Consider the following 115,343-nt stretch of genomic DNA (forward strand, 5'->3'; position numbering starts at 1 on the left):
ATTATGAACCGGCCTTTCTGAAAGGCATTGAGCAGCAGAATCAGGAAATCAAGGCCATTGTGGAGAATCCGGAAGAACCGACTTTCGAGAATACCATCGTGGCATTGGATAACAGTGGGGAAATCCTGGCTCGGGTGAGTGGGGTGTTCTTTGCTTTGACTGAAGCCGATACGAACGATGAACTGATGGCATTGGAGGGCAAAATCGCTCCGATGTTGTCTGAACACAGTGACAATATTTTCCTGAACCAGGATTTGTATAAGCGGGTAGCTGCCGTGCATGCACAGGAGGAGGCCGGAAAAATCACGCTGACCACTGAGCAGCATTATCTGCTGGATAAATATTACAAGGAGTTTATCCGTTCGGGTGCGGGGCTGGATGCACAGAAACAGGAGCGTCTGCGCGAAATCAACAAGCAGCTTTCTACACTGACCATCGAGTTTGGCAATCATGTGCTGGCCGATAACAACGATTATCTGCTGGTGGTAGACAAGAAAGAAGATTTGGCCGGTCTGCCGGAAGCGGTGATTGAAGGAGCGGCTCATGAAGCAAAAGCGCACGGGAAGGACGGAAAATGGGTATTCACTTTGCAGGAATCCAGCCGTACGCCGTTGCTGCAGTATGCACAGAACCGTGAGTTGAGAAAGAATATTTATCAGGCTTATACCAGTTTGGGCAACCGGGGCAATGCCAACGACAACAAGGACGTGTTGAAGCAGGTGTTGGCACTCCGTCTGGAAAAGGCACAGCTGATGGGATTCAGTAACTATGCGGAATACCAGTTGTCCGACAACATGGCCAAGACACCTCAGAATGCGTTGGATTTACTGTATGGATTGTGGAAATATTCCATCAAGAATGCCGAGGCTGAGGCTGCAGAACTCCAGAAAATCATGGACCGTGAAGGTAAAGGCGAGAAATTGGAAGCATGGGACTGGTGGTATTATGCCGAGAAACTCCGTCAGGAAAAATATAGTCTGAACGAAGATGAAATTAAGCCTTATTTCAGTCAGGAAGACGTGTTCAACGGTTTGTGCATGGTAGTGAACAAGCTGTATGGCATTACCCTTACTCCGTGTGACTCCATCTCGGTGTACAACAAAGATGTGAAAACTTACATTGTGAAGGATGCAGACGGCTCGCTCTTGGGTGTGTTCTACAGTGACTATATGCCGCGTGCCAGCAAGCGGAGCGGTGCCTGGATGAGCAACTTCCGTGAAGAACAGGAAGGTGTCCGCCCGTTGATTTACAATGTGGCCAGCTTTACCAAACCGGCCGGTGACATCCCGTCATTGCTGACTATTGATGAGGCTCGTACGATGTTCCATGAATTCGGACATGCCCTGCACGGTTTGCTGACACAGTGTAAGTATAAAGGTGTATCCGGAACCTCGGTGGCACGTGACTTTGTGGAACTTCCTTCGCAGATTATGGAACACTGGGCTGTGGCTCCGGAGGTGCTGAAGATGTATGCCAAGCATTATAAGACCCGTGAGGCCATTCCGGATTCTTTGATTGCCAAGATTGAAAACCAAGCCTTGTTCAACCAGGGATTCATGACGACCGAGTTGCTGGCTGCTGCTATCCTGGATATGGAAATGCACTGCCTGACCACCATGGAAGGCTTTGACGTACTGCAGTTTGAAAAGCAGCTGATGGATAAAATCGGTCTGATTCCGCAAATTGCACCTCGTTACCGTTCTACCTATTTCAATCACATCATGGGTGGCTATGCAGCCGGATACTACTGCTATCTGTGGGCAGAACGTCTGGATACGGATGCGTTTGAAGCGTTCAAGGAACACGGACTGTTTGACCAGGCTACAGCTACTTCTTTCCGCAAGAACATCTTGGAGAAAGGTGGTTCCGATGATCCGATGAAGCTGTATGTCACTTTCCGTGGGGCGGAACCTAGTATCGAACCGCTGTTGCAGGCACGTGGATTGAAATAAATTGCCTGAATGATAGGGGTTACCCTATACTTTATAAATAAAAGAAGGAGCTATTGCTTAATTTTTGCAAGCGATAGCTCCTTTTTTAGGCTCTATGGCTTAAATATTTACAATCGTTTCCGCATATCTAATGAAAAAAAACTATATTTGCAACCTTGAATAAACGTATCAAATTTTAAAAGTAAATATAATAAATTAAAGTAACATGCAAAACAAAGGATTTGTAAAGGTTTTTGCGGTATTACTGACCCTTGCGTGTGCTTTTTACCTTTCATTCTCATTCGTTACCCGTTATCAGATGAACAAGGCGGCTGAGGACCCGAAGGGTTCGGCACATTACCTGGATTCCATGCAGAATCAGAAGGTGTGGTTGGGGATTTACACGCTGAAACAATGTCGTGAGATGGAAATCGGGTTGGGTTTGGACCTGAAAGGTGGTATGAACGTCATTCTGGAAGTTTCCGTACCGGACGTAGTGAAGGCGTTGGCCGACAACAAACCGGATGAAGCCTTTAACAAGGCTGTGGCTGAAGCTGCCAAATTGCAGATTAACAGTCAGGAAGATTTCGTGACCCTGTTTATCAGAGAATACAAGAAACTGGCTCCGGAAGGCAAACTTGCTGAACTTTTTGCCACCCAGCAGTTGAAAGACAAAGTGAATACCCGTAGTACAGACGCAGAAGTAGAGAAAGTATTGCGCGAGGAAGTAAAAGCTGCCGTAGACAACTCTTACAATGTTTTGCGTACACGTATCGACCGTTTTGGTGTGGCTCAGCCGAACATCCAGACACTGGAAGGAAAGATGGGCCGTATCATGGTGGAACTGCCGGGTATCAAGGAACCGGAACGTGTGAGAAAACTCTTGCAGGGTTCTGCCAACTTGGAATTCTGGGAAACTTTCGAAGCAAAAGATATCGTGCCGGTATTGGCTTCTGCCGACAACCGTGCCCGTGGCTTGCTGAACAACGAGGCTCCTGCTGATTCTGTACAGGCTGAAGCCGATACGACTGCAGTGGCTCAGGCTTCTGCCGTTTCTGCCAAAGACAGCCTGACGGCTGCCCTGAAGGGAGAAACATCGGCTGCTTCCAGTGCTGATATGGAACAGATGAAAAAAGAACATCCGTTGTTGTCTGTACTGCAGCTGAACCAGAGCGGAGTAGGTTGTATCGTAGGTTATGCCGATTATAAAGATACAGCGGATGTAAACCGCATCCTGAACATGAAGGCCGTGAAGGAAGTGATGCCGCGCGACCTGAAACTGATGTGGGGTGTAAGAGCTTCTGATTTGGATAAGAGCGGACGTATTTTTGAGTTATATGCTATTAAATCTACCCAACGTAATGGTCGTGCGCCGTTGGAGGGGGATGTTGTTACAGATGCTCGTGATTCCTATGATCAGTATAACAAACCTTGTGTAACGATGGCTATGAATACGGAAGGTGCTCGTCGTTGGGCGCAATTGACTAAAAAGAATGAGGGCCGTGAAATTGCTATCGTATTGGATGGATATGTATACAGTGCCCCACGTTCTAACGGTGAAATTGCTGGAGGTCATTCTGAGATTACAGGTAATTTTACTCCAGAGCAGACAAAAGACTTGGCCAACGTGTTGAAATCTGGTAAGATGCCGGCTCCGGCACATATCGTACAGGAAGACATCGTAGGTCCGTCTCTGGGACAGGAATCTATCAACCAAGGTATTGTATCCTTCATCGTGGCTTTGATTGTCCTGATGGCTTACATGTGTGTGATGTACGGATTCATTCCGGGTATGGTGGCTAACGGTGCGTTGTTCATCAACTTCTTCTTCACACTGGGTATTCTTTCCTCTTTCCAGGCTGCCTTGACGATGTCCGGTATCGCCGGTATGGTGTTGTCACTGGGTATGGCCGTGGATGCGAACGTATTGATTTATGAACGTACAAAAGAAGAGCTTCGTGCAGGCAAGGGAACCAAGCAGGCTTTGGCCGAAGGTTACAAGAATGCGTTCTCTGCTATCTTCGACTCTAACTTGACTTCTATCATCACAGGTATCATCCTGTTCAACTTCGGTACCGGTCCGATTCGTGGTTTCGCCACTACCCTGATTATCGGTATCCTCTGTTCGTTCTTCTCAGCTGTGTTCTTGACTCGTCTGGTTTACGAACACTTCATGAACAAAGACAAATGGTTGAACCTGACATTCACTACAAGCGTTTCAAAGAACCTGATGCAGAATGTACACTATAACTTCATGGGTATCACCAAACGTTCGTTCACGGTTTGGGGAATCATCATCGTAGTATGCATCGTTTCTTTCTTTGTACGCGGACTGGCACAGAGTATCGACTTCACTGGTGGACGTAACTTCGTGGTTCAGTTTGAACAAGTGGTACAGCCGGAAACCGTACGCGACTTGCTGCAGCCGAAAGTGGGAGATGCCAACGTACAGGCCATTGCCTTGGGTACAGATGGAAAGACTATCCGTGTGACTACCAACTACCGCATCAATGAAGATTCTCCGACAATCGATGCCGAAATCGAGGAGTTCCTTTACAATGCGTTGAAAGAAGGTAACTTGCTGGGTAAGGGTACTACGCTCGAAATCTTCATCGACCGTGATAACCGTGCCGGAGGTTCTATCATCAGTTCTCAGAAGGTAGGTCCTAGTATCGCCGATGACATCAAGACATCCGCTATCTGGTCGGTTGTACTGGCTTTGATTGCCATCGGTGTGTATATCCTGATTCGTTTCAGCAACATCGCCTTCAGTATCGGTGCTACGGTGGCATTGATGGTGGATACCGTATTGATTATCGGTGCCTACTCTTTGTGCTACGGATGGATGCCGTTCTCTCTGGAAATTGACCAGACGTTCATTGGTGCCATCCTGACGGCCATCGGTTACTCTATCAACGATAAGGTGGTCATCTTCGACCGTGTGCGTGAGTTTATTGGTCTATATCCAAAACGCGAACGTGCCCAGCTGTTCAATGACTCATTGAATACGACCTTGGCCCGTACCATCAACACTTCTTTGAGTACGTTGATTGTATTGCTGAGTATTTTCATCCTGGGTGGTGACAGTATCCGCAGCTTTGCATTCGCCATGATTTTGGGTGTGGTAATCGGTACATTGTCTTCTTTGTTCGTGGCTGCTCCGGTAGCTTACCTGACTATGGGACACAAGATGCCGAAGCAAGTAGGTGAAGCAGAAGAAGCATAATAATAAGCATTTTGATATAATTTTGAAGAACGGCTGTTTTCCTCGTGAAGACAGCCGTTCTTTTATGCGTTCTTTCGTGCTGGGAAAACGCCTTTACGTTTCAAATCAAACGTAAAGACGTTTTTTATCGGATGTGAGAAATGGATTTCAACCTTCTTTTTCTTCGGTCGTATCTTCGATAGAAGCTCCTGTCAGCTGCTTCAGATAGTCGGAGGCCGACATGCCGAATTCTTCTTTAAAACACTGGCGGAAATACACGTTGCTGTTGATGCCCACTTTGAAGGCGATTTCGGAGATGGTATATTTGCCTTCCAGCAGGTATTTCTCAGCTAGTTGCATTTTGATTTTCCGGATATATTCATTGGTAGACATCCCTGTAAGCGCTTTGACTTTCCGGTAAAGCGTGGAACTGCTCATGCATAATGCGTTGGACAAAACCGTGATATCCACATTTTCCGCTGCAGAGAGGCTTTCCGTTATGATATGGGTAATCTTGTCCAGAAATTCCTTGTCCAGTTTGTTCATTGATTCCGTGATGATGGCCCTCTTTTCCTCCATGCTTTGTCTTTGTGGCTTCTCCGGCCGGATAGCGAAACGTTCGGACAGCAATCGCCGTTGTGCCAGCAGGTTGCTGATTCGGCTCTGCAACAGGCTGGCACTGAAAGGTTTGGTGAGGTAGGAGTCGGCTCCGGCCTGATACCCTTCTTCCTTGTCGGTGATGCTGTCTTTTGCCGTGAGGAGGATGACCGGGATGTGACTGGTACGGATATCCGTTTTCAGCTTCTGGCACATCACGATACCGTTCATTACAGGCATCATGATGTCACTGACGACGATGTCGGGGGCACAGTCGGTGGCTATTTTCAATCCTTCCTTTCCATTAGAGGCCGTTTTCACTTCATATAAATCCGTGAAAGCATCGACAATATAGTCGCGGATGTCGGCATTGTCTTCCACCACCAGTACGATGGGACGTGAATTTTTCGCATTGTCTGCCATTTCCAGTTTCTCGATGTTTTCTTCTTTCGCTTCCTGTATGTCCGTATGTACATCCTCTCCATGTAAGGCGTTGGGATAAGTGTTGTTGGCCTGTAAGCGCAGATAGAAAGTCGTGCCGATGTCAGGGAGGCTTTTCACTTGGATATCTCCCTCATGCAGGGTAACCAAGTTCTTTACCAGAGCCAGTCCGATGCCTGTTCCCGAAGCCTGATGTTCTCCGCTTTCCTGATAATAGCGTTCAAAGATATGGTCGAGTGCTTCCTTCCCGATACCATAGCCAGTGTCTTCCACGGAAAGTTGTGCATATCGTATGTCGTTTTCCGTGACCCATTCAGCCCGTACACGTACATATCCTTTGTCAGTATATTTCAGGGCATTGGAAATCAGGTTGTCCAGAATCATCATGATGACCTCCTTGTCGAAAAACAGAATCATGTTCTCTTCTTCCACCTCTATTAATATCTGTATGTTGGGATTGTTGTTCAACTCCTTGTATTTCAGTCCGGTTTCATAGACCGCGCTGGTCAGATTCCCTTTTGTGACACACAGTTTCTTGTTCTGAGTCTCCGTTTTCCGGAAATCCAGTATCTGGTTAATCAGATTCAGCAGGCGGACAGCACTTTGGTGGATAACCGAAATCCGGTGATGGTCTTTGGGAGAAAGGCTGCTGTTTTTCACCATGTCTTCCAGTGGTCCTAGAATCAAGGTAAGCGGCGTACGTAATTCGTGTGTAATGTTGGTGAAGAACCTCAACCGTTCGTCATTCAATCTCTGTTCCTGTTCGTGACTCATCTTTTCAGACTCATACAGATACTCCAGGTTCAGTTTGCGTTTATAAGCCCACAGTCCGCCGATGAGGATTCCGATACCTCCAAGTACGTAAAGAATTTTTGCCCACCAGGAGAGCCAGAGGGGAGGAGCGATGACGATTTCCACTTTTGAGATATCGTTGGACCATTCTTGGTTCCGGATGCGGGTTTTTACCTGGAACTCATATTTCCCCGGCGGCAGATTGCGGAAAGTCACGTTGTGCGGGTCTTTCACTGTGTACCACGCGTTTTCAAGCCCCTTCAGCATATAGGCATATTCCACTCTTTCGTTCAAGGAATAATCCTGTATGTGGAAGGAAATATTGAAATTGTTCTGCAAAAATTTCAGCTGTATACTCTCTTGGTTAATCAGGGGGATTTCCGTTTCATTGCTGTTTTCCGAGGTCAGCGGTTCATATATCGTTATTTTTCCGATAACGGCTTTGGGAGATTGTTTTTTATCCAGAATCTGGCTGGGGGTAAAATAGCACAATCCGTTGGTCGAACCGAAGTAGAGAGTATGGTTTTTATCTTTGCAAACACTTCTACCCATAAAACTGGCCATGGGGATATTGTCCCTGTAATCGTAATTGTAGATGTTCTGTCTGTCTTTTGATAAACAGCTGATTCCTTGGTTGGTACTGAACCAGATATTTTTGTCGTCATCCTCTGTGATGGCCCAGATAAAGGTGTTGGTCAGTCCTTCATTGCGTTGGAAAATTTTATATTTCCAGGGGGACTGGTTGGATATTTGTACCAGACCTTCTCCTGTGGCTGCCCATATCGTTCCCTGAGAATCTTCAAAAAGCTGGTTGATGGTATTGGATGGGAATCCTCTGAAAGTGTTGAACTCCTTTAATTGTTTCCAATTGGGAGAATAAAGAAAAATTCCACTTCCAAAACTTCCTACCCATATTTGCCCTTTGGAGTCTTTGATGACTGAGCGTACCAGATTGTCGGGCATATTGATGTGATGGAGAATCTTTTGGGAGTTTCTGTCTATCTGAAAAACCCCTTCGCTCGTACCTACCCAGATGATGCCTTCCTTATCCTCAAAGAGTGACCGCACGTCATAGGTAGCCTGTTCCTTGGGAAAGATTTGCCGGAAGTTTTTAGTATGCTTATCATAGAACATGATACCTCCATAAAAGATGCCGAACCAAAGGTTGCCTTTCTGGTCACACAATGCGGCCTGTATGGAGTTTCCACTAAGGTTTCCACTGTTTTCGGTATAAGTCGCTATTCTTTGTCCGTTTTCCAGTACGTTGATGCCTCCTCCGTCTGTGCCCACCCATAAAATGCCTTGTTTGTCAATGCAGACAGCACTGGCGATATGGGCATTTAAATTGCTTCCCGGAGAGTTGGGGGAATAGCTGAACGATTTGAACAAGGCTGCATTGGGACTGAGAAAGTTCACTCCTCCTCCCCATGTGCCGGCCCAGATGTTCTGGTGGGAATCTTGAAACAGGCAACGTACGGTCGAATTATTAAGGTTGTATTCATTGTCTCCTGCCTGAATGAAGTGGACCTCTTCGGCTGTGTTGAACATGCTTTTGGACAGGTCAATAATGGCGATGCCGCCAAATTCCGTAGCCACCCACAGCTCGTGTTCATTGAATTGCTGGATGTCGTAAATGCGGTGGGAAAGAGGTGAGCCTTTTTCTCCAATCCGGATGAAGTCTTCCGTTTCAGGTTTATAAAGTGCCAGTCCCTTTTCTGTGCCAATCCAGATGTTGCCTGTATTGTCTTTGAAAATGCATTGTACGTTGTTGCTTGGGAGGGTGTGGATGTCTTGTTTGTCGTACGTAAAGTTCCTGATTCTTTTGTCCTTGATGGAAAGGATACTCATTCCATGCTGTGCGTGTCCGATATATAAGTTTCCTTTGTGGTCGTCTGCTACTGCCCAGACCGTATTACTTGGGAGTCCGGGGACAGTACCCTGATTATAATGTGTGAATTTTCCGGTAGCTTTATCCAGATAGTCGATACCTCTCCAGTACGTGGTTATCCATAAATTTCCATCGGCTGCTACCGACAGGCTGGTGACATCGTTGGTAGCGATGCTGTTTGGGTCTTTGGGGTTGTGTTGGAAGACAATCTGCTGGCATGTCTTATAGTTGAATGCATTTAACCCTGCCCGTTGGGTGGCAATCCATAGAATGGGTTCTTTGGGGTCGTCCAACAGACAATTTAGTTCATTGCCCGTCAAGTTGAGTGAACTCCTTTCTTCTTTTTTGTAGAATGAGGTGAAGGAATTTCCCTCCAATTTGTTCAGTCCTTCTTCGGTGGCAAACCAGAGATAACCGTTTTTGTCTTCCGCGATGTCGATGACATAGCTGTTGGAGAGCTTTTTCTCCAGTCCTAACTTTTTTATGGTGTAGGGTTGTGCTTGGATAACAAGGAATTGCAGGAGTAAAAGTAAGGTAAAACAAGTTCTCATATCATAGATTTTTTATCGTTTCAAAAATACGAATATTTGTGGAATTAACAGTATGTAAATCGTGCAATGAGCGATTTGTGGTCGCTCATTGCACGATAGGTTTTATATTAAATTTAAGGTAATAAGTATTTTCGCACTCGAAAAAATAATGTTTAATCATAAATGCTAATAATTATGAGGACAAGATTCTTGAAAGTTTCTTTGCTCTGTGTGCTTTTTGCCACAGGGGTCTTTGTAACAGGTTGTAGTGATGATAATAAGTATGCGGATGTGGATGGGGAAGCACCTGTTGCAGTATTAAAAGCTGACCATATTCAGAGTGGTGCCGGACATGACTTCACGATTGAAGGAACGCTTACGGATGCAGACGGTATTTCTGCAATTAAATTGGAATGTGCAGATTTGTATCTGAACAAGACCATTGATTTGATTGATATTTATGGGGCTCCTCAAACCTCTTACGATTTGAGCTATAAATTCAGTCTGGCAAAAGATGAAGTCGGTGAACAGTTTACGGTAAAGGTAACCGTTATAGATGTCGGTGGACGTGAGACTTCACAAGATGTGTTGATTACAATGGACGGAGATTTTGAGAATCCCGTATTTGCAGTGGCTCCAGACAAGACTATCACCGTTTTGATGAAGGCTGACCGGAATCCTCAGTATACTTTGAACTTCACTGCTACTGATGATAGAAAGTTGGATTATGTAACCATTGAGATTCCTGAACTGAGTGGTTTTGAAACTCGTACGGTGAGCGCGGAAGGAAAAGCTTCTTTGACTTTTAAAGAGGCTATAGTCTTTCCTAATGAAAGTCAAACTTATACGATTAATCTGACAGCTTATGATGCGGTAGGAAACAGCGTGACTTCTACTTGCAATGTGACGGTTTCAGAAATGCCTGACTTTGAAAAAATGTATTTGGCAGACGTAAAAACGGATGAAGAGCTGAACAGTGATGTATTTGGTGTGCCTATGGTTATCAATCATACTGGGGAATATCAATATAAAGCTCGTTATTACAACAAAGCTGCAGGTACAGAGATTTTCTTCCTTCCACAAAAGACCAGCTTTACTCCGATTTGTTTCGGATTGGATCCTGAAGATTCCAATAAACTGACTGATGATCCGGAAACAGCAAAGCCGATTGTACTGGATACTCCTAATTATATTATGAGATTGATATAAATGTAAAACAGTCTACGTATACTATAAAGACTTATTCTGTCAATGAGGCTACCGACCCTATCAACTATGAATATGGACAGCCTTGTTTCGATGTATGGGAGAATGGTACTGAGTTCATCAACTTCTATATAGGATGGGGTGGTTCTCCTCAGGACGCAGGCGAACATCTGTTTGTCCAAGATGCCAATAATCCTCATTTGTTCTATTATCCGGCTGCAGGTGCTACTTGGTCTTTGGAATCAGGTGAAGAACTGAACTTCATTATTTCCAATTATCACCCAAGTGGTTGGTGGGACCATGTAGAATGGCGTTGTGATAATTCTACGGACATTGAGAAGTTTGGATATTTTAGCAAGAAAAATGATGTGAATCCGAACTGGGAAGGTACCAACCAAAAATGGTCGGATGGTTCTTCCGTACAGGACAACTGGATGAAGCCGGTTATCACCAAAGGAGGAAATTATCGCTTTGAGTTTGATGCCCATCTGGGTAGAGGTAAAATTGTCCCTGCTAATTAATTAACCAATAATCATAAAACATGAAGAAACAATTTTTAATTGTATGTCTGATGCTGCTCTCGTTGTGTGGCTATGCACAGACACTTACTGTGAAAGGAACGGTAACTTCAGCTTCCGACAAGGAACCTATGATTGGTGCCACCGTGCAGATCAAAGGTACAGGAAATGGAACGATTACCGGATTGGATGGTGACTATACGTTGACGAACGTCTCTTCAAATGCCGTACTGGTCTTTTCTTCTATTGGATATGACACACAGGAAATCCCTGTAAATGGAAAGACAGTCATTAATGTCGTATTGAAAGAAGCTACCGAGTTGTTGGATGAAGTAGTCGTAATCGGTTACGGTACTGTAAAGAAAAGTGACTTGACCAGCTCCATTTCTACTGTAAAAGGAGAAGAAATCACGCAGTCTGTAACGGGTAATGCCATGGATGCCTTGCAAGGAAAAATCAATGGTGTGCAAGTAGCCAGCGGTGGTGGACCGGGTACTACTCCGAAGGTCTTGATTCGTGGTGTCACTACTGTCAACGGTAGTAATCCGCTTTATGTAGTGGACGGTATGCCGGTTGGTGATAACATCAATTTCTTGAACAGCAATGATATTGAATCAATGGAAGTATTGAAGGATGCTTCTGCAGCTGCTATTTATGGTACTCGTGCCTCTAACGGTGTTATCTTGATTACTACGAAAAAAGGTAAATCTGGTAAGGCAAATGTGAACTTTAGTGCTTCTGTAGGTTTCCAGACCATTGCGAAACCGGATATGGCAGATGCCGCTGAATATAAAGAAGTATATAACAAACGTTATACGAACGATGGCTCTACTTCCAACTGGAACGATACGGGAGCTACTACCAATCCGGGCGGAACAGACTGGTGGGATACAGTGGTCAACAAGACTGCCTTGGTTCAGAACTATGCTTTGAGTGTGGCTGGAGGTACAGACAAGCTGGTATATAACTTCAGCTTGGGTTATTACCGTAACAACTCTCAGTTTGATGTAGGTTATTGGGATAAGATTAACGTACGTTTGAACACCGAATATACCTTTAATAAGTATGTAAAGATGGGTGTGGACATTGCGCCTCGTATGGAATCATGGGACGATACACCGAATCAGTTCTCATCTGCCATGTCAATGGACCCTACTACTCCTGTATTCAAACCGGAATCAGAATGGGTAGATAATGAATACAACAATTACCAGCGTTCTTATAACAACCAGACTTGGAACCCGGCAGGTTCTATTGCCCGTTCCAACAGTCATTCACGTGAGATGGGTGCACTCTTGAATGCTTATTTGCAGATTAACCCTATCCAGAAACTGACTTTGCGTACACAGTTTGGTACCAATGCACATTTCCGTCGTTCAGACAGCTTTACACCGGAATTTAGCTTGGACCCACTGGAAAAGACCGATTTGAATGAAATTTCTCGTCAGTCACAGGAATGGTTAGACTGGAACTGGACAAACACCATTACTTATGCCGACACTTTTGCTGAAAAGCATAACTTGAATGTCATGGGAGGTTTCACTGCAGAACGTTATGCATGGTATAACACGAAAGCTTTACGTCGTGATTTGCCGAGCAACATCGATCAGATGCAGGAAGTAAATGCCGGTAATGCAGACAATGCAGAGGCTTATGGTGAAACTACTTTCAACTCCATGGTTTCTTTCCTGGGACGTGTGATGTATAACTACGCTAACCGTTATTATATTTCTGCTTCGTTACGTGCGGATGGTTCATCTCGTTTCCCTGCAGGAAATAAATATGCGTTGTTCCCATCTGTTTCTGCTTCTTGGCGTGTAATCAGTGAGGAATTTATGCAAAACCAGTCAATCTTCAGTGACTTGAAAGTCCGTGGAGGTTGGGGTCGTGTAGGTAACCAGAACATTGACAACAATGCCACTCTGACTTTGTTGGACCAGACACAGTATTATTTTGGTAAGACAAGTACATTGGCAAACGGTTACTTTATTTCTACCGTAGGTAATAATCAGCTGAAATGGGAAACCGTGGAAGACTGGAACGTGGGATTGGATATGTCATTCCTTGAATCTCGTTTGGGCGTGACTTTTGAATATTTCCAGAAGAAGTCAAAGGACATGCTGTATGAAAAACAGAATATCTTCGCAATCGGTTATCCGAACTGGAACAGTACAGTATGGATGAACGTAGGTAGCATGAAGGCATACGGATGGGAATTAGGTTTGGACTGGCGTGATCAGAAGGGTGATTTCTCTTATAACATCGGTTTGAACTTGTCTTCTGTACGTAATAAAGCCATCAAGTTCTCTGGTGATGGACCGATTTATACCGGTGGATTCAACAGTGACCAGATTATCAGCAACGAGGATGGAGGTCTGATTTCTCGTTTCTATGGTTATGTGGCAGACGGACTGTTCCAGAACTGGGAAGAAGTTTATGCGCATACCGACGAACACGGAAATCTGATTCAGCCTAATGCTCAGCCTGGAGATATCCGTTTCAAGGACTTGAATCACGATGGTACTTTGGATGCCAGCGACAAGACTTTCATCGGTAACCCTTATCCGGACCTGATGATTGGTTTGAACCTGGGATTTACGTATAAGAACATTGATTTTGCCGCCAACTTCTATGGTACTGTGGGAAATGATATCTTTAATACGACAAAAGGATATTATTCTGGTGCCAACGGTCAGAATGTATGGGCCGGCACACTGAATAAGGCATGGGATGGTGAAGGAACAAGCAACGACATTCCTCGCTTGTCTTATAACGACCTGAACCTGAACTATCAGCGTGTGTCTAGCTTCTATGTGGAAGATGGCTCTTATTTGCGTTGTAAATTGTTGCAGATTGGATATACCTTGCCTAAACAATGGGTAGGAGGTGCAAACTTGCGTATTTCATTCTCTGCACAGAATCCGTTTACGATTACCGGTTATTCAGGTATGGACCCGGAACGTCCGATGCTGGATGGTAGTGTAATTGAAACAGGTATCGATAACATTGCTTATCCGAACCCGCGTACATTCTTGTTTGGTATAGACTTTAAATTTTAATTCTTGAATAACTATGAAACAGCTATTAGCAATATTAACATTGTTTTCCTCGCTGGCCTTTACTTCTTGCGAAGACTTCCTGACGGAAGAGGTGCGTGGACAGCAGAACCTCGACACTTATTTCACTACAGCCGATGAGTGCGAGTCCTATATTACCGGCTGCTACCAGGATATTACCTGTGGCGGATGGTGGAACATCAATACGGTATGGCTTTTGTCTGAGATGTGTAGTGATGATGCGTGGATGGGAAATACCACACAGAGTCAGAGTGACTATATCTCATTGGCTCATTACCAAGGTAATGGAGCAAGCAATGGTCCGATTTCTAACTTCTGGCAGTATCGTTATAAAGGTATCCTGCGTTGCAATGTGGCTATCGACCGCATCGGAAATGCAGGTCTGGAAGATAAAGAACTTCAGAACCGTTTAGTGGCAGAGGCTCGTTTCCTGCGTGGATATTTCTATTTTGAACTGGCTAGAAACTTCGGAGGAGTTCCTCTGATTACAGAGTTCAAGATGCCGGAAGAAATTCAGGGCATTACTCGTGCTTCGTTGGAAGATACTTATAAGTTTATTGAAGAAGATTTGAAGGCTGCTGCCGAAGTATTGCCTAAACGTAGTGAATATGCCGATGCGGACATGGGACGTGCTACCAGTGGAGCTGCATTGGGTTTGCTGGGTAAGGTTTATCTGTATCAGGAAAAGTGGACAGAAGCTCGTGATGTGTTGCAGAAACTGATTCCGGAATCTGGTTATACAGGAGAAGATGCACAGACTACCGAATATGATTTGCTTCCTGACTTTGGAAATGTATGGAACAAGAACTATGACAACAGTGTGGAAAGCCTTTTCGAAGTGCAATATGAATATCATCCTACATTGGCATTAGGAGGTTCTCTTTCAACGGTGACAGGTGCCCGTAGCTGTGGTGCCGCATTGGGAGACGGATGGGCATGGTGCCAGCCTTCTGCCAACTTGGAAGCTGCTTATAGTGAAGATGATGTACGTCGTGAATGGACAATTATCAAAACTGGATGTACGGAAATCAAAGGAGAAACAGCCGAGAACTTTGAGAAAATCTTGAAGGATAATCAGGACATTGCCAATTATAAGGATTATGTGGAAAGATATAATCTGCCGGAAAATTGCTTGGTAATTGATCCTTCGGGTCATAAATCAGCTCGTATCATCCGTAAATATTATCTTCCATTGGATGACCGTCCAGAAGTGTATAATACTGATAAGAGCCCGCTGAATCATCGTATCTTGCGTTATGCGGATGTATTGCTGATGTATGCGGAAGCTTGCAACGAATTGGGAGATGATACACATGCACAGGTTGCGCTGAACCGTGTACGTAATCGTGCAGGTCTGGCTTCTGTGACTGTGACTGGTAATGACCTTCGTCATGCCATCCGTAATGAACGTCGTCTGGAACTGGCTTTTGAACAGAACCGTTTGTATGATATCCGCCGCTGGAAAGACGACAATGGCAAACCGGTAATCGCCAACTTGATGGGTGAAAATGGTTCATTTGTAAAATGGAACACAGACCCTGCTACCCGTGATGCAATGGAATGGGATAATCAGGGTGAAGCAAGCGACAAAGGAAAATCATTCCGCGAAGACCGTGACCTTCTTTTCCCGATACCTTTGTATGAGGTAACGATGTCTAATGGTTCTATTGAACAGAACCCGAATTGGAACTAATAGGGTAAAAAGATGAATTGATTATGCCATTCAGAGGAATGTCTTAAGTTCTTCTGGATGGCATTTTTATTTAAAATTTTGTAGTGATGAAAAAATATGCAATCATATTGGGCGTTTTGAGTTTGGCCGCATGCAGCGATAACACTCCCGAAAATCCTGGAGAAAATCAGGAAGAAATAGTCAGTGTGGAAAAAAATGTAACGATTGATGCGGGACAGGCTTTTCAGACAATGGTCGGTTTTGGTGCATCCGACTGTTGGACACCTGCGTATATTGGTAAATATTGGACAAGTAGCCGTGACCGTATTTCTGAACTTTTGTTCTCCTCGGAAATTGTGGATGGACAGCCAAAAGGAATCGGACTCTCCATGTGGCGGGTGAATTTAGGCGGTGGAAGCGCAGAACAAGGCGATGGAAGTGGTATTGTAGACAAGTCGCGACGTGCGGAGTCTTATCTGACGGATAACTTGTCGTTAGATTGGACGCGTTGTGAGGGGCAGCGATATTTCATGAGCCGGGCCAAAGAATTTGGAGTGAATGATTTTGTGCTGTTCAGTAATACTCCTCCGGTAAAGTACACCTTGAACGGAAAGGGATTTTCCCAAAATGGAGGCAGTGCGAACCTGAAATCAGAGTGCTATGATGATTTTGCTTCTTATATGGCGGAGGTCGCTAAACATTATGTGGATGAAGGATATCCGGTCAGCCATATCTCTCCGGTGAATGAACCGCAGTATAATTGGGATGGAAATGGTCAGGAAGGTAGTGGCTGGAAAAATGAGGAAGTGGCTAAACTGGCTCGGGAACTTGATGCACAGCTGACTCAAAAGGGGCTTTCTACCAATATTTTATTAGGAGAGTCCGGAGATTGGGAGTATCTTTACAAGGTGAAGGATGATGCGAACCGCAGTAATGTACTTTCGGCCTTTTTTTCTTCTTCATCTCCTGCCTATGTGGGCGATTTGTCGCATGTGGAGAAGTTGATTTGTGGACATAGTTATTGGACAGATGGCACGTGGGATGGAATGCGTGACGTTCGTAAAAAATTGGCACAGGCTGCCGAACAGTATGGGGTAGATGTGTGGCAAAGCGAATGGAGTATGCTGGGCGATAATTATAGCTCGTCGGAATTTGTCGGATATGATGCCGCTTCAGAAATGGATATCGCTTTGTATATGTCGAAAGTCATTCATAACGACCTGACGGTGGCTAACGTTACTTCCTGGAATTATTGGGTAGCGATGGATGTGTCCAGATGGGGACAGAAGAACCGTTTCTTGTTGGTGGCATTGACCCCTAAAGGTTGGGCCGGAGACAAGGAAAGCATAGATAACCTGGAAGAGGAAGGAAGCTTCAATGCGACTTCAACTTTATGGGTATTGGGTAATTACAGTCGTTTTATCCGTCCTGGATACCATCGGATTTCTATGACATTAAATGAGTCGATGAGTTTCTTCGGCTCTGCCTGGATGTCACCGCAGCAGGATTGCATTGTAGCGGTGTACACGAATCTGTCGAGCAAGGGCATTCGTTTGAACGAAACACGTCAGAATTGGGGCGGAGAACCGAAAACCATCAAGACGTATACCACTTCGGGCACCAAGCAACTGGTTGAGAAAGTTGTACAGCAGGGAGACCCCGTGGTGTTGGATGCGGAAAGCGTGACTACTGTAGTGTATGAATTCAAATAGGAACCAATAAATTGAAGATGAAGAATAAGGCGTTTTGGATAGTGTTATTAGGGCTGTTTTCTTGTATGTCGATGCATGCCCAAGTCTCTTTCGGAGAGGCAAAAAAATTTAACGATGGCTGGTTGTTCAGTCTCTCGGATGATAGCCTGAGTGCATCTGTTTCGTATGATGACAGCAAATGGCGGCAGCTGGACTTGCCACACGACTGGTCTATCGAGGGACAGCTTTCACCTTCGCTGGCAAGTTGTACGGGTTATCTGCCGGGAGGAATAGGCTGGTACCGGAAACATTTTCAGCTGACTGATGAGGCCGCACGTCATTATATCTATTTTGAAGGTGTGTATAACCGGAGTGAGGTGTATTTGAACGGACATCTCCTGGGTAAGCGTCCCAACGGTTACATTTCTTTTATGTACGACATGACTCCGTATTTGAAAGAAGGCGACAATGTGCTGGCCGTGCGTGTAGACCATAGCCGGTATGCAGATTCCCGCTGGTATACGGGTTCGGGTATTTACCGGGATGTATGGATGGTAGCGGCACCGGAGATTCATTTGGCACAATGGGGATTAGGCTGGCATGCAACTTCGATTACCGACAAGCAGGCTGTCGTTTCAGTAGAACTGGAAGTCGAAAAGCACGTAAAGGCTGAGGGAAAACTCGAGGTTAAAGCTGCCTTGTATGATGCGGATGGAAAGCTCGTAGCAGAGAGCCAGAAAAGTGTGGCTGGTCATGAAGCGGGACTTTCCAAGCAAACCCTTTCGTTGAAGGTGAAGAAGCCGCACCGTTGGAACCTGAATGATCCTTATCTTTATACATTGAAGGCTGAGCTGTATTGCGATGGAAAGCGGATGGATGGTGCTGTTAGTTCTGTAGGTCTGCGTACACTTCAGTTTGATGCCAACAAGGGATTCGCATTGAACGGACAGTGGATGAAGGTGAAAGGGGTGTGTCTGCATCATGATGCCGGAGTGCTGGGTGCAGTCGTACCGCCGGAGGTTTGGGAAAGACGTTTGAAGAACTTGAAAGCAATCGGAGCGAATGCCATCCGTATGAGCCACAATCCGCAGGCTCCGGTGCTGTATGATTTATGTGACCGCATGGGATTTCTGGTCATGGATGAGGCTTCCGATGAATGGGAATTTCCGAAACGTAAATGGATTCAAGGATGGAATGTGGGAGAACCCAGTTATGACGGTTCTTTCGACTTCTTTGAAGAATGGATTGAACAGGATGTGACGGATATGGTACGTCGCGACCGGAATCATCCGTCTGTCTTTTTGTGGAGTATCGGAAACGAGGTGGATTATCCCAATGACCCTTATTCTCATCCGATATTGGATGGAGCAAAGATTAACCAGCCGATGTTCGGAGGTTACAAGCCCGATGCCCCTGATGCCATGCGGATTGGGGTGATTGCCCAGAAACTGGCGGCTTGTGTGCGAGCCGTAGATACTTCACGCCCGGTTACGGGAGCATTGGCCGGTGTGATCATGTCCAACCAGACGGCTTATCCGGAAGCGGTAGACGTGGTAGGATATAATTATACGGAAGACCGTTATGCAGAAGACCACAAAACTTACCCGAAGCGTATCATTTACGGAAGTGAAACAGGAGTAGGCATTGAGGCTTGGCATGCCGTTCGTGACAATGATTTCATTTTCGGACAGTTCCTTTGGACGGGTACTGATTATCTGGGTGAAGCCGGAAGATGGCCGTCCCGTGGATTGTATACAGGTTTGCTGGACTTCGGCAGTTTTGCGAAGCCGCGTGGTTATTTCCGGGCTTCGTTGTGGAGCGATAAACCGATGACATACATCGGTACTTATCCGGTGAAACCGGGACACAGTTGGCTTTCCATGGATGCTTGGGACAGCTGGAACTATGCTTCGGGCCAGCTGATTCGGGTGGTATGTTATACCAACGCACCACAGGCACGCCTGTTGCTCGACGGAAAGGAAGTCGGACCGATGAAGCCTTACGATGACAAGAGCGGAATCATCTACTGGGACATTCCTTATCAGGATGGAGAACTTCGTGCCGAAGGTTGTGATGAAAGCGGAAAAGTGCTTTCTACCTATACAATAAAGACTTCGGGACGTCCATACGCGCTGCGGGCTACGGTAGATAAGGACGTGTTGTCGCCGGAAAAAGCTACGGCTCATGTTACGATTGAAGTGGTCGATGAGCAGGGCACTGTGGTGAAATTGGGAGACAACGAAGTGACTTGTGAAATTGAGGGTCCCGCTCGTCTTTTAGGATTGGAAGGCTCAGATAACAGTGACATGAGTGATTATACGGATAACCGTCATCGGGCTTATCACGGCCGTTTGCTGGCTTATATCCAAACTACAGGACAGAAAGGAGAGATTCGGGTCAAACTGACTTCTCCGCTTTTGAAAGGAACGGAAGTGGTATTGAAAGCTGAATAATCCTCCTTAGGCAGTACTGCAGTACTCCCCTGAAAGTACTGGAGTACTGCCGAGGAAGTACTACGGTACTGCTTAGGAAGTACTGGCAGAGCACCGGCAGGCTGTCTGAAAGGCGCCTGGCCGGGCTTTTTGTTTTCTGGACCTGCCCTCAGGAGATGCTCTGTGCGTGGCTTTTGGGGCAGGGAGTATGATTTTACAGGGAAGCCGGATAGTTCAGGTTTTCTTCGGTGAGCTGTTCCAGCACTTCGTGCAGGAACTTGGCAGCTTCCCATTTCGCCATGGGCAAGTTCATCATAAGATAGTTGCCGCAATCTTTGGGAGTGGCCCCCGGCACTTCGCCTTCATAGTCGGCAATGAAGCGGAAGGTTTCGTTCATCAGCGGTGCAATGTCTTTGGATTGCAGGTCACCTTTCACTACCAGGTAGTTTCCGGTGAGGCAGCCCATCGGGCCCCAATAGATGATTTTATCGGCCCATACCGGATGGTTGCGTAGGAAAGTGGCAGCCAGGTGTTCGATGGTATGGATGGCCGCAGGGCCTAACGCCGGTTCACGGTTCGGCTCTTTCATGCGGATATCGAAAGTGGTGACCATTTCATTTCCGACTTCATCTTTACGGGATACGAAAATGCCACGTTTCAGATGAATATGGTCTACGGTAAAGCTTGGTATCTTTTTCATGATTCGTTATAGTTTGTTGGGTAATGCTTTCAAGAAAGTCTCGGTCACATGGAAGGAGCGGTCGGCCATTTCCCCCCAAAAGTTCAGGTACTGTTCAAAATGCTTGTCGGCTCCCGGAGTGTCACTGATGATGCGGAAGCTGATGAAAGGCACCTGATAGAGGTAGCATACTTGGGCGATGGAAGCCGATTCCATATCGACAGCCAGTCCCTCAGGGAAGTTATGCTTGATTTCGTCCAGTTCGCTGCGGTCGGTGATGAACTTGTCGCCCGTGCAGATAAGACCTCCGTGAATGGCTGTTTCCGTATCCAGTGAGAGCGCACACTGATAGAGCGTTTCGTTGCCTTGGAAGAACGTCGGGAGACCTTGTATCTGTCCGTAGGCATTGCCTTCGCCGCACCATACGTCGTGGTACACGATTTGCTGGCTGACTACCACATCCATTATTTTCAGGCAGCTGTCGATTCCTCCTGCCACTCCGGTGCTGATGATGCAGTCGGGCTGGAAGGTGCGGATGAGTTCCACGGTACCTGCGGCAGCATTGACTTTCCCGATGCCGCATTGCATCAGAATGATGGTATTGTGCTTGATGGAGCCTTCGATGTAGGTGAAGGGGCCCTCTTTACGTTCAGTCTTGTTCTCGAGTTGGTTGGCCAGTTGCTTCTGTTCGGAAGCCATGGCGGTGATGATTCCTATTTTCATGCGTTAAAAAAGATTTTCAGGGCAAATTTACGACTTTTCAGGCAGTATTATGTTATCTTTGCCTGCCGAAAACATTAATTATGAATAATATGAACTTGTTCAAGAAACTACTGCCCGACGTGGTAGTCATCGTTCTTTTTGCTATCATTTCGTTTGCTTATTTCTTTCCGGCAGTGACCGAAGGACGCATTCTGGCACAGCACGATGCCGTGGCCGGTATCGGTTCGGGACGTGAGATGAGTGAATACTTGGAGAAGACAGGTGAGCGGACCCGGTGGACCAATTCTATCTTTGGCGGTATGCCTACCTATCAGATGTCGCCCAGTTACGACTCGACCGATACGTTGAGCTGGATTCAGAAGGTGTATCACCTCTTTTTGCCGACTTACGTGTGGTATGTGTTTGTAATGCTGCTGGGCTTTTATATCCTGTTGCGGGCTTTTGATTTCAAGGTGTGGATGTCGGCACTGGGGGCTATTCTCTGGGCCTTCTCGTCTTATTTCTTCATCATCATTGCCGCCGGACATATCTGGAAGTTTGTGGCTTTGGCTTATATCCCGCCCACGATTGCCGGTATGGTACTGGCTTATCGGGGGAAACTGCTGGCGGGAAGTATCGTGACCGCTTTGTTTGTCGCGCTTCAGATTATGGCCAACCATCCGCAGATGAGTTATTACTTCTTGTTTGTCATGCTGTTTATGGCGATTGCCTACGGTGTGATGGCATGGCGGGAAAAAAAGATGCCTCAGTTTATCAAAGCTACTGGAGTCTTGATTGTGGCTGGTCTGGTAGGGGTCTGCGTGAACTTGTCGAACCTGTATCACACGTATGAATACAGCAAGGAGACCATGCGTGGCAAGAGCGAACTGGTAAAAGAAAATACTTCGGACCAGACCAGCAGCGGACTGGAACGAAGCTATATCACCCAGTGGAGTTATGGAATCGGGGAAACTTTTTCCTTGCTGGTACCCAATGTGAAAGGAGGTGCTTCTGTACCGTTGGCAAACAATGAAAAGGCCATGGAGAAGGCCGACCCGAATTATATGGGGCTGTATAGCCAGCTGGGGCAATATTGGGGTGAACAGCCCGGTACTTCCGGACCGGTGTATGTAGGTGCTTTCGTGATGTTTCTTTTCATTCTGGGACTGTTTATTGTGAAGGGTCCGATGAAATGGGCATTGGTAGTCGGTACCGCGTTCTCCATCTTGCTCTCCTGGGGGCATAACTTCATGGGGCTGACAGATTTCTTTATCGACTATATCCCGATGTACAGCAAGTTCCGTGCGGTATCTTCTATTCTGGTCATTGCAGAGTTTACCATTCCTTTGCTGGCCATTATGGCATTGAAAGAAGTGGTAGAGCGTCCGCAATTGTGGAATGAATCGCGCAAAGCCTTTTACATCACTTTTGTGTTGACGGGTGGCCTGTCTTTGCTGTTTGCATTGGCACCGAGCTTCTTCTTCCCGTCGTATGTCTCTTCTGCCGAAATGAACGCGTTGCAGAATGCCATTCCGGCCGACCAGCTGGCTCCGATTCTGGTTAATCTGGAAGAGGTGCGTAAATCCATCTTTACGTCCGACGCATGGCGCAGTTTCTTTGTGGTATTGATAGGAGCAGTGCTGTTGTGGGCATATTGCGCCGGGAAGTTGAAAGCCAAACTCCTGGTGGGTCTGCTGGCTTTGTTGTGTTTGGTCGATATGTGGAGTGTCAACAAGCGCTATCTGTACGATGAGCAGTTCGTAGCAAAAGGCACGGAGATGCAGCCTTTCTTGGAACCGTCGGAAACTGACCGGGAGGTTCTGCAAGACAAATCGCTGGACTATCGTGTGCTGAACTTGTCCGTCAATACGTTCAATGAAAACAATACGGCCTACTGGCACAAGAGTATCGGTGGATATCATGCCGCCAAGCTTCGTCGTTATCAGGAGATGATTGACGAACATATCCAAGGTGAGATTACTTCTTTATTTAAGACGTTGCCGGCTGTAAATGCCGATTTGAGTCAGGTGGGCGATACGCTGACACCGGTGCTGAACATGCTGAACACGCGTTATTTCATCATCCCGTTGCAGCAGGGCAAGACCATTCCGGTATTCAATCCGCATGCGTTAGGCAATGCTTGGTTTGTGGAGAAGGTGCAATACGTGAACAATGCCAATGAGGAAATAGAGGCCTTGCATCACGTCAATCCGGCAAAGGTGGCCGTGGTCGACAAGAAGTTCCAGAATGAGGTGAAGGCGTCTGCGGAAGCCGATAGTTTGAATTCGATTGTCTTGACGAATTATGAGCCGAATGCTTTGAAATATGAAGTCAATTCACCGAAAGGAGGAACCGTGGTCTTTGCCGAAATCTATTATCCGGGCTGGCGTTCGTTCATTGATGGAAACGAAGTGCCTCACGGTCGTGCTGATTACATTCTGCGTGCGATGAACGTACCGGCAGGAAAGCATGTCGTAGAATTTACGTTCGACCCGAAATCACTGCATGTGACGGAAACGATTGCTTTTGTGGCACTGGGAATCCTGTTGCTGGCAATCGTCGTAGCTGTGGTATTGGCTTGGAGAAAGCAGAAAAAAGAATAAAGGAAAATTACTTTGAGAAGATAAAACGTCCTGTGGAAAATGCTTACGCATTGGAAACAGGACGTTTCTTGTTTTTTAGGGCCCGAACGACGAACCAGGCATGGTGCATGACGGTAGATACCACTCCATAGTGCTTGCACATGATGTGGAAGCGTTCTTTCAGGGATGCCTTATGGTTGCGGGTGGTCATACCTTCATTCAGGTAATCAATGAGTATCAGGTGAGTGTGATGGAGCACCTTGCTTTTTTTCATGATTCGGATACACCAGTCAAAGTCGGCCGAGAAACGGTAGTGCAGGTCATAGGGTTCTACCAGGTCACGGCGGGCAAAGAAAGCCTGATGGCAGACCAGCATACCTTCCTTGAAGCTCTTCCAGTTCAGATTTTCGGGGGGACTGAGACGGCGCATGTGCAGAAAGTGTCCTTCTTCGTCCACGATGGCCGTGTCGCCATATAGCACATCCGGCAGGGTCGATTCCGTCAGAGAATGTACCATGAGCTGGAGGGTATCGTCTTCGTGCAGCTCATCGCCGGCATTCAGGAAACAGAGGTAATCGCCGGTAGCCAGCCTGATACCTTTGTTCATGGCGTCATACAGTCCTTTGTCCGGTTCGCTCACCACCGTGTGTATGTGTTCCTTGTACTGGTCGACAATCTGTAGCGTACGGTCTTTCGACCCTCCGTCTACGATGATGTATTCCACATTCTTGTAGGTTTGCGTGATGACACTTTGAATGGTATCTTCCAATACGGCTCCGGCATTGTAAGTGACGGTAATGATAGAGAACTTAGGATGTAAGTGGTGAAAATTATGCATTTTTTCCGGTAATGTGATTGTATATTTGAATGTACTGGCTGGCGATGGTGGTCTCTGAATAGGTGGTCACCGCTTTGCGGTAAGCTTCTGAACTCAGGGTTTCATAGTCGCCTTCGGTGAGGGTCCAGCAGATGCCATTGGCCAAATCTTCAGCCGATTTGTATTGAGCTACATAGCCATTGTGGAGGTGGTCAATCATTTGTGGGATACCGCCTACATTGAATCCTACACAAGGAATACCGCAGGCCATTGCTTCTACAATGGTGTTGGGCAGATTGTCTTGCAAGGAAGGAGTCACGTAAAGGTCGACGGCATTGTAGATATCCACCAGTTCTTTTTCGTTGCTGACATAGTTCATCGGGTAAATGGGGAAGGGGAAGAGTGACTTGCACTGTTCGGCTTGGCTTCCCAGCACCACTACGCCTAATTGCCGACTGAGTTCCGGCTCTTGTTGGGCCAGCAGTTTGCAGGCTTCTATCAGGTAGTCGATACCTTTCCGCTTGTCGGTGATTTTCATCGAACCGAATAGTAGCAGTTTTTTGTCGGTGGGAAGATGTAACTTCTCGCGGGCAAACTTTTTGGCCCGTGGCTTGAACAGGTTGGTGTTGATGGCATTGGGGATATTGGTGATGGTATGTCCCTGAAGCAGGACACTTTTACGGGCCATGGCTTCCAGCCATCGGCTACAGGCGATGAACGTGATAGGTGCCGTAGCATAGAGCTTTTGTTTCTTGTGAAAAGTATTTTCCGACAAATCATGGCGATGGGGCTTTAACAGGAGCGGGCAGTCATGACATTCCGTGGTGTATTTCTCACATTCTCCTGAATAGTGGCAAATGCCGGTAAAAGGCCACATGTCGTGTAGCGTCCATACCACGGGCTTGCCAGAAGCAAGAATACGCTGTATGTCTTTCAGTGAGAGCATTCCCTGATTAATCCAATGCAGGTGGATGACATCGGCCTGGCGAAACTCGGGTAAGGAGGTGATGTCTGTTCCTGTATTGGCGATGTCGACAGCGAACAGGTTGTGGCGCTTGAACCCGTTGGCTGCCCAGATGACAATGCGTTCCCACGTGAATTGCCAGATTCTGCGCCATGATTTCTTGAGTGAGACGACAGTTACCTGGTCGGTCTGTTTGCTGCGGACCAACATCTTGGCTTTTATCCCGTTGTTTTTCAAGGCTTCCATCAGCCGGTTGGCGGCAATGGCGGCACCTCCTATACGTTCAGCTGTATTGATGATAAGTACTCTCATGGCGTGTCGTTCAAATTTTCTGCAAAGTTAGGAGTTTTTTGCACTTATGTGCAACAGTCTTTCGGCAATTTCCTTACTGAATAGGGCCAAATTAAATCGTTCTTCTCCTAGTTTCCGGGCATTTCGTCCCATTCGTTCCGCATCTTCCGGATGGGTATGCAGGTAGCGGATAGCTTTTACCCAGCCTTCCACATCACCATATTCCACCGCAATGCCGATTCCTTCTTTTTCAATGTCAATCTCGAAGTTGGGATTCTTTGAGCAGATGACCGGGATGCCCAGTGCGTATGCTTCCACTAAGGTGGTGAGCCCTACGGTATAAGGAAAGTCCAGACAGCAGATGACAATGACTTTTTTCTGGGCCACTTTCTTTGCCAGCTCGTAAGGGATGACTCCTTCGGTGTAGTGGATGTGGATGTTGTCGGTCAGTGTCAGGCTGTCGGCTATCTGTTTGTAATTGAGATAGCCACATTCTTCTGCAATGAAGACCTCCAAGTCTTCCTCCGTCTGTGAGAAAGCTTCCAGCATGGTTTTCAGGTCGCGGTTTTCTTTTCCTGTCGAGATGTAACCTTCCCGTGGTTGTGGGGGAAGCTCCTTGAGCAGGTGGTCGTAGAAAGCCAGGTCCGGTCCCCAGTGAATCAGCTCCAGCTTATGTTCCGGCACTTTGTGGGTGGCGATGGAATCTTGAATCAGTTTCCGGCTGAAGAGGAACATGTGGTCGATGCCTCGGTAGAAGAAACGGGAGATGGCTTCTTTCAGCCGATGAGGTGACTTGCGCAAAGCGGTGTGATGCCATATCACAATGGGTTTCCGATACAGGCCGAGGGCCCGCAAGAAGATTACCAGTTCCAAACCCCGGAAAGAGGTGCCGTAAAGCACCTCATATTTCTCTTTGCAGAAAAGAATTTCTTTGGTAGCATAGAGCATCAGTTTCCATCGGCTGGAGAAGGCTTTGTAACGATGCATCACCGACTGGATGCCGTAGTTTTCCAGCAAAGGCAAGCCATACAGAATATGTCCGGGAAAGCGGAAGTCTTTCCATTCTTCATAACTTTCCCGTGTGAGGCGAGTGTGATAGAAATAAATATTGAGTTTTGGATTCATGTCTCAGGAATTAACGCCATTTGTTACGTCCTAACCATTTATTGATGCGGTTGATCAATGCTTTTCCAATGTTCTTGAAATTTCCGTGGCATAGGTTCAAGTAGAGCTCTTCGAACGAGCGTCCGATTTTAATCCACGGATGCCCCCAGGCCATGATACGGAACATCCGGTTTTTGTAGCCCACATTCTCAATGACATAACGCGGGTGTTTCAGCGGGAAGTTCAGTTCATGGCGTTGCATGGTAAAAATGCGGCGATATCCTTTTGGAAGCAAGTCGTTGCTTCCGCCAAAGTGAGTGGAACCGGCGGTGGCTCCCAGGTTATTAATCATGTTCTTGGCCGGGACAATGCTCAGGCCGGAATTAAAGAATATGGCTGCATGAAAGATGGTTTCATAATAAGCTTTCCCGCTTTCCCGATGGTGACGGCAAAACTCGATAAATTCTTTCTGGTATTTTCTTTCTTTGATGTATTCTTCCAGTTGTCGCAGGTTGAAAGCATCATCCAGGAAACTATAGTGTTCATCCCATTGGTCGATGACACGACGCCAGCTGGCCCATCCTGAGATGGAGAAAGTCGTAGCAAAGAAATAATCATACGGCATATCTTTACTGATTTCATCGTAGTTTATTCCCGTAATCATACTGATACGTGTGTCATGCTCATATTTGTCCAGCAGTTCTTTGCAGAATGGGAAAAAGGAGAGTGAAGGAATGTCATCGTCTTCAAGTACAATGCATTTCTCGACAATGGAAAAGGCCCATTTTTGGGAAAGATATTCAGATGGGTCACAACCAAAATTCTTTTCCTGATACCATTGATGCACTTCACATTCCCAGTCTATTTCATCGACTATCTTTCGGCAAGCCAAAATGCCGGGCATATCTTTTTCTCCTCTTGGACCATCCTGATAGAGGAACAGCTTGGAAGGACGAGCCTTTTTAACTTGTTCGAATACGGCAGACAGAGGTTCAGGGCGGTTGAAAAACAGAATCAAAACGGCCACATCAACAAGGGCCGGATTGCTATGTATGGGTTTATTTGTTGTTTCCATGATTTATAAGTTCCGGATGTACATAAATGGCATGTATCTTGCGTTTATCCTCTGGCGGGATTTCCATGTAATTCTTGTAGAGGTCTTTCAGGTAGGCGTCCGGGTTGTGCGGAGCCGGAAATTCTTTTCCTTCAAAGGTCATGCGGCCCAGCGGGAAGATGGAATCTTTGCGGTGCATGATGCCATATCCGTTGTTGATAAGGATATTGGACATATAAGTACCTTTCGGATAAAGAAGGTTGAGCAGTCCCCAAAGAGTCCGGTAAAGACCATACTTGGCATGAAACCAGAAGTATTCGGCAAAGGCACGCAGGGAATAGTAATGTGCCTTGTGCAGGATGGAGTAGCTGGTAGAAATGCCTTTGGTCAGTTTCTTTACCCATGATTTCGGTACGCTGGGATAATCGATAAAGGGGAAAATGTCGATGTAAAGTCCCTTCTGGTAGGGGGCCTGCATGTTATCTCCGCTTTCGATGTACAGTGAGTTCAGGTCGCGCACCTTGACAATCGGTTCCTTGTGGGTAGGGTCGCTTTCCGAAGTCTGCAGGAAGAGTCCTTCGCGCAGTTCCTGAGGGGCTACGCGGATAAACTGTTTCAGCCCTTCCAAGGTCATGGCAATGTCGATGTCGTCGTCCCAGGGGATGAATCCTCCGTGACGGATGGCTCCCAGCAGGCTTCCGCCATCCAGCCAGTAGTCAATCCGGTGCTTCCGGCAGATGCGGTCTACTTCTTCCAGGATGGAGAGCTGCTTTAATTGGCAAACTTTCAGGTTTTGCTTTACATATTCAGTCAGGAACGGATTGTTCATAATGTTTCCCGTTTTACGTCAATCACTTGTCCGGTATAGTCGGAGGCTAAGGTTCTCAGGGTGGCTTCGGCCACTTTTTCTGCCGATAGCAGAGTGTCTTCCGGCTCGATGCCGAAGTTGTGTACCCGCATCGGGGTCTTGGTCCGTTCCGGGTTGATACAGTTGATATGGATACCGAAACTTTCCCATTCTTGGGCAATGGCCTGTACAAAGTTCACGATAGCCGCTTTCGTCGACGAGTAGATGCTGTAGAAAGCGCGCCCACGGGTGTAAGAGCTGGAGGTGAAGAAAATCAACTGTCCCTTGGTCTCTTTCAGGTAGGGGAAGGCTTCCAGGGCCACGTTGACTGTACCCATGTAATTGGTCTGTACTGCCGACTGGATGGTCTCGTAAGAGGTGGAAATCAACGGTTCTTTGTTGAGTACCCCCGCCGTATTGACTACGAAGTCGATGCGTTTCTCTTTCTGGTAGACCGATTCCAAGGCTTCCTTCACTGCCTGTCGGTTACCTACATCCGTATGGTTGAGGCTACGGGAGAAACAGTACACCTTTCCGCTTTTTTCTTGCAGCATGCGGGCGGTCTCAGCGCCGATGCCGTAGCTTCCTCCGAAGATGACAGCCACTTTGTCGCGGAAGGTCTCTTCTTGAATCGGTTCGTGGTTCAGCTCACTTTTCCGGAGCTGGAAGAACTTGTCGAGGAGATACGTATCCTCCTTGTAGGTCAGCTTCATGTTGCTTTCTTCCCCTTGTACCACGTAGATGGGTACTTCCGGCAGATATTTCTTCACTACGCCACAGTCGTCCGTCACTTTGAAGTTCGGGTCTTTCAGCGCAATCTGGTAGGCCTTCCGGATGGTGTCGATGGCAAAAGCCTGCGGAGTCTGTCCGCGTCTCAGTCGGGAACGGTCCGGAATCTGGCAGATGAAATCATCTTTCACTTCGATGATGGTATCGGCAGAAGGCAGGGCCACGTCAATCGCCTCATATTTGTCGAGCGCTTCAATCACGTCATTGAGGATGCGCTGGCTGATGAGCGGGCGTACGGCGTCATGAAAAATCAGGTTGACATCACTGTCGGCGTAGGCTTCAATGGCAGAAAGACTGGAATCGTACCGTTCTTTTCCCCCTTTGAGGATTTTCTTGATTTTCTTCCATCCGTTTTTGATGACGATGTTCTCAAATTCAGAAATATAGAACGGGTTGGAGACGATGGCAATCTCGTCGATGTGGGGATTGCGTTCGAAGGCGTCTACCGTGTGTTCCACGACCATCTTTCCGGCCACCTTGAAGAATTGTTTGGGAGTGGAAAGTCCCAAGCGGCTTCCTACTCCTCCGGCTAATATGACTGCAATGTTCTTTTTCATGCGTTTTATGGACGATAAGTTGTGACAAAAATACGAAATCTTGCTCACCTCACCAATTTAAAGGTAAAAATAAGTATTCCCGTAGGCCCGTATCATCGGATAGCAGAAACTTCTTACGTAGCTGAGCAGTCCTTTTTGCTGTGGATAGAAGTAAATCAGGTGTTTGAACCGCATGCACAGCAGACACAGACGGTACAGGCTGATTGGATCTTTTTTCAGCAACAGGCCGCTGAGGCGGTGACTCAGGGATTGTTGGTCTTTGCTGGTATGCCGATGGATGTAGCTGTAGAAAAACTGCCAGGTGGTCAGTCGCTGTTGCTCACGGAACTTGCGGAAACCATAGAAGTAGGGTTGCCAGGTCGGTTTCTTGACCAGATAGGCTGCATATTGCGCGTTAAGCCGGTTGATGGCGGAGCCTTGGTGCGGGCGGTGCCAGTTGAGCGGCTCGTTCACGCAGGCGATACCTTTTCCCAGTTGGGCATTGACGCTCAGCCACCAGTCGTAGAGGATGTGTCCGTCCCATTCCGTAAAGACCTGCCGGATGAAGTCACGGGTCAGCAGCATACTGTGTCCGGGGGTACTGTCGTAAAACAGCAGGTATTCCAGGTTGTGGCGGGGAATGACCACTTTTTTCATTTGCCCTTCTTGGTAAACGGCATCGGTATGATAGCCGGAAATGCAGAGGTCGTGTGTGCCGATGGCGGCTACCTGTTTGGCAATTTTTTCCGGGTACCAGATATCGTCCTGGTCGGCAATGGCGATGAAATCTCCGGTTGCCTTTTTCAGTGCATTCTCAAAGTTGCGGTTGAAGCCGAGGTTTTGCGGATGCTGTTCAATTCGGATAAAAGGATATTGCGCGGCATATTCCCGGGCGATGTCCAACGTATGGTCGGTAGACCCGTCGTCCTGAATAATCAGTTCGTGGATGGGATAAGTCTGGCAGACGATGCTGTCCAGTTGTGTTTTCAGGAAGCGTTCGCCGTTGTAGGAGCAGAGTACGATGGATACAGTTTTCATTTAGCTTTTCTTTTTGAGCAAGTAGTTCAGGCTTTCTTTGAAGGTGACGGAACCGCTGAGCCAGATAATGAGCGGATACAGTATTCCGGCAGAGAGGATTTTCAGGGTTACCAGCCAATAGATGTTTTCGATGGAACGGGTCAGGAAATAGACACCTCCCATGATCAGGGCAGCGATGAGGCCGAACGAACAGACATCTTTCACGGCATGGAAGAGGCTGAGCCTGATTTCCCGCCACACGAAATAGTGCCATACCAGCAGCCACCCCACGTTGATGGCGATATATACCAGAATCATGCGGTGGATGCCGTATGGATAGAGCAGGTACATCACCACGAGCTGGCTGGTGCCCTGCGCGATGGTGTTCCACATGAAGAGGTTGGATTTTCCTTTGCTGATGAGCAGGTTGGTGTACAGGTTGGTCACTGGCAGGAAGGCACCCCCTATGGCCAGCAGTTGCAGGATGTGGGCACTGGGCAGCCATTTGCTGCCGATGGTCAGGGTGATCATCTCCGGGGCGATGAGGGACAGGCCCAGCATGACCGGGAAAGAGATGAAGGCCGTAAAGCGGAGCATCTTGCGGAACACACGGCACTGGCGTTCAGGGTCGTCGGCCACCTGACGCAGTACGGGAAGGGCCACACTGCTCACCATACCCGTAATCAGGGAGTGCCCCATCAGATTCCATTTGTTGGCCTGGTTGAATTGTCCTACCTCCCGCTCAGAGTAATAACGTCCCAGGATAATGGAGAACAGGTTGTTGTTGAGGTGATTGAAGATATTGGTCAGCAGGAGTTTGCTGCTGAAGCCGACCATGCTTCTCAGGGGAGTGAAATCAAAATGGAATGTTGGTCGCCAGGGAGAGAAATACAGGTAGCACAGGTTGATGACCGCCACGTAGACAATGCTTTGCGTGGCAATTCCCCAGTAAGAATAGCCCAGCAGGGCCATGGTGACACCGGTGGTACCGGATACCAGTAAGGCGATGATGCTCGACAAGGCTTTCTGCTTGACCATCAGGTTGCGGAAGAGATAAGCACTGTGGGGAATCCCCAGACTGGCAATGAAGAAGCCCAGGAACGAGTAACGCGCCAGGGGAACCAGTGCGTCATTGTGGTAGAAATCGGCAATAAGCGGGGCACATCCGGCCAGAATCAGGTAGAGGGTCAGGCTCAGTCCGCTACAGAACCAGAATACCGCGTTGTAATCCTGATGGGTGATTTCTTTCTTGTTGACCAAGGCCGCGGTGAATCCGCTTTCCTGTAAAGAGCCGGCAATCAGGGAGAAAATGCTCAGCATGCCCACCATTCCGTAGTCGCTGTCGTTCAGAATGCGGGCTGTCACGATGCCGAAGGCCAGGTTCAGTACCTGCATGGCTCCGTTGTTGATACCTCCCCAAAGTAGTCCTTTGGCGGTTTTTTCTTTTAAAGAGTGTTCGGGCATGCTCGTTTCTTAGATGTAATGGAACAAACCACGCAGACCTCCATGGACGGGCCAAAGAAATCTGCGTGAGTCTGTTTGCATATAAATGGAGTGGGAAAAGCGGGATTATTTTACCTCACTTCCCGGTTTTACTTCGTTCAAAGTGGTAGTCACGGACAAGGAACCGTCGAAGTTTTCTGCGCTGAGAATCATACCTTCGCTTACCAGTCCGTTTTTGAACTGACGCGGAGCCAGGTTGGCAATGAACAGTACCTGCTTGCCTACCAGCTCTTCCGGTTTGTAGTGCTGGGCAATACCGCTGACGATGGTACGGTTTTCCAGTCCGTCGGCAATCTTGAATTTCAGCAGCTTCTTCATCTTGGGTACGTTTTCACATTCCAGCACCGTACCTACACGGATGTCCAGCTTTTCAAATTCCTCGAATGCGATGGTCGGTTTGATGGGGTTGGCCTTGTAGTTGGCAGCCTCGTTGGCTTTCTTGGTAGCCAGCAGTTTGTCCACCTGTGCCTGAATCACATCATCTTCAATCTTTTCGAACAGCAGTTCCGCCTTGTTCAGCTGATGACCTTCCGCCAGCAAGTCGGTACGTCCCAGCTGTTCCCAGTCGAAGCTTTCCATGTTCAGCATCTTACGCAGTTTCTCAGAACTGAACGGCAGGAACGGTTCGAAAGCAATGGCCAGATTGGCTACCAGCTGCAAGGCAATGTTCAGGATGGTTGCCACCCGTCCCATGTCGGTCTTGGCCAATTTCCAAGGTTCGGTATCAGCCAGGTATTTATTCCCGATGCGGGCCAGGTTCATGGCTTCCTTCTGTGCATCGCGGAACTTGAACACGTTCAGCAGTTTTTCCACTTCTGCTTTTACGTCGGCAAATTCTTTCAAGGTGTCACGGTCGTAGTCGTTCAGTTCACCGCAGGCCGGTACCTTGCCGTCAAAGTATTTGTGTGTCAGTACCAAGGCGCGGTTCACAAAGTTTCCATATACTGCTACCAGTTCGTTGTTGTTGCGAGCCTGGAAATCTTTCCAGGTGAAGTCGTTGTCTTTAGTTTCCGGAGCGTTGGCGGTCAGCACGTAACGCAACACATCTTGTTTGCCCGGGAAGTCCTGCAAGTATTCGTGCAACCATACGGCCCAGTTGCGGGAAGTAGAAATCTTGTCGCCTTCCAGGTTCAGGAACTCGTTGGCCGGTACGTTGTCCGGAAGGATGTAACTTCCTTCGGCTTTCAGCATGGCCGGGAACACGATGCAGTGGAACACGATATTGTCTTTTCCGATGAAATGAATCAGGCGGGTTTCAGGGTCTTTCCACCATTTTTCCCATGAATCGGGCAGCAGTTCCTTGGTGTTGGAGATATAGCCGATAGGTGCATCGAACCATACGTAGAGCACTTTGCCTTCTGCACCTTCCACCGGTACCGGAATACCCCAGTCGAGGTCACGGCTCACAGCACGCGGCTGAAGTCCCATGTCCAGCCAGCTCTTGCACTGTCCGTACACGTTCGGACGCCATTCCTTGTGGTCTTCCAGAATCCACTTGCGCAGCCATCCTTCGTGTTTGTCCAACGGCAAGTACCAGTGTTTGGTTTCCTTCATGACAGGCTGGCTTCCGCTGATGGCACTTTTCGGGTTGATTAGTTCAGTGGGCGACAAAGTGCTGCCGCATTTTTCGCACTGGTCACCGTAGGCACCTTGTGCATGGCAGCGCGGACATTCCCCCGTGATGTAACGGTCGGCCAGGAAGGTATGTGCTTCCTCGTCGTAATACTGCATGGAAGTCTTTTCGATGAATTCATGCTTGTCGTACAGTTTACGGAAGAAATCAGAAGCCATTTGGTGATGGGTCGGAGAAGATGTACGTCCGTACACATCGAATGAGATACCAAATTCCTTGAAAGAATCCTTGATGAGGGTGTGGTAGCGGTCCACGATATCCTGTGGAATGACGCCTTCTTTCTTGGCACGGATGGTGATGGGTACCCCGTGTTCGTCGGAACCACCAATGAAGAGCACATCTTCTTTTTTCAGGCGCAGGTAGCGCACATAAATATCGGCCGGTACGTAAACACCTGCCAGATGGCCGATATGGACCGGGCCGTTGGCATAGGGCAGTGCCGATGTCACGGTCGTCCGTTTGAATTTCTTTTCCATATACGTATATAGTTTATTTTTAAGTTGCAACCTTACGGTTTGCAAAGATAGCGAAAGGCGAGGGCAGAGACAAACGAAACACAAAGTTTTTCAATTTGGCCATGCCGAGTTGTTTCCTACTTATTAAAAGATTAGGGATTATTGGGGGAATTAGGATGAGTGGAAGAGAGTTATGGGAAATTTCCCTGATGTTTAAGGTCGGTGGATATGGGCAGGAGAGAAAAGTGGGTTCGTTGCTTTACTGGTTCCATGAACCGTTGGGAAGAAAACGGATAACTATTTGAACGTTTTTTACGTTTCCCTTGGCCGAACCGTATGTTTTCTTGCCGGGAAACGTATGGTTCGGCTACGAGAAACCTACGGCTTCTGGACGGAAAACATAAAAGTGGTCCTGTTGCTTTCCCAAAAAGGATGGGACGGTTTCTATATATTTTGTTTGTAAGAATCAGCCGTATTCATCCGTTTAGCTTGAGCTTATAGCTTAATAGATATTTTTAAGACTTAAAAATCAGGAGTAAAGGATTTGAATAAGAAGAAAAATGCATATTTTTGTACTTAAATTTAAAATCCTTAAATAAATAGTATGGGAAAATCTCTTCATTTTATTTGTTCTTAGTTTGAAGTACCTTAAATTTATATTTATAATGCCCCTAGATTGAATTATGAACAGACTGTTTTTTATAAGTCTACTGAGCTTTTTTATTTTTGCCACAGACAATTTATCCGCACAACATCCGGTGAATCTTGTTCCGGCTCCTGTACTATTGGAGGAAGGAAATGGTTCTTTCCAGCTTACGGAAGAGACGGTTATTTCTGTGGAAAATGAGGAACAGGAAAGTCTAGCTTCTGATTTCGCTGATTTGTTTACAGTTCCAGCCGGATTTACTCCTGGCGTAGAGATTGGGGCTGCGAATGCGGCAATCTCATTGATTACCGACCGGAATTTGAGGAAAGAGGCCTACCGGCTGGAGGTGACAGAGAGGGGTATACGGATGTATGCGTCTGAGCCGGGTGGTTTCTTTTACGCTTTTCAGACGTTGAGGCTGTTGTTACCTTCGGACATAGAAGGAACAGCTTTGGCGAATCAGGAGTGGAAGGTACCGGCTGTCAGTATGAAGGATGAACCACGTTTTGGTTATCGGAGCATGATGCTGGATGTGGCACGATGCTTTATTCCGAAGGAGGAGGTTTTGCGTATTGTAGACTGTATGGCAATGTTGAAGCTGAATACGTTGCACCTTCACTTGTCGGATGATACGGGCTGGAGACTGGAAATCAAGAAATATCCCCGGTTGACGCAGGTCGGTGCGTGGAGAGTGGACAGAGGAAACTTGCCGTTTTATGCCCGCCTGAATCAGCAGGAGGGAGAAAGGGCCACATTGGGCGGATTTTATACACAGGACGATATGGCGGAGATTGTGGCGTATGCCATGGACCGTCGGATTACGGTAATTCCGGAAATTGATGTGCCGGCTCATTCGTGTGCGGCACTGGCTGCTTATCCGGAGCTGGCATGTCCCGTAGTGAAAGACAAAATTACGGTTCTGCCCGGATTGGGAGGGCGTAATCCGGAGATGATTTATTGTGCCGGGAATGAAAAGGTCTTTACGTTCTTGCAGGATGTGATTGATGAGTTGTTGCAGTTGTTTCCTTCTCCTTATATTAATATGGGAGGAGACGAGGCAACCAAGACTTATTGGAAAGTGTGTCCGTTGTGCCAGAAAAGGATGCAGGAGGAACACTTGAAAGAGGTGGAGGATTTGCAAGGGTATTTTATGGGACGGTTGAACGATTATATCCGGAGCAAAGGACGTATGCTGATGGGTTGGGACGAACTGACTAACAGCCGACTGCCTGAGGGGGCTGTCATTTTGGGCTGGCAGGGACTCGGCAATGCGGCATTGAAGGCGGCGGATAAAGGGCTGGACTTCGTGATGACACCGGCTCGCATACTTTATCTGATCCGTTATCAGGGACCTCAGTGGTTTGAACCGCTGACTTATTTCGGGAATAATACGATGCGGGGAATATATGATTATGAACCTGTGCAAGCCGGTTGGAAGCCGGAATATGAGAAACATTTGCTGGGGGTGCAGGCTTCCATGTGGACGGAGTTTTGTTCCACTGCCACGGATGTGACTTATATGATATTCCCTCGTCTGGCGGCACTGGCCGAGGTGGCATGGTCGCCAAAGGGAACCAAAGACTGGGAGCACTTCCAGATGGGACTGGATAATTACCTGGCACATTTGGAGAAGAAAGGAGTGGTTTATGCCAAGTCGATGTTTAATATTCAGCATACGGTGATGCCTGAGAATGGAAAACTGCGGGTAACACTGGAATGTGAGCGTACGGACGTGAAAATACGCTATACGCTTGATGGAAAGGAACCAGACATGTATTCTCCTGTATATACGGAATCCTTAAGTTTGGAGAAGGGGACTACTTTGCGATGCGCTTCGTTCCGGCAAGATATGAGAGCCGGAGAAATCCTGACACTGTCGCTGTCGGGCAATAAGGCAACGGGAAAACCCGTACTGAGCGAGAACCCAAGGACTGCCTTGCTGACGAATGGGGTACGGGGGAGTCTGCGTCAGTCTGATTTTGAGTGGTGTACGTGGGATAATCTTTCATCGGCTACTTTTACGGTAGATTTGCAGAAGGTGGAACCTGTGCAGAAGGTGGTATTGGGGTGCCTGACGAATTATGGGATGGCAGTACATAAACCTAAGTATCTGAAAGTGGAAATTTCGGAAGATAATCGCTGCTTTACCCAAGTAGGACAACGCGATTTTTCGGAAGAGGATATCTTCAGAAACGGGAACTATGTGGAGGATGTGACTTTTACTTTCAATAAGCGGAAGGCCCGCTACGTACGGGTGACGGCAAAGGGTTTTGGGGTTTGTCCTTCCTATCATTATATGCGTCCCGGGCAGCCGGCACGTTATTATTTTGACGAAATACAAGTGGAATGAGAATGATAAATTTTAAATCTGATAGAATGAAGCATCTGATTGTATGTAGTGTGATGTGGCTGTGTGGATGGATGGTGGCTATGGCCCAAAGTGTTCCACAGGTGATTCCTGCGTTGCAGCAGTGGAAGCCGGCTAAAGGTAAACTGGTGTTGCCGGAATCGGGCAAGGTAATCGTTTCTTCTGACGAGGAGGAAGCATTAAAGCAAAGTGCCGAAATATTGGTACAGGACCTCAAGGAAATGTTCGGTTGGGATTACCGTGTGGTTGCCGGTAAGAAGGAAAAGGGAGCAGTGTTCCTGGCCTTGAGTAAACCGGATGAGACTTTGGGTGACGAAGGCTATCGAATGGATATCCGGAATGAAGTGACGATTGAAGCCCCGACTTCAAAGGGGGTGTTCTGGGGAACACGCACCCTGTTACAGATGATCCACAATCAGTCGGAAGGGCTGATGAAGGGCCGTGCTACGGACTTTCCCTTGTATCCCAACCGGGGATTCATGATTGACGTGGCCCGTAAGTTCTTTACGATGGATTATTTGCGAGATTATGTGAAGATTCTTTCGTTCTATAAATTAAATGAACTGCAAGTTCACTTGAATGACAACGGCTTTGTGGAGTTCTTTGGAAATGACTGGAACAAGACGTATGCGGCTTTCCGTCTGGAGAGTGAGCGCTATCCGGGACTGACAGCGAAAGACGGTTCTTATACGAAGGCGGAATTTCGGGATTTCCAGAAGATGGCGGCCTCGTACGGGGTCAATGTGATTCCGGAGATTGATGTGCCGGCACATTCCTTGGCTTTCACCCATTATAATCCCCGGTTGGCGGCGGATAATAAGGCATACGGAATGGATCACCTGGATTTGTATAAACAGGAAGTCTATGATTTTGTGGATTCTCTTTTCGATGAGTATCTGTCGGGAGAAGACCCGGTGTTTGTGGGACCGGAAGTGCATATCGGAACGGATGAATATAACCAGAAAGAAGCGGAGCAGTTCCGTCATTTTACGAATCATTATATGGATTTTGTATCCAAGTATGGCAAGACTCCTCGTTTGTGGGGAAGTCTGAACGTTATGAAAGGAGAAACACCTGTTGATTTGAAAGGGAAAGTGGTAAGTGCCTGGAATTATAACTGGATGGATGTGAATACCTGTCTGGAGGCTGGTGCAAAGGTGGTGAATCTTTGTGACGCACTGTTGTATCTGGTGCCGGCCGTAAATTATTATCATGATTTCTTGGACTATCAGTGGTTGTATGAATCGTGGATGCCCGAAATGATGAGGAAAGAAGATTCGAAGATGGCAAAACGTCATCCTAATTTTTTGGGAGCGATGATGGCTGTATGGAACGACCGCGTAGGCAATGGCATCAGCCAACAGGATGTGCATCTCCGTACCTTCCCAGCCTTGCAGGTAGTTTGTGAAAAGATGTGGAAAGGAGAAAATGTAGAGCAGGTGCCGTATGCGCAGTTTGAGGCGCTTTGTCAGTCTACTCCTGAAGCGCCGGGAGTCAACTTGCTGGCGAAGGTGCCCCAACGTACAAATCTGACGGAGACAGGCAAAGAAGTGGCGCTTTCGGGGACGGATACGCTTACCACTTCGATCGATGAAATCGGTTATCCTTATGCCGTGGAGTTTGAGATTTGTCCGGATGCTGTTCCGAATGTGGATGCCATTCTTTTCAAAGGACCTCATTCGGAGTTTGTGACCAATTGGCAAAATACGGGTAAGTTCGCTTTCCGTCGTGACGGGTATGAGTTTGTGTTCCATGCCTATCGTTTGCCTGTCGGCAAGTGGACAAAGGTACGGGTAGAAGGAGACGCAAAAGGGACTTCCTTGTTTGTAGACGGACAACTTCAGGAAAGACTGGAAGGACGTGTAGGAGAAGCATTCAATGCTAGAAGTCAGAGAAAGGACCGTATATGGTATCAGGAAACCTTGATATTCCCCCTGAAACAGTTGGGCGATGTCCACATGGGATTCAAGGGAAAAGTAAAGAATTTAATATGTATTCCACTTAAAAAATAGTACGATTCTATGGTGAAATTTTATCATTTTATGCTCATTGTGGGACTGTTGATTGGGACCACGATGAACGTATGTGCACAAAGCAGATACGATAAGCACAAGTTGTATCATGTATCACCTTCCAGTGCTTTGAACAAAGCATTGGGATATGAGGCTGATGCGTCGTCTGTCATATTGAAGTCTTTGAGTCAGACCGACCAGGGGCAGCAATGGAGTATTGACGAACTGTCGGGAAGTTTCCGGTTGGTAAACGTGTTTGACAACAAAGCCTTGCGCGCAGATGTAGACCATAAGGTGCTTGCAGTAGCAGAAGTCAATGGAAGTGACGAGGCGCAGTTATGGACTATACAGAAGGCAGATAAGTTTGTACGGTTGGTGCCGGCCAATACGCCTTCCTTGATGTTGGTGTGCCAGAACGGACGCTTGACACTGGCCGACCGGAAGAAGGTGGAGAAGATGGAAACTTCACTGTTTCAGATACAGGTGAGCAGTATGCCGATGCCGGAAGGAACGGGGATGGCAGCACGCGAAAAGGTATATTGGGAGGATGAGACCCGTTTCGAAGAGAATAAGGAAGCCGGTCATGCCACGTATATGCCTTATCCTTCTGAAAAGGATATGTTGAGCGACAAGGCGTTTTACGACCGTCCTTGGGAAGAGGTGCATAACCCAGCTTATATGTTGTTGAACGGTACATGGGCATTTCATTGGGTGCCGGAGCCTTCTCAGCGTCCACAGGATTTTTATAAGGAAGACTTTGATATTTCCGGTTGGGACAGTATACCGGTGCCGTCTAACTGGGAAATGCAGGGGTATGACCGTCCGATTTATGCGAATGTAGAATATCCGCATGCCAATACGCCGCCTTATATCCAGGCCCGTAAAGGTTTTAATGATGGAGGGAAGAATTATGGTATCAATCCGGTCGGTTCGTATGTGCGTACTTTCAAGCTGCCGGAGGGATGGAACGGAAAACGTACGTTCATCCATTTTGGGGGTATCTACAGTGCTGCTTTCGTGTATTTGAACGGAAAGTATGTGGGATATTCACAGGGCTCTAACAACGTAGCCGAGTTTGATTTGACCCCGTATTTGAAAGCAGGTGAGAACCGGCTGGCGGTACAGGTGTTCCGCTGGTGTGACGGCTCGTATCTGGAATGTCAGGATATGTTCCGCATGAGTGGTATTTTCCGGGATGTGTATTTATATAATGTACCGAAGGTAAGCGTACGCGACCATTACATCACTTGTTTGCTGGATAAAGAAAAAAGCTACGAAAGCGGTACCATGAACGTGAAACTGTCGTTGGACAACCGTGACAAGCTGAAGGGAAGCAAGAACCTGCTGGTTCGTCTGCTGGATCCGGAAGGCCGTAAGGTGGCCGAATCGGAGGTGGCTGTGAAATATGCGCCTTCTTCTCCGGTGAGTGTGGCCAATGTGTCGTTCGATTTGTCGGGTCTGTCATTATGGACGGCAGAGACTCCTTCGTTGTACACGGTACAGGTGATACAGCGTCAGGGCGGCAAAGACGAAATGGCGTTTTCTACGAAATATGGTTTCCGAAACATTGAAGTGAAAGGTTCCTTGTTGTACCTGAACGGGAAGCGGGTGTTCTTCAAGGGAACGAACCGTCATGATACGCATCCGATGTATGGACGGGCGGTGACTACCGAATCGATGCTGTGGGATGTGCTGACCATGAAGCGGAATAATATCAATACCATCCGTACGTCGCATTATCCGAATGCGGCCAAGATGTATGCCATGTTCGACTATTATGGCTTGTACACTATGGATGAGGCTGACTTGGAAGACCATGCCAACCAGTCCATCAGTGACATGGTATCGTGGATACCGGCGTTTGTAGACCGTATTGACCGGATGGTGTTGCGCGACCGTAATCATCCGAGCGTCATTTTCTGGAGTCTGGGTAATGAGGCTGGAGGCGGTGAGAACTTCCGTGACTGTTATGCAGCTGCCAAAAAACTGGACAGCCGTCCGGTGCATTATGAAGGTACACGCGACGGAAAATCATACGGAGGTAACCGTTTCAGCGATTTCTATTCCAAGATGTATCCAAGCATGGACTGGATGGATGAACACGTGAGTGCATTCGAAAAACCTCTCTTTGTTTGTGAATATGCGCACGCCATGGGAAATGCCATCGGTAACCTGAAAGAATATTGGGAAAGTATTGAAGGCAGTAAGGCTACGATTGGAGGAGCCATCTGGGATTGGATAGACCAGGCGATTTACGAACCTCATGAAATGAAGAAAGGGATTTATCGCTTGCATACAGGGTATGACTTCCCGGGCCCGCACCAAGGTAACTTCTGTTCAAACGGTATCGTCCCGGCCACACGGGAAGAATCACCGAAGCTGAAGGAAGTGAAAGCCATTTATCAGTATGTAGGCTTCAAGTGTCTGGGTATGGATGCGGCACATAATGTAGCCAATATCCAGGTGACCAATAAATATGCGTTCCTGCCGTTGAACGGATTCGATTTGAAGTGGGAGACGGTAAAGAATGGAGAGATTGTGGGAGCTGACAGCTTGAAACTGGATGCGGTTCTTCCGGGCGATTCTGTGGCTCTCAGCCTGAAGCTGGCAGGTGTCAGTCTGTCGAATGCACAGAAGAATGGCGACGAGGTGATGGTAAATCTGCATGTGCGGATGTTGTCGCCTACCGTATGGGCAGAAGCAGGACATGAGGTGGCTTCCCGTCAGTTTGAACTGACTGAACGGGCAGCATTGCCGGAACTGGCTGCGAAGAAAAAGAAAAACAACTGGGACATTCGGGAAGATGAAAAGCAGGTTTCAGTGGCGAATGAAAAGGTACGTGCCGTATTCGACAAGGCTACAGGCCAGCTGACCCAGTTGTCTATGGGCGGTAAAGATATCATCAGCCACAACGGTGGTTTCCTGTACGACAATCATCGCTGGATTGAGAATGACATGTTCAAGGAACTGGCCAACGGACTGGATGCGGCCGGCACATGCGAAGTGAGCACGGAAAAGGGAAAGGTACAGGTTCGTACTTCCCGTGGAGGCTCTTTGTGTACTACCAACATTGTGTACACTTTCACTCCGGACGGTGTGTTGGATATGGATGTACGCTTCTCTCCGCAGACTGCCAATTTGCGCCGTTGCGGACTGGTATGCTTGCTGGATTCTACGCTGACGCAGGTAAATTACTACGCACATGGTCCTTGGGAAAACTACGTAGACCGGAAGGATGCTTGTCCGGTGGGCCGTTACACTACTACGGTAGACGAGATGGGCGGAAAGTATGTCAAACCGCAATCCATGGGCAACCGGGAAGGCTTGCGCAGTCTGGATTTGACCGACATGTCCGGTAAAGGTATTCGTATCCAGACGCAGGGCAATGTGTCGTTCTCTGCGTTGCGTTACACGGACGAGGACTTGATGAACTGCAAGCATACCTGGGAGCTGGAGAAACGCCCTTACGTGGTGTTGCACCTGGATGCCGCACTTCGGGGACTGGGTAACGCAAGCTGCGGTCCGGAGACCATGCTGAAATATCAGATTCCGCAGAAACCGATGAGTTATAAACTTCGTATTTCCGCTTTATAAATCAGAATAACCTAGAAATAATATGAATAAACTTTATCCTCTGGCCGGTATGGTAACCCTATCGGCTGTGACCACCGCCTGTCAACAGGCTGACAAGCAAGAGAAGAAGCAATACAACATTGTGTACATCATGACCGATGATCATACGGCGCAGATGATGAGCTGTTATGACACGCGCTATATGGAAACCCCCAATCTGGACCGGATTGCAAACGAAGGTGTGCGTTTTACCAACAGTTTTGTGGCCAACTCGCTGAGTGGTCCCAGTCGGGCTTGTATGCTTACTGGAAAACATTCTTGCGGCAACAAGTTCTATGATAATACGACTTGTGTGTTCGACAGTGCACAGCAGACGTTCCCGAAGCTTTTGCGTAAGGCCGGTTATCAGACAGCCATTATTGGGAAATGGCACCTGGAAAGTTTGCCTTCTGGCTTCGATTACTGGGAAATAGTGCCGGGGCAGGGGGATTATTACAATCCGGACTTCATCACTCAGGAGAATGATACTATTCAGAAACATGGGTATATCACCAACCTGATTACGGACGATGCCATCGATTGGCTGGAGCATAAACGGGATGAGAAGAAGCCTTTCTGTCTGATGATTCACCATAAGGCGATTCACCGAAACTGGATGGCGGATACCTGCAACCTGGCCTTGTATGAAGACAAGACTTTTCCGTTGCCGGATAATTTCTTTGATGATTATGAAGGGCGTGAAGCAGCTGCGGCACAGGAAATGAGCATCGTAAAGGACATGGACATGATTTATGACCTGAAGATGCTTCGCCCGGACAAGGATTCCCGTTTAAAAAGCCTGTATGAGAAATACCTGGGACGCTTAGACAGTGCGCAGCGTGCGGCCTGGGATAAATTCTACGGTCCGATTATCGAAGATTTCTATAAAAAGAATCCTAAAGGAAAGGATCTGGCCAACTGGAAGTTCCAGCGTTACATGCGCGACTACATGAAGACGGTCAAATCACTGGATGACAATGTGGGTCGTGTGTTGGATTACCTGAAAGAAAAAGGGCTGTTGGAAAACACGTTGGTGGTCTATACTTCCGACCAAGGTTTCTATATGGGCGAACATGGCTGGTTCGACAAGCGCTTCATGTACGAAGAATCCATGCATACCCCGTTGATTATGCGTCTGCCGGAAGGCTTTACCCGCAAGGGAGACATTACGGAAATGGTGCAGAATATCGACTATGCACCTACTTTCCTGGAATTGGCGGGAGTGGAAGTTCCGTCGGACATGCACGGAGTCTCTTTGCTGCCTTTATTAAAAGGAGAGCATCCGAAAGACTGGCGCAAGGCTTTGTATTACCATTTCTACGAGTATCCGGCCGAACACATGGTGAAACGGCATTACGGAGTACGTACAGACCGTTACAAGCTGATTCATTTCTATAATGATATTGATACATGGGAGCTGTATGACTTGCAGGAAGACCCGCACGAAATGCACAACTTGTATGGTCAGAAAGAATATGAGGGAATCGTGACGGAACTGAAGGCGGAAATGGCTAAACTGCAAGAGCAGTACAATGACCCGGTACGTTTTTCTCCGGATCGTGACAAAGAATAATCTTTAAAGTTTGGATAAAAAAAGATGCCCGGACGGCTTGTGAGGAGCAGTCCGGGCATCTTTTTTAGGTATAGGAGTGATTTATTTCAGGAATTTCGCTTCGTTTTCGGCACCTATCTTTTTGATGGCTTGCTGGAAAGCGATGAATCCTCCACCCAGTACCCGGTTGCCTTCGTAGAACACAGCCGACTGGCCGGGAGTGATGGCGGAGGCCTCTTGTTGGAAGCGGACCAGCAGTTGTCCGTTCTCCAGCAGAATTACCTGGCAAGGAATCGACCGGCTACGGTAGCGGATACGCACAGCCAGGTCCTTACAACTGAGCAGCTCGTCCAGACTGGCCACATTATAATCCTCTACTAGCATATACTGGGTCTTGAGCTGGTCGGCATCTCCCAGCATGACTGTGTTTTTGGCCGGATTGATTTTCAATACGTATGCCGGTTTTCCCAAGGCGATTTCCAATCCTTTCCGCTGTCCGATGGTGTAGTAGGCGAAACCTTTGTGCTGTCCCAGTTTCAGCCCTTTGCTGTCGACAAACCATCCCGGACCGATTCTTTCGTCAATGTCGGGGCAATGTTCTTTCAGAAATTCCCGGTAGTCTTTTTCGATGAAGCAGATTTCCATGCTTTCTCCTCCACGGGCTTTGGCCTCGAAACCTTTTGAGGCGAGGTAATCGCGTACGCTGGCCTTCGTCATGCCGCCAAGAGGGAACATCATCCGTTTCAAAATTTCTTGCGGCAGTTTCCATAGAAAATACGACTGGTCTTTCAGGGGGTCGTCGCCGGTCAGGATGTAGCGATAACCATTGATATCTTTTAACTGGCAGTAATGTCCCGTGGCAATCCAGGCACAATTGCACCGGTCGGCCCATTCACAGAGAATCCGTTCCTTGAACAAGGGATTGCACATTACACAAGGGTTGGGGGTACGTCCCCGCATGTATTCATCGATGAAATACTGCACAATGACCTGACGGAACTCAGTCCGTACATCGGCCACATGGTGTTCGATGCCCAGACGGGCAGCCAGCTGTTGTGCCTCAATCACTTCATTGGGCCGGTCGTTTCCTGGGGTAAAATGAGACGCGACATCCCAGGTACGCATGGTCACGCCTACTACCTCATATCCTTGTTCCTGCAGCATGATGCAGGCAGCCGAACTGTCGATGCCTCCACTCATGCCGACCAAAACTCTTTTTTCTCTTTCTTTCATGTAAACGGTGGGTTGAGATTAGAAAAACAATTCCGGTTGACGGCGGGTACTGCACTTTTCGTGGAGGATGGCCGCAAACGGGGTACTGAACTTACGGGCCTCGTTCGGACAATATTTCACGCAGGCACAACATTTGATGCATCTATGGATGTCCGTTTCAATGCCAGTCTGGTCTGCATTGAATTGAATGGCATGGGTGGGGCAGACTTCGATACATTCTCTACAAGCGAAACAGCTCTCTGTACAGGTGGGGCATGCAGGGGCACCCGGTGTCCATGGTTTATAGGGAAAGTTTCCTTTGACGGCCAGTTCGGGAATCGGAGCGTTGGTTGTGTGCAGGCGGTTCCATTTATCCAGGCTAGTTTTACCAAATTCGCGAGCCTGCTGCAGGTCGTCCGTGTCCGGTCGTCCGGCGGCAATGGGCAGTTCGGGCGTGCTGTAACTGTGCTCTCCAATGAAGGCTCCGGCAGTGAGAGGCATGAAGCCCAGGCTGATGGCTGTATCCCGAAGTTCCAACAAAGCGTCTTCATAATCCCGGTTGCCATATACGACCACGAGAATCGCAGGAGCCCCGTTCCCTTTAAGACGTTGCAAGCGTTGAAGTGCGAGAGCGGGTACACGTCCGCCGTACACCGGGGTTACAATGACGCACAATTCTCCTTCCATCTCGATTGGAGAGGAAGATTCATCCAAGGTCAGGTCGGTTTCCATTCTTCTTCCCATTCCGATACCTTCCCCGATGGCCCGTGCGATTTGAGCCGAGGTGTGGGTGGGGGAGAAAAAAATCAGTCGGTTTCCATTCAGTGGGGTAGTGGTTGATGTCATAAGTTCAATCTGTCAATTTTTGTAGCAGACAAAAATACAATATATAAACGAAATTCGGGATTCTTCATCGGGGATTCTTCTTTTATTCGTACTTTTGTGACCAGACTTTTAGACGAATTTATGGAAGAACAGTTTGATATACGCGATTACAAACCAACCGGAAAGGAGCGTGACTTTGAAAACGCCCTTCGTCCACTCCAGTTTGAGGACTTCAGCGGGCAGGACAAGGTGGTGGACAATCTGCGCATCTTTGTAAAAGCGGCACGGCTTCGGGCGGAAGCGCTCGACCACGTATTGCTTCACGGTCCTCCCGGACTGGGGAAAACCACACTGAGTAATATCATTGCCAACGAACTGGGGGTAGGGTTCAAGGTGACGTCTGGCCCGGTACTCGATAAACCGGGTGATTTGGCTGGGGTACTGACCAGTCTGGAGCCTAACGACGTGTTGTTCATCGACGAGATTCACCGGCTGAGCCCGGTAGTGGAGGAGTACCTGTACTCGGCTATGGAGGACTACCGCATCGACATTATGATTGACAAAGGCCCTTCGGCCCGTAGCATCCAGATAGACCTGAACCCGTTCACCCTGGTGGGAGCCACGACCCGCAGTGGATTGCTGACAGCTCCGCTTCGTGCCCGTTTTGGTATCAACCTCCATTTGGAATATTACGATGATTCCATTCTGACGCGCATCATCTTGCGTTCGGCACGTATTCTGGATGTGCCTTGCGATATGGATGCAGCGGGAGAAATCGCTTCCCGCAGCCGGGGAACCCCGCGTATTGCCAATGCCCTGTTGAGGCGTGTGCGCGACTTTGCGCAGGTGAAAGGTTCGGGACGGATTGACGTGGAGATTGCCCGTTTTGCACTGGAAGCCTTGAACATTGACCAATATGGACTGGATGAGATAGACAACAAAATTCTGTGTACACTCATCGACAAGTTCAAGGGAGGTCCGGTGGGACTGACTACCATTGCCACTGCCCTGGGAGAAGATCCCGGTACTTTGGAAGAAGTGTATGAGCCCTTCCTGATAAAAGAAGGATTCCTGAAACGTACACCCCGAGGTCGTGAGGTGACCGAACTGGCATATAAACATTTAGGAAAAAGTAAATATAACAGTGAAAAGACCCTGTTTGATTAATTAAGTATTATGGCCGGAATAAAATCTTTGGCAAAGGATACTGCCATTTATGGGCTGAGCAGTATCGTCGGACGTTTTTTGAATTATTTGCTGGTACCTCTCTATACGGCAGTGCTCCCTGCCGCTTCCGGGGGATATGGGGTGGTATCGAATGTATATGCTTATACGGCACTGATTCTGGTGTTGCTGACTTTTGGCATGGAGACGGGATTCTTCCGTTTCGCCAACAAGTCGGACGAGGATGCCGGGAAGGTGTATGCCAACTCCCTGCTGTTTGTGGGAGGACTTTCGTTGCTGTTTGTCGTGCTGTGCATGGTTTTCCTGCATCCGCTTTCTGCCTTGCTGGAATACCCGGATCATCCGGATTACATTGCCATGATGGTATGTGTGGTGGCACTCGATTCTTTCCAGTGCATACCCTTTGCTTATCTGCGTTATAAGAAACGCCCTATCAAGTTCGCTTCCATCAAGTTGCTGAACATTGTGGGAAACATTCTGTTGAACCTCTTTTTCCTGCTCGTCTGTCCGTGGCTGAATGTCCATGCTCCAGAGACGGTAAACTGGTTCTATAATCCGGACTATCTGGTGGGTTACATCTTCGTGTCCAACCTGATTATGTCGGCCTTGCAGATGTTTTTCTTTATTCCGGAACTGCGCGGGGTATCCTATCGCATGGACAAGGTGCTGATGAAGCGCATGGTAAACTATTCTTTCCCGATATTGATATTTGGGCTGGTAGGTATCCTGAACCAGACGGTCGACAAGATGATTTATCCTTATCTGTTCGACGACCGTTCGGAAGGGTTGGTGCAGCTGGGTATATACAGTGCCACGAGTAAGGTGGCGCTGGTCATGGCGATGTTCACACAGGCTTTCCGCTATGCTTACGAACCGTTCGTCTTTGGCAAGAACAAGGATGCAGACAGTAAGAAAGTCTACTCTTCGGCGATGAAGTTCTTCTTTATTTTCTCTTTACTGGCCTTTCTGGCGGTGATGGGCTACATGGATATCCTGAAATACATGGTGGCTTCCGACTATTGGGAGGGATTGAGCGTAGTGGCTATCGTCATGCTGGCCGAGATTTTCAAGGGCATCTATTTTAATCTTTCTTTCTGGTACAAACTGACCGATGAAACCTACTGGGGTGCTTATTTTTCCTTGATTGGCTGTGTCGTGATTCTGGGGCTGAATATCTGGCTGGTACCGACCTATGGATATGTGGCCTCTGCTTGGGCTTCAGTGGCAGGCTACGGAGTGATTACCTTGCTGTCTTATTTCATCGGACAGAAAAAGTATCCGGTGAGTTACCCTTTGAAGGATATGACACTTTATCTGATTGTCGCTGTGGTACTCTATATGCTCTCACAAGAAACACCGATTGCGAACCTTTGGTTGCGTTTGGCTTACCGCACAATATTAATATTGGTGTTTATTGCGTTTATTATCAAAAAAGACTTACCTTTAAGGACTTTACCTTTTGTCGGCCGTTTCTTCCGGTAACAGGCAAGAGGAGTAACTTATCAAGTAACCAAATCGGGCTGTTATGGAACTAGGGAACAAACGAAAATTTCTGCTTCGTAAATTTTTCAATGAATATCTGGACTTGAACCGGAGCAAAGAGGATGAGCAGCTGACCGTGGAAACCATCCGCAACGGGGTGGAGTTTAAGGGAACCAACTTGTGGGTTCTGATTTTTGCCACGTTCATCGCTTCATTGGGTTTGAATGTCAATTCTACGGCTGTCATCATCGGTGCCATGCTGATATCCCCATTGATGGGACCTATCATGGGAGTCGGACTTTCCATCGGCTTGAACGATTTTGAGCTGATGAAACGTTCCTTGAAAAGCTATCTGGTGGCCACGTTGTTCAGTGTCACTACTGCCACAATTTATTTTGCCTTTACTCCGTTGGATGAAGTGCAGTCGGAATTGCTGGCCCGTACGTCGCCCACTATCTACGACGTATTCATTGCTTTGGTCGGCGGGTTGGCCGGTATTGTGGCTTTGGCTACCAAAGAGAAGGGAAATGTGATTCCGGGCGTAGCCATTGCTACGGCGTTGATGCCCCCTTTGTGTACGGCTGGGTTCGGGCTGGCTACAGGGAACCTGTTGTATTTTCTGGGAGCTTTCTATTTGTATTTCATCAATTCCGTTTTTATCAGTCTGGCCACTTACATCGGGGTGCGTGTGATGCATTTCCAACGCAAGCAGTTTGTGGACAAGGCCCGTGAGAAACTGGTGAAGCGCTATATTATCTGGATAACGGTAGGTACCATGTGTCCGGCTGTATACCTTACCTATAACATTGTGCGGGAAACCTTCTATCAGACCTCTGCCAGTCATTTTATTACCGAGGAGCTGCAGTTCCCCGATTCTCAAATCCTGAGCCGTGAAGTTTCGTACGACAAGCGGGAGATAAAGGTCGTATTGATTGGCAAGGAAGTGTCGAAGGAGCAGATTGCCGCCGCACAGCACCGTTTGCCCGATTATAACCTGGCCAAGACCAATCTGGTGGTATTCCAGGGTATGGGAGACGGTAATGCTGTAGACATCAGTAACATCAAGTCGATGGTAATGGAAGACTTTTATCGGAACAGTGAGAAGCGTTTGAAGGAACAAGAGGCAGCGATTGACACCTTGCATAAACAGCTGGCTGATTTCTCTGGCTCGGATTGGCTGGGAAAGCAGCTGGGGCAGGAAATCAAGGTTCTTTTCCCGGAAATCAAGACCTTGTCCGTTTCCAAGAGTCTGCGCTTGTCTGTGGATAGTTCCTGTGTCGATACACTGACATACGCGATTATCGACTGTCAGCGGGTGCCCGACCAGAAAAGTAAGGAAAAAATAGTGAAATGGCTGAAAGCCAAGACGGGAGACACCCATTTGAGACTGATTGTAGAATAACGGGTGAGGGGGTAAAAAAAACGTAAATACGTTTGAGTTGAAGCGCATTTACGTTTTTGGGAAGGCTTTTGATGCCTTATTTTACTTTCTGTATATTCCGGATAGAAGTGACTTCTGTGGCTTGAGGATTAGTGGCTTTTCGGGTACAATAGTCGAACTCGGCCGATTTTTCTCCACTAAATGAATTCCATTTCAAGGTCAGTTTCACGGTCTTTCCCTGTGTATCGGGCAGTCCGTCCAGCTTGAACGCAACCAGTCCGTCTCCCATTCTTCCGTTTATGTCGCCAAAGGCGTTATGGCAGAATTCCACTTCATAGGCGTTATCCGGATTTTGTGTACTGATTAAGTTTACAAAATGCGGTTGGCCGTTTCCCCATCGGGTAGCGAAACGAAGTGTCAGGTATCCGTCTTCCGCGATTGTGACCCAGTCGTTGAGGATTTCTACCGGATCGTTTCCGTACGTTTCAAGGTTTGCTTCTTCTCCCAAGTTCGGCGCCATCGGTTTCGTCAGAATGCTGTCAATCCAGTTGACGAAGACCGCTTTGTCGTATTCTTGTGGAGCTTCCTTCGAAAAGTCAAAATTGGTCAGTGCTCTGACTTCTTTGTCACCAAAAGGAGAGGTGATCATGTTTACTGGGCGTAGGGTTGTACTGTCGTCGAGTTGCAGGTAGGGGGTATTGTCGGCACTCAGTTTTACGGTGACCAATGCGTTGGCATAATAATGTGAAAGGTAGAAATCATTGTCATCATTCTGGCAAGACTGGAGTCCCATAGTGAAGCATACACCCATTATGAACATGAAACCCTTGTAGATAAGCGATAGCGTTTTCATAATGCATTCTTTTAAGTTATTTCTTTTGTCATTTTATGTATAAAATGCATAATACGCTGGATTCCTGCACGTCAAATAGTTAAATGGTGTTGCATTTTACAATGGTGCATAAAAAAAGCAGCTACGGAATCCGTAACTGCCTACAACTGAGAGTGGACCAGCCTGGGCTTGAACCAGGGACCTCCAGATTATGAGTCTGTTGCTCTAACCAACTGAGCTACAAGTCCGAAATCCAAATAAAGGTTTGGAAATGCGGTACAAAAGTAATGGTTTGGCATGAAATCTGCAACATTTGGCTAGAAAAAAATGATAAAAAAAACTAATGGGAAAGATGCATTCAATATATATTGTATTTTTGCAGATATTAATTTTTAACTTTTAGACGTATGTCACAAAATATGCATGACTCTCATTTCAAGGGATTAACCGATCAGGAAGTCCTTCAAAATCGTCAAAAATATGGGACTAACTTGTTGACCCCTCCTAAACGTCCTTCCATTTTTAAACTTTACTTGGAAAAGTTTCAAGATCCGGTAATCAAGATTTTGTTGGTGGCCGCGGCCTTTTCTTTATTGATTTCTGTGATTGAAAATGAATATGCCGAGACCATCGGTATCTTTTTTGCTATCTTTCTGGCTACGGGAATCGGGTTTTATTTTGAATATGATGCTAACAAGAAGTTCGATTTGCTGAATGCCGTGGGAGAGGAAACGCCGGTGATGGTGATTCGTAACGGGAAGGTACATGAAATTCCCAGAAAAGATGTGGTAGTGGGAGATATTGTCATTCTGAATACGGGTGATGAAATTCCGGCGGATGGAACGTTGTTGGAGGCGGTGTCACTGCAAGTGAATGAATCCAGTCTGACGGGTGAGCTGATGGTCAATAAGACGACGGATGAAGCACATTTTGATGATGAAGCCACTTATCCGTCGAATACGGTGATGCGTGGAACGACAGTGACAGACGGTCATGGGGTGATGCAGGTGGAGAAAGTCGGTGATGCGACTGAAATCGGTAAGGTGGCACGCCAGGCTACGGAACAGAGTCAGGAACAGACACCTTTGAACCTGCAGCTCACGAAACTGGCTAATCTGATAGGAAAAGCCGGCTTTACGATTGCGATATTGACTTTCGTCATTTTTACCGCAAAAGATTTGTATGCATATCTGAGTATGACAGAAGTGACCGACTGGCATCAGTGGTTGGTCATCGCGCAGATAGTATTGAAATATTTTATGATGGCCGTGACTCTGATTGTGGTAGCTGTACCCGAAGGGTTGCCGATGAGTGTGACGCTGAGTCTGGCATTGAATATGCGCCGTATGCTAAAAACCAATAACCTAGTTCGCAAGATGCATGCTTGCGAAACCATGGGAGCGATTACGGTGATTTGTACGGATAAGACGGGTACGCTTACACAGAACCTGATGCAGGTGTATGATGCACAACTGGATGAGAATCAGAAAGATTTGATAGCCGAAGGAATTGCAACCAATTCGACTGCCTTTTTGGAGGAAAAAGAAGATGGAAAACCGTCGGGCGTAGGAAATCCTACAGAAGTGGCTTTGCTGCTTTGGCTGAACGGACAAGGACAGGATTACATTGCTTTGAGAAATCAGGCGAAGGTGGTCAGTCAGCTGACTTTCTCCACGGAAAGAAAATATATGGCTACGCTGGTAGATTCTGCCGTACGGAAAGTCCGTATTCTGTATGTGAAGGGTGCTCCTGAAATTGTGATGGGAAAATGCGGGATGGATGAAAGTCGGATACAACAGTATAACGCACAGCTTCTGGCCTATCAGAACCAGGCCATGCGTACTTTGGGAGTAGCCTATAAGGTGATATCGGAAGGTGCCGGCACGGATTGTGCGGAACTGGTGAAAGAAGGCGGGTTGACTTTTTTAGGTATCTTTGCCATCAGCGACCCGATTCGTCCCGACGTGCCGGATGCGGTAAAGAAATGCCAGTCTGCCGGTATTCGGGTGAAAATTGTGACGGGAGATACACCGGGTACAGCCACGGAAATTGCCCGTCAGATAGGTCTGTGGACTCCGGAAGATACAGAACGAAACCGGATTACGGGAGTAGAATTTGCCGCCTTGAGTGATGAGGAAGCATTGGAAAGAGTGGTTGATTTGAAAGTAATGAGCCGTGCGCGTCCGATGGACAAGCAGCGTCTGGTACAGTTGCTTCAGCAGAAAGGTGAAGTAGTGGCCGTGACGGGAGATGGTACGAACGATGCGCCGGCATTGAATCATGCGCAAGTAGGCCTTTCCATGGGTACGGGTACATCGGTTGCGAAAGAGGCCAGTGATATCACGTTGCTGGATGATTCTTTCCACAGCATCGCTACTGCCGTGATGTGGGGGCGTTCACTGTATAAAAACATCCAGCGTTTTATTGTCTTCCAGCTGACCATTAATGTGGTGGCTCTGCTTAGTGTGTTATTGGGTGCTTTCCTGGGTACGGCGCTTCCTTTGACGGTGACTCAGATGCTGTGGGTGAACCTGATTATGGATACCTTTGCAGCCATGGCATTGGCTTCTATTTCTCCGAGCATGGATGTCATGAACGAGAAGCCTCGTAAACGTACTGACTTTATCATTACTCCGGCCATGCGGAAAAATATTTTTGGGGTAGGGGCTGCTTTCCTTCTTATTCTGATGGGACTGCTTTCCTTCTTCAATAATATGCCAGGTGGAATGGATGTGCATCATCTGACCATTTTCTTTACGATTTTTGTGATGTTGCAATTCTGGAATCTGTTCAATGCCAGTGTATTCGGAACCAATCATTCTATATTCAAGGATGCCAGTCATGCAATGGGCATGTTGGGTGTGGCTTTAATCATCTTGGTTGGGCAATTCATTATTGTGACCGTAGGAGGAAAAGTGTTCCGGACAGAGCCTTTGTCTGTGATGGAATGGGTTTATATCATTGCCGGAACGTCTTTGGTACTTTGGGTTGGTGAAGTTTGGCGAGGAATCAAGCGGGTAGCGCAAAAAAATAAATAAATGAGTCGATTTAAAAATATCATATTTGATTTAGGTGGTGTACTTTTGGACCTGGATGTAGCCGGGTGTATGGAGGAACTGGAACAAATTGGCTTGCACAAAGTCCGGGAGTGGATGACGGGTACCAATGAATCTGGTTTCTTCAAAGATTATGAGGCGGGTATGCTGACCACTGTTCAGTTTCGGGAGCACATCGGTCAATGGACCGGTTGTTCTCTTCCAGATGCGGAAATTGATAGAATCTGGAACCGTATGCTGAAAGATATTCCGGCACATAAACTTGATTTGTTGTGGAAGTTGAGAAAAGATTATATTTTATATTTGTTGAGTAATACGAACGAGTTGCATTGGCAGGAATGTACCGGTAAGTTTGCGTACAAAGGCAGGCAGGTGCAGGACTATTTCGCCCGTATTTTCCTCTCTTTCCAGATGCATCTGGTAAAACCTGATACGGAAATTTTCCGGAAAGTGCTGAAAGAAGCCGGGTTGATGGCGGAGGAAACCCTTTTTGTGGATGATTCGGAGGTGAATTGTCGGGCTGCCGCTTCTTTGGGAATAAATGTGTTTCATTATATTCCTGGTGATGATTTAGCTGTGCAACTTCAAAAAATCATTGAATAAGAATGGAAATAGTTACGGATGCTACCGCCACCAATCTTCCAGCCTGCGTAGCGACGATAGGTTGTTTTGATGGCGTACACAGAGGACATCAATATCTGATTGAACAGGTTCATAATATAGCGAAAGCAGAAGGTCTTGCTTCTTGCTTGATTACGTTCACACGTCATCCGCGGCAGGTGTTGGATGCCAACTACCAGCCTCGTTTGCTTACATGTTTGTCGCAGAAGATAGAATGTTTCGAACAGACTCCCATAGAATATTGCGTGTTGTTGCCTTTTACTAAGGAACTGTCTTTACTCTCGGCCCGTGAGTTTATGACTATTTTGCATGACGTGTACCACGTACAGACACTTTTTGTAGGGTATGACCATCATTTTGGCCATGGAAAGGGAGAAGGTTACCAGGAATATTGCCGGTACGGACAAGAGCTAGGGATGCGGGTCATGCAGTCTAAGGCATTGGTAGAAGAAGGTGTTTCCATCAGCTCTACCTTGATTCGCTCATGTCTGGCGGAGGGAAATGTGAAACAGGCTAACTTGTATTTGGGATATAATTATTATCTGAACGGCAGGGTAGTGGATGGCCGCAAGCTAGGACGTACACTTGGTTTTCCGACAGCCAATCTTCAACCCTTGTGTACTGATAAATTGCTTCCTGCGACAGGCGTGTATGCGGTTTATGTGTATGTGGGGAAGGAGCGTTATGCCGGTATGTTGAATATTGGAAGCTGCCCTACAGTAAATGAAGACAATCAGACTGTAAGTATAGAAGTGCATATCTTGAACTTTTTAGGTGACATTTATGAGGAACTGATTAAGGTGGAGTTTGTGGATTATGTACGTCCGGAAGTGAAATTTGAAAATGTAGAGGAGCTGACTCGGCAGTTGCAACGCGACCGGGTGGCAGTGAAAAATCTTTTGAATCTAAAGGATTAAACTGTTGGGCTGCATCTGATTTGTCCGTATCTTTGCAGCAAATTAGATAATTGAATTGATGAAAACATTTGAAGAACTTGGCGTTTCGCCCGAAATACGTAAAGCAATCGGGGAGATGGGGTATGAGAACCCCATGCCGGTGCAAGAAGAAGTAATCCCGTATTTGTTGGGGAACGGCAATGATGTAGTGGCTCTGGCACAGACCGGAACCGGAAAAACAGCCGCATTTGGTCTGCCGCTGATTCAGAAAATTGATGTGAAAAATTGTGTACCCCAGGCCTTGGTGCTTTGTCCTACACGTGAGCTTTGTCTGCAGATTGCAGGTGACTTGACAGATTATTCAAAGTATATTACCGACTTAAAAATTTTGCCTGTCTATGGAGGCTCTTCCATCGACAGCCAGATTCGTAGTCTGAAACGGGGGGTACATATCATCGTGGCTACTCCGGGGCGTCTGATTGATTTGATGGAGCGTAGGGTAGCTCAGCTGGAGACGGTTCGTGACGTGGTGATGGACGAAGCCGACGAAATGCTGAATATGGGTTTCACAGACAGTATCAATACTATTCTTGAAAATATACCTAAAGATAGAAATACGTTGATGTTTTCGGCTACAATGAGTCCGGAAATCAGTCGTATCGCAAAAACTTACCTTCATAACGCCAAAGAAATTACGATAGGAACCAAAAATGAAGGCAGTAAAAATGTGAATCATGTGGCCTATATTGTGCATGCAAAGGATAAGTATCTGGCCTTGAAACGGGTGGTAGACTTCTATCCCCAGATTTATGGCATTATTTTTTGCCGGACCCGGAAGGAAACGCAGGAAATTGCAGACAAACTGATTCAGGACGGTTACAATGCCGATTCGTTGCATGGCGAGCTCAGTCAGGCACAGCGTGATTTGGTGATGCAGAAGTTCCGTCAGCGTCATCTGCAGTTGCTGGTGGCGACCGATGTGGCTGCCCGTGGGTTGGATGTGAATGATTTGACGCATGTCATTAATTATGGTCTGCCGGATGATACAGAGAGCTATACCCATCGGAGTGGGCGAACGGGGCGGGCCGGAAAGACAGGTATTTCGATTGCCATTATCAATTTGCGTGAGAAGGGGCGTATGCGGGATATTGAGCGCATCATCAAGAAGAAATTCGAGGTGAGTGTACTTCCTTCCGGTAAGGAAATTTGTGAGCAGCAGTTGATAAAAGTGATTGATGACATTGAAAAGGTAAAGGTGGATGAGGAAGAAATCGCCACTTTCCTACCGGGCATTTATCGGAAGCTGGACTGGCTGGATAAGGAAGATCTGATTAAGCGGGTGGTGTCACTGGAGTTCAATCGTTTTCTGGATTATTACAAGAACGCGCCTGAGATAGAACAACCTAAAGCAAGTGATAAGAAAGCCGAGGCGAAGGAGGTTCGTAAGGGTAGTGGAGATAAGGAAAAGGTAGGCCGCAAGGCTGAAAAAGGATATACACGTTTATTCTTGAACTTAGGAAAGACGGACGGCTTTTACACCAATCAAATTATTGACCTGGTGAACCGGAACTTGAGGAAAGAGCGTATTCAGATAGGGCGTATTGATTTGATGCAGAATTTCTCGTTTTTTGAGGTGATTCAAGAGCAGGCTCCTCAGGTGATAAAGGCTTTGAACAAAGTGGTGTTGAACGGCGGGCATAAGGTTTGTGTGGAAGTGGCCGGTGAAAATACCGGAAAAAGCGACAAAAACGGAAAGAAAAAGAAGGCAGCCGTTGAAAAGACAACCGATAAGAATTCAAAAGCGGAAAAAACAAAGAAACCGAGTCGGGCGGAAAGAGGATATGTCAATCCTCGTGGTCCTAAGAAGAAAGACGACTGGAAGCAGTTCTTCCAGCAGGACAATCAGTCATTACGGGGAGAGGAGCCAGATTTCTCGGAAGAGGGTTGGGCCAAACGTAGCAAACGTAAAAAATAAATAAAAATCCGGAAGGGGGATTCATGGACCCTTCCGGATTTTTATTTATTTGAACACACCTTCTGTGGTCATTTGTATGCGTTTTATGCTTCCGTCCGCTTGGTAGAAGAGCGGGTCGATACAAATGGACCTTCTGAATCCGCAACCATTAGGGTTGATGCTCCCATTATGGTAGATGAAGTAGGATTTTCCTTTGAAGTCGATGATGGCCTGATGGTTTGTATTGGAGTTTCCAGCTATTTCATTGAGAATACCTTTATAAATCCAAGGGCCATTGATGTGTTTGCTCATGGCATAGCATATTTTTTCGGGAAACTCTGAGGCAAATGACAGATAGTACCAGTCACCGTGTTTGTGTACCCAAGGGGCTTCGGTGTATCGTGGCAGGTTGATAGGATGAATAGGCCCGTCCAGTTCTGTCATATTCTCTTTTAATTTTGCATAGTAGCATTGGGTGTTGCCCCAAAAAAGATAAGCCTGACCGTCGTCGTCAATGAAGACCGTCGGGTCGATGTCGTCCCAAGCGATGGAAGTGTATTGAGTAGTCATGTCGTTAGTGATGAGTGCGCTGCCACGTGCATCTTTAAAAGGACCAGTGGGAGAATCGGCTACGGCGACTCCGATTGACTTGCCGGGAATCGTGGCATGTTCGACGGTGACATACCAATAGAATTTTCCGTTCCTTTCGATGACTTGACTGGCCCATGCTTCCCCTTTGGCCCATTTGAAATCAGTGGCTTTTAAGGTGTAGGCATGTTCAGTAAATGTTTTCATGTCTTGTGTAGATAAGATACACCATTCGTTCATCAAGTAGTATTGGTGAGGTGCCGGGCATTCATCGTGGCCAGCGTAGATATATACTGTGCCGTCATAGACCATGGCAGCCGGGTCGCCCAAATATTTATAAGATACGACCGGATTTTGGGTTGCCACAAAAGTGGTGTCTTGCGTTGCAGCTTGTAAGGATATGTGTGCTGTAGACACAGTGAGGGCAATAAACCCTAGTTTGAAGAATGAGTTTTTCATGATAAAATGATTTGTGATATTTCAGGTACAAAGGTAGCTTTCTTGTGATGTAGGGAGGTGGACAAAAAGTTTTTTGAAGTGGATTGTGGCCATGCAGGCTAGAAAAAGAATGGGATTTATTAGTTTACTCCGACTTTTTTCCTACATTTGCCGTATAATTATTTAAACAGTTTAATCATTATGGAAAACGAAAACAAAAATCAGCTTCAGATAGAATTGAAAGAAGAAGTGGCACAGGGTACTTATGCGAATTTGGCGATTATCACTCATTCAAGTTCTGAATTTATCATAGACTTTGTTCGTGTGATGCCTGGTTTGCCGAAAGCTGGTGTCCAATCTCGTATTGTGATGACTCCGGAACACGCAAAGAGACTGATGTTTGCATTGCAGGACAATGTGGCTAAGTATGAACAGAATTTCGGTCAGATTCGGATGCCGGAACAGCAGGCACAAGGCGGAAAAACCTTTGTTCCACCGTTGAGTGATTTTAAGGGCGAAGCTTAAAAAAATATAAATAATGGCTTTAAAAGGCTCATTTCCCGTTTTTTTCGGGGAGTGGGCCTTTTTCTTTTGAAAAACAGTTTGTCTATTAAAAAGTTATTTGTAATTTTGCAGCCCGAAATGTAGTATTTCGCCAAGGATTGTAGAAACAATAGAAAATAAATATATAACAATTAAAAATCAAACAAAATGCCTACTATTCAACAGTTAGTAAGAAAAGGAAGAACGGTTTTGGTTGATAAGAGTAAATCACCGGCATTGGACTCATGTCCTCAGAGACGTGGCGTTTGTGTACGTGTTTACACTACAACTCCGAAAAAACCGAACTCAGCAATGCGTAAAGTTGCTCGTGTGCGTCTGACAAACTCTAAGGAAGTGAACTCTTACATTCCGGGAGAAGGACATAACTTGCAGGAACACTCAATCGTTTTGGTTCGTGGTGGTCGTGTAAAGGACCTTCCGGGTGTACGTTATCACATCGTACGTGGTACACTGGATACAGCAGGTGTAGCAGGTCGTACACAGAGACGTTCTAAGTATGGTGCTAAGCGCCCGAAACCAGGACAGGCAGCTCCGGCAGGAAAAGGTAAGAAATAATCCTAGCTGAGTACAATCCTTAGTTTAAGAAAAACTTTTATTAATTCGTTTTGGTTTGTTGGAAAAGCTTTAAGGTTGAGTAAATGCTTCAGAGGAAGCGTTGAAGTAGACGAAATGCAGCCCCAAACTAAACATTATTATCAAACAAAATGAGAAAAGCAAAACCAAAAAAACGTGTGATCCTTCCGGATCCGGTATTTAACGACCAGAAGGTTTCAAAATTCGTAAACCATCTGATGTATGATGGCAAGAAGAACACTTCTTATGAAATCTTCTACAATGCACTGAAAACAGTTGAAACCAAGCTTCCTGCTGAGGAAACTTCTGCTTTGGAGGTTTGGAAAAAGGCTCTTGATAATGTAACTCCGCAGCTGGAAGTGAAGTCTCGCCGTATCGGTGGTGCTACATTCCAGGTTCCTACAGAAATCCGTCCGGATCGTAAAGAATCAATTTCTATGAAGAATCTGATCGCTTTTGCTCGTAAGCGTGGAGGTAAGTCAATGGCTGATAAATTGGCAGCAGAAATCCTTGATGCATACAACGAACAAGGTGGTGCTTTCAAACGTAAAGAGGATATGCATCGTATGGCTGAAGCTAACCGTGCATTTGCTCACTTCAGATTCTAATCGAGTTATTAATTAATTAAGACGGAATTAAAATGGCTAAACATGATTTGCATTTAACCCGTAACATCGGGATCATGGCGCACATCGATGCTGGTAAGACAACGACTTCTGAGCGTATCTTGTTCTACACAGGTTTGACTCACAAAATCGGTGAAGTACACGACGGTGCTGCTACCATGGACTGGATGGAACAGGAACAGGAACGTGGTATTACTATTACATCTGCTGCCACAACTACTTATTGGAAGTATGCAGGTAATAAATATAAAATCAACTTGATTGATACTCCGGGACACGTAGACTTCACTGCGGAAGTAGAACGTTCTCTCCGTGTATTGGATGGTGCAGTCGCTACTTACTGTGCAGTAGGTGGTGTAGAACCTCAGTCAGAAACAGTATGGCGTCAGGCTGATAAATATAATGTTCCTCGTATCGGTTATGTAAACAAAATGGACCGCTCTGGTGCTGACTTCTTTGAGGTAGTTCGCCAGATGAAGGACGTGTTGGGCGCAAATCCTTGTCCGGTAGTGATTCCTATCGGTGCGGAAGAATCTTTCAAGGGAGTTGTCGACCTGATTAAGATGAAGGCTATTCTGTGGCACGATGAAACAATGGGTGCTGACTATGATGTAGAAGAAATTCCTGCAAACTTGGTTGATGAAGCCAATGAGTGGAGAGACAAAATGTTGGAAAAGGTGGCTGAATTCGATGAAGCCTTGATGGAAAAATATTTTGACGATCCTTCTACTATCACTGAAGAGGAAATCTTGCGCGCTCTGCGTGCCGGAACTCTGAAGATGGAAATCGTCCCAATGTTGTGTGGTTCTTCATTCAAGAACAAAGGTGTACAGACATTGCTGGATTATGTATGCGCATTCTTGCCTTCTCCGCTGGATACTCCGAACATCGTAGGTACCAATCCGAATACAGGTGCTGAAGAGGACCGTAAACCGGATGAGGATGAAAAGACTGCTGCTTTGGCATTCAAGATTGCTACAGACCCGTATGTAGGTCGTCTGACTTTCTTCCGTGTTTACTCTGGTAAGATTGAAGCTGGTTCTTATATCTACAACTCTCGTTCAGGTAAGAAAGAACGTGTTTCTCGTCTGTTCCAGATGCATTCAAACAAGCAGAATCCGGTAGAAGTAATCAGCGCGGGTGATATCGGTGCTGGTGTAGGTTTCAAGGATATCCGTACAGGTGATACATTGTGTGACGAAACTGCTCCGATTGTATTGGAATCTATGGACTTCCCTGAACCGGTTATCGGTATTGCAGTAGAGCCGAAGACTCAGAAAGATTTGGACAAGCTGTCTAACGGTTTGGCTAAGCTGGCTGAAGAAGACCCGACATTTACTGTACGTACAGATGAACAGACTGGACAGACTATCATCTCTGGTATGGGTGAGCTTCATTTGGATATCATCATCGACCGTTTGAAACGTGAGTTCAAGGTTGAATGTAACCAAGGTCGTCCGCAGGTTAACTATAAGGAAGCTATCACGAAGACTGTAGAATTGCGTGAAGTTTATAAGAAACAGTCAGGTGGTCGTGGTAAGTTCGCCGATATCATTGTATCTGTAGGTCCGGTTGACGAAGATTGGAAGCAGGGCGGTCTGCAGTTCATCGATGAAGTGAAAGGTGGTAATGTGCCTAAGGAATTTATTCCTTCTGTACAGAAAGGTTTCCAGACAGCCATGAAGAATGGTGTATTGGCTGGTTTCCCGCTCGATTCACTGAAGGTTGTGTTGAAGGATGGTTCTTTCCACCCGGTTGACTCTGACCAGTTGTCATTTGAAATCTGTGCTATCCAGGCATACAAGAATGCTTGTGTGAAAGCAGGTCCGGTTCTGATGGAACCGATTATGAAACTGGAAGTGGTTACTCCGGAAGAGAACATGGGTGATGTTATCGGTGACTTGAACAAACGTCGTGGTCAGGTTGAAGGTATGGAAACAAGCCGTTCTGGCGCCCGTATCGTAAAAGCTATGGTTCCGTTGGCTGAAATGTTCGGTTATGTAACAGCTTTACGTACTATTACTTCAGGTCGTGCTACTTCTTCAATGAGCTACGATCACCACGCACAGGTTTCTAGCTCAATTGCTAAGACTGTATTGGAAGAAGTGAAAGGTCGCGTTGATTTGGTATAATAAACAATGGGACGGAAGTCGATGAGGGCTAGCGAATGACTCTTAGCCCTCAAGCTTCCTCCAGTTATTCATTTAATAATTTAATAAATAAACATGAGTCAGAAAATCAGAATTAAACTGAAATCTTACGATCACAACTTGGTAGACAAGTCAGCTGAAAAGATTGTAAGAACTGTGAAGGCTACAGGTGCTATCGTAAGTGGTCCTATTCCATTGCCTACACACAAGCGTATCTTTACTGTAAACCGTTCGACTTTCGTAAACAAGAAGTCTCGTGAACAGTTCGAATTGTCTTCTTACAAGAGACTGATTGACATCTACAGCTCAACTGCAAAGACAGTAGATGCTTTGATGAAATTGGAATTACCGAGTGGGGTAGAAGTAGAAATTAAAGTTTAATCAATTAAAAATTAACTGAAATGCCAGGATTATTAGGAAAGAAAATCGGAATGACATCCGTTTTCAGTGCTGATGGTAAGAATGTACCATGCACTGTTATCGAAGCTGGTCCTTGTGTAGTTACTCAGATTAAGAGTGTAGAAAAAGATGGCTATGCAGCTGTTCAGGTAGGTTTCCAGGACAAGAAGGAAAAGCATACTACAAAACCGTTGATGGGTCATTTTAAGAAAGCTGGAGTAACTCCAAAGAGACACTTGGCCGAGTTCAAAGATTTCTCAGAAGAATTGAATTTAGGTGACACTATCACTGTGGAATTGTTCAATGACACTGCTTATGTAGATGTAATTGGAACTTCTAAGGGAAAAGGTTTCCAGGGTGTTGTAAAACGTCATGGATTTGGTGGTGTAGGTCAGACTACTCACGGTCAGCACAACCGTGCTCGTAAGCCGGGTTCTATCGGTGCTTGTTCTTACCCTGCAAAAGTATTCAAAGGAATGCGTATGGGTGGCCAAATGGGTGGTGACAGAGTGACTACTCACAACTTACAGGTATTAAAGGTGATTCCTGAACACAACCTGCTGTTGATTAAAGGTTCTGTTCCGGGTTGCAAAGGTTCAATCGTAATAATTGAGAAATAATGGAAGTTAACGTTTTAAATATCAAGGGTGAAGAAACCGGAAGAAAGGTGGCTTTGAATGAGGCTATCTTCGGAATCACTCCAAATGATCACGCTATCTATCTGGATGTAAAACAGTATATGGCTAATCAGCGCCAGGGTACTCACAAATCTAAGGAAAGAAGCGAAATCAGTGGTTCTACTCGTAAATTAGGCCGTCAGAAAGGTGGTGGCGGTGCACGTCGTGGTGATATCAATTCTCCAGTATTGGTGGGTGGTGCTCGCGTATTTGGTCCTAAACCTCGTGACTATTGGTTCAAATTGAACAAGAAAGTGAAAGCTTTGGCTCGTAAGTCTGCTTTGTCATATAAAGCTCAGTCTAACAACATTGTAGTGGTTGAAGACTTCACTTTTGAAGCTCCTAAAACTAAAGAATTCGTAAACGTTGTGAATAATCTTAAAGTGGCTGGTAAAAAGCTACTTATGGTTTTGCCGGAAGCAAATAAAAACGTATATTTGTCTGCTCGTAACTTAGAGCGTACAAATCTTGCAATTGCTTCTGCGCTGAATACATACTCTGTATTGAACGCAGAAACTCTTGTTGTGACAGAAAGTGCATTGAAAGCTATCGAGGAAACCTTAGTGAAATAATTAAAGGAGGCTGAAGTAATATGGGAATGATTATTAAACCGTTGGTTACAGAAAAGATGACGGCAATATCTGAAAAGTTCAACCGCTTTGGATTTATTGTTCGTCCTGAAGCTAACAAATTAGAAATTAAGCGTGAAATCGAAGCTATGTATAACGTGACTGTGGTAGACGTGAATACTATCCGTTACGCAGGTAAGAATAAGAGCCGTTATACTAAGTCAGGTCTTATCAATGGTCGTACGAATGCATATAAGAAAGCAATCGTCACATTGAAAGAAGGTGATACTATTGATTTTTATAGCAATATTTAAATAAAAGATGGCAGTACGTAAATTTAAGCCCACAACACCGGGGCAGAGACACAAAATTATTGGTACTTTTGAAGAAATTACTGCATCGGTACCAGAGAAATCTCTTGTATATGGAAAGCGTTCTACGGGTGGTCGTAACCACGTAGGTAAAATGACAATGCGCTATATCGGTGGCGGTCATAAGAGAAAATTCCGTATTATCGATTTCAAGAGAAATAAAGACGGTGTTCCAGCAGTCGTTAAAACAATTGAATATGATCCGAACCGTTCGGCTCGTATCGCTTTGTTGTTTTATGCTGATGGTGAAAAAAGATATATCATTGCTCCTAATGGATTGCAAGTTGGTAGCACTTTGATGTCTGGAGCGGATGCGGCGCCTGAGATTGGTAACGCACTTCCTCTTGAGAACATCCCCGTAGGTACAGTAATTCACAACATTGAATTGCGTCCGGGACAGGGTGCTGCTTTGGTAAGATCGGCTGGTAACTTTGCTCAGTTGACTTCTCGTGAGGGTAAGTATTGTGTAATCAAGCTGCCTTCAGGTGAAGTAAGACAGATTTTAAGTGCTTGTAAGGCTACTATCGGTAGTGTGGGCAATTCTGACCACGCTCTGGAAGCTTCCGGTAAAGCAGGTCGTTCTCGCTGGTTAGGCCGTCGTCCTCATAACCGTGGTGTTGTTATGAACCCTGTGGATCACCCGATGGGTGGTGGTGAAGGACGTCAGTCAGGAGGTCACCCGAGATCACGTACAGGCTTGTACGCTAAGGGCTTGAAGACAAGAGCACCTAAGAAACAGTCTTCTAAATATATTATAGAAAGAAGAAAGTAATAACAACTGATTAATTGAGTAATTTATGAGTCGTTCATTAAAAAAAGGTCCATATATTAATGTAAAACTGGAAAACAAGGTGCTCGCTATGAATGAGAGCGGCAAGAAGTCAGTTGTTAAGACATGGGCTAGAGCTTCAATGATTTCGCCTGATTTTGTTGGGCATACAATTGCAGTTCATAACGGAAACAAATTTATTCCTGTTTACGTTACTGAAAACATGGTTGGTCATAAGTTGGGAGAATTTGCTCCGACACGTACTTTCCGTGGTCATGCAGGTAACAAGAAAAAATAATAACAGGACGCATATTTGAAATAATAAAGTAATAAATAATGGGAGCAAGAAAAAAAATATCGGCTGATAAGAGAAAAGAAGCCCTTAAAACCATGTATTTTGCAAAATTGCAAAATGTGCCTACTTCTCCGCGTAAGATGCGTCTCGTGGCTGACATGATTCGCGGTATGGAGGTGAACAGAGCACTTGGTGTTTTGAAGTTTTCTTCTAAAGAAGCTTCTGCTAGAGTGGAAAAACTGTTACGCTCTGCTATTGCTAACTGGGAACAGAAAAACGAACGCAAAGCTGAAGACGGCGAATTGTTTGTAACTAAGATTTATGTTGACGGGGGAGCAACCTTGAAAAGAATGAGACCGGCTCCGCAGGGTAGAGGTTACAGAATTCGTAAACGCTCAAATCATGTGACTTTGTTCGTTGATGCTAAGAATACTAATGATAAAAATTAAGAGTAGATGGGACAGAAAGTTAATCCGATAAGCAACCGTTTAGGAATTATCAGAGGATGGGATTCTAATTGGTACGGTGGCAAGAATTATGGTGACGCTTTGCTGGAAGACAGCAAAATTCGTAAATATCTGAATGCCAGACTTGCAAAAGCCAGCGTTTCAAGAATCGTTATTGAACGTACTCTGAAATTGGTGACAATTACTGTATGTACTGCTCGTCCGGGTATTATCATTGGTAAAGGTGGTCAGGAAGTTGATAAGTTGAAAGAGGAGTTGAAGAAGATCACTGACAAGGATATCCAGATTAATATCTTTGAAGTAAAGAGACCGGAACTTGACGCTGTTATTGTTGCAAACAACATCGCTCGTCAGGTAGAAGGCAAAATCGCTTACCGTCGTGCTATCAAGATGGCGATTGCCAATACAATGCGCATGGGAGCTGAAGGTATCAAAGTGCTGATTTCTGGTCGTTTGAACGGAGCTGAAATGGCACGTTCTGAAATGTATAAGGAAGGTCGTACTCCATTGCATACTTTCCGTGCAGACATTGACTATTGTCATGCAGAAGCTTTGACTAAGGTTGGTTTGCTGGGTATTAAGGTATGGATTTGCCGTGGAGAAGTTTATGGAAAACGTGAGTTGGCTCCTAACTTCACTCAGAGCAAAGAAAACAGCCGTGGTGGAAACGGTAACAATGGTGGAAAGAATTTCCGTAGAAAGAAAAACAACAATCGCTAACGATTTGAATTTTAGGAATTATGTTACAACCGAAAAAAACAAAATTCAGAAGACAGCAGAAAGGTAGCGCTAAAGGTAACGCCCAGAGAGGTCATCAGTTGGCTTTTGGTACTTTTGGTATCAAATCTCTTCAGACTAAGTGGATTACTGGTCGTCAGATTGAAGCAGCTCGTATTGCTGTAACAAGATATATGCAGCGTCAGGGTCAGATTTGGATCCGCATTTTCCCGGATAAACCTATTACTCGTAAGCCAGCCGATGTACGTATGGGTAAAGGTAAAGGTAATCCGGAAGGTTTCGTGGCTCCTGTAACTCCGGGTCGTATTTTGATCGAAGTTGAAGGTGTTTCTTTTGAAGTAGCTAAAGAAGCTTTGCGCCTCGCCGCACAGAAACTTCCTGTTACTACTAAGTTTATTGTTAGACGTGATTACGACGCAAGTCAAAATGCTTAATTGATATGAAGATTGCAGAAATTAGAGAAATAGCTACCAACGAATTGGCAGAAAGAATTCAGACTGAAGTTGCCAATTACAATCAAATGGTTTTGAATCATTCGATCTCTCCGCTGGAAAATCCTGCACAGATCAAGAAATTACGCAGAACAATTGCGCGTATGAAAGCAGAATTGCGTCAGAGAGAACTTAACAAATAATAATGGTCCTCATGGAAGCTAGAAATTTAAGAAAAGAAAGAACTGGTGTTGTAGTTAGCAATAAAATGGACAAGACCATTACTGTTGCGGCTAAGTTTAAGGAAAAACACCCTATTTATGGTAAGTTCGTGTCTAAAACGAAAAAATACCATGCTCATGACGAAAAGAATGAATGCCAGGTTGGCGATACTGTTCGCATCATGGAAACTCGTCCTTTGAGTAAAACTAAGAGATGGAGATTGATTGAAATTATTGAAAGAGCTAAGTAATTATGATACAAGCAGAATCCAGACTTACAGTATGTGACAACAGTGGCGCAAAAGAAGCTCTTTGTATCCGCGTATTAGGCGGTACAAAGAGACGTTATGCCTCTGTTGGGGATGTTATTGTAGTTTCAATAAAGAGTGTTATCCCCTCAAGTGATATTAAAAAAGGTGCAGTATCAAAGGCCTTGATTGTACGTACAAAGAAAGAAATCCGTCGTGCTGATGGTTCTTACATTCGTTTTGATGACAATGCTTGCGTATTGTTGAATAACGCAGGTGAAATTAGAGGAAGTCGTATTTTTGGCCCGGTTGCGAGAGAGTTGCGTAATGCAAACATGAAAGTGGTTTCACTTGCACCTGAAGTACTTTAATTTTGTAAAAGATTTAAGTAATGAGTAAATTACATATTAAAAAAGGCGATACAGTTTACGTAAACTCTGGCGAAGACAAGGGTAAAACTGGCCGCGTGTTGAAGGTTCTTGTTAAAGAAGGACGTGCAGTGGTAGAAGGTATCAACATGGTATCTAAGAGTACCAAACCGAATGCAAAGAATCCTCAGGGTGGTATTGTGAAGCAGGAGGCTCCTATTCACATCTCTAACCTGAATCCGGTAGATCCGAAAACAGGAAAACCGACTCGTGTAGGTAGAAGAGAAAGTTCTGATGGAAGAACATTTGTTCGTTATGCTAAAAAATCAGGAGAGGAGATTAAATAATGAGTAATACTGCTAGCCTTAAGAAAGAATATGCAGAGCGCATTGCTCCTGCTTTGAAGAATCAATTCCAGTATTCTTCATCTATGCAAATCCCTGTACTTAAGAAGATTGTTATCAATCAAGGTTTGGGTATGGCGGTTGCTGACAAGAAAATCATTGATGTAGCTATCAATGAATTGACTGCTATTACAGGACAGAAAGCTGTAGCAACTGTTTCTCGTAAGGATATCGCAAACTTTAAGTTGCGTAAAAAAATGCCGATTGGTGTAATGGTAACATTGCGTCGTGAAAGAATGTATGAATTCCTTGAAAAATTGGTTCGTGTGGCTTTGCCGCGTATCCGTGACTTTAAGGGTATTGAAAGCAAATTCGACGGAAGAGGAAACTACACACTGGGTATTCAGGAACAGATTATTTTCCCTGAAATCAACATTGACAGCATTACCAAGATTTTGGGTATGAATATTACTTTCGTAACTTCTGCTCAGACTGACGAAGAAGGTTATGCTTTGTTGAAAGAATTCGGATTACCGTTTAAAAACGCTAAAAAAGATTGATAAGTTATGGCAAAAGAATCAATGAAAGCTCGTGAAGTAAGAAGAGCTAAACTTGTTGCTAAATATGCTGAGAAGCGTGCTGCGTTGAAGAAGATTGTAAATTCTGGTGATCCTGTTGAAGCTTTTGAGGCAGCTCAAAAGTTGCAGGCTCTGCCTAAGAACGCTAATCCTATTCGTTTACACAACCGTTGTAAACTGACTGGCCGTCCTAAAGGTTATATCCGTCAGTTTGGTATCTCACGTATTCAGTTCCGTGAGATGGCTTCAAACGGTTTGATTCCTGGCGTTAAGAAAGCAAGCTGGTAAATAATTTTTTTATTAAATATTGTCAGGGTAGTCCTGATTAATTTAACAATTAGTTTTTATGACAGATCCTATCGCAGATTATCTCACTAGATTGAGAAATGCAATTAGTGCTAAGCACAGAGTGGTGGAAGTGCCTGCTTCAAATTTGAAAAAGGAGATTACTAAGATCCTTTTCGACAAAGGGTACATCCTGAACTACAAGTTTGTTGAAGATGGTCCTCAGGGTACTATCAAGGTAGCCTTGAAGTATGATGCGGTTAACAAGGTTAACGCAATCAAGAAACTTGAAAGAGTATCTACTCCGGGTATGCGTAAGTATACCGGTTACAAAGACATGCCGAGAGTTATTAATGGATTAGGTATTGCTATTATATCTACTTCCAAAGGTGTTATGACAGACAAGGAAGCTGCTGAACTGAAGATTGGCGGTGAAGTTCTTTGCTATGTATATTAATGTTAGGAGGATAAGCAATGTCAAGAATTGGTAAATTACCCATTAGTATCCCTGCTGGAGTAACAGTTACTCTGAAGGATAATGTAGTAAATGTAAAAGGACCTAAAGGTGAGTTGAGTCAGTTTGTAAATCCTGCTATCAGTGTGGAAATTGCAGACGGACATGTGGTGTTGAAGGAAAACGAAGATGCTATGCTTGATAACCTGAAACAGCGTCATGCATTCCATGGTTTGTATCGTGCTTTGATTCACAACATGGTTGTTGGTGTTTCTCAAGGTTATAAGAAGGAATTAGAGCTGGTCGGTGTAGGTTACCGTGCTTCTAACAACGGTAATATCATTGATTTCGCTTTAGGTTATACGCATAATATTTTTATGCAGTTGCCTCCTGAAATCAAGGTGGAAACTAAATCTGAAAGAAATAAGAACCCTCTTATCATATTGGAATCTTGTGACAAACAGCTGCTTGGTCAGGTTTGTTCAAAAATACGTTCTTTCCGTAAGCCTGAACCTTATAAAGGAAAAGGTATTAAGTTTGTTGGTGAAGAAATTCGTAGAAAGTCTGGTAAGTCAGCTGGCGCTAAATAATTCACATAAAATCGTACAATTATGACAACAAAAATAGAAAGACGCATTAAGATTAAATATAGAGTACGCAACAAGATTTCAGGTACTGCTGAACGTCCGCGTATGAGTGTGTTTAGAAGTAACAAGCAGATTTATGTTCAGGTTATCGACGATTTAAGTGGTAAGACATTGGTAGCTGCTTCTTCTTTGGGCATGGAAGCTATGCCGAAAAAGGAACAAGCTGCAAAGGTTGGTGAGCTGATTGCAAAGAAAGCTCAGGAAGCTGGTATTACGACTGTCGTATTCGACCGTAATGGTTACTTGTATCATGGGAGAGTAAAAGAAGTAGCTGATGCTGCTCGTAACGGTGGACTTAAATTTTAAAGAATTATGGCAGTTAATAATAGAGTTAAGATCACTAACGATATAGAATTAAAAGATAGACTGGTTGCAATCAACCGTGTTACTAAGGTTACAAAAGGTGGTAGAACTTTCAGTTTCTCTGCAATTGTAGTAGTTGGTAACGAAGACGGTATTATCGGTTGGGGCCTTGGTAAAGCTGGCGAAGTAACAGCTGCAATCGCGAAAGGCGTTGAAGCTGCAAAGAAGAACCTGACTCGTGTTCCGGTATTGAAAGGTACTGTTCCTCACGAACAGTCTGCTAAGTTTGGCGGTGCTGAAGTGTTCATTAAGCCTGCTTCAACTGGTACGGGTGTGGTAGCTGGCGGTGCAATGCGTGCCGTATTGGAAAGTGTAGGTGTTACTGATGTCTTGGCTAAGTCTAAGGGTTCATCAAATCCTCACAATCTGGTAAAAGCTACTATCTTGGCTTTGGGTGAAATGAGAGATGCTCGCATGGTAGCTCAGAACAGAGGTGTAAGTTTGGATAAAGTATTTAGAGGATAAGGAGGATATTTATGGCAACTATTAAGATTAAACAAGTAAAGAGTAGAATTGGTGCTCCGGCTGATCAGAAGAGAACTTTGGATGCACTTGGTCTCCATAAATTGAATCGTGTGGTTGAACACGAAGAGACTCCTTCAATTCTGGGTATGATTGAAAAGGTTAAACACCTGGTTGCAATCGTTAAGTAATATATTGTTAACAAAAAAGGATCTTACAATATGAAGTTAAATAATTTGCGTCCTGCAGAAGGTTCTGTCAAAACTAGAAAAAGAGTTGGTCGTGGTGCTGGTTCAGGTTTAGGCGGTACTTCTACAAGAGGACATAAAGGAGCAAAATCAAGATCTGGCTATTCAAAGAAGATTGGTTTTGAAGGAGGTCAGATGCCGCTTCAACGTCGTGTTCCGAAATTTGGTTTTAAGAATATTAACCGTGTTGAATACAAAGCAATTAATCTTGACACTATTCAGAAATTAGCAGAAGCTAAGAATCTGTCTAAGGTTGGCATTAATGATTTGATTGAAGCTGGTTTCGTTTCTTCTAATCAATTAGTGAAAGTTCTTGGTAACGGTAGTTTAACTACTAAGCTTGATGTAGAAGCAAATGCTTTCTCTAAGAGCGCAGTAGCTGCAATCGAAGCCGTTGGTGGTAATGCAGTAAAACTCTGATTCAATGATAAAATCTATTGAAACATTAAAGAATATATGGAATATTGAGGATCTGAGAAAACGGATCCTCATTACTATATTGTTTGTTGCAATTTATCGATTCGGTTCTTATATCGTATTGCCAGGTATTAATCCTGACATGTTGTCTAAATTGCATGAACAGACGAGTGAAGGTCTTCTTGCCTTGTTGAATATGTTTTCTGGAGGTGCTTTTTCAAATGCATCTATATTTGCACTTGGAATCATGCCGTATATCTCTGCATCCATTGTGATTCAGTTGTTGGCAATTGCTGTACCTTATTTCCAGAAACTGCAGCGTGAGGGTGAAAGCGGTCGTCGAAAGATTAATCAGTATACTCGTATTCTGACAATCATTATTTTGATTTTCCAAGCCCCATCTTATCTGATCAACTTGAAAATGCAGGCAGGGCCCGCCCTTAATGCTTCATTAGATTGGACTTTCTTTATTATTACTTCAACTATCATTCTGGCAGCAGGTAGTATGTTCATTCTGTGGCTTGGAGAAAGAATTACAGATAAAGGAATTGGTAATGGTATTTCATTAATCATTATGGTGGGTATTATTGCTCGTCTTCCTCAGTCTTTCTCAGGTGAGTTCGTTTCGCGACTTGCTTCTCCGGGTGCAGGTGGTATTATTATGTTCTTGATAGAACTAGTATGTTTGCTGGCAGTGATAGCTGCTGCTATCTTGTTGGTACAAGGTGTGCGCAAGGTTCCTGTACAATATGCCAAGCGTATTGTGGGCAATAAGCAATATGGCGGTGCCAGACAGTATATTCCTTTGAAAGTAAATGCGGCTAATGTGATGCCTATCATTTTTGCTCAGGCTATCATGTTTATTCCGATTACGATTGTTGGATATTCTAATATTGACAATGCGAGTGGTATTGCTCGTGCCTTGATTGACCACACAGGTTTCTGGTATAACTTTATTTTTGCGGTATTGATTATTCTTTTTACTTATTTCTATACTGCAATTACTATCAATACCACCCAGATGGCAGAAGATATGAAGAGAAATAACGGTTTTATTCCGGGAATAAAGCCGGGTAAGAATACTGCAGAATATTTGGATGTAATCATGTCCCGTATTACTCTGCCGGGTTCTATATTCTTGGCTATTATTGCTATTTTGCCTGCGTTTGCCGGTCTTTTTGGAGTTCAAGCTGAATTCGCTCAATTCTTTGGTGGAACATCACTGCTGATTCTTGTTGGTGTGGTATTGGATACCTTGCAACAGGTTGAAAGTCATTTGTTGATGCGTCACTATGATGGATTGTTGAGCTCAGGTAGAATTAAAGGACGGTCTGGAAATGTGGCTGCATATTAAAAAAATACTTGTCTCGAATGATATTTCTAAAGACAGATGATGAAATAGAGTTGCTTCGTCAGAGTAATCTCCTAGTTGGGAGAACTCTGGCTGAAGTGGCTAAAATGATAAAGCCTGGAGTTACGACGAAGCAGTTGGATAAAGTAGCGGAAGAGTTTATTCGTGACCATGGGGCGGTTCCTACCTTTAAAGGATTTCCTAATCCTTATGGCTCTCCTTTTCCTGGTACGCTTTGCACTTCAGTAAATGAACAGGTTGTACATGGGATTCCGAATGATATCCCTTTAAAAGACGGTGATATTGTTTCGGTCGACTGTGGTACTTTTATGAATGGATTTTGTGGAGATTCTGCCTATACATTCTGTGTGGGAGAAGTGGCTCCCGAGATTGTCAGATTATTGAAGGTTACGAAGGAATCTCTTTATAAGGGTATTGAAAATGCTGTTCATGGAAAGAGACTTGGAGATATAGGCTATGCTATTCAACAGCATTGTGAATCCCAATCTTACGGCGTTGTTCGTGAGTTTGTGGGTCACGGTATTGGAAAAGAAATGCATGAAGATCCTCCAGTCCCCAATTATGGACGTCGAGGTACAGGCACGTTGCTGAAAAAAGGAATGTGTATTGCAATTGAGCCGATGATTACTTTAGGAAATCGGCAAATTGTGATGGAAGAGGACCGGTGGACAATCCGGACGAGAGATCGGAAGTGTGCAGCTCATTTCGAGCATACAGTTGCAGTCGGACTTGGGAAGGCTGATATATTATCATCATTTGAATTTATAGAACAAGTTTTAGGAGATAAAGCAATTTAATATGGCAAAGCAATCCGCAATAGAACAAGATGGAGTTATCGTTGAAGCATTGTCGAATGCAATGTTTCGTGTAGAGCTAGAAAACGGACATGAGATTACAGCTCATATTTCTGGCAAAATGAGAATGCATTACATTAAAATATTACCCGGAGATAAGGTAAGAGTCGAGATGTCTCCTTATGACTTATCTAAAGGAAGAATCGTTTTTAGATACAAATAAAAGAAAATATAAGATATGAAAGTAAGAGCATCATTAAAGAAACGTACGCCGGAATGCAAAATCGTTAGACGTAATGGCCGTTTGTATGTTATTAACAAGAAAAATCCTAAGTATAAACAACGTCAAGGATAATTTATTATTTTTGCAAAAAAAATAATTTAGTATATGGCTATAAGAATAGTTGGTGTAGATTTGCCTCAGAATAAAAGAGGTGAGATTGCGTTGACATACGTATATGGTATCGGACGCAGTAGTTCAGCAAAAATTTTGGATAAAGCAGGCGTAGATCGTGACCTGAAAGTGAAGGATTGGACTGATGATCAGGCTGCTAAGATTCGTGAAATCATTGGTGCTGAATACAAGGTTGAAGGTGATCTTCGTTCTGAAATCCAGTTGAACATTAAGCGATTAATGGATATTGGTTGCTACCGTGGTGTTCGTCACCGCTTGGGTCTGCCCGTAAGAGGTCAGAGCACAAAGAACAATGCTCGTACACGTAAGGGAAGAAAGAAAACAGTTGCAAATAAGAAAAAAGCTACTAAATAATTGTTAATATGGCAAAAAAAACAGTCGCAGCTAAAAAAAGAAATGTCAAGGTTGATGCTAATGGACAGTTGCATGTTCATTCTTCATTCAATAACATTATCGTTTCTTTGGCAAACAGCGAAGGCCAGATTATTGCATGGTCTTCTGCAGGTAAGATGGGATTTAGAGGTTCTAAGAAGAACACTCCTTATGCAGCACAGATGGCTGCCCAAGATTGTGCAAAGGTGGCATACGATCTTGGCCTGAGAAAGGTAAAAGCTTATGTAAAGGGTCCTGGAAACGGACGTGAGTCTGCTATCAGAACTGTACACGGAGCTGGAATTGAAGTTACTGAGATTATTGATGTAACTCCATTGCCTCATAACGGTTGTCGTCCTCCGAAAAGAAGAAGAGTATAATAAAGATAACCAATTTAGATGTAACTTGATTTTGTTAAATAATGGATTGCAATTCCTTTCTGTAATCGCGGCTGCAACAAATTGAGTTCATGAATAACAATTAAATTAAGAAAGAAAATGGCTAGATATACTGGACCAAAAACTAGAATTGCACGTAAATTCGGTGAAGCAATCTTTGGAGCAGATAAAGTTTTGTCTAAGAAAAACTATCCTCCTGGACAACATGGTAACAATCGTCGCAGAAAAACGTCTGAATATGGTGTCATGTTGGCTGAAAAGCAGAAAGCTAAGTACACTTACGGTGTGTTGGAGAAACAATTCCGTAATATGTTTGAGAAAGCAGCAGGTATGAACGGTATTACAGGTGAAATCTTGCTGCAGAGCCTTGAATGTCGTCTGGATAACGTAGTGTTCCGTTTGGGTATCGCACCGACTCGTGCTGCCGCTCGTCAGCTTGTAGGTCACAAGCACATTACTGTAGATGGTAAGGTGGTAAATATTCCTTCTTTCTCTGTAAAACCGGGTCAGTTGGTAGGTGTTCGTGAAAAATCTAAGTCTTTGGAAGTGATTGCTAACTCATTGGCCGGATTTAATCACAGCAAATATCCTTGGTTGGAATGGGATGAAAACTCAAAGACAGGTAAGTTGTTGCATGTGCCTGAAAGAGCAGACATTCCTGAAAACATTAAAGAACACTTGATCGTTGAATTGTACTCTAAATAATAATTAATTTCATGGCGATATTAGCATTTCAAAAACCTGATAAAGTATTAATGTTGGAAGCGGATTCCAAATTCGGGAAATTCGAATTCCGTCCGCTTGAACCCGGTTTCGGTATTACCGTAGGTAATGCTTTACGCCGTATTCTTCTTTCTTCATTGGAAGGTTATGCAATCAACACTATCCGTATTGAGGGTGTTGAACATGAATTTGCTACCATTCCGGGTGTTAAAGAAGATGTCACTAACATTATCTTGAATCTGAAGCAAGTTCGATTCAAGCGAGTAGTTGAGGAATTCGAAAATGAGAAGGTAAGCATTACCGTTGAGAATTCTACTGAATTTAAGGCAGGTGATATTGGTAAGTATTTGACCGGATTTGAAGTGTTAAATCCTGAATTGGTTATTTGCCATTTAGATTCAAAAGCAACTATGCAGATAGACATTACAATTAACAAAGGTCGTGGATATGTTCCGGCTGATGAAAACCGCGAATTCTGCACCGATGTGAATGTAATTCCTATCGATTCTATTTACACTCCGATTCGTAATGTGAAATATGCGGTAGAAAACTATCGTGTAGAACAGAAGACTGACTATGAAAAGCTGGTTCTGGAAATTACGACGGATGGTTCCATTCACCCGAAGGAGGCACTGAAGGAAGCTGCAAAGATTTTGATTCATCACTTTATGTTGTTTTCTGATGAGAAGATTACTCTTGAAACATCAGATGCAGAAGGAAATGAAGAATTTGATGAAGAAGTATTGCACATGCGTCAGCTGCTGAAGACCAAACTGGTGGATATGGACTTGTCAGTTCGTGCTTTGAACTGTTTGAAAGCCGCCGATGTAGAAACACTGGGTGACTTGGTACAGTTTAATAAGACCGACCTGCTGAAGTTCCGTAACTTCGGTAAGAAATCGCTCACTGAGCTTGATGATTTGCTCGAGAGTCTGAATCTTTCGTTTGGAACAGATATTTCTAAGTATAAATTAGACAAAGAATAAACAATGAGACATAATAAAAAATTCAACCATTTAGGTCGTACTGCTTCTCACAGAAATGCAATGCTGTCAAACATGGCATGTTCTTTGATCAAGCACAAAAGAATCACTACGACTGTTGCGAAGGCTAAAGCTTTGAAGAAGTTCGTTGAGCCGCTGATTACGAGATCTAAAGAAGACACTACTAACTCTCGTCGTGTTGTATTTAGCAACCTGCAAGATAAGTATGCTGTAACTGAACTGTTCAAAGAAATCTCTGTAAAGGTTGCTGATCGTCCGGGTGGTTACACTCGTATTATCAAGACTGGTCACCGTCTGGGTGATAACGCAGAAATGTGTTTCATCGAATTGGTAGACTACAACGAGAACATGGCTAAGACAGCTGCCAAGAAAGCAACTCGTACTCGTCGTTCTAAGAAATCAACTGCAACAGCTGAAGCACCGGTTGCTGAAGCATCAGCAGCTGAAGCTACTACAGAGGAAGCCCCTAAAGCTGAATAATTCTGTAACATGCGATATATTTAAAAGGCTATGCAATCAGCATAGCCTTTTTTTGTGCCAATGTGGTAGTATCCTTAATTTGTGAATGGGGTTTATTGTTACTTTTACCCACTTCTTTGTATGCATTCGGACAAATTTATCTTTTACACTTTAAGATTGGGTTGTATTCGCTATCGCAAAGCTACAACCCAACTTCAATTATTATGGATAGATTGGAATTTGAAGAATTAGAATTGCAAGTGCAACAAAGCGTTCTGTAGTTGAAATCGTACCCTCAACAGATAGGTGCAAGTTATTTACCTATCGTAAGCATTCGGACAAATGCACCTTTTACACCTTGAGGTTTGATTGTAGCTTTGCGGCAGCGAATACAATCAAACCTCAATTATTATGAATAGACTGGAATTTGAAGAATTGGAATTACAGGTACAACAAAGCGGCCTGCCGTTGAAGTCGTACCTACAACAGATAGGTATAAGTTATTCAACCTATCATTACTGGCGTAGAAAATGTTCGGTTGACAGGAACAGTGTTAAACAGGAGCTGGTTCCCATCAGTCTTAAACAGTCAGTCATGGAATCGTCCCCTGAAGGACAAGTGCCGCATGGTGTGTCCGTTCTGTTTCCCAACGGTCTTCGTGCCCACTTCGGGAACGGGTCAGAAGAGATACTGATGGAGCTGTTCACCCAAAGTCTTCGAGGCGGCCATGTTTAACCTGAACGACACGATGCGCTACTTCCTGTGTCCTGGCAGGACAGATATGCGCAAGGGTATCAGTTCGCTGTGCGGAGTGGTACATGAGAAGATGAACAGCGAAGTGAAGAACGGGGATGTCTTCATCTTCATCGGTTCCAGCCGCAGGCTCATGAAACTGCTTCATGCAGAAGACGGAGGTATGGTGATGTATGTAAAACGCCTGGAGGCGGGCCGCTTCAAACTGCCGGAGTACGATCCCCAATCAAACAGCTATCCCATGGAATGGCGCGACCTGGTGATGATGGTCGAGGGCATTCAGGAAAATCCGCAGCAGAGGCTCCGGCGCCTGAGGGCAGAGCGCAAGGAATATCATGTATAATATGCTTCCGGAGTGAACAAAAGTGCGGATATTATTGTGTAATCCGCTTATATTTAGTATATTTACATAAACAAAACAGATGCGGACAATGGAAGAAAAGGATATACTGCTCAAGACGATAGAAGGGCTGAATGCCTCCATTGCTTCGTTGTCTGCCACTAATAAGGATCAGGCGGAACAGATTAAGAATCTGCAGGAACGAATCAAAGAGCTGACGGCTCAGATTGCATGGCTGAACCGCCAGCTCTTTGGGCGTAAGACAGAAAAGCTTCCCGTATATAATCCCGATATGCCCGACCTTTTTGCCGAAGAGTTTGCCGGACTCCGGTATCAGGCGGAAGAAAAGCGTGACGGGGCCGTGGAGCAGATAGAAAAGGAACTGGTGGAAGTCCGGAAGCAGAAGCGTCAGAACCGCAAAATGACAGAGGATCTGCCCATACTCGAAACCGAGGTTATAGAGCCGGCCGGTGTGGACCTGTCCTTATATCGTAGGATTGGCGAAGAGGTAACCAAAGTGGTCAAGCACAAACCGGGGATGCTCTATGTCAAGGAAATTATCCGTCCCAAATATGCGCTCAAGGACAGCACCCGGCTTCCTCCCGCAGGGCAGAAAGGCGTGGAGATTGCCCCCATGCCGCTGATGCCCGTCGACAAGTGCATCGCCGACACCAGCCTGCTTGCCGAGATACTGCTTCAGAAGTATGAATATCACGTCCCGTTCTACCGGCAGATACAGCAGTACCGGCATCTTGGGATGAAAGGCCTTACGGAAAGTACGCTGGACGGATGGTTCAAAAAAACGGTGGAGCTGCTCAGGCCTCTGTATGAGGAGCTCAAGAAGGAAGTCTTTTCCTGCGACTATGTACAGGCGGACGAAACCACTGTTCCGGTCATCAACAAGGAAAAGCACAGGGCCGACAAGGAATACCTGTGGATGGTAAGGTCGGTCATGAAGAAACTGGTCATCTTCCATTACGACCAGGGATCGCGTGCCGGAGCGGTCATCGAATCCCTGGCAAATCAATATCACTTCAAGGGTTATCTTCAATGCGACGGTTTTGCAGGCTATGAGACAGCCTTCAGAACCAACCCCGACGTGCGGCTGCTCAACTGCCTGGTGCATATCCGCCGTCATTTTGAACAGGCTCTGGATGAAAACCGGGAGATGGCCGAACATGGCCTGACCCAGATACAGCATATTTACCGGATTGAACACTGCTGCGATAAGGCGGGCCTGTCGTACGACGAGCGGAAGACGAAGCGCCGGGAACTGGCCGGACCTGTCATGAATACCATAAAAGTGTGGATGGAAACGGAAGGAATCAAGTACAGCCCCAATTCCCAGATCGGGAAAGCCATCACGTATGCCTATACCCGATGGGACAACATGATGGGATGTCTGGAGGACGGACGCCTGCTCTGGGATAACAATCTGGCTGAAAATGTCATCCGGCCGATTACTCTGGGACGGAAAAATTACCTCTTCTGCGGCAACCATGAGGCAGCGGCTAATATGTCGGTCATCTGTTCCCTGCTGGCCACCTGTAAGGCACATGATGTAAACCCAAGGGATTATCTGAATGATGTCATCGCCCGAATGCCCTATCACAAAAAGGCTACTCATGAGGAACTGCTGGAACTGCTTCCACATAAATGGAAGCTGCAACATCCGGAAAGTGCATTGACAAAACAAGAGGAGGAAGCCGGCAACCGGTGCTGACTGCAACATATAGGTTCAATAAAATAATAGCGACTGCAACTATTAGGTTTATAGTGACAGTCGCTATTGTTGTATATAAAGTTCAATACCTGTAGTTTAACAAATGCTTACTACCTATCACTATTGGACGGGAAAATAACCTCTTCTGCGGTAACCATTAGGCGGTGGTCAATATGTCGGTCATTTCTTCCTCGTTGGCCGCTTGTAAGGCGTCAAACTGGTGTTTCAGGAAAGTAAAGTACATAGAGGACGCAACGCAGAGAAATGTTCAGATTTCGATGGGGGCTTAAAAATGCTGTAAACAGCCTGAAAAGCCCGTTGTTGCACTATACAAACTCCTGTCCGATTACGGACAACAGGCCAACAGCATGAGAAGGGGCTGTTATGTGAATAAGGGTGTGGCACTGGCTTGTGTCGTCATTACCGACTTGTGTGTCGTTTTAGTCTGTGGTCTTGGCTACTGGTGTAGCCAGTTGGAACAGGAAAGGATATGTAAAAGCCGTTTTATGAATACTATTAAGAAGTGCCTAAGATAAAGGTGGAGAGTATTATCTTACAATGTGATTAGTTATGTAATTGACTAAGTTTCCAATGTTTATTTCCCCATTTCTTTTATTTTTCATTTGTCTTAAAATATTAGGGAAAACAATAAACACAATAAGTATTGCCCACCATTTTAGAAATACTACTAAAGATGTGATTGCTAAGAATACGAGGATTCTTATAATCTCTATTTTGAAAGAGTCCATGATTATGATGTTGTTTTTTTAATAATATGCTAACTTGACAGCTCATTCGCAGGCTGTTGTAATGGGTTCTATATAGCCATTTTCACATTCATCCAATATGGCATTGAGAAATTCTTCTCACGTTGGTTTGTTGGCTCTTGTTTGAGGTATATATGGGCTTTCGAACAAACAGATTTTTCTCATAAGTTCTTATTCTAGATGTTAACGGCCTAAATATATCAACGAATTTGTTATGTTTTTCTATTTAACAGTATTTTAACTCAGCATTTCATAAAAAAGTCAATACAGCTTTAGTTGACCAAATTGTTGCGTATTCGTTATGTTCCTTGATTCTTTTAACTATAAGGTCAAAACATGCTTTTGTCAGAGGGGTAAGCGTTTCGGGTTTCTCTCCGTTAAAGTCCTCTCCATATATCAGATTATCCGCATCTATACCGTGATTGTAGTTCTCACGAATAGGGTTTGTAGGCTGTATGAGAGAATATTCATATTTAGGTTACGATAGGTCTTATTGGAGAATTCTATCGTTTCAGACTCTTTAAGGGCATATAATTGGTGGAGTACGACAAAGAGGCTGTCTCAAAATGAATTGAGATGGCCTCTGTCGTTTCATATCAGACTGAAGTCGTTTGGATTTTTCTCAAAAAAAGGAATTTACAAGTTTCTTTCTACAGATTTCATCGCTTTAAACGGTTTTTTCTTGGTCAGAAGCCTCCTAAGAGGCTACTTTTGCAAGATTATGCGCTATGGCCAGCAGGCCAAATTCAATTTCCACCTTCTTCAGTCCACGGAGATGGAACCTCTTGAAGTGCTTGTTGTTCTTGAGGTTTCCAAATACGGCTTCCACATCCTGCGGCCGCTGGCTCCGGTATTTAAGACCTTCCGCAGAAAGGAGTTTCTCACGTTCCCTTTCCTTGATTTTCCTCAGCCTGTGGTTTACCTGCACAATCCTTTCCGACCGGCTTCTGTGACACCGGCATCTTAACGGGCAGCCCTTGCAGTTCCGGGCCCTGTACCTTGAGATGGTCTGTACAAAACCGTTGTCCGTCGTCCGCTTTACATCGGAGAGTCTTTTCATCCTCTGTCCCATCGGACAGTACATCCCGTCGGTTTCTTCATTATAGTAAAAGTTGGCAGACAGGAACGGGTCATTCCTGAAGCTCCTTTTCTGTTCCTTGTGGAAATAGCTGTACTTTATGAAGGTTTCAATGCCATGCCTGAAGGCGTACAGGTAGTTCTCCTCGCTTCCGTATCCGGCGTCACAGACGGACACGTCAGGATATCTGCCGTACAGGGAATGGAAGTCTTCCATGTGCAGGGGATAGGTGGAGGTGTCACCGGCACACTGGTGGAGGGTATAGTTCAGGATGAACTGTCTGTTGGTACTGACCTGCGGGTTGTATCCGGGCTTGAGCTGCCCGTTCCTCATGTGGTCCTCCTTCATCCGCATGAACGTGGCGTCGGGGTCTGTCTTGGAGTAGCTGTTGCGCCCATCGAGAATCTTTCCCTGGGATTCATATTTCTTCAGCTGTTCGGGCCATGCCTTCCTCACGCGCCGAACCTTGGCCTTCACTTTCCGGTCCGCATCCGTTCCCTCCAAGGCTTCATGTATCTGCTCCAGCGCCCTTTCCACCTTCTCGGGGGTGATGTCCTGGTAAGTGACGGGAGCGGAGTCGCGCAACTCCTGCTTGGTGACGGACTCGGCGTACCGCCATATTTCCTCAAGCTGTTCCGCGATTCTGGAGATGCGGGTGTGGATGGACTTGCCCCAGACGAACGTATAACGGTTGGCGTTTGCTTCCATCTTCGTCCCGTCGGTGCAGGCCACGTCCAGACTTACAAAGCCCTCCGCCACGAGGAACTTCACGATGGTGGCGAAGACGGTCTTGAGCACATCCTTCAGCCGACTGCTGCGGAAACGGTTGATGGTGTTGTGGTCAGGAGTCACATTGCCGGTCAGCCACATGAAGCGGATGTCATTGCGGCAAAACTCTTCGATGCGGCGGCTGGAATAGATGTTGCGCAGATAGGCATATACCAGAATCTGCAGCATCATGCGGGGATGGTAGGCCGGACAGCCTTTGACGGAGTACTTGCGGTAAAGTTCTTCCAGGCTGATCTGTTCAATGATACGGTGAACAACCCGGACCGGGTCGTTCTGGGGAATAAAATCGCCTAAACACGGAGGTAAAAGCAGATTATCGTTGGAGGTATAGTTTTTAAACATTATCTTTGGGATATATTGCTTGATTCCCTAAGATACAAAAAATTAGGGAGACGGGCAAGTCCTGACTGAGCGAAGTTGGGGCTTGCCCGATTTTTTTTGCAGACACAAAAAAGGCCATCTCAAATTATATTTCAATTTGAGACAGCCTCTTTGTTCCTTATTATGCGTGAAGTGGTTTGCTTATGCTTTTTCCTCCATTTTGGCTTTAAATGCCAAGGCATACATACGCATCTGTTTCACCATGGCCAGCAGACCGTTGCTGCGGGTCGGAGACAGATGCTCTTTCAGACCTATTTTGTCGATGAAATAGAGGTCGGCATTCAGGATTTCATCTGGAGTATGACCTGATACGACCTGAATCAGCAGGGAGATGATACCTTTTACTATCAGGGCATCACTTTCTGCCTGGAATACTACCTTTCCGTCCACCAAGTCGGCCTGCAACCATACTCGGCTCTGGCAACCGTCAATCAGGTTCTGTTCTGTTTTGTATTTCGGGTCGAGCGGCTGCTGGTCGTTGCCCAAGTCAATAAGCAGCTGGTATTTGTCCATCCAATCCTCAAAGTCGCTGAATTCTTCGATTACTTCGTCCTGGAGTTCATTTATTGTTTTCATTGTGATATTGTTTAATTATTTTTCATTATAAATCACGCCCATCACCGTTTGTCCTACGGCCTGAAGCGTGGCTTTGTCAATATTTTCAATTGTATCATCCAGTGTGTGCCAGGTAGGGTTGAAGCCTGTGTTACTTTGTGTGTCATAGTGGATGATGTCTACACAGGGAATCTGGCGGTACTGGTGCACATAGAGATGATCGTCGGTGATTTGGCCTCCGTCTTCCTTGATGAAGTAGTTGCCATAGCCTAAATGATCGGCCATCTTCCAGATTTTCTTCATGGCATTATTGGCCGTCCGCTTGGAATAGTCTTCATAGTAGAATGTGGCATTCTTTCCGCCTACCATGTCCAACAGGATGCCGAAGCGCGCCTTGTAATCAGGCACGTGAGGGATACGTCCCCAGTATTGGGAGCCCAGACACCAAGTGTCCGGTTTGTACGTTCCTTTGTAGAATTCTGGCGTGCCGTAATCTTCCGCATCGAAGAATACGAGGTCGATGCCTACTTGCGGAGCCTGCTGTTGAATCTGTCGAGCAATTTCAAGCAAGACGCCCACTCCGCTGGCACCGTCGTTTGCTCCGTCAATTGCCTTCCGGTGGTTGGCTTCCTCATCCTGGTCGGCGTACGGACGGCAGTCCCAGTGCGCACAGAGCATCACCCGTTTCTTGTTTTCCGGCTGATAGGCTCCGATGATATTGCGTGATTTCAGGATTGTGCCATCGTAAGCAATCAGGTCTGCTTGCTGATTATAAACGGTGGCTCCGAATTTCTTCAATTGGGCGGCCAAGTAATCTCCGCATTTACGATGCGCCTCCGTATTGGGTACGCGAGGTCCGAAGGCTACCTGTGCGGCTACATACGCGTATGCACTGTCGGCATTGAAAGCCGGGGCCTGCACAATTGTGGCTTCCGTTTCTTCAGTTTGCTCACTGTTTTTCGAACTGCTTCCACAGGAAATGAAAGTTCCTCCCGTTATCAAAGCACTTACAATCAGCAGGTTTTTTATTGAAATCATAATCCTTTCATTTAGTTTGTGCTGCAAAGGTAAACTTATTTTCGCAGACCCCTTGCAGCCGTAAATACGTTTTAAACTTTATTTGTAGGAGCCGTTCTCCTGTACTTGCTGCATGACCCGCAGAAAGTTGCCGCCCCAGATACGGCGGATGTCTTCCTCACTGTAACGTTCGTGCAGCAGCTGGCGGGTGAAGTTGATCATCTCTGAAGAATCATTGCATCCGATGATGCCTCCGTCGCCGTCGAAGTCACTGCCGATGCCCACATGCTCGATGCCCATTACGTTCACCATGTGGTTCAGGTGCTCAATGGCATCCAGGATATGTGCCGGGCGGTCAGTGCGAAGGAAGCCGCTGTACAGACAGACCTGTACCACACCCCCTTTTCGGGCAATGGCACGGAGTTGTTCATCGGTCAGGTTGCGCGGATGGTCGCAGAGTGCTCGGCTGGAAGAATGTGAGCAGACTACCGGTTGGCTGCTGATGTCGAGTGTGTCGTAGAAGGTTCGTTCGCCACTGTGCGACAAGTCCACCATCATGCCCAGGCGGTTCATCTCTCGAATCACCTGTTCGCCGAAAGGGGTGACTCCCAAGTTTTCCTCGTTGCGGCGGGCTGAACCACAGATGTCGTTGTTCCCGTTGTGGCAGAGAGTCATGTATACCACTCCCCGTTTGCGGAAATGTTCTACCCGGCTGAGGTCTTTCCCGATGGCATATCCGTTTTCAATACCTAGCATGATGGCCTTCTTACCTTCTCGTTTCAGGCGGTATAAGTCATCGGGCGTATACGCGATGTCTACTGTGGTACAGTTCCTGGCCACCATCTCCTCAATCTCATTCAGCAGACGGTCGGCTTTGGCGGTAGCTGCCAGCAAGGCTTCGTCCGTCCGTTCCTTTTGTTCTAGATAAGCTACCATGATGGTGGCATCCTGTCGTCCTTCCGTCATCTTGTGCAGGTCGACCTTGATTTTGGGGTCGCGCGTATCAAAGCGGATGTGCTGGTCGAAAAACATCGGTGTGTCGCAATGGGTATCCAGAATCAGCAGACGCTGGTGCAGCTCCTTGGCCTTCCGGAACAAACGGGCTTCGCGAACGAGCCATCCGAAGAGCGGCATCATGCATTTGTCTTGATTCAGGATGAAACATTCCGGATGCCACTGTACGCCCAGCATAGATTTATATTCCGTGCTTTCGATGGCTTCTATCACCCCGTCGGGGGCCGTAGCTGATACCCGAAAACCGGGTGCCGGCTCTTTTACCGCCTGATGATGGAAGGAATTGACAGCTACTTCCTTGGCGTTTAGAATACGGGCCAGCAGGCTACCCTCCGCCAGTTCCACCCGGTGTGACGGGAAACTCCGTTCCAGGTCTTGACTGTGTTTGATAGACGGCGTTTCTTTCTGTGCATAAATGTCCTGATAGAGTGTACCGCCCAAAGCGGCGTTGAGCACTTGGATACCGCGGCAGATACCCAATATCGGAATCTGCCGATGGGCCGCCAGGCGCGTCAGCAGCAGTTCCTGCCGGTCGCGGTGAGGGTTAATGCTGTGGAGTTCCCGAATCGGATCTTCGTGCAAGAAAAGCGGATTCAAGTCACCTCCGCCTGTAAGCAACAGTCCGTCCAAGTGGTCCAGTGTGTTGATTAGTAAGTTGGCATCCTCGTAAGGAGGAATTACCACTGGTACACCTCCTGCCTGAATGACAGACTGGTAATATCCCGGTGCCAGAGTCAGATTGCCGTCACTGAAGTTTCCTGTGAGTCCGATGAGTGGTGCTTCCTTGCGGTTGGGGAAACGGCTGTGAATCCCCTCATCGAGGGCTTGAATATCGAAAGAAAAATTTGTTTTCATGCGTGTGTACTTTTTTAGCAAGTTAGGCAAATATAGAGAGAACTTGTGAATTTATGGCACAATAAAGTGGATAAAGTCGTTAATTTGTTTTTTTGTCTATGTCTCTCTTCCAGAGCGTATAGCATTAATTAGCATCTCGGATAGATAGTTATTCAAATTATTTTCTCATATTTGTTTAAAATCTAATGATATGGAGTTGATTCAAAGCCTTTCTCAGATGGTGAACTGCCTGCGTTCGCGCGGCATACGCCGGAAAGTAGCGGTAGTCTGCCCGAACGACCCGCATACGGAGTATGTGATTATCCGCAGCCTGAGGGAGGAAATTGCTGAATATCTTTTGGTGACGGATTCAGCCCATTTGAAGGAGGCTCTCGACTTGCGGTCGGCTTCTCCTGATTTTGTGCATATCTACGAAGCGGGTACTCCCGATGAAGCGGCTGCATTGGCCGTGCAACTGGTACGTACGGGCGAAGCCGAAGTATTGATGAAAGGACTCATCAACACGGACAACCTCTTGCGGGCGGTATTGAAGAAAGGAGAGGGCCTGTTGCCCGAAGGAGGGGTGTTGAGCCATGTCACAGTGGCACAGGTTCCCTTATATCACAAACTGCTGTTTTTTTCGGATGCGGCAGTGATTCCACGGCCTACTTTGGAACAGTTCCGGGCAATGATTACCTACGATTTGGATTTGTGTCGTAAGCTGGGCTGTGAAGAACCTCGGGTGGCACTTGTTCATTGTACGGAAAAAATCAGCGAGAAGTTTCCCCACACCTTGAGTTATGTGGAAATCAAAAAGGACGCGCAGGAGGGACGTTTCGGACATGTCTTTATCGACGGACCGATGGATGCCAAAACCGCCTGCGACAAGCACAGCGGGGAGATAAAGGGCCTTTCTTCTCCCGTTGTCGGCAATGCGGATATTCTGATTTTCCCCAATATCGAATCGGGCAATACGTTTTACAAAACCTTGTCCCTGTTTGGCGATGCGAACATGGCAGGCATGCTCACCGGAACTCTTGCACCGGTGGTAGTGCCTTCACGGAGTGACTCCGGTAACTCCAAATACTACAGTCTGGTACTGGCTTGCCTGGCAGGGGCGCGAAAAGAATAAGACCTGACCTTATGAAAATACTTGTCATTAACCCGGGCTCCACTTCCACGAAGCTGGCAGTCTATGAGAATGAGAATCCCGTGTGGCGTGAAAGTATCGCGCATCCGTCCAAGGAACTGTCGGACTTTCACCATATCAACGAGCAGTATGAGTATCGTCGTGCGCATGTGCACGATACGCTGGAGAAGGCGGGCATTCCGCTTGCTTTTGACGCCGTGATTGCGCGCGGTGGCTTGTTGAAACCGACTCCTGGAGGAGTGTATCAAATCAATGAGCGTATCAAGCATGACTTGTGGCATGCCAGTATGGAACATGCGTCGAACCTGGCGGCATGGATTGCCGACGAGATAGCGCATTGTGCCGGTTGTCCGTCTTATCTGGCCGATCCGGTAGTGACAGACGAGCTGCGTGATTTGGCCCGTATATCCGGCATCCCGGAGCTTCCCCGTATCTCCATTTTTCATGCCTTGAACAGTCGGGCTGTATCCCGACGTTATGCGGCCCGTATCGGACGGAAGTATGAAGAACTGAACCTGATTGTGGCCCACTTGGGGGGAGGCATCTCGGTCAGTGCGCATCACTATGGGAAAGTGGTCGATGTGAATAATGCCTTGAATGGGGAAGGCCCTTTCAGTCCGGAACGGGCGGGAACGTTGCCGGCCCGACAGTTGGTTGATTTGTGTTTCAGCGGGAAATATACATACGCGGAAATCCGGAAGATGATTAACGGTCGGGGGGGACTGGTGGCACATCTGGGTACTACCGATGTGCAGAGTATCATCCGTTGGGCCCATGCCGGAGCCGAAAAGCACAAACTGGTACTCGATGCCATGCTCTACACGGTGGCCAAGCAAGTTGGAGCCATGCATATTGCCCTGCACGGACAGACCGATGCTGTGATTTTGACAGGGGGTATCGCTTTCAATGACTATTGTATCCGCGGGTTGCGGGAGTGGCTGGAAGGGCTGGCTCCGATTGTGGTCATTCCCGGAGAAGATGAGATGGGAGCGTTGGCCATGAATGCGCTGGGTGTGTTGCGAGGAGAACTGACCTTGCAGGAGTATGCACCGGAAGAGCATGTAGAATAAAAAATCGGGACATCTTCGTCACGAAGATATCCCGACAAATCCTTATTTAAGGTTAAACGTCAGTGTGAATACTGACTCTTCAAGAGAGATTATTTAGAAAAGACTGTATCCCATCAACGGGGATCAGTCTTTTGTGTTTAGTCTGCAATAAACTCATCATAGCCATAACCAAGAGCTCCAGCAGAAACTTGATAGGCTATAAGGATAAAGCAGTTGTGGTTGGCGTACATACCACTTTCATAACCATTGTCGGTTACAAATGCATCATTTCCTTGCCAGTAACCAATATCGCTGACTGAGATACTTCCGTAGCTTCCATAGGTGTACGAAGTCAGGGTGGAAGGTACACGGAAGAACTGGTATTCTCCTTGTGAATCCGTTGCAGTCTTATCAATCAGGTTAATCTTCATGCTGTATCCTTCTCCAAATACGTCTTTGAAGCGGTACAGAGTGGGATCCGTCGTACAAACTTGTAAGGTAGTTGGTACAGAAGACTGCCCCAAGATGGTGGCTGCAGGAGTTCCGCTTGCACTGGTAGTTCCGAATACATAAGTACCTGTTGCTACATCTTCCCAGGCAAGTCCGGTAAACACTACTTCTTGTGAAGCCATGTTGCTTCCGTTTACGGCTACTACGGTGATGGTATATTCACCTTGCAGGTTGGTGAGGGTGATGTCTGCGTTAGACTCTCCAGAGATACCTTCTATTTTAGTTCCGTTTTCTACGACATAAGTCATATATCCGGTTTCTCCATCGGCTTCCACATGTGCATTCTTGTCTGCGGTAGTTTCTGCCAGATAGTAAGCCTCACTCACCTGATTGTTGGCGGCAATACGGATTCTCACATCATTGTCAGGGTTATATTCCGGTGCTTCAACTGCATATTCATATAGCGTGATGGCAGGTGCCCCGTCTGTACCTGGAGTAGTTCCTTCTTCTTCCTTACAGCTGGTCATTGCCACTATAGCAAGGAGAATCATTCCCAAAGCATTGATATATTTTTTCATGTTCCTATTCTTTATTTAATGAATCAACTTTTTAATTAGCCCATGTAAATTCGCTGGAGTCGGATGTAGGCATAATCGGAGTCGGATTGTTGGTGCAGGCTGCATTGTAGTCAGTTTCTGTACCTACGATGCAGAAGTCCATCCAGTCGGGATGTACGTTTCCTGAGTTCACATTGTAACCTCCATAGTTCCAGCGGTAGCCTTTGATGTGGTTGGTATTTGCATAGCTGCGAATGATACCTTTGTCGTAACGTTTGATATCGTAGGTGGCAAAACCTTCACCCCAAAGTTCTACACGGCGCTGCCACCACACTTCGTTCTGGAATCCAGTCGCATGATTGTTTCCGTAGGTATCGTTTGTATGTTTGCCATATACGTATTGCGGGTCACGGGTCTTGGCAAAGTTGGTCAACAGGGTGATTCCTCTTGCTTCGCTTTGCATACCGGCAGCTTCTGCTTCAATCAACATCATTTCTTCCACACGCATCAAAGGAACAGATACGGTGAAGGCTGCATATTGGTTGGCATGTTCTCCGTTGGCTGGGCGGAATTTCAGTTCCAAACCTCCCACTTTTTGGGAAGGACTGGCTGCTGCAGTGGTCAGCAATCCTTCGGGAGAGTCTGAGTAGGCGCTCAATGCATCTACTGCATCTGCCTCGTCCATGTCGTCAATAGCAAAGTCTACAAAACATTTCTTGCGGAAGTCGGTAGCAGGAATGGTCTGGTAGAGGTGATAATCGATACGTTTCGGGGTACCGTAGTTGGCGGCATAACCGCAACCAGATTCACTGACTTCAATGATCATCTGTGCACCCCAGCTGCTATCGCCATCATTCTGCAAGATACATGGGTCATCGTCTTTGAAGCGAACGGCGAACATCCAGGAATTGTTTCCATCCGGAGTGTTGAAACCGCTGGTGCGGGAAGTGTACTGGCTTTCTGTCAATGCGGTGTAACCTTGCTGGGCCAGTTTGGCATATTTTTCGGCGTTTGCCCAGTCTTCCATCACCAGGTAGGCACGGGCTTTCAAACCGTACACCACTGAAAGGTCCGGCGTGTACACATCCGTACGGGTGTAATCGGCCAAGTAAGTTTCTGCTTTATCCAGGTCGGACAGAATCTGTGCCCACATTACTTCGTTGGTTGCACGTGGATTGGTTGCCAAATCACTGACTGCAGTGGTTTCCAATACCAATGGTACGGTTTCGGCATTCTTGTCGATTGCATAAGACTTCTGGGCGAACATCTGTGCCAAGTCCATATAGAACATGGCTCTCATGGCGTAGGCAATACCTGCTCCCGACTTGTGTTCATCGGTAGGTTCCGGACCTGCCATGGTCAATACGTCGTTACAGCTTTTGATCCATCCGTAGAAATAAGTCCAAGGATACTGGCATACCGCATAGAGCGGGCCCAGACCTGTACCGCAGGTGTACCAAGTGGTGTACCATTCACTTGTTGTATTCTCTAAGACGATATCTTGTCCCATGACGTCACGCATCAGGAAGAATGAGGTATAACCGTAATCGTATGGCGACATATCGGATGCGTTGTAGACAAATTTTCCCGCCATTGTATTGGTAATGGCGTCTACAAAGTTCTGGAAAGCTCCGGTGGCGTTAGCTGCTTGATCCACTGTCACATAGTTGCTTTGTGGCTCAATTTCTTTGATACAGCCTGTAAGCGATGTCATACCCAAGGCTGCCAGAGAAGCAAATAAAAATATTTTTTTCATCTTGTAGTTTCTTTTCATTGGTTAAAAACGAGTTAGAATGTCAACTGGATTCCGCCTGTAACAGTACGTACGGGTGAATAGACATTGACTTGAGTGTTTTCGTTGAATGAATAACGAGGATCAAGTCCTTGACGTGCAGACCAGAAGCACAGGTTTTCTCCGCTGGCATAGATACGCAGCTTGTCGATGCCCAGGTTGCTCAGCCATTTCTTGGGTAAGGTATAACCTACAGTGAATGACTGGAAGTTCAGATAGCTTGCATCTGTCATGAAGCGGTTTGAACGGGCAGCTGTGTACTGGTCCATATATTGCATACGCGGAATATCGCTCGATGTGTTGTTCGGAGTCCAAGCCTTGAGGGCATCTACATGGATGGCAGAACCTCCGGCTGAACCAGTCAGGTTGGTCATCAATGACATGTAGCGAGTATCGTACACTTGACCGCCAATCTGATAATCGAAAGTCATGGACAAGTCGAAACCGTAAGCGCTAAATGTAGTTCCGAAACCACCATAAGCCTTTGGCAAGCTGCTGCCTTGTTCGTAACGGGAAGCACCGTTCGGGTCAGTGGTCTTGTAAGAATGGTTCTTTGCCGGACGGTTTGTCGCACTGGCTCCGGTATTCGGATCTACCATGTCGGCGTCTACCCAGTAGAGAGCCTGTCCCTGTTCGTTCATACCTGCATATTCAGGCAACATGTAGTTGTAGATGGAACCACCTACCTTATACCATTTCCAGTCGGCGCTGTAACCACCCAGCAAACCTACCTTTGAAGCCGGTAATGAAAGGATTTCGTCTTTGTTGTGGGCGATGTTGAACTGTACACTCCAATCTATGTTGCGTGTACGGATGATGCTACCTTGCAAGGTCACTTCCACACCTCGGTTGCGGATATCACCGATGTTGTCGTAGTAACCACGTGTACCGGCTGATTCCGGAATGTTCAACCAGAACAGCAGGTCGGTTGTTTTCTTGTTATAGAAGTCGACACTACCGGTCAATCTGCGATTGAACAAGCTGAATTCTACACCGACGTTCAAGTTGTTGGTGGTTTCCCAGCTGATTTCCGGATTACCCATCATACGGAAAGCGGCAGACATGCTGGAAGGAGTAGAGGCAGACAGTGAATAAGTGTTTACGTATGCGAAATCACCTACGTTATCGTTACCTTGCTGTCCGATAGATAATTTCAGTTTCAATTCATCTACCCATGATGCGTTGAAGAACTCTTCTTTGTTGATCAACCATGCGGCACCTGCTGACCAGAAGTTACCCCAACGGTTTTCTTTGGCAAAGCGTGAAGAAGCATCACGACGGTAAGAACCAGAGAGGAAGTATTTGTCATCGTAGTTGTACTGGAGACTACCGAAATAACCTTCCACATTGTATTCGCTGGTGTAAGAGTTTGAACTTACCTTGCTGGCTGAGGCGTTGATTTCCGGAATGTACTGGGAGAACAATCCCTGACCGTAAGCATAAAGGTAAGTGGTCTTGGTGTCATAATATTCATGACCCAACATGACATTGATGTTGTGTTTGTCGAACTGGTCGAAGTAAGTCAATGTCTGTACATGGTTCTGACGCAAGTTGTCTGTTTGTGATTTGTCGATCTGGCCTCCGGCAGAAACTTTCGGTCCGTACAGTGCAGTCTGCATCAGAGAATAGTTGGTGTGTCCCCAGATCAGAGAGCTGGTGGCATTGAATTTCAAGAAATCAGTGAAATTGATGTCCAATGAGAAGTTACCGTTGAACTGCTGTCCCTTGCTCTCATCCGTGTTGTAACGGTTGGTACCCAGCGGGTTGTTGGTGCCGGAGAACGGACGGGTCAGTCCCGGATAGTTGCTGGCAGCTACACCGTAGTCGTATTGCGGGTTTCCGTATTCATCGCGACGGATGGTCGGATTACCGTTGGCGTCCAGAACCCGTACGTAAATCGGATAAATCGGTGCAATAGAAGAGGTATAATACATCAGGTTGGATGAGTTAAGGGAAGTGTTCATGTTGGCATTGGATTCTGTAGTAGAATTCACATAGCCTACATTGGCACCCAGTTTCAACCATTTGGTAGGTTGATAATCTGCTTTTACACGTGCGCTGAAACGTTTGTATCCAGAATATTCAATGATACCATCATCGTCCAAGTAACCCATGCTGGCATAGAATGAACCTTTGTCGTTGGCTCCGTTGATATTGATGGTATATTCCTGACGAAGTGAATTGCTGTATGCTGCATCCGTCCAGTTATCCGGATACAAGTAGTAGGTTTCTCCGTTTGCTTCATAAGCTCGTCCCAGAGTGGCATTCGGATTTAATTTGCCGTTCAGACCGATAAGCTGTTCTCCATCGGGCACAGTATATACATTGTATGCCAGCTGGTTCAACATGGTCGTGTTGGCATTGACATTGGCTGTAGCTGCGTTCTGGCCTTGATCGTAGAAATAGTAGTTATAGTACTGGCTGTACATGGCCTCATAGTACTGGCCCGGGTCGTTGATGGTTTCGTAGTCCTGTACGGCACGGCTGTTGGCACCCCATTTCATATCCACGTTGATTTGCGGCTTTTTGTTCTTTCCGGTTTTGGTGGTAATCAAGATGACACCCGATGCACCACGCGCACCATACAAAGCAGCAGAAGCGGCATCTTTCAATACCGTAACTGATTCGATATCACTCTGTGGAATGTTGCTCAATGAAGCCGAATAAGGAGCTCCATCGACAATAATCAAAGGTTCCGTACTCAATGAAAGAGAGGAGATACCACGGATGTTGATGCTTCCGCTTCCGGCACCCGGAGCACCTGAACCGCCACGCATCTGCAAACCTGGAGTGGTACCTACAAGGGCATTTGCTACATTGGTTGTGATGTGTTTGGCCAAATCTTCACTGTTCAGGACTGCTGCTGAACCGGTGAATGAGCTTTTCTTCTGTGTACCGAAAGCTACTACCATTACTTCATCCAACATCTCTGAGTCGGATTTCATGGATACTCGAATCAATCCTCCGCGTATGCGAGTTTCTACAGGTTGCATACCTACGAAAGAAATTCTCAATTGCTTGGCCGAAGCCGGCACATTAGTGATTGTAAACTTACCGTCGAGATCGGTCATGGTACCTACCTGTGTACCAACTACCAGTACCGACGCTCCGATTACGGGCTCACCATCCTCTTCAGAAACTACAATTCCTGTTACGGTGGATTGTTGCGCCCACATCATTCCAATGCTTAAAAATAAGCATGTAAGAAAGAAGAGTGTTCGTTTTTTCATAAATTCTCTCTTTTAAAATTAATGTAACAATATGATACTGTTTTTAACAACAACAATTCAATCGCAAATATAAGTAATAAATTTATTTATTTGGTATAAATCTGTTTTTTTTTTGAAAATAAATACGCATGTCTGTGAAAAGAATGTGTAATATTTGATTTGTGATGCTGTATTCGGTGTTATTGTTAGTATTTAGACTTGATTTCTCATGTTAATGCTTACTATTTGTTGTTTGTATTTGATGGCTTTGTTTTTTTGGTAAAAAAATGGAGGAATGTAGAAAGTGATGAAGTGGTATTTTTATTTTGATAGAATAGGGTGTATGAATAAAATGAGATTGGTGCTATGGTGGTGAAATTATTGATGATTTGGTTTAAATCATCGTGGAATTAAGATTTATAAAGTTTGGATATCGGATTGCTTGGGGAGAGAGTTGGGAGGTGAAATTGTATGAGTCTTAATTCTTTTATTAAATGTGTGTTAATTGTGTGAAAATTAGTTGTGAAAGGACTCGGGCGACCTGTTGTAAATCATTTGAAGATTATAGTTTATGTGGAATCACCTTCTTTAAAAAAGATAACAGCATATTGTGGGGATGCCCGGTTCTTTTTATATGTTTCCTTACTTGGAACCGTACGTTTCCCATGGCGGAACCGTATGTTTTCCTGCTGGGAGATATACGGATTCCGGCAGGAAAACATAAAAAGTCTTTTGGAATAAATTTTTCTTCTTCAAAGAGTTTTAAATTAAAGGGTGCAGGAAGAATAGCTTTTTCCTATGAAAAAGCCATGAAAAAAGGGATACCGTTCAGATATCCCTTTTCATATTCAAGTACGTAACCTTTTACTGTTCATATTCCTTTTTCCGTTTCGGATTCATCGGGAACCAGCCTTTCAGCACACGCTCACGCTGTTCGAAGATTTCCTTGATGGTCCAGAAAGAGGAGAACGAAAAGACTCCCAATAGAGAAGACACTAAAATCTGGCCCACCAGAATGGAACCGATGAGGCCCGCGATGCCCAGCACCAGAAAAAGCCACCAGCAACGTGTCCCCCAGTAATATTCCGCTTTGACCACTATCGGATGAAACAATCCGATAATCAGGAACGTGCAGATTCCGATGAGTATGCCCTCCCAGTGAAGGCCGTCCATTCCTTCCATCAATCTTCGAGGTCTTTACGGATAGGAATTTCTTTCTTGATGCTCTGTTCCAGTGAAATCAGTGTTTCCGTGGCAGTAACTCCCGGAATTTCCTGAATCTTGGAATTCAGCAAGTCCATCAAGTGTTCATTATCGGTTGAATACAGTTTGGTCAGCATGGTGTAAGGACCGGTAGTGAAATGACATTCCACGATTTCCGGAATCTTTTGCAATTCAGCTACTACACTTTTATACATGGAACCTTTTTCCAGTTTGATTCCCACATAAGTGCAAGTGCTGTAACCCAGGCTTTTTGGATTTACATGGTAGCCTGAACCAATAATTACGCCGAGGTCAATCAGGCGCTGTACGCGTTGATGAATGGCGGCACGTGACACACCGCATTCTGCAGCTACGTCTTTAAACGGGATTCTGGCGTTCTGTGAGATAATCTCCAGAATCTGTTTGTCAAGTTTATCAATTTTCTCCATACTACTAAATGGTTCTTGTTTTTATCATATTGTAAGCAAATGTAGAAAAACTTTTTTATCTATATGCTATTCTAGAAGAAAAAACGTAATTATTTTTTGGAAATACACAAATTGTCGGTGAATTGTGTAAGCTGTATGCCCTATTTGCTTATCTTTGTGAGGCTTATTATTTATTAAATTGAAAAACTATGCATCCATTGGAATTGTTTAAGTTTTGTCCGGTGTGCGGGTCTCCTCATTTTGAAGTACATAATGAAAAGTCCAAGAAATGTGCGGACTGTGGTTTTGTGTATTATTTCAATTCGAGTGCGGCTACAGTGGCCTTTATCCTGAATGGGAAAGGAGAGTTGTTGGTTTGCCGCCGCGGAAAGGAACCTGCTAAAGGTACGCTGGATTTGTCGGGAGGCTTTATCGACATGTTCGAGACTGGCGAAGAAGGAGTGGCACGCGAGGTGAAGGAAGAAACGGGACTGGTGGTGACAGAAGCGAAGTACCTGTTCTCTTTACCGAACACTTATCTGTATTCGGGCTTTCTGGTACATACGCTCGACCAGTTCTTTTTATGTAAAGTCGCAGACGACCATCTGGTAAAGGCGATGGATGATGTGGCCGATGCGTGGTGGATGCCCTTGGATGAGATTCATCCGGAGGATTTCGGACTGGAATCAGTACGTAAGGGAGTGGCACGTTTCCTGGAAGCACATCGGAACGTAAAATAAGAGATTATGGGTAAGTATAAAAAATATATCTGGACGGCAGGCCTTTGTTGCGCCTTGCCGTTGGCTGTATCGGGGCAGCAGGTAGAACCGCTGACCGGAGCCGACCGTTTGTTCAACGAGGGAAGGGAACTGTTTCTCCGTCAGGATTATGCAGCTGCCCGGCAGACCCTTGTCCGTTATACCCGTCAGGCAGGGGAAAAGGCCTGGGCCGATGAGGTGGATTACATGCTGGCTTGTACGGCGTATGAGCTGCACCTGCCGGAATGCCGGGAGGTCTTGTCGGACTACCTGGAAGCTCATCCGGAATCACGTTACCGCAACCGGGTGCAGGCACTCATTGCCGCCAGTTACTTTTCGGAAGAGAAGTACATGGAGACCATTGCCACACTGAAGGGATGTGACATTTCTCTTTTGGCAGACGAGGAACGGGATGCCAGTGCCTTGCGCATGGGTACATCGTACTTGAAGGTAGACAAATGGCAGGAGGCAGCCTTCTGGTTTTCGGTGTTGAGAGATTCGAGCAAGGATTACCGTAATGATGCGGTGTACAACCTGGCGTACATCGATTACGTGCAGCAGAAGTACGACTCGGCCTTGCAGGGATTCCGTGAAGTGCAGAATGACCGGAAGTTCCAGAAACTGGCACCTTATTATATAGCAGATATTTACCTGATTCAAGGAAATTATGCGCAGGCCCGGAAGGTGGCAGATGCGTATCTGGCTTTGTATCCGGAAGAAAAGAATGCGGGGCAGATGAGCCGTATTTCCGGAGAGGCTGCTTACGGCCAGAAAGACTATGCTGCTGCCATCCAGTCACTGGAACGCTATCGTGAAGGAGAAGCAATGCCGGCCCGACTGGCCATGTACAAACTGGGTATGAGCTATTTCAATACAGGAGTTTATTCCAAAGCGTTGTCGCGCCTGGGAGAAGCGACTGGAGCTCCGGATGCTTTGGCGCAGAATGCCTATCTCCACATGGGCTTGGCGGGCTTGCAGTTGAAGGAACGCAATCAGGCGCGTATGGCCTTCGAACAGGCGTCGCGCATGGATTTCGACCGCAGCATTCAGGAGCAGGCGTTGTTCAACTATGCGCTGTGCATTCATGAAACGTCTTATTCTCCGTTTGCCGAGTCGGTCACGGTGTTCGAACGTTTCCTGAATGAATACCCGTCGTCGGTTTATGCCGAGAAGGTGAACGACTATCTGGTAGAGGTGTACATGAATACCCGCAGCTATGAGGTGGCTTTACGGTCAATCGATAAGATTACCCATCCGAGTGCTCGTATTCTGGAGGCTAAACAGAAATTGCTTTTCCGCATGGGTACGCAGCTGTTTGCCCAGGCGGACTACCGCGGGGCACTGGATTATTTTACCCGCTCCCTGCAGTTGGGACAGTATAACCAGAAAACCAAGGCGGATGCATATTACTGGCGCGGGGAGTCGAAATACCGGCTGGCACGTTATCCGGAGGCTGCCAACGACATGCGGCTTTATCTGGAGTTTGCCACCGACAAGAATTCACAGGAATACGGACTGGCTCTTTACTGTCTGGGATACAGCTTGTTCAAACAGAAACAATATAACTCCGCACGCGACTGGTTTGTCCGTTGTGTGCAGAACGGGCGGACACAAGATGCTTCGGTGGCGGGCGATGCCTACAACCGTATCGGCGACTGCTATTTCTATGAACGCCGCTTCGAAGAAGCTCGTCAGCAATATGCGCAGGCTGTGGCCATCGCTCCTTCACTGGGTGATTATTCCTTGTTTCAGGAAGGTATCGTGAAAGGACTGCAACGGGATTATGCCGGAAAGATACAGGTACTCAACAAGTTGATTACGGATTATCCTTCGTCGGCTTATCTGGACGATGCCTTGTATGAGCAGGGACGTGCGTTCGTGCAGATGGAGGACAGCGAGAATGCCATCAAGCGTTATTCGTTGCTGGTACAGCGCTATCCGGAAAGCGAACTGTCTCGTCGGGCCGCCAACGAAATCGGTCTGCTGTATTACCAGAACGACCGTTACCAGGAAGCCATTGCCGCTTACAAGAAGGTGATTACGACTTATCCGGGTAGTGCGGAGGCTCGTCTGGCGCAGCGCGACCTGAAATCAATTTATGTAGACTTGAATAAGGTGGACGACTACATGGCGTTCGCTTCTACCATCCCCGGTGGGGCCAAGTTCGACGTGAGTGAACGGGATTCACTGACCTATACGGCAGCCGAACGGGCTTATATGCGCGGCGACATTGCCGGTGCCAAGACCAGCCTGACGCGTTACTTGCAGTCGTTCCCGCAGGGAGCCTTCAGTGTGGATGCGGCGTATTATCTGGGATTGATTGACTACAACCAGAAAGATTATGCATCGGCTGCCGCCCGACTGGAAGAAGTGCTCCGCTTCTCGGGCAGCAAATACGAAGGGGAGGCGTTGGCACTTTGTGCCGAGATGGCCTACAACCAGAAAGAATATGCCAAGGCGTTGAATTTGTACAAGCGTCTGGCCGACCGTTCGTCGGTGCAGGAAGACCGCTTGCAGGCTGAGTTAGGGGCTCTGCGGAGTGCCCGTGCGCTGGACGACCGGGCAGAAACCGTAGTCACCGCTTCGGCTTTGCTCAAACAGACCAAGCTGACACCGGAGGTACGGAGTGAAGCGTTGTATTTCCGGGCCAAGGCCTTGCTGGCGGAAGGACAGAAGCAGGAAGCGCTGGCCGATTTGGTGGAACTGGCCAAGGACACCCGTAACGTGTACGGGGCAGAGGCCAAGTATCTTGTAGCACAGACGTATTTCGACGAAGGAGAAACGGCTAAAGCTGAGAAAGAAGTGCTCGACTACATCGAGGTCAGCACCCCGCACGCCTACTGGCTGGCAAGAAGTTTTGTTCTGCTGTCGGATGTGTATGTGAAACTGGACCGCAAGATGGAAGCCAAACAGTATTTGCTGTCCTTGCAACAGAATTATCAGGCGAATGATGACATCGCCGGAATGATTGAAAGCCGTCTGGCCAAACTTAAAAGTGTAAAGTAAGATGAGATACATAAGTATGATATTGATTTGCGCGGGTCTGTGGCCTGTATCCACAATATGCGCGCAGAAGGGAGCGGAAAAAGATTCCACTCTGAACCGGACGGTGATAGTGGAGAATCAGTACAATCCTGAAGTGATGGATGCGTTCAAGGTGAATGTCATGCCTGAAGTGGAAGAGCCCGCCGCTCCGAAACAGGCCATCCAGTATGCTACGGAACGGCATCCGCTGGGAGCTTGGAAGGCAACTCCAATGGAGTCCATGCCGAGAGAATTCACGCAGAAGGGAGCCGACCGTGGTTATGTACGTCTGGCGTATGGCAATCTGAACAATGTAGACCTGAAGGGAAGTTACCTGTGGGATATTTCTTCGAAAGACCGTTTAGGAGTGATGGCTTCCTTGTATGGACGGAACGGAGATCTTCCGCATTTCCAGAGCACAGAAGACTGGAAATCCCGTTTCTACCGGACGGATGTGTCATTGGATTACCGGCACAATTTCCGGAGAGTGGCCTTGAAACTGGGAGGGGCTTTTGCTTCGCAGGTGTTCAATTACATGCCGTCTTTGAATGAGAATGTCGAAACTTGGCCTACTACGCAGCGTTATACGCTGGGAGAGGGATATGTGGGCATCGTTTCCTGCGACAAGGATTTGCCCATTCAGTTTGGTCTCCAGACTGGCTTGCGGAGTTTCAGTACCCGTTATGATACCTATTACATGCGGCACGGTTCGGAAAACATATTCCACACCCAAGGATTCATGCTGGGAAATATCAACGACGAGCAGCAGGTGGGCATCGGACTGGAAATGGATAATCTGATTCACGATGTATCGCAGCAGGACTATACGCTGGTGCAGTTGAATCCGTATTATACCCTTCAGAATGAAGCCCTGAGGTTACGTTTGGGCGCACATGTGGATTTCCAGACGGCCAATGGCAGCGGACTGAAAGCTGCTCCCGACGTAAAGCTGGAGTATACGTTCGCCGATTCGTATGTGGTGTATGTGAACCTGCTGGGAGGGAGTCGGCTGAATGACTTCCGCCGGCTGAATGATTTCTCTCCTTACTGGGTGGTGGCACAGCAGATGCGGACTTCCTATACACCGCTGGATGCCAAGCTGGGACTGAAAGCGTCTCCGGTGACAGGCTTGGGCTTCGAGCTTTATGGAGGTTATCGCATCACCAAGAACGAACTGTTTGCCGTGCCGGGTGGATTTAAAACAGACAAGCAGAATGTGTTCTATACGGGAATTTGGCAGGATAAAGGAAAAGTGGGTTACGGAGGCGCTTCCGTGAGCTATGCTTATCGTGACTGGGTGGATTTCTCGTTGGGAGGAACCTATTATAACTGGATCGTGACAGAAGGTAACGAAGGCCTGTTGCAGTTCAAACCGCAGGTGAAGGTGGATTTCGGCATCCGTGCGAAAGTAGTCAAGGACTGCCATGCCCTGCTGAGTTATAATTATGAACGCCGTCAGAAGATGGGTGAACTGGGACGTGTTGACGGTGTGAATAACTTGTCGGTAGGAGCGGAATATGCGTTGTTGAACCGTTTCAACGTGTTTGTCCGCCTGAATAACCTGCTTAACAAGACGTATGCCACAGAAGCAGGCTATCCGGTGGAGGGCTTCTATTTCATGGCCGGCATCAGCTGCCGTTTCTAAACTTATTCTGCGTGGCGGCAGTGCTGGACCAGTGCGCCATCACGGAAGAAGAAACGGCTTTCCGAGCCGCAGGGAAGGGTAGGAGCCGGGATTCCGTCGTGCAAGGATACTTGCGCATGTTCGATGAAGGCTTCATCCCATAGCCCTTGTTCCAGGAAGGACTGGAGTGTCTGGCTTCCTCCTTCTACCAATAATGTCTGAATTTTCCGTTCATAAAGCACCTGCATGATTTGCGGGAGGATATTCTGGCCGAAATCCAGTGTCACATACGTGAGATTCTGGGTATCGGCCTTTTCTTTTTCCGTAAAGACGAGGGTAGGGGTACTGCCGTCGAACAGGTGCAGATGAAGCGGTAAGGTCAATTGCCGGTCGATGACCAGTCGGAGCGGGTCCTGCCCGTACCATTCGCGTACTGTCAGTGACGGATTATCGAGCAGGGCGGTGCGTCGTCCCACCAGGATGGCCTTCTGCTCAGCCCTCATCTTGTGTACAGTCAAAATAGATAACGGAGTAGAAAGGCGTACGGGAGTTCCCTCGTCGCGGCGGACGTCGATGAATCCGTCGGCCGACTGTGCCCATTTGAGGGTGATGTAGGGACGTTTTCTCACGTTGAACGTGATAAAGGCACGAATCAGTTCCCGGCATTCTTTTTCCAGTACGCCCACCGTGACCTCAATGCCGGCGTCCCGCAGTTTCTGGATGCCTCTTCCGGCCACCAAAGAGAACGGGTCTACACAGCCCACTACCACTCGGGGAATACCTTTCCGGATGATAAGGTCGGCACAGGGAGGAGTCTTCCCATAGTGGGAACACGGTTCCAGACTGACATAAATGGTGGCCTCTTTGAGCAGGCTTTCATCCTTCACCGAAGCAATGGCATTCACTTCGGCATGTCCTTCGCCACAACGCACATGGTAACCTTCACCGATGATTTTCCCGTCACGCACAATCACTGCTCCCACCATCGGGTTGGGGGCTGTGTGGCAGATGCCGTTTCTGGCCAGCTGTATGCAGCGCCGCATATATTTTTCGTCTATCGTCATAATCTTCGTTTTTTATCCTTACTTTTGCAAACATGCATCCGGTTTATCAACATATTAAGAAAGAACTGAGTTCCTTTTATGCAGAAGGAGAGGCGTCGGCCATGGCGAAATGGATTTCGTCGGACATTCTGCATCTTTCCACGATGGAACTTTATACAGGCAAAGATATGAATTTTTCCACGAAAGAGTGGAAAGAGGTGGAGGATATTCTTGCTCGCCTGAAACAGCGGGAACCTCTTCAGTATATTCTGCAGGAAGCACCTTTTTGCGGCCTGTCTTTCCACGTGGAAAAAGGCGTGCTTATTCCCCGTCCCGAGACCGAGGAGCTGGTGGAATGGATAGTGTCTGATTGTCAGAAAGCCGGGAAAGTACGCATTCTCGATATCGGAACGGGAAGCGGCTGTATTCCGGTGGCACTGGCAGAAAAGCTGCCGGAGGCGGAGGTGGCTTCCTGTGACATTTCGGCTGAGGCCTTACGGGTGGCAGCCGTCAATGTAAAGCGGTATGGCGGCAAAGTGACCTTGTTTCAGGCCGACATCTTTCAGGATGAGTTGCCCGACTGTCGGGTAGATGTGCTGGTGAGCAATCCACCTTATATTACGGAAAGTGAACGGGGCGAGATGGAGGCCAATGTACTTGACTGGGAACCGGAACTGGCTTTGTTTGTTCCTGATACGGACCCGTTGCGCTTTTACCGGCGGATTGCCCGGAAAGGACTCGACTGGCTGACGGAAGGCGGGGCATTGTATTTTGAAATCAACCGGGCCTACGGGGCAGAAACCGTCCGGATGTTGGAAGAATGTGGGTATCGCGACATTGCGTTGCGGAAAGATTTGTCGGGAAACGACCGGATGATAAAAGCAGTGAGACCATGAGAGAATTAAGTGAAGCAGAGATAAAGAGCAAGGCCGAGGCCTATTGTTCGGCGGTGGAGCGCTGTCCGTCGGAGGTGGAGGAAAAAATCCGTAAATGGGGGGCCTCGGAAGAGGTGACAGCACTGATTATGGCCCATTTGCATCGGGAACGCTATCTGGATGCGGCGCGTTTCTGTCGTTTCTATGTGCGCGACAAGTATCGTTTCAATCAGTGGGGGCGCATGAAGATTGCGCAGATGTTGCGCATGAAAGGACTGTCGGACGGAGACATACAGGCCGGACTGGAAGAGATTGATACGGAAGAATACGACGGCATCCTGAAAAAGTTGCTGAAGCAGAAGATGAAAGGTATCAAGGCTACCAATGACTATGAGCGGAGCATGAAACTGATTCGTTTTGCCATGGGCCGGGGTTTTACATTGGAGGAGATTCGCCGTTACGTCAATCAACTGGACTCGGATGAGGATTTTGACTGACATACGCGATTTCTTTTTCCCCAGGCAGTGTCTGGCGTGTGGGAAAAAACTGCAGATTTCGGAACAGGTGCTTTGTTGTGACTGTCTGTCGCAGCTGCCTTTTACCCATCTGGGAAATACACCAGGTAATGAAATGGAAAAGATTTTCTGGGGCCGCTTTTCCATAGTGCGGGCTTCTTCGTTATTGTATTATTCCCGTGGCGGGAAGGTGGCACATATTTTGGCCGGCATGAAATACTACGGGCGTCAGCAGGTATGCCGGCACATGGGAGAGATGCTGGCCCATGAACTTCAGCCTTCTGGTTTTTTTGAAGATGTGGATTATCTGTTGCCGGTACCTTTGCATCCGGGCCGTCTGCGTACCAGAGGGTATAACCAGAGTCTTTTGTTGGCGGAAGGTATTTCCCTGCTTACCGGTATACCTGTATGCGACGGATTGCTTCAGCGGGTGCGGAATAACCAGACACAGACTCATAAATCGGCTTGGGAGCGGCAGGAAAATGCTTCTCATCTGTTCCAGCTGGCAGGCGGCACTCGTCTGCTGGAAGGGAAACATGTGATGCTGGTCGATGACGTATTGACAACTGGTGCCACACTTACCTCCTGTGCCGAGGTTTTGTCAGAAATAAAAGGAATTCATCTCAGTATTGTTACATTGGCATGGACAAAATAGTACATTCCGACACCTTTTAAAAATTTTAATACCCTTAAATTTTCTATTCCCGATGTATTTCCATAATTTTGCAAAAACATTTATCAGAGAATTAAAAAGTTATGAAAGCTTTGGAAAGATTATTTGCAGAAAAGTTGCTGAAGGTGAAGGCTGTGAAGATTCAGCCGGCTAACCCGTTTACTTGGGCTTCAGGTTGGAAATCACCGATTTATTGTGACAATCGTAAGACTTTGTCATATCCTGCACTTCGTAATTTCGTTAAGTTGGAGATTTGTCGTGTTATTCTGGAAAAGTTCGGTGAAGTTGACGCCATTGCCGGAGTCGCTACAGGTGCTATCGCACAGGGTGCCTTGGTGGCAGAGGAGTTGAACTTGCCGTTTGTATATGTTCGTTCAAGCCCGAAAGATCATGGCTTGGAAAATTTGATTGAAGGTGAATTGCGTCCGGGAATGAAAGTGGTCGTAGTAGAAGACTTGATTTCAACCGGCGGTAGTAGCTTGAAGGCGGTAGATGCCATTCGTCGTGACGGTTGTGAAGTTATCGGTATGGTGGCTTCCTTTACTTATGGTTTCGATGTTTCGGTAGAAGCATTCAAGAAAGCAAAGGTGGAATTGGTTACCTTGACCAACTACAATGCCGTGCTGGATGCTGCATTGAAGACTGATTACATTAACGAAGAAGACATCCCTGTGCTGCAGGCATGGAGAGAAGATCCTTCTCACTGGACTGGGAAATAAAAGATTCTGTAATTAGGAAAGCAGTCTCGGATTGTAAATAGGAGATGTCATCCTGAGCGAGTCCACTCTGCTCAAGATGACATTTTTTTGTGCAATACCGTGAAGGGTTTTCCTTGAAGATTAAAAAACAACATGGCTGTACAATTTGAAAGTAATGTGAAGCATGTTCCTTATAGTCAGGAACGAGTGTATAACAAACTGTCCGACCTGAACAACTTGGAAGGGGTTCGGGAACGTCTGAATGAGGTGAAGGACAAACTGGACGGAAAGCTGGAAGACATGTCGTTCGACCGTGATTCCATCACCCTGAAGGTGCAGGGCATCAACCTCACATTGCGCATCATTGAGCGTGAACCCCTGAAGTGCATCAAGTTTGAAGGTGACAAATCGCCTATACCTTTGAATTTGTGGATTCAGATTCTTCCCGTGACCGAGGAAGAAGCCAAAATGAAAGTCACCATCCGTGCCGAAGTAAACATGTTTATGAAGGCCATGGTGTCGAAACCATTGCAGGAAGGGGTGGAAAAACTGGCAGACATGCTGGCCATGCTTCCTTATTAAATGAAACGACCGGAACATTCCCGGTGAATAAAAATTGTGATTATGGCTCAAAAACTTTGGGAGAAAAATGTACAGGTAAATGCGGAGATTGACCGCTTTACTGTGGGACGTGACCGTGAAATGGACATGTATCTGGCAAAGTATGACGTATTGGGCTCGATGGCACACATCACGATGCTGGAAAGTATCGGATTGCTGACGGCTGACGAACTGAAGATTTTGCTGGAAGAACTGAAAAAAATATATGCTTCCGTAGAACGCGGAGAATTTGTCATCGAAGACGGGGTGGAAGACGTACATTCACAGGTGGAACTGATGCTGACACGTCGTCTGGGAGATGTGGGAAAGAAAATACACAGCGGCCGTTCGCGTAATGACCAGGTGCTGGTGGATTTGAAGCTGTTCATCCGCGCCCAGTTGAAGTCGGTGGCAGAGGCAGTGGAACGTCTGTTTCATGTACTGATTTCCCAGAGTAACCGTTATAAAAACGTGCTGATGCCGGGTTACACTCATTTGCAGATTGCCATGCCTTCTTCTTTCGGCCTGTGGTTTGGTGCCTACGCCGAGAGTCTGGTAGATGACATGGTGTTCCTGCAGGCCGCTTATAAGGTGTGCAACCGTAATCCGCTGGGTTCTGCGGCAGGTTATGGCTCTTCTTTCCCGTTGGATCGCGAGATGACCACCCGTCTGTTGGGATTTGATTCCATGAACTACAATGTGGTGTATGCCCAGATGGGACGTGGTAAAGTGGAACGTAACGTATCGTTTGCGCTGGCTTCTATCGCCGGCACCTTGTCGAAGATGGCCTTTGATGCCTGTATGTTCAGCTGTCAGAACTTCGGATTCGTGAAACTGCCCGATGAATGTACTACTGGTTCCAGTATCATGCCTCACAAGAAAAATCCGGATGTGTTCGAACTGACCCGTGCCAAATGCAACAAAATCCAGGCACTTCCGCAGCAGATCATGATGATTATGAACAACCTGCCTTCCGGTTATTTCCGTGACCTTCAGATTATCAAGGAAGTATTCCTCCCGGCATTCGAGGAACTGGAAGACTGCTTGCAGATGGCTACCTACATCATGGACAAGATTAAAATCAACGAGCATATTCTGGACGACGACAAGTACCTGTATATGTTCAGTGTGGAAGAAGTGAACCGTCTGGCAGCAGAAGGCATGCCGTTCCGTGATGCTTACAAGAAAGTAGGTCTGGACATTGAAGCCGGTAAGTTTACTCACGAAAAAACCGTGCATCACACTCATGCCGGAAGTATCGGCAACTTGTGTAACGACAAGATTGAGGAGTTGATGCAGCAGGCCGTGAGCGGATTCAACTTTGAAAAAGTGGAAGAGGCTGAAAAAGCTCTTCTAGGCCGATAAACGCATAAAAATTAAGAAGAAAACGGGTGAAATGTTTGGAGCGTATTGCAAAACTCCCTACATTTGCACCCGTAAACGCGGAAATAGCTCAGTTGGTAGAGCATAACCTTGCCAAGGTTAGGGTCGCGAGTTCGAGTCTCGTTTTCCGCTCTTTCTTTGAAAGGATGCTCGAATGGTGGAATCGGTAGACACGAGGGACTTAAAATCCCTTGGCCAGTAATGGCTGTGCGGGTTCAAGTCCCGCTTCGAGTACTAATAATACACAGATAATCCCTTGTAGGTCATACCTATGAGGGATTTATTTTTATCTGCATACACATTGTATAAACAAAGTTGCTTTGAGTTGTTTATGTGGCAATAAAAAAGCCACCTTGCAATGAAGATGGCTTTATTAATGTGATAGGCTGTTTGCTATATGGCAAGTGGAAATTTTCAATTTTAATGGGATGGGTGTATCCTGTCTCTCTTTTGAAAAAAACTTTCTAAAAAGTCAAATAGCGATTTTGAATTTTATTTTTTTGATTTGATAGGGTAAGATGCCATAAACGATTTTAGCCTATAAATTATGTCTGAGTGTTCTGGACGATAACAAACCATTCCTCCGTTAAAAAGACACAAAAACCCCGTAGGAGGCCTCCGCATTTGCGGAAACCTCCTACGGGGTTGCTTATATCTTATCAGCTGGCAGCGCGCAGCTGGTTGAACAAATCTTTCTGTTTTTCGGTCAATGAAGTCGGTATCTTCACGTTGTACGTTACAATCATGTCGCCAAACTGACCGGGTTGTTTGTAGACCGGGAATCCTTTGCCCCTCAGACGTACCTGCGTACCGTTCTGTGTGCCCGGTTTTACTTTCAGCCGGACCATACCGTCCATGGTTCTTACCTGTACTTCTCCACCCAGTACGGCGGTGTACAAGTCGACATCCACGTGGGTATAAAGGTCGTCGCCTTCCCGTTCAAAAGTAGCATCCTTGTCAATCACGAAAGTGATGTACAAGTCACCGTTTTCTGCTCCGTTCATGCCCTTCTCTCCATAGCCTTTCAGCCGGATGGTCTGTCCGTCGGCTACTCCCGCTGGGACGGTGATACGGATGTTCTCACCGTTGACGCTGAACGTTTGCTTGTGGGTGACGTATGCTTCACTGAGTGACAGATGCATCTGGGCCTCTATGTCGCCACCCTTGGCCCGCATGCTGTATCCTCCACGACCACCGCTTCTGTGTCCGAAGAGTTGTTCGAAGAAGTCTGAGAAACCGCTTGCGCCTGCTCCTCCGAATCCTCCGCTGAACTCGTCGCCATTCATGGAGTACCAGTAGCCTGAGCCACCGTTCTCCTGCTGGGCCCGACTGTATGCCTCACGTTCCTGCTTGAATTCATCAGCGTGTTTCCAGTGTTCCCCATATTCATCGTATTTCTTTCGCTTTTCCGGATCGCTCAATACTTCATGGGCTTCATTCACCTGCTGGAACTTTCCTTCCGCCGATGGGTCATCCTTGTTCAGGTCAGGATGGTATTTCTTTGCCAGCTTCCGGTAGGCTTGCTTGATTTCATCCTGTGTGGCATTACGGTCAACACCCAATATTTTATAGTAATCAATAAATGCCATATATCAATCGTTTTTAGTGGGTTCCAGAATAAAAAACTCTCGCCCGCAGGTAAGTGCAGACGAGAGTTTTTCAATTAATTGTTATGATTAATGTATCTCAATCACACGGTTGACCTTTGCTTTTTCTTCCTGAGAATACTTCGGCAATTCAATTGTCAACACTCCATTGGCCACGTTTGCACTGATTTTTTCTTTATCGACGTTGTCAGGCAAATAAAGTGACTGTTGGAATTTTGAGTAAGAGAACTCGCGTCTCAAGTATTTCTTGTTTTCTTTGTTCTCGTTTTCGGTTTTCTTTTCCATTGAAATGACGAGTTCGTTTTCTTCACCCAAATGAATGTTGAAATCGTCTTTGGTCATTCCCGGAACTGCAACTTCTACCTTGTAGTCTTTGTCGCTTTCCACTACATTGATTGCGGGGGCAGTAGCGTTAGCTTTCACCATCCAATCGTTATCAAAGAAATCATTAAAGATACTTGGTAACCAGTTCTGATTGTAATATTTTCTAGTCGGCATCATAGTTGTAATCTCCTATATTTTATTTTTTTTATTATCAATTTGTTTCTGAACCCGGACTCCTTGAGGTCTTTCAACTTCTTGAGGTTCAAGTTCACTTCTCTATTTGCAAAGGCTGTGCCACGAATGAGTTCCATAGCTTCCTTTTTTACAAGGAGTTTTTATAATCATTTCATTATGAGTATATTACATCTTTTGGCCCGTGTATGAGAAATTAGGACTTTTGTATGCCTGGTAGAAAATGGTAACAAATTGTCATTTACTTATAGATTGAATCCGACAAAAAGTCTATTTTGTTGACATATTGTCACTGATTCTTACTTTTTGTAAGAAAAAGTCGAGTGCGGAAATCGTCTGAAGAAGATAGGGGTATGGATTGTTTTTGAGGATGTCAGGAGTTTTTTGATGAAATGTTAGTGCTATTTTTACGTTTCCTTACCCGGAAACGTACGTTCCCCGTGGCGGAAACGTATGTTTCCCTTATGGAAAACGTACGTTTCTCTATAGGAAAACATAGAAAATGCGATGAGGGTATCTTTTCTTTTGCAGGAGGTTTTTCCTTTTAGGAGAGGGTGAAAACCACTATATTGCGCGCCCAAGGTTGCCCGATAATGGGAAGGAGTTTTCCATCGGATAAAATATTTTGTCCGTTTTATAAGAAAAATTTGTCAAATTATCTTATCTTTGCATCGGAATGGTTCCGAGTGCCTGTTCAGGCTCTCGGATGAAAAGGGAATCAGGTGCAAGTCCTGAACAGTCCCGCTGCTGTAAGCTCCATTCAACCTGCTGGAAAAGACTCATGCCACTGATGACTGAACACAATCGGGAAGGCTCCAGGAGGGGAGTAAGTCAGAAGACCTGCCATCATACATGTTAACCACGCTCGTGGGATTAGGTGGTTAAAACGATTTGGATTTTCAATTAGTACGGAAAAAGTATGGGTAGACGGAAGTTTCTGTCTGTCATGCTGGGGGGTATTCTATGCCTTGGGAATATGGTGACCCTTCGTTCGCAGAGCAGGCTCGACAGCTTGCAGCACTTGGACGAAGTGGTGGTCATGGTACGTGCGTTGCCCAAGGAAGTGATACCCGTACAGCAACTGGCGGGTGAACAGCTCAGTCGGCTGTCGTCGCACAGCGTGGCAGATGCCCTGAGGTATTTCTCGGGTTTGCAGATAAAGGATTATGGCGGTGTGGGCGGTCTGAAGACGGTCAATATCCGGAGCATGGGCACGAACCATGTAGGGGTGTTCTACGATGGCGTGGAGCTGGGGAATGCCCAGAACGGGACGGTCGATTTGGGACGTTTCTCGCTCGACAACATGGAGTCTGTTACCTTGTACAACGGACAGAAGAGTGCCATTTTCCAGCCGGCCAAGGATTTCGGTTCGGCAGGTTCCATTTATTTGCAGTCCCGGGTTCCTGTGTTTTCCGAAAAAGAATTGCAGCATGTCAAGGCGACTTTCAAGACGGGTTCGTTCGGGTTGGCCAATCCTTCCCTGCTGTGGGAGCGGAAGCTGACGGAGCAAGTGAGCACGTCGTGGAGTGCGGAATACTTGTACACCACGGGAAAATACAAATTTTCCTACCGCAAGCAGGACGGGTATGATACCACTGCCGTGCGGCAGAACGGTGATGTGAATGCGTTGCGGGTGGAAGGGGGCTTTTATGGAAAACTGCCGCGAGGCTATTGGCGGGCGAAGTCGTACTTGTATCGTTCGGAACGGGGATACCCGGGAGCGATTGTCCGCAACAAGTTCTCGCACGAGGACCGGCAGTGGGATACGAATTTCTTTACGCAGGGGGCGTTCAAGAAGGATGTGGCCGACTGGTACAGCTTGATGGCGCACGTGAAATATGCGTATGATTACTTGCATTACCTGGCCGACCCGCACAAGGACGAGTCGCTGATGTACACTAACAATCATTATTACCAGCAGGAAGTGTATGCCTCTTTGGCCAACCGCTGGGTGCTGACCTCTTTTTGGGAAGTCAGTCTGTCGGCGGATTACCAGTTCAATCTGCTGAATGCCGACCTGACGGATTTTGCCTATCCTCGCCGGCATACGGAAATGATGTCTGTGGCTACGGCTTTGGATTGTCGTGGGTTTAAACTGCAGGGTAGTCTGCTGGGCACGTTTGTGCAGGAGCGGGTGGAGGGCTCCGGAAGGGCGGCTCCCCACAAGCGGGAGTGGACACCGGCGGTGATTGCTTCCTATCGGCCTTTTCAGAAGGAAGATTTTCACCTGCGGGCTTTTTACAAGCGGATTTTCCGGATGCCTACGCTGAATGATTTGTATTATACTTTTATTGGCAACGTGGAGTTGAAGCCGGAGTTTACGAACCAGTTTAATGTGGGGTTTACTTACGGCAAGTCGTGGACCGGCAGCTGGCTGCGTCACCTGGAACTGCAGGTGGATGCGTACTACAATGAGGTGGAGAACAAGATTGTGGCTACTCCGACTTCCAACTTCTTCCGCTGGACGATGGTCAATTTGGGGCGGGTGGAAATCCGGGGTGTGGATGCGGCGTTGCAGAGTGTGTGGCAGTATGGCAGGCATACGATACTGACGGCCCGGGTGAATTATACTTACCAGAAGGCACAGGATTTTACCGACCCTGCGGCAGAGTTTTACGGGGGGCAGATTCCGTATATTCCCTGGCACAGCGGTTCGGCGGTGCTCAACCTCAACTGGAAAAAATGGGAAACCAACTATAGCTTTATTTATACCGGCGAGCGATACACCTCGCAAGCCAATATCCCGGTCAATTACCAGCAGCCGTGGTACACGAGTGACTTCTCGGTGGCCCGCCGGCTGGACTGGGGGCCGGGTGAGCTGAAGATGACGCTGGAAGTGAACAATCTGTTCAACCAGCAGTATGAGGTGGTGACGTGTTATCCCATGCCGGGAATCAATTTCAAGTGTATCGTGCAATATAGCTTTTGAGACTTATGAAACGTAGATTCTTAAGATATCTGTGGGTGGCGGTTTGTCTGTTCCTGTGTCTGGCTTGCCGGGAAGACCTTCCGGTGCTTCGTTCGGAAAGTGAGGCCGTCAGTCGTCCGGGCAGTCCGCATGAGATAAAGGGAATGTTTGTCCTGAACGAGGGTAACATGGGGAGCAACAAGTGTACCCTCGATTTTCTGGATTTCCGGAGCGGTTTTTACACTCGCAATATTTATCCGGAGCGAAACCCGGAGGTAGTGAAGGAACTGGGTGATGTGGGCAACGACCTGCAGGTGTATGGCAACCGGCTGTATGCGGTCATCAACTGTTCGCACTATGTGGAGGTGATGGATGTGCGTACGGCACGGCACATCGGCAGTGTGAATGTCACCAACTGCCGCTACATCGTTTTTGCGGGCGACAAGGCTTACGTGAGTTCGTATGCCGGTCCGGTACAGATTGACCCCAATGCCCGTCCGGGAAAGATTGTGGAGTTTGATGTGAATACCCTGCAAATCACCCGGGAGGTGATGGTGGGCTATCAGCCGGAGGAGATGGTTATCAAGGACGGGCTGCTGTATGTGGCCAATTCGGGAGGTTACCGTTTCCCTAATTACGACCGTACGGTGTCGGTGGTCGATTTGGGTACGTTCGAGGTGGTGAATACCATTGATGTGGCCATCAACCTGCATCGGATGAGGCTGGCACCCGACGGACTGATTTACGTCAGTTCCCGTGGGGACTATTACGGCACGAAGTCGGACGTGTTTGTCATCGACCCGGAGGCACAGCGGGTGGTTGGCCGGTTGGGAGTGGCAGCCAGCGAGATGTGCATGGACGGCGACGAACTGTACCTGATTAGTGTGGAATGGAGCTATGTGTCGGGAAAAAATGAAATCCGGTACACGTTGTACGACACCCGAAAGCGGGAGATTCTCCCCCGGAACTTCATCACGGACGGCACGGAGAAGGATATCAGCATTCCTTACGGGCTTGGGGTGAATCCGGAGACCAAGGAAATTTTCGTGTCGGATGCCACTAACTACGTGACTCCCGGTTATTTGTACTGTTTCTCTCCCGAAGGAAAGCTGAAATGGAAGGTGCGTACAGGGGACATTCCGGCGCATTTCGCCTTTACTTCGGCGGACTTCTATTAAGAAGCTGGAAAAAGACCCTTGTGATAATTATAAATAATATATGAAGAAAAAAAACATTTGTTTGGCAGACCGTCTTCTGTGGATGGTACTGCTATGTGGGGGCCTTCTATCCGCCTGTCGCAGCGAGAAAGAGGACCCAATGGAGAAAGAGCCGGAAGTGCCGGCTACTCCTTACATTACGAAGGTACTGGAGTTTGTGCCCTGTCCGGGGCAGTTTGTCAATGTGTTGCCGGAATTTAAGGAGGGCGACACGCAGGAAACCATGAACCAGAAAGTGCTGGAACTTATCGGGCACAACAAGCGGGGACTGGTTTCGCTGGGAGGCTTCGGCGGTTATGTGGTAGTCGGTTTCGACCATACCATCGAGAACAAGCCGGGCAGCCGGGATTTCCGGGTGTTGGGCAATGCCTTCAACGGCAATTCTTCGGCGGCTACCAG

Annotated in this window: 97 protein-coding genes, 3 tRNA genes, 1 pseudogene and 1 riboswitch (2 of these 102 only partly in view); of the genes and pseudogenes, 72 read left to right on the plus strand and 29 right to left on the minus strand. The window is 46.5% G+C overall.

Features of this window, described 5'->3' with window-relative positions; genetic code table 11:
- Together BQ7480_RS16680 and secDF are read left to right on the plus strand one after the other, a co-directional pair.
- A protein-coding gene (locus BQ7480_RS16680; protein WP_072544104.1) for a M3 family metallopeptidase crosses the window boundary here: on the plus strand, nt 1–1,952 show its 3' portion. Its footprint begins 142 nt before the window's first position; the window shows 1,952 of its 2,094 coding nt (coding positions 143–2,094); its start codon lies beyond the left edge, outside the window; it ends in the stop codon at nt 1,950–1,952.
- Nucleotides 1,953–2,157: 205 nt separating this feature from the next.
- A complete protein-coding gene (gene secDF, locus BQ7480_RS16685; protein ID WP_072543726.1) occupies nt 2,158–5,157 on the plus strand; it encodes a protein translocase subunit SecDF in 3,000 nt (999 codons plus the stop codon).
- A 147-nt stretch (nt 5,158–5,304) separates the two neighbouring features.
- Here secDF and BQ7480_RS16690 read toward each other — a convergent pair whose 3' ends face one another.
- The gene (locus BQ7480_RS16690; RefSeq protein ID WP_072543727.1) at nt 5,305–9,405 is read right to left on the minus strand and encodes a hybrid sensor histidine kinase/response regulator transcription factor; all 4,101 of its coding nucleotides are present in this window, start codon (nt 9,403–9,405) and stop codon (nt 5,305–5,307) included.
- Nucleotides 9,406–9,579: 174 nt separating this feature from the next.
- Between BQ7480_RS16690 and BQ7480_RS16695 the strand changes: the two are divergent.
- From BQ7480_RS16695 to BQ7480_RS16715, 5 genes and pseudogenes are all read left to right on the plus strand, one after another.
- A pseudogene (locus tag BQ7480_RS16695) lies at nt 9,580–11,111 on the plus strand (hypothetical protein).
- Nucleotides 11,112–11,131: 20 nt separating this feature from the next.
- Entirely contained in the window at nt 11,132–14,167 is a 3,036-nt protein-coding gene (locus BQ7480_RS16700) for a SusC/RagA family TonB-linked outer membrane protein (protein ID WP_072543728.1), read from the plus strand.
- Between the two features lie 13 nt (nt 14,168–14,180).
- Nucleotides 14,181–15,878, plus strand: a complete 1,698-nt coding sequence (locus tag BQ7480_RS16705; RefSeq protein WP_072543729.1) for a RagB/SusD family nutrient uptake outer membrane protein — start codon at nt 14,181–14,183, stop codon at nt 15,876–15,878.
- A gap of 86 nt (nt 15,879–15,964) precedes the next feature.
- Nucleotides 15,965–17,569 (plus strand): glycoside hydrolase, encoded by a 1,605-nt coding sequence (locus tag BQ7480_RS16710; protein ID WP_072543730.1) that lies wholly within the window; start codon nt 15,965–15,967, stop codon nt 17,567–17,569.
- 17 nt (nt 17,570–17,586) lie between these two features.
- The gene (locus tag BQ7480_RS16715; protein ID WP_072543731.1) at nt 17,587–20,001 is read left to right on the plus strand and encodes a glycoside hydrolase family 2 TIM barrel-domain containing protein; all 2,415 of its coding nucleotides are present in this window, start codon (nt 17,587–17,589) and stop codon (nt 19,999–20,001) included.
- A 193-nt stretch (nt 20,002–20,194) separates the two neighbouring features.
- Here the strand turns inward: BQ7480_RS16715 and BQ7480_RS16720 are convergent, their stop codons facing one another.
- Nucleotides 20,195–20,680, minus strand: a complete 486-nt coding sequence (locus BQ7480_RS16720) for an S-ribosylhomocysteine lyase (RefSeq protein ID WP_072543732.1) — start codon at nt 20,678–20,680, stop codon at nt 20,195–20,197.
- A 6-nt stretch (nt 20,681–20,686) separates the two neighbouring features.
- A complete protein-coding gene (locus tag BQ7480_RS16725) occupies nt 20,687–21,382 on the minus strand; it encodes a 5'-methylthioadenosine/adenosylhomocysteine nucleosidase (RefSeq protein WP_072543733.1) in 696 nt (231 codons plus the stop codon).
- 89 nt (nt 21,383–21,471) lie between these two features.
- On the opposite strand from BQ7480_RS16725, the gene BQ7480_RS16730 reads away from it, so the two are divergent.
- Nucleotides 21,472–23,964: a glycosyltransferase family protein gene (locus tag BQ7480_RS16730; RefSeq protein WP_072543734.1), complete on the plus strand. Its 2,493-nt coding sequence runs from the start codon at nt 21,472–21,474 to the stop codon at nt 23,962–23,964.
- Nucleotides 23,965–24,007: 43 nt separating this feature from the next.
- Here the strand turns inward: BQ7480_RS16730 and BQ7480_RS16735 are convergent, their stop codons facing one another.
- From BQ7480_RS16735 to metG, 9 genes are all read right to left on the minus strand, one after another.
- Complete coding sequence (locus tag BQ7480_RS16735) at nt 24,008–24,781, minus strand: glycosyltransferase family 2 protein (RefSeq protein ID WP_072543735.1); 774 nt, start codon at nt 24,779–24,781, stop codon at nt 24,008–24,010.
- Nucleotides 24,774–26,036: a glycosyltransferase family 4 protein gene (locus BQ7480_RS16740; protein WP_072543736.1), complete on the minus strand. Its 1,263-nt coding sequence runs from the start codon at nt 26,034–26,036 to the stop codon at nt 24,774–24,776. Before BQ7480_RS16740 ends, BQ7480_RS16735 begins: the two co-directional genes overlap by 8 nt.
- Before the next feature lie 27 nt (nt 26,037–26,063).
- On the minus strand, nt 26,064–27,140 hold the full coding sequence (locus BQ7480_RS16745; RefSeq protein WP_072543737.1) for a glycosyltransferase: 1,077 nt from the start codon (nt 27,138–27,140) through the stop codon (nt 26,064–26,066).
- Nucleotides 27,141–27,150: 10 nt separating this feature from the next.
- Entirely contained in the window at nt 27,151–28,194 is a 1,044-nt protein-coding gene (locus BQ7480_RS16750; RefSeq protein ID WP_072543738.1) for a hemolysin activation protein, read from the minus strand.
- Nucleotides 28,178–29,002, minus strand: coding sequence for a LicD family protein (locus BQ7480_RS16755; protein WP_072543739.1), 825 nt, complete (start codon nt 29,000–29,002; stop codon nt 28,178–28,180). Before BQ7480_RS16755 ends, BQ7480_RS16750 begins: the two co-directional genes overlap by 17 nt.
- Complete coding sequence (locus BQ7480_RS16760; RefSeq protein ID WP_072543740.1) at nt 28,999–30,366, minus strand: bifunctional cytidylyltransferase/SDR family oxidoreductase; 1,368 nt, start codon at nt 30,364–30,366, stop codon at nt 28,999–29,001. The genes BQ7480_RS16755 and BQ7480_RS16760 overlap by 4 nt, the downstream gene beginning before the upstream one ends.
- Nucleotides 30,367–30,423: 57 nt before the next feature.
- Nucleotides 30,424–31,383: a glycosyltransferase gene (locus BQ7480_RS16765; protein ID WP_072543741.1), complete on the minus strand. Its 960-nt coding sequence runs from the start codon at nt 31,381–31,383 to the stop codon at nt 30,424–30,426.
- Nucleotides 31,384–32,826 (minus strand): lipopolysaccharide biosynthesis protein, encoded by a 1,443-nt coding sequence (locus BQ7480_RS16770; protein WP_072543742.1) that lies wholly within the window; start codon nt 32,824–32,826, stop codon nt 31,384–31,386.
- Nucleotides 32,827–32,931: 105 nt separating this feature from the next.
- Nucleotides 32,932–34,974, minus strand: a complete 2,043-nt coding sequence (gene metG / locus BQ7480_RS16775) for a methionine--tRNA ligase (RefSeq protein ID WP_072543743.1) — start codon at nt 34,972–34,974, stop codon at nt 32,932–32,934.
- Nucleotides 34,975–35,636: 662 nt separating this feature from the next.
- Here metG and BQ7480_RS16785 point away from each other — a divergent pair.
- From BQ7480_RS16785 to BQ7480_RS16800, 4 genes are read left to right on the plus strand one after another with little or no spacing between them, the layout of a single operon-like run.
- Nucleotides 35,637–37,949: a glycoside hydrolase family 20 protein gene (locus BQ7480_RS16785; RefSeq protein WP_072543745.1), complete on the plus strand. Its 2,313-nt coding sequence runs from the start codon at nt 35,637–35,639 to the stop codon at nt 37,947–37,949.
- A gap of 26 nt (nt 37,950–37,975) precedes the next feature.
- Entirely contained in the window at nt 37,976–39,979 is a 2,004-nt protein-coding gene (locus tag BQ7480_RS16790; protein ID WP_072543746.1) for a family 20 glycosylhydrolase, read from the plus strand.
- Nucleotides 39,980–39,988: 9 nt separating this feature from the next.
- On the plus strand, nt 39,989–43,573 hold the full coding sequence (locus tag BQ7480_RS16795) for a glycoside hydrolase family 2 TIM barrel-domain containing protein (RefSeq protein WP_072543747.1): 3,585 nt from the start codon (nt 39,989–39,991) through the stop codon (nt 43,571–43,573).
- 49 nt (nt 43,574–43,622) lie between these two features.
- Nucleotides 43,623–45,164 (plus strand): sulfatase family protein, encoded by a 1,542-nt coding sequence (locus BQ7480_RS16800; protein WP_235816748.1) that lies wholly within the window; start codon nt 43,623–43,625, stop codon nt 45,162–45,164.
- 81 nt (nt 45,165–45,245) lie between these two features.
- On the opposite strand, the gene mnmA is transcribed toward BQ7480_RS16800, so the two are convergent.
- Nucleotides 45,246–46,376 (minus strand): tRNA 2-thiouridine(34) synthase MnmA, encoded by a 1,131-nt coding sequence (gene mnmA / locus BQ7480_RS16805; protein WP_072543749.1) that lies wholly within the window; start codon nt 46,374–46,376, stop codon nt 45,246–45,248.
- Between the two features lie 18 nt (nt 46,377–46,394).
- Entirely contained in the window at nt 46,395–47,201 is an 807-nt protein-coding gene (locus tag BQ7480_RS16810) for a 4Fe-4S binding protein (protein ID WP_072543750.1), read from the minus strand.
- 120 nt (nt 47,202–47,321) lie between these two features.
- Here BQ7480_RS16810 and ruvB point away from each other — a divergent pair, with 120 nt between their 5' ends.
- Genes ruvB through BQ7480_RS16825 form a run of 3 tightly spaced genes read left to right on the plus strand, consistent with a single transcriptional unit; the run spans nt 47,322 to nt 51,249 of the window.
- Entirely contained in the window at nt 47,322–48,347 is a 1,026-nt protein-coding gene (gene ruvB, locus BQ7480_RS16815; protein WP_072543751.1) for a Holliday junction branch migration DNA helicase RuvB, read from the plus strand.
- 9 nt (nt 48,348–48,356) lie between these two features.
- Nucleotides 48,357–49,847, plus strand: a complete 1,491-nt coding sequence (locus tag BQ7480_RS16820; protein ID WP_072543752.1) for a lipopolysaccharide biosynthesis protein — start codon at nt 48,357–48,359, stop codon at nt 49,845–49,847.
- 43 nt (nt 49,848–49,890) lie between these two features.
- Entirely contained in the window at nt 49,891–51,249 is a 1,359-nt protein-coding gene (locus tag BQ7480_RS16825; RefSeq protein WP_072543753.1) for a TIGR00341 family protein, read from the plus strand.
- Between the two features lie 76 nt (nt 51,250–51,325).
- Here BQ7480_RS16825 and BQ7480_RS16830 read toward each other — a convergent pair whose 3' ends face one another.
- Both BQ7480_RS16830 and BQ7480_RS16835 read right to left on the minus strand, forming a co-directional pair.
- Nucleotides 51,326–52,081, minus strand: coding sequence for a NigD1/NigD2 family lipoprotein (locus tag BQ7480_RS16830; protein WP_072543754.1), 756 nt, complete (start codon nt 52,079–52,081; stop codon nt 51,326–51,328).
- A gap of 153 nt (nt 52,082–52,234) precedes the next feature.
- Nucleotides 52,235–52,308: transfer RNA gene (locus BQ7480_RS16835), tRNA-Ile, on the minus strand.
- Nucleotides 52,309–52,467: 159 nt separating this feature from the next.
- On the opposite strand from BQ7480_RS16835, the gene BQ7480_RS16840 reads away from it, so the two are divergent.
- The 4 genes from BQ7480_RS16840 to BQ7480_RS16855 are packed head-to-tail and all read left to right on the plus strand — an operon-like array spanning nt 52,468 to nt 58,608.
- Nucleotides 52,468–55,098 carry a calcium-translocating P-type ATPase, PMCA-type gene (locus BQ7480_RS16840; RefSeq protein ID WP_072543755.1) on the plus strand — a complete coding sequence of 877 codons (2,631 nt, stop codon included), beginning with the start codon at nt 52,468–52,470 and terminating at the stop codon, nt 55,096–55,098.
- A complete protein-coding gene (locus BQ7480_RS16845) occupies nt 55,099–55,719 on the plus strand; it encodes an HAD family hydrolase (RefSeq protein WP_072543756.1) in 621 nt (206 codons plus the stop codon).
- A gap of 2 nt (nt 55,720–55,721) precedes the next feature.
- Complete coding sequence (locus BQ7480_RS16850) at nt 55,722–56,654, plus strand: bifunctional riboflavin kinase/FAD synthetase (RefSeq protein WP_072543757.1); 933 nt, start codon at nt 55,722–55,724, stop codon at nt 56,652–56,654.
- A gap of 58 nt (nt 56,655–56,712) precedes the next feature.
- Nucleotides 56,713–58,608 (plus strand): DEAD/DEAH box helicase, encoded by a 1,896-nt coding sequence (locus BQ7480_RS16855; protein ID WP_072543758.1) that lies wholly within the window; start codon nt 56,713–56,715, stop codon nt 58,606–58,608.
- Nucleotides 58,609–58,653: 45 nt separating this feature from the next.
- Here BQ7480_RS16855 and BQ7480_RS16860 read toward each other — a convergent pair whose 3' ends face one another.
- The gene (locus tag BQ7480_RS16860) at nt 58,654–59,637 is read right to left on the minus strand and encodes a glycoside hydrolase family 43 protein (protein ID WP_072543759.1); all 984 of its coding nucleotides are present in this window, start codon (nt 59,635–59,637) and stop codon (nt 58,654–58,656) included.
- 177 nt (nt 59,638–59,814) lie between these two features.
- On the opposite strand from BQ7480_RS16860, the gene BQ7480_RS16865 reads away from it, so the two are divergent.
- The 37 genes from BQ7480_RS16865 to tnpC all read left to right on the plus strand — a co-directional run bounded on the left by BQ7480_RS16865 (nt 59,815) and on the right by tnpC (nt 81,230).
- Nucleotides 59,815–60,138, plus strand: coding sequence for a DUF3467 domain-containing protein (locus BQ7480_RS16865; RefSeq protein ID WP_072543760.1), 324 nt, complete (start codon nt 59,815–59,817; stop codon nt 60,136–60,138).
- A 186-nt stretch (nt 60,139–60,324) separates the two neighbouring features.
- Nucleotides 60,325–60,732 carry a 30S ribosomal protein S12 gene (gene rpsL / locus BQ7480_RS16870; RefSeq protein ID WP_007559394.1) on the plus strand — a complete coding sequence of 136 codons (408 nt, stop codon included), beginning with the start codon at nt 60,325–60,327 and terminating at the stop codon, nt 60,730–60,732.
- A 149-nt stretch (nt 60,733–60,881) separates the two neighbouring features.
- A complete protein-coding gene (gene rpsG / locus BQ7480_RS16875) occupies nt 60,882–61,358 on the plus strand; it encodes a 30S ribosomal protein S7 (protein ID WP_072543761.1) in 477 nt (158 codons plus the stop codon).
- Between the two features lie 32 nt (nt 61,359–61,390).
- Entirely contained in the window at nt 61,391–63,508 is a 2,118-nt protein-coding gene (gene fusA / locus BQ7480_RS16880; RefSeq protein ID WP_072543762.1) for an elongation factor G, read from the plus strand.
- A gap of 93 nt (nt 63,509–63,601) precedes the next feature.
- Nucleotides 63,602–63,907, plus strand: a complete 306-nt coding sequence (gene rpsJ, locus BQ7480_RS16885; protein WP_002558075.1) for a 30S ribosomal protein S10 — start codon at nt 63,602–63,604, stop codon at nt 63,905–63,907.
- A 20-nt stretch (nt 63,908–63,927) separates the two neighbouring features.
- Nucleotides 63,928–64,545 (plus strand): 50S ribosomal protein L3, encoded by a 618-nt coding sequence (gene rplC, locus BQ7480_RS16890; protein WP_007559391.1) that lies wholly within the window; start codon nt 63,928–63,930, stop codon nt 64,543–64,545.
- A complete protein-coding gene (rplD, locus tag BQ7480_RS16895) occupies nt 64,545–65,174 on the plus strand; it encodes a 50S ribosomal protein L4 (RefSeq protein ID WP_072543763.1) in 630 nt (209 codons plus the stop codon). The genes rplC and rplD overlap by 1 nt, the downstream gene beginning before the upstream one ends.
- Nucleotides 65,175–65,194: 20 nt before the next feature.
- On the plus strand, nt 65,195–65,485 hold the full coding sequence (rplW, locus tag BQ7480_RS16900) for a 50S ribosomal protein L23 (RefSeq protein ID WP_007559388.1): 291 nt from the start codon (nt 65,195–65,197) through the stop codon (nt 65,483–65,485).
- 7 nt (nt 65,486–65,492) lie between these two features.
- Nucleotides 65,493–66,314 carry a 50S ribosomal protein L2 gene (gene rplB / locus BQ7480_RS16905; protein WP_072543764.1) on the plus strand — a complete coding sequence of 274 codons (822 nt, stop codon included), beginning with the start codon at nt 65,493–65,495 and terminating at the stop codon, nt 66,312–66,314.
- Between the two features lie 25 nt (nt 66,315–66,339).
- On the plus strand, nt 66,340–66,609 hold the full coding sequence (gene rpsS, locus BQ7480_RS16910) for a 30S ribosomal protein S19 (RefSeq protein WP_007559385.1): 270 nt from the start codon (nt 66,340–66,342) through the stop codon (nt 66,607–66,609).
- 38 nt (nt 66,610–66,647) lie between these two features.
- A complete protein-coding gene (gene rplV, locus BQ7480_RS16915) occupies nt 66,648–67,055 on the plus strand; it encodes a 50S ribosomal protein L22 (protein ID WP_072543765.1) in 408 nt (135 codons plus the stop codon).
- Nucleotides 67,056–67,061: 6 nt separating this feature from the next.
- Entirely contained in the window at nt 67,062–67,793 is a 732-nt protein-coding gene (gene rpsC, locus BQ7480_RS16920; protein WP_072543766.1) for a 30S ribosomal protein S3, read from the plus strand.
- A gap of 20 nt (nt 67,794–67,813) precedes the next feature.
- Nucleotides 67,814–68,245, plus strand: a complete 432-nt coding sequence (rplP, locus tag BQ7480_RS16925; RefSeq protein ID WP_013617999.1) for a 50S ribosomal protein L16 — start codon at nt 67,814–67,816, stop codon at nt 68,243–68,245.
- Between the two features lie 5 nt (nt 68,246–68,250).
- Nucleotides 68,251–68,445 (plus strand): 50S ribosomal protein L29, encoded by a 195-nt coding sequence (rpmC, locus tag BQ7480_RS16930; RefSeq protein ID WP_007559379.1) that lies wholly within the window; start codon nt 68,251–68,253, stop codon nt 68,443–68,445.
- Between the two features lie 11 nt (nt 68,446–68,456).
- On the plus strand, nt 68,457–68,714 hold the full coding sequence (rpsQ, locus tag BQ7480_RS16935; RefSeq protein WP_072544105.1) for a 30S ribosomal protein S17: 258 nt from the start codon (nt 68,457–68,459) through the stop codon (nt 68,712–68,714).
- A gap of 2 nt (nt 68,715–68,716) precedes the next feature.
- Nucleotides 68,717–69,082, plus strand: coding sequence for a 50S ribosomal protein L14 (rplN, locus tag BQ7480_RS16940; RefSeq protein WP_007559377.1), 366 nt, complete (start codon nt 68,717–68,719; stop codon nt 69,080–69,082).
- 20 nt (nt 69,083–69,102) lie between these two features.
- A complete protein-coding gene (gene rplX, locus BQ7480_RS16945; RefSeq protein WP_072543767.1) occupies nt 69,103–69,426 on the plus strand; it encodes a 50S ribosomal protein L24 in 324 nt (107 codons plus the stop codon).
- On the plus strand, nt 69,426–69,983 hold the full coding sequence (gene rplE / locus BQ7480_RS16950; protein WP_007559375.1) for a 50S ribosomal protein L5: 558 nt from the start codon (nt 69,426–69,428) through the stop codon (nt 69,981–69,983). The genes rplX and rplE overlap by 1 nt, the downstream gene beginning before the upstream one ends.
- Nucleotides 69,984–69,989: 6 nt before the next feature.
- Entirely contained in the window at nt 69,990–70,289 is a 300-nt protein-coding gene (gene rpsN / locus BQ7480_RS16955) for a 30S ribosomal protein S14 (protein WP_072543768.1), read from the plus strand.
- Nucleotides 70,290–70,347: 58 nt separating this feature from the next.
- Nucleotides 70,348–70,743: a 30S ribosomal protein S8 gene (gene rpsH / locus BQ7480_RS16960; RefSeq protein WP_007559373.1), complete on the plus strand. Its 396-nt coding sequence runs from the start codon at nt 70,348–70,350 to the stop codon at nt 70,741–70,743.
- A gap of 17 nt (nt 70,744–70,760) precedes the next feature.
- Complete coding sequence (rplF, locus tag BQ7480_RS16965) at nt 70,761–71,330, plus strand: 50S ribosomal protein L6 (protein WP_072543769.1); 570 nt, start codon at nt 70,761–70,763, stop codon at nt 71,328–71,330.
- Nucleotides 71,331–71,351: 21 nt separating this feature from the next.
- Nucleotides 71,352–71,693: a 50S ribosomal protein L18 gene (gene rplR / locus BQ7480_RS16970; protein ID WP_007559370.1), complete on the plus strand. Its 342-nt coding sequence runs from the start codon at nt 71,352–71,354 to the stop codon at nt 71,691–71,693.
- A 6-nt stretch (nt 71,694–71,699) separates the two neighbouring features.
- The gene (rpsE, locus tag BQ7480_RS16975) at nt 71,700–72,215 is read left to right on the plus strand and encodes a 30S ribosomal protein S5 (protein WP_072543770.1); all 516 of its coding nucleotides are present in this window, start codon (nt 71,700–71,702) and stop codon (nt 72,213–72,215) included.
- A gap of 11 nt (nt 72,216–72,226) precedes the next feature.
- Nucleotides 72,227–72,403: a 50S ribosomal protein L30 gene (gene rpmD / locus BQ7480_RS16980; protein WP_072543771.1), complete on the plus strand. Its 177-nt coding sequence runs from the start codon at nt 72,227–72,229 to the stop codon at nt 72,401–72,403.
- Nucleotides 72,404–72,433: 30 nt separating this feature from the next.
- Complete coding sequence (gene rplO / locus BQ7480_RS16985; RefSeq protein ID WP_072543772.1) at nt 72,434–72,880, plus strand: 50S ribosomal protein L15; 447 nt, start codon at nt 72,434–72,436, stop codon at nt 72,878–72,880.
- 4 nt (nt 72,881–72,884) lie between these two features.
- Nucleotides 72,885–74,231 carry a preprotein translocase subunit SecY gene (gene secY, locus BQ7480_RS16990; protein WP_072543773.1) on the plus strand — a complete coding sequence of 449 codons (1,347 nt, stop codon included), beginning with the start codon at nt 72,885–72,887 and terminating at the stop codon, nt 74,229–74,231.
- A gap of 17 nt (nt 74,232–74,248) precedes the next feature.
- A complete protein-coding gene (map, locus tag BQ7480_RS16995) occupies nt 74,249–75,046 on the plus strand; it encodes a type I methionyl aminopeptidase (protein WP_072543774.1) in 798 nt (265 codons plus the stop codon).
- A gap of 1 nt (nt 75,047) precedes the next feature.
- Nucleotides 75,048–75,266, plus strand: a complete 219-nt coding sequence (gene infA / locus BQ7480_RS17000) for a translation initiation factor IF-1 (protein ID WP_002558052.1) — start codon at nt 75,048–75,050, stop codon at nt 75,264–75,266.
- A gap of 15 nt (nt 75,267–75,281) precedes the next feature.
- Nucleotides 75,282–75,398: a type B 50S ribosomal protein L36 gene (gene ykgO / locus BQ7480_RS17005; RefSeq protein WP_002558051.1), complete on the plus strand. Its 117-nt coding sequence runs from the start codon at nt 75,282–75,284 to the stop codon at nt 75,396–75,398.
- Between the two features lie 33 nt (nt 75,399–75,431).
- Nucleotides 75,432–75,812, plus strand: a complete 381-nt coding sequence (gene rpsM, locus BQ7480_RS17010; RefSeq protein WP_007559362.1) for a 30S ribosomal protein S13 — start codon at nt 75,432–75,434, stop codon at nt 75,810–75,812.
- Between the two features lie 8 nt (nt 75,813–75,820).
- On the plus strand, nt 75,821–76,210 hold the full coding sequence (gene rpsK, locus BQ7480_RS17015) for a 30S ribosomal protein S11 (RefSeq protein WP_007559359.1): 390 nt from the start codon (nt 75,821–75,823) through the stop codon (nt 76,208–76,210).
- Between the two features lie 117 nt (nt 76,211–76,327).
- Nucleotides 76,328–76,933, plus strand: a complete 606-nt coding sequence (gene rpsD / locus BQ7480_RS17020; protein ID WP_072543775.1) for a 30S ribosomal protein S4 — start codon at nt 76,328–76,330, stop codon at nt 76,931–76,933.
- Nucleotides 76,934–76,944: 11 nt separating this feature from the next.
- The gene (locus BQ7480_RS17025; protein WP_007559357.1) at nt 76,945–77,937 is read left to right on the plus strand and encodes a DNA-directed RNA polymerase subunit alpha; all 993 of its coding nucleotides are present in this window, start codon (nt 76,945–76,947) and stop codon (nt 77,935–77,937) included.
- 3 nt (nt 77,938–77,940) lie between these two features.
- Nucleotides 77,941–78,435, plus strand: a complete 495-nt coding sequence (gene rplQ, locus BQ7480_RS17030) for a 50S ribosomal protein L17 (protein ID WP_072543776.1) — start codon at nt 77,941–77,943, stop codon at nt 78,433–78,435.
- Between the two features lie 390 nt (nt 78,436–78,825).
- Nucleotides 78,826–79,149: an IS66 family insertion sequence element accessory protein TnpA gene (gene tnpA, locus BQ7480_RS17035; RefSeq protein WP_072542632.1), complete on the plus strand. Its 324-nt coding sequence runs from the start codon at nt 78,826–78,828 to the stop codon at nt 79,147–79,149.
- On the plus strand, nt 79,142–79,510 hold the full coding sequence (tnpB, locus tag BQ7480_RS17040) for an IS66 family insertion sequence element accessory protein TnpB (protein WP_022233133.1): 369 nt from the start codon (nt 79,142–79,144) through the stop codon (nt 79,508–79,510). The genes tnpA and tnpB overlap by 8 nt, the downstream gene beginning before the upstream one ends.
- Before the next feature lie 88 nt (nt 79,511–79,598).
- Nucleotides 79,599–81,230 carry an IS66 family transposase gene (gene tnpC / locus BQ7480_RS17045; RefSeq protein ID WP_072543777.1) on the plus strand — a complete coding sequence of 544 codons (1,632 nt, stop codon included), beginning with the start codon at nt 79,599–79,601 and terminating at the stop codon, nt 81,228–81,230.
- 1,464 nt (nt 81,231–82,694) lie between these two features.
- On the opposite strand, the gene BQ7480_RS17060 is transcribed toward tnpC, so the two are convergent.
- The 4 genes from BQ7480_RS17060 to BQ7480_RS17075 form a co-directional block, all read right to left on the minus strand.
- Nucleotides 82,695–84,206: an IS1182 family transposase gene (locus BQ7480_RS17060; protein ID WP_083581734.1), complete on the minus strand. Its 1,512-nt coding sequence runs from the start codon at nt 84,204–84,206 to the stop codon at nt 82,695–82,697.
- Between the two features lie 180 nt (nt 84,207–84,386).
- A complete protein-coding gene (locus tag BQ7480_RS17065; protein WP_072543779.1) occupies nt 84,387–84,821 on the minus strand; it encodes a SufE family protein in 435 nt (144 codons plus the stop codon).
- Between the two features lie 15 nt (nt 84,822–84,836).
- Entirely contained in the window at nt 84,837–85,835 is a 999-nt protein-coding gene (locus BQ7480_RS17070; protein ID WP_072544106.1) for a M20 family metallopeptidase, read from the minus strand.
- 81 nt (nt 85,836–85,916) lie between these two features.
- Nucleotides 85,917–87,686 (minus strand): gamma-glutamyl-gamma-aminobutyrate hydrolase family protein, encoded by a 1,770-nt coding sequence (locus BQ7480_RS17075; RefSeq protein WP_072543780.1) that lies wholly within the window; start codon nt 87,684–87,686, stop codon nt 85,917–85,919.
- Between the two features lie 190 nt (nt 87,687–87,876).
- Between BQ7480_RS17075 and BQ7480_RS17080 the strand changes: the two genes are divergently transcribed.
- Together BQ7480_RS17080 and buk are read left to right on the plus strand one after the other, a co-directional pair.
- Nucleotides 87,877–88,797, plus strand: coding sequence for a phosphate acyltransferase (locus BQ7480_RS17080; protein ID WP_072543781.1), 921 nt, complete (start codon nt 87,877–87,879; stop codon nt 88,795–88,797).
- Between the two features lie 11 nt (nt 88,798–88,808).
- Nucleotides 88,809–89,885: a butyrate kinase gene (gene buk, locus BQ7480_RS17085; protein WP_072543782.1), complete on the plus strand. Its 1,077-nt coding sequence runs from the start codon at nt 88,809–88,811 to the stop codon at nt 89,883–89,885.
- A gap of 137 nt (nt 89,886–90,022) precedes the next feature.
- On the opposite strand, the gene BQ7480_RS17090 is transcribed toward buk, so the two are convergent.
- From BQ7480_RS17090 to BQ7480_RS17115, 5 genes are all read right to left on the minus strand, one after another.
- Nucleotides 90,023–90,892 carry a hypothetical protein gene (locus BQ7480_RS17090; RefSeq protein ID WP_072543783.1) on the minus strand — a complete coding sequence of 290 codons (870 nt, stop codon included), beginning with the start codon at nt 90,890–90,892 and terminating at the stop codon, nt 90,023–90,025.
- 31 nt (nt 90,893–90,923) lie between these two features.
- A complete protein-coding gene (locus BQ7480_RS17095; RefSeq protein ID WP_072544107.1) occupies nt 90,924–92,627 on the minus strand; it encodes a RagB/SusD family nutrient uptake outer membrane protein in 1,704 nt (567 codons plus the stop codon).
- Nucleotides 92,628–92,659: 32 nt separating this feature from the next.
- Nucleotides 92,660–95,893 carry a SusC/RagA family TonB-linked outer membrane protein gene (locus tag BQ7480_RS17100; protein WP_235816707.1) on the minus strand — a complete coding sequence of 1,078 codons (3,234 nt, stop codon included), beginning with the start codon at nt 95,891–95,893 and terminating at the stop codon, nt 92,660–92,662.
- An 843-nt stretch (nt 95,894–96,736) separates the two neighbouring features.
- A complete protein-coding gene (locus BQ7480_RS17110; RefSeq protein WP_072543785.1) occupies nt 96,737–97,054 on the minus strand; it encodes a DUF4491 family protein in 318 nt (105 codons plus the stop codon).
- Nucleotides 97,054–97,524, minus strand: a complete 471-nt coding sequence (locus BQ7480_RS17115; protein WP_072543786.1) for an Lrp/AsnC family transcriptional regulator — start codon at nt 97,522–97,524, stop codon at nt 97,054–97,056. The genes BQ7480_RS17110 and BQ7480_RS17115 overlap by 1 nt, the downstream gene beginning before the upstream one ends.
- 188 nt (nt 97,525–97,712) lie before the next feature.
- Here BQ7480_RS17115 and BQ7480_RS17120 point away from each other — a divergent pair, with 188 nt between their 5' ends.
- Genes BQ7480_RS17120 through BQ7480_RS17130 form a run of 3 tightly spaced genes read left to right on the plus strand, consistent with a single transcriptional unit; the run spans nt 97,713 to nt 102,930 of the window.
- Entirely contained in the window at nt 97,713–98,243 is a 531-nt protein-coding gene (locus tag BQ7480_RS17120) for an NUDIX domain-containing protein (RefSeq protein WP_072543787.1), read from the plus strand.
- A gap of 6 nt (nt 98,244–98,249) precedes the next feature.
- Nucleotides 98,250–101,267 carry a tetratricopeptide repeat protein gene (locus BQ7480_RS17125; RefSeq protein WP_072543788.1) on the plus strand — a complete coding sequence of 1,006 codons (3,018 nt, stop codon included), beginning with the start codon at nt 98,250–98,252 and terminating at the stop codon, nt 101,265–101,267.
- Nucleotide 101,268: 1 nt separating this feature from the next.
- A complete protein-coding gene (locus BQ7480_RS17130; RefSeq protein ID WP_072543789.1) occupies nt 101,269–102,930 on the plus strand; it encodes a TonB-dependent receptor in 1,662 nt (553 codons plus the stop codon).
- 2 nt (nt 102,931–102,932) lie between these two features.
- On the opposite strand, the gene ribD is transcribed toward BQ7480_RS17130, so the two are convergent.
- The gene (ribD, locus tag BQ7480_RS17135; RefSeq protein ID WP_072543790.1) at nt 102,933–103,973 is read right to left on the minus strand and encodes a bifunctional diaminohydroxyphosphoribosylaminopyrimidine deaminase/5-amino-6-(5-phosphoribosylamino)uracil reductase RibD; all 1,041 of its coding nucleotides are present in this window, start codon (nt 103,971–103,973) and stop codon (nt 102,933–102,935) included.
- A gap of 32 nt (nt 103,974–104,005) precedes the next feature.
- On the opposite strand from ribD, the gene prmC reads away from it, so the two are divergent.
- The 8 genes from prmC (at nt 104,006) to BQ7480_RS17175 (ending at nt 108,930) form a co-directional block, all read left to right on the plus strand.
- On the plus strand, nt 104,006–104,848 hold the full coding sequence (gene prmC, locus BQ7480_RS17140) for a peptide chain release factor N(5)-glutamine methyltransferase (RefSeq protein ID WP_072543791.1): 843 nt from the start codon (nt 104,006–104,008) through the stop codon (nt 104,846–104,848).
- Complete coding sequence (locus BQ7480_RS17145; protein WP_072543792.1) at nt 104,845–105,324, plus strand: regulatory protein RecX; 480 nt, start codon at nt 104,845–104,847, stop codon at nt 105,322–105,324. Before prmC ends, BQ7480_RS17145 begins: the two co-directional genes overlap by 4 nt.
- Nucleotides 105,308–105,997, plus strand: a complete 690-nt coding sequence (locus tag BQ7480_RS17150; protein ID WP_072543793.1) for a ComF family protein — start codon at nt 105,308–105,310, stop codon at nt 105,995–105,997. Before BQ7480_RS17145 ends, BQ7480_RS17150 begins: the two co-directional genes overlap by 17 nt.
- A 101-nt stretch (nt 105,998–106,098) precedes the next feature.
- Entirely contained in the window at nt 106,099–106,734 is a 636-nt protein-coding gene (gene pyrE, locus BQ7480_RS17155; RefSeq protein ID WP_022355171.1) for an orotate phosphoribosyltransferase, read from the plus strand.
- A 132-nt stretch (nt 106,735–106,866) separates the two neighbouring features.
- Nucleotides 106,867–107,295, plus strand: a complete 429-nt coding sequence (locus BQ7480_RS17160) for an SRPBCC family protein (RefSeq protein ID WP_072543794.1) — start codon at nt 106,867–106,869, stop codon at nt 107,293–107,295.
- Nucleotides 107,296–107,337: 42 nt separating this feature from the next.
- Nucleotides 107,338–108,678, plus strand: coding sequence for an argininosuccinate lyase (argH, locus tag BQ7480_RS17165; protein ID WP_072543795.1), 1,341 nt, complete (start codon nt 107,338–107,340; stop codon nt 108,676–108,678).
- 77 nt (nt 108,679–108,755) lie between these two features.
- Nucleotides 108,756–108,828 (plus strand) — tRNA-Gly (locus BQ7480_RS17170).
- 16 nt (nt 108,829–108,844) lie between these two features.
- A tRNA-Leu gene (locus BQ7480_RS17175) sits at nt 108,845–108,930 on the plus strand.
- A gap of 425 nt (nt 108,931–109,355) precedes the next feature.
- Here BQ7480_RS17175 and BQ7480_RS17180 read toward each other — a convergent pair.
- Together BQ7480_RS17180 and BQ7480_RS17185 are read right to left on the minus strand one after the other, a co-directional pair.
- Nucleotides 109,356–110,285: a DnaJ C-terminal domain-containing protein gene (locus tag BQ7480_RS17180; protein ID WP_022355192.1), complete on the minus strand. Its 930-nt coding sequence runs from the start codon at nt 110,283–110,285 to the stop codon at nt 109,356–109,358.
- A gap of 87 nt (nt 110,286–110,372) precedes the next feature.
- Entirely contained in the window at nt 110,373–110,804 is a 432-nt protein-coding gene (locus BQ7480_RS17185; protein ID WP_072543796.1) for an Hsp20/alpha crystallin family protein, read from the minus strand.
- A gap of 676 nt (nt 110,805–111,480) precedes the next feature.
- Nucleotides 111,481–111,681: riboswitch (cobalamin riboswitch) on the plus strand.
- Nucleotides 111,682–111,765: 84 nt separating this feature from the next.
- Between BQ7480_RS17185 and BQ7480_RS17190 the strand changes: the two genes are divergently transcribed.
- The 3 genes from BQ7480_RS17190 to BQ7480_RS17200 form a co-directional block, all read left to right on the plus strand.
- The gene (locus tag BQ7480_RS17190; RefSeq protein ID WP_394332661.1) at nt 111,766–113,748 is read left to right on the plus strand and encodes a TonB-dependent receptor; all 1,983 of its coding nucleotides are present in this window, start codon (nt 111,766–111,768) and stop codon (nt 113,746–113,748) included.
- Nucleotides 113,749–113,753: 5 nt separating this feature from the next.
- Nucleotides 113,754–114,905 carry a YncE family protein gene (locus BQ7480_RS17195; protein WP_072543798.1) on the plus strand — a complete coding sequence of 384 codons (1,152 nt, stop codon included), beginning with the start codon at nt 113,754–113,756 and terminating at the stop codon, nt 114,903–114,905.
- An 82-nt stretch (nt 114,906–114,987) separates the two neighbouring features.
- On the plus strand, nt 114,988–115,343 hold the start of the coding sequence (locus BQ7480_RS17200) for a PKD domain-containing protein (RefSeq protein WP_394332662.1). 637 nt of this gene lie beyond the right edge of the window; 356 of the gene's 993 nt are visible here — the first part of the coding sequence; it begins with the start codon at nt 114,988–114,990; the stop codon falls past the right edge of the window.

Origin of the sequence: Bacteroides mediterraneensis, assembly GCF_900128455.1 — a bacterium.
Lineage (GTDB): Bacteria > Bacteroidota > Bacteroidia > Bacteroidales > Bacteroidaceae > Phocaeicola > Phocaeicola mediterraneensis.

What these genes read in the sequence shown, in the direction of transcription:
- BQ7480_RS16745 (WP_072543737.1), bottom strand. Translation starts at nt 27,140, where the DNA reads ATGAATCCAAAACTCAATATTTATTTCTATCACACTCGCCTCACACGG.
- BQ7480_RS16710 (WP_072543730.1), top strand. Translation starts at nt 15,965, where the DNA reads ATGAAAAAATATGCAATCATATTGGGCGTTTTGAGTTTGGCCGCATGC.
- rpsE (WP_072543770.1), top strand. Translation starts at nt 71,700, where the DNA reads ATGGCAGTTAATAATAGAGTTAAGATCACTAACGATATAGAATTAAAA.
- BQ7480_RS16760 (WP_072543740.1), bottom strand. Translation starts at nt 30,366, where the DNA reads ATGAAAAAGAACATTGCAGTCATATTAGCCGGAGGAGTAGGAAGCCGC.
- rplX (WP_072543767.1), top strand. Translation starts at nt 69,103, where the DNA reads ATGAGTAAATTACATATTAAAAAAGGCGATACAGTTTACGTAAACTCT.
- BQ7480_RS16740 (WP_072543736.1), bottom strand. Translation starts at nt 26,036, where the DNA reads ATGAGAGTACTTATCATCAATACAGCTGAACGTATAGGAGGTGCCGCC.
- BQ7480_RS16810 (WP_072543750.1), bottom strand. Translation starts at nt 47,201, where the DNA reads ATGACATCAACCACTACCCCACTGAATGGAAACCGACTGATTTTTTTC.
- BQ7480_RS17025 (WP_007559357.1), top strand. Translation starts at nt 76,945, where the DNA reads ATGGCGATATTAGCATTTCAAAAACCTGATAAAGTATTAATGTTGGAA.
- BQ7480_RS17075 (WP_072543780.1), bottom strand. Translation starts at nt 87,686, where the DNA reads ATGAAAACAAATTTTTCTTTCGATATTCAAGCCCTCGATGAGGGGATT.
- rpsQ (WP_072544105.1), top strand. Translation starts at nt 68,457, where the DNA reads ATGGAAGCTAGAAATTTAAGAAAAGAAAGAACTGGTGTTGTAGTTAGC.
- BQ7480_RS17160 (WP_072543794.1), top strand. Translation starts at nt 106,867, where the DNA reads ATGGCTGTACAATTTGAAAGTAATGTGAAGCATGTTCCTTATAGTCAG.
- rpsM (WP_007559362.1), top strand. Translation starts at nt 75,432, where the DNA reads ATGGCTATAAGAATAGTTGGTGTAGATTTGCCTCAGAATAAAAGAGGT.
- rpmD (WP_072543771.1), top strand. Translation starts at nt 72,227, where the DNA reads ATGGCAACTATTAAGATTAAACAAGTAAAGAGTAGAATTGGTGCTCCG.
- BQ7480_RS16840 (WP_072543755.1), top strand. Translation starts at nt 52,468, where the DNA reads ATGTCACAAAATATGCATGACTCTCATTTCAAGGGATTAACCGATCAG.
- buk (WP_072543782.1), top strand. Translation starts at nt 88,809, where the DNA reads ATGAAAATACTTGTCATTAACCCGGGCTCCACTTCCACGAAGCTGGCA.
- rplD (WP_072543763.1), top strand. Translation starts at nt 64,545, where the DNA reads ATGGAAGTTAACGTTTTAAATATCAAGGGTGAAGAAACCGGAAGAAAG.
- ruvB (WP_072543751.1), top strand. Translation starts at nt 47,322, where the DNA reads ATGGAAGAACAGTTTGATATACGCGATTACAAACCAACCGGAAAGGAG.
- secDF (WP_072543726.1), top strand. Translation starts at nt 2,158, where the DNA reads ATGCAAAACAAAGGATTTGTAAAGGTTTTTGCGGTATTACTGACCCTT.
- BQ7480_RS16785 (WP_072543745.1), top strand. Translation starts at nt 35,637, where the DNA reads ATGAACAGACTGTTTTTTATAAGTCTACTGAGCTTTTTTATTTTTGCC.
- BQ7480_RS16850 (WP_072543757.1), top strand. Translation starts at nt 55,722, where the DNA reads ATGGAAATAGTTACGGATGCTACCGCCACCAATCTTCCAGCCTGCGTA.
- rpsG (WP_072543761.1), top strand. Translation starts at nt 60,882, where the DNA reads ATGAGAAAAGCAAAACCAAAAAAACGTGTGATCCTTCCGGATCCGGTA.
- BQ7480_RS17195 (WP_072543798.1), top strand. Translation starts at nt 113,754, where the DNA reads ATGAAACGTAGATTCTTAAGATATCTGTGGGTGGCGGTTTGTCTGTTC.
- rpsJ (WP_002558075.1), top strand. Translation starts at nt 63,602, where the DNA reads ATGAGTCAGAAAATCAGAATTAAACTGAAATCTTACGATCACAACTTG.
- BQ7480_RS17150 (WP_072543793.1), top strand. Translation starts at nt 105,308, where the DNA reads ATGAGGATTTTGACTGACATACGCGATTTCTTTTTCCCCAGGCAGTGT.
- mnmA (WP_072543749.1), bottom strand. Translation starts at nt 46,376, where the DNA reads ATGAAAGAAAGAGAAAAAAGAGTTTTGGTCGGCATGAGTGGAGGCATC.
- tnpC (WP_072543777.1), top strand. Translation starts at nt 79,599, where the DNA reads ATGGAAGAAAAGGATATACTGCTCAAGACGATAGAAGGGCTGAATGCC.
- BQ7480_RS17145 (WP_072543792.1), top strand. Translation starts at nt 104,845, where the DNA reads ATGAGAGAATTAAGTGAAGCAGAGATAAAGAGCAAGGCCGAGGCCTAT.
- rplF (WP_072543769.1), top strand. Translation starts at nt 70,761, where the DNA reads ATGTCAAGAATTGGTAAATTACCCATTAGTATCCCTGCTGGAGTAACA.
- BQ7480_RS17185 (WP_072543796.1), bottom strand. Translation starts at nt 110,804, where the DNA reads ATGATGCCGACTAGAAAATATTACAATCAGAACTGGTTACCAAGTATC.
- BQ7480_RS16730 (WP_072543734.1), top strand. Translation starts at nt 21,472, where the DNA reads ATGAACTTGTTCAAGAAACTACTGCCCGACGTGGTAGTCATCGTTCTT.
- BQ7480_RS16690 (WP_072543727.1), bottom strand. Translation starts at nt 9,405, where the DNA reads ATGAGAACTTGTTTTACCTTACTTTTACTCCTGCAATTCCTTGTTATC.
- BQ7480_RS16800 (WP_235816748.1), top strand. Translation starts at nt 43,623, where the DNA reads ATGGTAACCCTATCGGCTGTGACCACCGCCTGTCAACAGGCTGACAAG.
- rplW (WP_007559388.1), top strand. Translation starts at nt 65,195, where the DNA reads ATGGGAATGATTATTAAACCGTTGGTTACAGAAAAGATGACGGCAATA.
- rpsN (WP_072543768.1), top strand. Translation starts at nt 69,990, where the DNA reads ATGGCAAAAGAATCAATGAAAGCTCGTGAAGTAAGAAGAGCTAAACTT.
- rplR (WP_007559370.1), top strand. Translation starts at nt 71,352, where the DNA reads ATGACAACAAAAATAGAAAGACGCATTAAGATTAAATATAGAGTACGC.
- rplQ (WP_072543776.1), top strand. Translation starts at nt 77,941, where the DNA reads ATGAGACATAATAAAAAATTCAACCATTTAGGTCGTACTGCTTCTCAC.
- BQ7480_RS17060 (WP_083581734.1), bottom strand. Translation starts at nt 84,206, where the DNA reads ATGTTTAAAAACTATACCTCCAACGATAATCTGCTTTTACCTCCGTGT.
- secY (WP_072543773.1), top strand. Translation starts at nt 72,885, where the DNA reads ATGATAAAATCTATTGAAACATTAAAGAATATATGGAATATTGAGGAT.
- BQ7480_RS16830 (WP_072543754.1), bottom strand. Translation starts at nt 52,081, where the DNA reads ATGAAAACGCTATCGCTTATCTACAAGGGTTTCATGTTCATAATGGGT.
- rplC (WP_007559391.1), top strand. Translation starts at nt 63,928, where the DNA reads ATGCCAGGATTATTAGGAAAGAAAATCGGAATGACATCCGTTTTCAGT.
- BQ7480_RS16700 (WP_072543728.1), top strand. Translation starts at nt 11,132, where the DNA reads ATGAAGAAACAATTTTTAATTGTATGTCTGATGCTGCTCTCGTTGTGT.
- rplN (WP_007559377.1), top strand. Translation starts at nt 68,717, where the DNA reads ATGATACAAGCAGAATCCAGACTTACAGTATGTGACAACAGTGGCGCA.
- BQ7480_RS17080 (WP_072543781.1), top strand. Translation starts at nt 87,877, where the DNA reads ATGGAGTTGATTCAAAGCCTTTCTCAGATGGTGAACTGCCTGCGTTCG.
- rpmC (WP_007559379.1), top strand. Translation starts at nt 68,251, where the DNA reads ATGAAGATTGCAGAAATTAGAGAAATAGCTACCAACGAATTGGCAGAA.
- BQ7480_RS16725 (WP_072543733.1), bottom strand. Translation starts at nt 21,382, where the DNA reads ATGAAAATAGGAATCATCACCGCCATGGCTTCCGAACAGAAGCAACTG.
- pyrE (WP_022355171.1), top strand. Translation starts at nt 106,099, where the DNA reads ATGAAAGCTTTGGAAAGATTATTTGCAGAAAAGTTGCTGAAGGTGAAG.
- rplV (WP_072543765.1), top strand. Translation starts at nt 66,648, where the DNA reads ATGGGAGCAAGAAAAAAAATATCGGCTGATAAGAGAAAAGAAGCCCTT.
- rplO (WP_072543772.1), top strand. Translation starts at nt 72,434, where the DNA reads ATGAAGTTAAATAATTTGCGTCCTGCAGAAGGTTCTGTCAAAACTAGA.
- rpsD (WP_072543775.1), top strand. Translation starts at nt 76,328, where the DNA reads ATGGCTAGATATACTGGACCAAAAACTAGAATTGCACGTAAATTCGGT.
- argH (WP_072543795.1), top strand. Translation starts at nt 107,338, where the DNA reads ATGGCTCAAAAACTTTGGGAGAAAAATGTACAGGTAAATGCGGAGATT.
- BQ7480_RS16795 (WP_072543747.1), top strand. Translation starts at nt 39,989, where the DNA reads ATGGTGAAATTTTATCATTTTATGCTCATTGTGGGACTGTTGATTGGG.
- BQ7480_RS17115 (WP_072543786.1), bottom strand. Translation starts at nt 97,524, where the DNA reads ATGGAGAAAATTGATAAACTTGACAAACAGATTCTGGAGATTATCTCA.
- BQ7480_RS17120 (WP_072543787.1), top strand. Translation starts at nt 97,713, where the DNA reads ATGCATCCATTGGAATTGTTTAAGTTTTGTCCGGTGTGCGGGTCTCCT.
- BQ7480_RS17130 (WP_072543789.1), top strand. Translation starts at nt 101,269, where the DNA reads ATGAGATACATAAGTATGATATTGATTTGCGCGGGTCTGTGGCCTGTA.
- rplP (WP_013617999.1), top strand. Translation starts at nt 67,814, where the DNA reads ATGTTACAACCGAAAAAAACAAAATTCAGAAGACAGCAGAAAGGTAGC.
- fusA (WP_072543762.1), top strand. Translation starts at nt 61,391, where the DNA reads ATGGCTAAACATGATTTGCATTTAACCCGTAACATCGGGATCATGGCG.
- ribD (WP_072543790.1), bottom strand. Translation starts at nt 103,973, where the DNA reads ATGACGATAGACGAAAAATATATGCGGCGCTGCATACAGCTGGCCAGA.
- BQ7480_RS17095 (WP_072544107.1), bottom strand. Translation starts at nt 92,627, where the DNA reads ATGAAAAAAATATTTTTATTTGCTTCTCTGGCAGCCTTGGGTATGACA.
- BQ7480_RS17065 (WP_072543779.1), bottom strand. Translation starts at nt 84,821, where the DNA reads ATGAAAACAATAAATGAACTCCAGGACGAAGTAATCGAAGAATTCAGC.
- BQ7480_RS16865 (WP_072543760.1), top strand. Translation starts at nt 59,815, where the DNA reads ATGGAAAACGAAAACAAAAATCAGCTTCAGATAGAATTGAAAGAAGAA.
- rpsC (WP_072543766.1), top strand. Translation starts at nt 67,062, where the DNA reads ATGGGACAGAAAGTTAATCCGATAAGCAACCGTTTAGGAATTATCAGA.
- rpsS (WP_007559385.1), top strand. Translation starts at nt 66,340, where the DNA reads ATGAGTCGTTCATTAAAAAAAGGTCCATATATTAATGTAAAACTGGAA.
- infA (WP_002558052.1), top strand. Translation starts at nt 75,048, where the DNA reads ATGGCAAAGCAATCCGCAATAGAACAAGATGGAGTTATCGTTGAAGCA.
- BQ7480_RS17110 (WP_072543785.1), bottom strand. Translation starts at nt 97,054, where the DNA reads ATGGAAGGAATGGACGGCCTTCACTGGGAGGGCATACTCATCGGAATC.
- BQ7480_RS16845 (WP_072543756.1), top strand. Translation starts at nt 55,099, where the DNA reads ATGAGTCGATTTAAAAATATCATATTTGATTTAGGTGGTGTACTTTTG.
- BQ7480_RS16715 (WP_072543731.1), top strand. Translation starts at nt 17,587, where the DNA reads ATGAAGAATAAGGCGTTTTGGATAGTGTTATTAGGGCTGTTTTCTTGT.
- BQ7480_RS17100 (WP_235816707.1), bottom strand. Translation starts at nt 95,893, where the DNA reads ATGAAAAAACGAACACTCTTCTTTCTTACATGCTTATTTTTAAGCATT.
- BQ7480_RS16825 (WP_072543753.1), top strand. Translation starts at nt 49,891, where the DNA reads ATGGAACTAGGGAACAAACGAAAATTTCTGCTTCGTAAATTTTTCAAT.
- metG (WP_072543743.1), bottom strand. Translation starts at nt 34,974, where the DNA reads ATGGAAAAGAAATTCAAACGGACGACCGTGACATCGGCACTGCCCTAT.
- tnpB (WP_022233133.1), top strand. Translation starts at nt 79,142, where the DNA reads ATGTTTAACCTGAACGACACGATGCGCTACTTCCTGTGTCCTGGCAGG.
- BQ7480_RS16755 (WP_072543739.1), bottom strand. Translation starts at nt 29,002, where the DNA reads ATGAACAATCCGTTCCTGACTGAATATGTAAAGCAAAACCTGAAAGTT.
- BQ7480_RS16720 (WP_072543732.1), bottom strand. Translation starts at nt 20,680, where the DNA reads ATGAAAAAGATACCAAGCTTTACCGTAGACCATATTCATCTGAAACGT.
- rpsH (WP_007559373.1), top strand. Translation starts at nt 70,348, where the DNA reads ATGACAGATCCTATCGCAGATTATCTCACTAGATTGAGAAATGCAATT.
- BQ7480_RS16820 (WP_072543752.1), top strand. Translation starts at nt 48,357, where the DNA reads ATGGCCGGAATAAAATCTTTGGCAAAGGATACTGCCATTTATGGGCTG.
- BQ7480_RS16770 (WP_072543742.1), bottom strand. Translation starts at nt 32,826, where the DNA reads ATGCCCGAACACTCTTTAAAAGAAAAAACCGCCAAAGGACTACTTTGG.
- rplB (WP_072543764.1), top strand. Translation starts at nt 65,493, where the DNA reads ATGGCAGTACGTAAATTTAAGCCCACAACACCGGGGCAGAGACACAAA.
- BQ7480_RS17125 (WP_072543788.1), top strand. Translation starts at nt 98,250, where the DNA reads ATGGGTAAGTATAAAAAATATATCTGGACGGCAGGCCTTTGTTGCGCC.
- rpsL (WP_007559394.1), top strand. Translation starts at nt 60,325, where the DNA reads ATGCCTACTATTCAACAGTTAGTAAGAAAAGGAAGAACGGTTTTGGTT.
- ykgO (WP_002558051.1), top strand. Translation starts at nt 75,282, where the DNA reads ATGAAAGTAAGAGCATCATTAAAGAAACGTACGCCGGAATGCAAAATC.
- rplE (WP_007559375.1), top strand. Translation starts at nt 69,426, where the DNA reads ATGAGTAATACTGCTAGCCTTAAGAAAGAATATGCAGAGCGCATTGCT.
- BQ7480_RS16855 (WP_072543758.1), top strand. Translation starts at nt 56,713, where the DNA reads ATGAAAACATTTGAAGAACTTGGCGTTTCGCCCGAAATACGTAAAGCA.
- BQ7480_RS16735 (WP_072543735.1), bottom strand. Translation starts at nt 24,781, where the DNA reads ATGCATAATTTTCACCACTTACATCCTAAGTTCTCTATCATTACCGTC.
- BQ7480_RS16705 (WP_072543729.1), top strand. Translation starts at nt 14,181, where the DNA reads ATGAAACAGCTATTAGCAATATTAACATTGTTTTCCTCGCTGGCCTTT.
- BQ7480_RS16765 (WP_072543741.1), bottom strand. Translation starts at nt 31,383, where the DNA reads ATGAAAACTGTATCCATCGTACTCTGCTCCTACAACGGCGAACGCTTC.
- BQ7480_RS17190 (WP_394332661.1), top strand. Translation starts at nt 111,766, where the DNA reads ATGCTGGGGGGTATTCTATGCCTTGGGAATATGGTGACCCTTCGTTCG.
- tnpA (WP_072542632.1), top strand. Translation starts at nt 78,826, where the DNA reads ATGAATAGACTGGAATTTGAAGAATTGGAATTACAGGTACAACAAAGC.
- prmC (WP_072543791.1), top strand. Translation starts at nt 104,006, where the DNA reads ATGCATCCGGTTTATCAACATATTAAGAAAGAACTGAGTTCCTTTTAT.
- rpsK (WP_007559359.1), top strand. Translation starts at nt 75,821, where the DNA reads ATGGCAAAAAAAACAGTCGCAGCTAAAAAAAGAAATGTCAAGGTTGAT.
- BQ7480_RS17090 (WP_072543783.1), bottom strand. Translation starts at nt 90,892, where the DNA reads ATGAAAAAATATATCAATGCTTTGGGAATGATTCTCCTTGCTATAGTG.
- BQ7480_RS17180 (WP_022355192.1), bottom strand. Translation starts at nt 110,285, where the DNA reads ATGGCATTTATTGATTACTATAAAATATTGGGTGTTGACCGTAATGCC.
- BQ7480_RS16790 (WP_072543746.1), top strand. Translation starts at nt 37,976, where the DNA reads ATGAAGCATCTGATTGTATGTAGTGTGATGTGGCTGTGTGGATGGATG.
- map (WP_072543774.1), top strand. Translation starts at nt 74,249, where the DNA reads ATGATATTTCTAAAGACAGATGATGAAATAGAGTTGCTTCGTCAGAGT.
- BQ7480_RS16750 (WP_072543738.1), bottom strand. Translation starts at nt 28,194, where the DNA reads ATGGAAACAACAAATAAACCCATACATAGCAATCCGGCCCTTGTTGAT.